Consider the following 115,343-nt stretch of genomic DNA (forward strand, 5'->3'; position numbering starts at 1 on the left):
GATGATTCTTGTCAATTCGAGTGATTTTAATGACTAAAAGGAATTAAAATTGTATCGAGAATTTGAATTATTTTATATTGATGAATTTTATACAAAAAAGTTCTCGATACAATTTTTTTGAAGGAAAAAAATCACTCGAACTGACAGTTTATTTAATTTTTAAACAGGCTCTTAATTAGTACTGATAATCTTTAAAACCAAATCTTTAGTCAACGTTTGTCCGTTGGCTATTTTTTTGATGTTATCAAAGGTAAATACAAAATTACAACCGCTTTTATAATCAGAGCATCCATATGCCGATTTTCCTTTTAAAACTGTTCCTTTTTTACATTTTGGGCAGGGGATAGTTTCTGTGTTTTTGGTGTTTTTTGGAGTTGAAGCTTGAGTTGTTGCTTGTTTTTCTTCTAGTTTTAAGTTGAAATTTTCATCAAAACGAACTAAACCTTCTATTTTATCATTTCCGCTTTTGAAGCCTTTTAAATTAGTGGTGCAACCTTTATCTAGCAAGCGAATTAATTGATTTTCAGATATTTTTTTATCCATAAAACTAAAAGGTAAAGTAAAATTACAACCCGTTTTATATCCTGAACATCCGTAGGCTGTTTTTCCTTTTAATAATTGCCCTTTTTTACATTTTGGGCATGTTTTACCGACAATTGTTTTCTTAGAAGCAACCTCTTTTTTAGCTGATTTTATAGTTGTTTGCTTATCCGAAGAAAGTCGTTTTGTTTTGGTGCTTGAACGGACTTCATACACCAATTCATCCACCATTTTTTTCATGTTTTTGATAAATGTTCCTGCATTAAATTCGCCACGTTCAATTTCTTTTAGTCGTTTTTCCCAAAGCCCTGTAAGTTCTGCCGATTTTAATAATTCGTTATCAATTAAATCAATCAACTCAATTCCTGTTTCGGTAGGAATTACCAGTTTTTTCTGACGTTCAATATATTTTCGTCTAAATAAAGTTTCAATAATACTTGCACGTGTTGACGGGCGACCGATACCATTTTCCTTCATTAATTCACGCATTTGATCGTCATCGACTTGTTTTCCTGCGGTTTCCATAGCTCGTAACAAACTAGCTTCGGTGTAATTTCGTGGCGGTTTGGTTTCTTTTTGTAAAAAACTAGGTTCGTGGGTTCCTTTTTCACCTTTTACAAAAGTCGGCAATACGTTGGTTTCTGTTTTTTTGCTGTCGTTTGCGTGCTCAAAAACAATACGCCATCCTTTTGATAAAATTTCTTTACCGCTTGTTTTAAAAGATATATCATCAACTTTTCCAATTACAGAAGTGTTCGCAACATCACTTTCAGGATAAAAAACAGCAATAAAACGACGGGTAATAATATTGTACACTTGTTGCTGATTGTAGGGTAAATTATTTTGAATCCCCGTAGGAATAATAGCGTGGTGATCGGTTACTTTTTTATCATCAAAAACCTTTTTAGATTTCTTTATTTTCTGCCCTAATAAAGGTTTTGTTAAAGCGCTAAAATTGGTTAATTTCGATAAAATTCCTGCTATTTTTGGATAGACATCGTTGGGTAAAAAAGTAGTATCAACCCTTGGATATGTTACCACTTTCATTTCATAAAGCTTTTGAACCATTTTTAATGTTTCATCCGCAGAAAACCCAAATTTAGTATTACAATATACTTGTAATCCTGTTAAATCGAATAATTTAGGAGCGTATTCTTTTCCTTTTTTCTTGGTTACTGAAGTGATTTCAAAATCATTTTCTTTTACTTTATCAGCAAAAATCTGCCCTGCTTCTTTCTTTAAAAAACGACCTTCTTCGTAAGAAAAAAGTGTTTCTCTGTATAGGGTTTGTAGTTCCCAATATGGCTGTGATTTAAAATTTTGAATTTCTTTAAATCGATTAACTAACATTGCAAGGGTAGGGGTTTGCACTCTTCCTACGGATAATATTTGTTTGTATCCGCCAAATTTAACGGTGTATAATCGGGTGGCATTTAAGCCTAATAACCAGTCGCCGATAGCACGTGAAAACCCTGCGTAATATAAATTATCGTATTCTTTAGAGGGTTTTAAATTTTTAAAACCTTCACGAATTGCTTCTTCGGTTAGCGATGAAATCCATAAACGTTGCACTTCGCCTTTATAACCAGCTTGGTTGATTACCCAGCGCTGTATTAATTCTCCTTCTGTTCCTGCATCGCCACAATTAATAACCAAATCGGCTTTGTCAAATAATGATTTTACAATTTTAAATTGCTTTTGAATACCTTGATCGCCGGTTACTTTGGTATTAAAATGTTCGGGGAGCATGGGTAAATTATTCAAATCCCAACTTTTCCAATGTGGTTTGTAATCTTTGGGCTCTAAAAGCGTGCATAAATGCCCAAAAGTGTAGGTTACCGCATAGCCGTTTCCTTCAAAATAGCCATCTCTTTTGGTGTTGGCTCCTAATATATTAGCAATTTCTTTTGCTACACTTGGTTTTTCGGCAATACAGACTTTCATTAGCTTTATTTATTCGATTTTTAGAGATTCGAAATTACTAAAATAAATTGGTTCGTATGAAAACTAATTTTTTATTCTTCGGATGCTGTTTTTTCTACCATTTCTAAATAAATATCTTCTACATGTTCTCGCGCCCAAGCTGTTTTTCTTAAAAAACCAAGGCTTGATTTTGTTGTTGGATTGTTTATAAAACAACGAATATTTACACGTTCTCCTAAATATTCCCAGCCATAATGTGCTACTAAACGTTCTAAAACTTGTGCTAATTTTACGCCGTGAAGTGGGTTTTTTAATTGTTCTTCGGTAGCTTGTCTTCTAATTTTTTTAACAGGTTTTGCTGTTGTTTCTTCGTTTTTTTGTTGGTCATTTTGTTGGTTATTTTCAGTACTATTATGATTATTTTCTACGGTCATTGTTTATATAGTATTTGCCTGTTATTTTTTTCTGATTTTAGCGAAGTTATTGATTTAGACCTTAAAATTCAAGCTAAATTTTTAGACATTTTTAAAAAATTAGGTAGCGTATATTTATTTAAATAACGGCACTTTTAATAGGCTATAATAAAGTACCTTTGACGCAGTTTTATAACGCTTTTAATTTGTAAAACTAAGTAGCTATTTTTAAGCTGACAATAACAGAAAACCCAATTATGATTACAGACATAAAAATAAATAAACCAACGCCAATTGCTGTTGATAAAACCATAAAACCATATAAAGGTGGTACAAATATTAGAGCTACTATCGAAACTTTAGAAGCTGGTAAATATGTGTTAATTACTGGCTTATACAGTAATGGTTTAACGCTTTTAGAAGAATTACATAAGTATTTGAAAAGAACGTTGCCAAACAAAACTTTTGAAGAGCAACGTGCGTATAGAGCAAAATATCAAGCACTTTCAAACCTTGTTTTAGTTGAAATAGCTGATCATAAATTAGTTGTTAGAAAATCGCCATCAATAGGTTGGTTTGAAAAATTTTATCCTGAAAACACCAATTATTTACTAACGTTCCCTCAAGTTCAAGGGTTAAATAGTGCTTGGCAATGGTATTTAAAAGGACTTACGATTCCTGTTTTACGTAATAAAATACATCCATATTATGGAACGTATTTTCCAACTCGTTTTGAACATTTATATATTTTTGATAAATGGTTATCAAAATATGAAGGTGCTAAAAAATCGGCTGTTGATGTAGGTATTGGCTGTGGTGTTCTTTCTTTTCAGATGGTAAAACATGGTTTTCAGAAAGTTTTTGGTACCGATACCAACCCAAATGCGATTGCTGGATTATCTGAATTTATGGGAGAAACAAAGTTATCTCGAAAAATAGAGTTAGACTTTGGGCATCTTTTTGGAAACTTAAAAAAGCAAACAGAATTAATTGTTTTTAATCCACCTTGGTTGCCAAAATTACAAAAAGGCGATGCAATTGATAAAGCAATTTATTATGATGAAGATTTGTTTCCAGAATTTTTTGAACAAGCAAAAGAACGTTTGTTACCTGATGGAAAATTACTGCTTTTATTTTCAAATTTAGCAGAAATTACCAATGTAACAAAAGAGCATCCAATAAAGAATGAACTAGCTAAAGGCGGAAGATTTCAATTGGAAAAATGTTATACAAAACCTGTAAAAAGAGCTTCTGAAATAACAAAACGTAACCAACATTGGCGTTCTTTAGAAGAAGTGCAACTTTGGGTATTGACTCATAAATAAGCTTATTTACATAAATATATTTTGTAATAAATTAAACCTCACAGGTTTTTAAAATCTGTGAGGTTTTTTATTGAAAAAAAATTAAAGAAATTTCTTGATTTTTCTCTTTAAAGTATGACTGTTTTTTAAACAATTTAGTAAATCAGTTTGATGAGGTTTAGATAAAGTTCCTTTAACAATGTAGTCAATACCTTTAATTGGGTAAAGTTTAGATAGCTTTATTAAGCTATAAGTGTCTACATAATTTGCGTAAATAAAAGTGTCTTTTAGAAAACTAAAACCAGTATTATTACAAATTTTGGAATTTTTTAAAAAGCAAAAACAACTGATACATTTATCAGGATATTCGATGCAACCTTCTACTTTTATCGCATCAGGAATAAAATCTTGAGATGAAGGTAAACTAACAACAATAATTTCATTATCAATGTTTTTTAAACTGATAAAAAACTTTGATTTTGGTGTTGCACCATTTTAAAAATGAAGTTCGGGAAAAATAATATTTCAAAAGGATTACATTCCATAAAACCTATTTATTTCTTTTGATTCTAGATATATTTTATATGTTTCTTGTTTTTCTTGCGAAAGTAAATCGCTTAAATTGATTTTAAAATCGGTAGTTCTTCTTGTTTTATTAGCGAAACTTTCTAATAAATTATTTTCTTTTGCTATTTTATACCATAAAGTATGTGGTAAATGTGTTTGCTCAATTAATTCTGTTGCGTTTAAATGACCCAAGTTTTCAATTAAAATATCCATTAGTTCAATATCTATATCTGAAAATTCATCATCAATAAATGAATGTTTAGGCTCAATAAAACAGCCGTCTAATCCATTTATATGAGCGTGTTTTATATGTTCGTTTAACATATATGGTTCGTTTATTTCGGCATATAAATCTTCAGAAACAGGTCCTAAATGCCAAACTTCCCATTCCAATCCTAAAAAAGGTTGTCCATGTTTTTTGATAGAGAATTCTTCTAAAAAATAAAGTAGTTTTATTGCTTTTGTTTTTGAAATTTCCTTCCCTAATTTTTCTTGAAAATAAATAAGGGTATTGCCTAATTTATCTATCTCTGATTTAGAATATTCCATTGTTTTTATGATTAGTTTTTTAAAAGTATGAAAATTTAGTTTAAATATTAGATGAAACACAGTTATTTTAAGATTAAAAATAAAATAATAGTATTCTATTTTTCTGTAAATTATTTTAAAATTTATCAAATAAAACCATCAATAAAAACAAAATTTGTGCTAAACCTTAAACTCTCGTTGTCTTTTTGCTTCAAAAGTTAAAATAGCAGCGGCAACCGAAACATTCATCGAATCTATTTGCCCTTGCATCGGAATATTGATGTTTTGGGTTGCTTTATCGCGCCAAATTTGGGTTAAACCTGTAGCTTCTGTACCGACAACTAAGGCAGTTGCTTGTGTGTAATCATTTTTATGATATTCGTTTGAATTTTGCAAAGTAGCACTGTAAATATTGATGTTTTTTTCTTGTAAAAAAGCAATAATTTCTTCGGATGTACCAACGCCAATTTGATTGGTAAAAACACAGCCAACACTAGAGCGTACAATGTTTGGGTTAAATAAATCAGTCTTCGGGTTTGCTATAAAAACGGCATCGACATTTGCGGCATCGGCGGTACGAAGCATTGCACCGATATTACCAGGTTTTTCAATGCTTTCGAAGATTAAAACAAGCGGGTTTTTAGTTTCAAACTGAATAGCATCTAAACTAAAATCTTTAGTTTTTACAACGGCAATTACACCTTCGGTAGTATCTCTGTAGGCTATTTTTTGATAAATTTCTTTAGTAATTTCGATGCAAGAAGCAGTAGCGACTCTTATCGCTTTTAAAGCATCTAAAGAAAACATATCAGGCACAAATAAAATGGTATCTATTTGATAATTTCCTTTGATAACTAAAGAAATTTCACGTTGTCCTTCGACTAAAAATACGCCTCTTTTTTTTCGTTCACGCGATTTATCTTGAAGTTTTAATAAATCTTTAATATAAGGGTTCTGTATGCTGCTAATTTGTTTCATAACCGCAAAAATACCTAATATTGGGAATTTTTATAGTTATTTATAGGAGAATATATTATCCGTGTTTTTATAGGTCGATTTCAACCATTTCTGCTCTTGCTCCAAATCGGATAGGTAAAATACTCGTTCCAATTCCTTTTGATATATACATTTTTGGCTCGGCTTTATCATACCAACCTTTTAAGTAATTACCGCTTCCTTGAGGTTTGAAAGGCACAATTCCTAAAAATGTAATTTGACCTCCGTGAGTATGCCCCGAAAGAACTAAATCAATCGTTAAATTTCCTGTTTGTTTTGCAATAATATCTCTATGTTGTGGGCAATGTGCTAAAACAATATTGGTTTGGGTCTGTTTTATGTTTTCAGTTGCGTTTTTAAAATCAGGATTTCCACCAACCAAATCGTCCATTCCAATTATTGATATTTCACGGTTTTTTATTGAAATTGTTCTGTTTTCATTGATTAATAATTCACAATTATTCTTGGAGTACATATTTTTAAGTTTTGTTAAATTTACTTTACCCCAATATTCCCAGTTTCCAGTAATTGCATATTTTTGGATAGAATTATCTATCAATTGCAAAAACTCATTTAAGGAATCAATTTTTTCAGTTTTATCAACAGAATCACCTGTTATAAATATTAAATCTGGTTTTATTGCGTTTATTTTTTTTGCAATAGATTTGTGAAAATATCGTAATTTGTCAAAATGTAAATCTGAAATTTGAATAATTTTCACCTTGTTTTCTTTTGATTTTGAGATGTCAAAATAATTCCACTCAATATTATATTTTTCAAACCAAAGTGCGTCTAAAAGAACTAATCCAATAGATGTTAATATTCCTCTCTTTATAAATTTTCTTCTATTTAATTTTTTCATTAAACTTCTTAAATATTCTGTTTTTTAAAAAAAACAGGTTATTAAAAATAATTACAGTTCACCAAGATTTAATTTCCCTATTTTTTTATCACCAGATAACCAAGCCGTATTTTTATCAAAAAATTGAATGCTATAATAAGGCTCTTCGCTTACTTTTTGCCAAGAATTTCCGCCATCATTAGAAAAACAAACGCCTGTTATACCTACAGCAAAAAGTTCTTTACCGTTGGTGTTTGGTACATATTGCACGCAACTTTTATAGGTTGGGTTTTGATTATCGGCAACTAATTTCCAGGTTTTTCCTCCGTCGGAAGTAAGTGCTTTATTGGCGCAATTATTAGTAGGTTTTGTGTAGTTTCCTCCAATAATAAATCCGTGATTTTCATCATAAAAATCAATAGAATAAATACCATCACCATCATTTCCTTGAATAATAGGCGTGTTGTAAATTTCCCAAGAATTTCCAAAATCGGTAGATTTTAAAACCCGTGCTTTTGTACCGCCAGAAGCAATCCAAACCGTGTTATTAACTATCGAAATATTGGTATTGCTTGCGGCATAAAAAGCTTCTCCTTTTTCAAATGTTGGCAATTGGCTACAGGGTAATTTTGTCCAAGAATTTCCGCCATCCGAAGTTAAAATAATAGCCGCACAATTTTCTTTATCTGTAGGATCTCCTACGGCAATTCCGTGTTTTTTATCATCAAAAAAATGTAAACTATTGTAAAATACCTTAGGATGCTTTTCTAGATAGACAATTTTTGTGGTATCGGCAGTAATTTTATATAACAAGGCAGGGTTTTCAACAGATAAAGCAAAAACTGCATTTTTAGTTACAGCAATACTTCTAAAATTAGGAATAATACTGTCTTGATAACGTATTTGTGTTTGATTCCAAGATTTTCCACCATTTTTAGTAGTACCAATTATTCCGTTTGAACCTGCAAAAACGATTTCATTTTTATGGATAATTTTAAGTGCACGAATACTGGTGTTTTCTTGTTTAAATTGACTGATTTTAATACTTTTAAGTTTTCTAGGGCTAACTTCTTTTAGCGAAGTTTTTTGACAGGAAAAAGAAATAAATAACACTAAAATTAAAATAGGGAAACGGTTCATTTTTTGATATTTTTACAAAACTAAAAATAGCAAAATCAATTTACTTATATCAAAAAAAATACATGAAAAAAGCATTGGTAATTTCTGGAGGAGGAAGTAAAGGCGCGTTTGCGGGCGGTGTAGCTGAATTTTTAATGAAACAAAAGAAAAAAGAGTACGATTTATTTGTAGGAACATCAACAGGTAGTTTAATGGTGTCACATTTAGCGCTAGGTAAAGTAGATTCCTTAAGGAAATTATATACCAATGTAAATCAAAAATCTATTTTTAGTAACAGTCCTTTTAAAATAAAGCTGGTTCATGGTGAAAAAGTAATATCAATTCGACATAGAAATACGTTTTGGAATTTTTTAAACGGAAGAAAAACTTTTGGGGAAAGCAAAAATTTAAGAAAACTAATCAAAAAGAATGTTACCCGTGAAATGTATGATGAAATTCGTGAAAAAAACAAGGAAGTTGTAGTAACGGTATCAAACCTAACAGCAAACCAAATTGAATATAAAGCGATTTCAGGATGTACTTACGAAGATTTTTGTGATTGGATTTGGGGTTCGTGTAATTACGTGCCTTTTATGAGTTTGTTAGAAAAAAATGGCTGTCAGTATGCTGATGGTGGTTTTGGAAGTTTAGTGCCTATTCGAGAAGCTATTTTACGTGGCGCTAAAGAAATTGATGCGATTATTTTAGAAACCGAGGTGAATCAAATTAATAGAATGCCTGCTAAAAACCCGTTTTCGCTAATGCTAGATGTTTTTGGTTTTTTGCTAGAGCATGTAGAAAAACATAATATTACTATTGGTAAATTATCGGCAAAACACCATGATGTAAAGTTGAATTTATATTATACACCAACTGTTTTAACAACAAACACTTTAGTTTTTGATAAAAAATTAATGACAAAATGGTGGAAATCGGGCTATGAATATGCTGAGAAATTAGATGCTGAAAAAATGGCGCCATTTAGGCCTGAAATGCTCGAAAATCAGGAAGCTATTAAAAATCAGGAAATAGAAGAAATAGAAGAAGGCTTGTAAATTATTTTTTAATAAAAAAACCCAACTTTTTTAGTTAGGTTTTCTTAGTTTTTTGTTCACTTTTTTTATCAAAAAGAAGGATTATTTTAAATCAACATACATGGTGTTGTAGTTTACATTGTTTGATTTTGAACTTCCAATTGTTTCTAATTGAATCATTTTACTATTCGTGTTTCCACGAGCTCCTGAGCTTATCAGTTGAAGTGTTTTTGCTAGTAAAGGCTCGGTTTTGTTACCTAATTCGCCTAAGTTACCAAAGTCTTCAAAACGTGTTACTGTTGGAGGAATACCTTCTTTATCGTTATGATTATCTTTGTTTACAATTTCTAAAACAATGGGTTGCATTGCCCAATTATGTGCTGTATTAATGTCTTTTTTACTAAAAGTAGGAGAGTCATATAATGTAATTGAACCTACATATTTTCCGTGGGTTTTACTTCCGACTGTTTTTACGTTAATATGTGGCACTAAACCGTTAATAACTAATTCAGATGCCGATGCTGAACTTTCTGTAATAATAAAATAAATATTGCGTAGGTTTAAACTGTTAATTTCTTCCGAAGTACTTATTTTATCTGTAAATTTATTGGTAATATCATCAGGATTAAGAACTGCCATATATTTACTGTTCCAGCGTTGTTTTGCAAAAATATCACCTGTAAATTGCCCTGTAATCATACTTGCTAATCGGGTTGCTGTGGTTACAGAACCTCCGCCGTTATATCTTAAATCAATAATTAAATTTTGAATACCTGCTGTTTTAAACTTAAGAAATGCTTGGTTTAATTCAGAATCAAAATTTGCGGTAAAACTATTATACATTAAGTAGCCCATTTTTTGCCCTGCATGCTCAATTGTTTTTGCAATATGAATTGGATTTTCGGTATAAACACTTTTTTCAAGAGTATAGCTTGTTGCATTTGTTATTGGATCACCATTATTATAATCGGCTAAATTAATAGTGTATGAATTTGCGTTTGAAAATAATAATTCTTTGTAGTTTTTATCGTTTATTGGCACGCCATTTACTTGGGTGAAAATCATCCCTCTTTTAATACCTTTAGTATCGGCGTCTGTTCCTGAAACAACATAACGAACATAACCAAATACTTCGCTAGCGTTTGTTTTGAATCTTTTTAAGCCAAATTCCATTCCTGTGGTTTGGCTTGTTCCTTGAAAAGATTGCTCTAAAGCAAGGTAATCATCAACAATCCACGACCATTTATCTAGCTCATTTCTTTTGTATAATAATTTTTCAAAAAAGTCTGACGGGTTTTCTGTTTCTGATAAAAAAGCATATAATTCTTGGTCGTTTGTAAAGCGTTTATCGGATAAATCAGCTACTTGATCTTGCCATAAATAATTGGCATTTAATCCTTTCCATATAAAATTTTGAATTTGAATATCGCTTGGAGTTGCTGCTTTTTTACTGCAAGAAACAACTGATATCAATAAAAATAAGCTGAAAAAGGTACTAGAAAATGCTTTAAATAATTTCATAAGGAATATATTAGCTATTATTAACGCAATTTAATGAATAATATTATTTTTTTATTAAGTTTGATGTAATAAACTTAAAATGAAAGATGAAAAGGCTTTTTAAAAATAGGCAAGTAAGCAATATACTTGCTAACTTGGCATTACATTTGTAAGAATATATTTGTTATTGTGTTCTTTAAAAATATTGAAAACGAAATAGTTATTAAATATTGAGTTGAAAATGGAAAAAATTAAAAAAAAATGGATAGCAGCAGTAACAGTAGCACTTGTAGTGTTATTTTTTGTAGGAAATAAAAAATATGAAGACTATCAGCAAAGAAAACAATTTTTGCAAATAACAGTAGCATTACAGTTAGTTTCAGAAAATTTAAACAAAGGAAATACAGCCTTAGCACGTTTAAATACCTACGATAAAACAGTACAAAAAGTAATAAATAGCGTAAAATAAAAGCTAAAAAAGATGACGAAAATTATAACAATAATAATAGGATTGATATTTACAGTAAACCTAAGTTTTGGGCAATCAATATTTGATAAACTAGAAGATATGGACGATGTATCGTCAGTAATTGTAAACAAAGATGCTTTTGAAATGCTCTCAAAATTTGATGTAAATTCACAAGATAACGAAGCTATAGAGGTTTTTAATATGGTTAAAAATTTAGACGAGTTAAAAGTATTTTCAACCAAAAAGCCAAGTGTTGTTGTTCAAATGGAACAGCTGCTTAAAAGTGCTGTTAGCAAAAATAATCTGGTAGCGTTGATGCGTATAAAAGATGAAAATTCTCGTGTAAAAATTTATGTAAAATCAACTAAAAACAAAAATTTTGTAAGTGAGGTTTTAATGTTTATAAAGGATAAAAAAGGTGAAAATGGCAAGGCAGAATCAATAATTGTATTTTTAACAGGTACTATTGATATTAATAAAATGTCAAAATTAGCAGCTACTTTTTCTAAGGATAAATAACAATAATCTTAAAAATAAAAAACGAAAACCATCAACTTATTGATGGTTTTTCTTTTTAACGACGCATTAACAAGTCTCCAAATAGAATTTCTTATTTTTGAGGTTCAAATTAAACTATTTTATGAAGTTTCAAAGCGCTTTTATACTGATACTCCTTTTTTGCACACTGAATTTATTTTCACAGTCAACTGCTGTTTATCATCCTGAAACAGCTAAAATTCACGATTTAATTCACACTAAATTAAAGGTTGATTTTAACTTTAAAGAAAAGCAATTAAACGGCGAGGCTTGGATAAGGTTAAAACCTCATTTTTATCAAACCGATAAGGTTACTTTAGATGCCAAAGCCATGCTTATTGATAAAATAACCATGAATAATCAAAAATTAGCCTATAATTATGATGATTTTAAATTGATTATTGATTTGCCTCGCAGCTATAAAAAAAATGAAGAATTTATCATTTATATAAAATATACGGCACGCCCTGAAAAGGTAAAACAAAAAGGAAGTGCTGCTATTACCTCGGCAAAAGGCTTGTATTTTATCAATCCGACAGGTTTAGATAAAAATAAACCAACCCAAGTTTGGACTCAAGGAGAAACCGAAGCAAGTAGTTGTTGGTTTCCTACAATTGATGCGCCAAATCAGAAAACATCACAAGAAATTTACATAACTGTTCCTGATAAATATGTAACATTATCGAACGGTAAATTAGAAAATCAACAGAAAAACAGCAACGGAACTCGTACCGATTATTGGAATTTTACTCAAAAACATGCGCCGTATTTATTTTTTATGGGCGTAGGCGAATATGAAATTGTAAAAGATAGTTATAAAAATATTCCTGTAAATTATTATGTCGAAAAAAAATATGCACCGCACGCAAAGGCAATTTTTGGAAACACGCCTGAAATGTTGGGTTTTTTCTCGAAAATTACAGGCATCGAATATCCGTGGAATAAATACGCACAAATTGTAGGGCGTGATTATGTAAGTGGTGCGATGGAAAATACTACGGCGGTAATTCATGGCGAACATGCCTATCAAATGCCAGGGCAATTAATTGATCAAAACATCCATGAAAACACCATTGCACACGAAGCTTTTCATCATTGGTTTGGTAATTATGTAACGGCTGAAAGTTGGAGTAATTTAACGGTAAATGAGAGTTTTGCTAATTACAGCGAATATTTATGGCAGGAATATAAATATGGAAAAAATGCTGCCGATGCACATTTATTAGAAGATATTGAAGGGTATAAAAACGGGCAGAATTTTGATAAACATTTGGTGCGTTTTAACTACACTGATAAAGAAGATATGTTTGACGCTGTTAGCTACAATAAAGGTGGTGCAATTTTACATATGTTGCGAAATTATGTAGGCGACCAAGCATTTTATGCGGGTTTAAAACATTATCTGACGGCTAATAAATACGGCACTGCTGAGGCACATCAATTGCGATTATCTTTTGAAGAAATTACAGGAAAAGACTTAAATTGGTTTTTTAAGCAATGGTATTTTAATAGCGGACATCCGGTATTGGAAATTTCTTATGATTATAATAAATTACGAAAAACAGTAAACGTAAATATTATACAAACTCAAGAAAACGACTTTAAATTTCCTTTAGCTATTGATATTTTTGAAGGTGATAAACCAACGCGTCATACTGTTTTTGTAAATGATAAAGATGCTTCGTTTACATTTGCATTTGTAAAACAACCAAGCTTAATTCAGGTAAATGCTGATGGAGTTTTATTATGTGATATTTTTGAAAATAAAGTATTGAGTGATTATATTTATCAACTAAAATATGCTACTAATTATCAACATAAAAAAGAAGCTTTAGAGGAGGTTTCTAAGCATCAAGATGATAAAAAAGCCTTTAATGCAGTTGTAAATGCTATGACTGCCGATTTTTATAAACTTAGAATTTTAGCCTTAGAAAACATTAATTTAGCGAATAAGAATGCTAAAAAAACTGCTATTCAAAAGATAAAAGAACGTGCTGTAAACGATTCGAAAACATTGGTGCAAGCAGCCGCTATTGAAACTTTAGGGAAATTAACCGACCCTGAATTAAAATCGGTTTTTGAAAAAGGATTGCAAAGTACATCGTATGCAGTTTTAGGAAAATCGTTAGTAGCGATGTATTATGTTGATAAAAAGTTGGCAATTCAAAAATCAAAAACACTGCCTATTGAAGTGAAAAAAATTATAGCAAATCCTTTAACACGTATTTATTTAGAAGAAAATGACGACGATGAGCTTGTTTTTATCGCAAGTAATGTGATGTCGGGGATGTACTTAAGCCAAGATAATCAAATACAATCGTTGTATAAAAAGGCGTATTTAAAAATTGCAAAAAGTAATAATATACAGGCTATTAAAAATTTATCGGCAGATATTGTTTCGAAAGGAATGCAATATAAACAATATGGTTTTGATAAAGTAGGCGTAAATTTATTGCGTGAGTTGGTACAAAAACAAAAGAAAGAGAATCATCTTAATAAATTAAAAAATATTGAAATTGCAAAAATGGCAATGGCGCAATTATTAGAATAAAAAATAGTTAAACGAAATTCTTAATTATTGGCATATTAGTTGCTTTTGTTATCAAAATTTAAAACTCATGAAAAAAACTACTTTATTACTGCTTTTTATAAGCTTTGTAACGCTTTCTTGCAACAGTCTTAAAACCACTGAAAAAGCATTAAATACAGGCGATTATGAAAAAGCAATTGCTTTATCAATTAAAAAATTAGCAAAAAATAAGTATAAAGCGAAAAACCAACCCTACGTTATAACGCTTCAAAATGCTTTTTTTAAGGCTACAAATAGAGATTTAGAAAAAATAGATTATTTAAAAAAAGAGGCAAATTCTGCAAATTTAGAAGCTATTTATACGTTATATCATCGCTTAAAAAACAGGCAAGAAAAAATTAAGCCCTTATTACCTTTAACTGATGTTTCAACAGGTAAAATTGTAGATTTTAACTTGGTTAATTACGATACTAATATTATTGACGCTAAAGAAAATTATGCCGATTATTTATATCAAAAGGGTGTTCGTTTATTAAATACTGGCTATCAAAATAAGATGAATTATAGAAATTCATATACTGTTTTTACCAAATTAAATAAAATATCACCAAATTATAAAAATACCAACGATTTACAGAAACAAGCACATTTAAAAGGAACAGATTATATTTTTGTATCTTTAAATAATCAAACAAATCAAATAATTCCGAGAAGGCTAGAAGCTGATTTATTAGCATTAGACACCTATGGATTAAATAATTTATGGACGGTATATCATGCGGAAAAAAATAGTTTAGTAAAGTATGATTTTGATGTGGAGTTAAATTTGAGAAGTATTGTTATTTCGCCCGAAAAAATTCACGAAAAAGAAATTATCAAAGAAAAACAACTTAAAGATGGCTTTAAATATTTAAAAGATAACAAGGGTGGTTATGTAAAAGATAGTTTAGGTGTTAAAATTAAAGTTGATAATTTTAAAACTATTAGATGTCAGTTGTATCGTTTTACACAATTTAAGAGTAGTAAAGTAGCAGGTGTTGTAAAGTATTTTGATAATTCAACAAATCAATTAATAGAGAGTTTTCCTATTGATAGCGAATTTATTTTTGAACATATTTACGCTCGTTATGATGGCGACAGACGGGCTTTAGACGAATCGTTTTTTAATTTAACAAGATTGCAATCGGTAAATTTTCCATCAAACGAGCAAATGGTTTATGATACAGGAAGCGATTTGAAAGAAAAATTTAAACATATAATTACTCGAAATAAATTGAGATAAACTTATAAATTAACGAATTTTTTTATAGTTTTTGTCAATTCGAGTGATTTTAAAGACTAAAAGGAATTAAAATAGTATCGAGAATTTGAATTATTTTATCTTGATGAATTTTTATTCATTTTTGATGCTAAAAAAGTTCTCGATACAATTTTTTGAAAGAAAAAATTACTCGAACTGACAGGGATTTTTTCTGATAATGAATCAAATTTACTTTACTGCAACCTCTCAAAAAAGGTTAATTCATAATCGGGCAATGCGGTTGGATTGGTAATTTTGATGAGGTCTTTTAATACCAAATCGGGGCGGGTTGGGGCTAATTCAAAATAGATAAGCCCGCCTGTTTTTCCTTTTTTTGTGCCAATCGTATAAGTGTTTCCATTTTTTAAGGCATCAAATTCTTTGTAGTGTTTGTTGGCGTTTAAAATTTCGTTTTTTGTTTGATAAAATCCGCAGCCAAGCCAAAAATCGGCAGTTTTTCCTTTGTCTAAAACACTTTCAAAACTAAGTTGTAAACTTCCCGAATTATTGGTTTCTTTCCATAAATAATCTAGATGCGCATCTTTAAAAAAAGTAGCCATAAAACTATTTCCGCCCGGTAGATTCCAAACTTCTTTAAACATGCTTCCTGATAAAATGCTTGGATAATTAGGACTTTTTTGAGCCGTATTTTTAGCATCTAAATAGCTTTTTTCAATAGCATTAAAAATACTATCGGCTTGTTTTTCTTTGTTTAAAAGCACGCCAAAAAACTTAATCCATTCCGCTCTTCCTAAAGGTGTTTCTTCTAGCCAATCGCCATTAAAAACAACAGGAATCCCTGCTTTTTTAATATTTTCGTATAATTTACTATTTGGATGTAACGAAAAACCAACCACCAATTCTGGCTGTAACTCTAGTAGTTTTTCGGTGTTCATATTTTGTTCATTTCCAAGCTCTATAATATGACCAGTATCAATTATTTTTCTTGTTTTTTTGGATGAAATATATTTAGTGTGTGGAAACCCAATTAAGGTGTTTTCACTGTTTAAAAGTTCGAGCATCGGGATGTGTGTGGTGCTAGTAACGACTAATTTTTTTACAGGAATTTTTAGTTCATTTTTAGAAATATCAGTTTTATTGGTAAGTGTAAATTCAAATTGTTTTTTAGAGTTTTGAAACACTTTTTTAATGATTAACTTTTTCTGATTATTATTAGTAATAATATCAAAGCCTTTGGCGTATTTAATGCTGCTAAAATTATGCTTTTCAGTGTTTTCTTGTTTGTTTTGATGTTGAGGTTCTTTTTTATCGGTGTTTTTACATCGGATAAAAAACAAGGAAATAATAAGAAGTGTAAAAAAATGTTTCATTTTGATGCTTGAATTATAGTGTAAATTTAACAATATGCCCGTAATTTAGTTTCAAATCGAAAGAATTTTCTAGCGGAATATTATGTACAAAAGCCCACAAACTTCTGATTACTCCAGCATGTGTAACGATAACAATACGTTGTTTTTTTAGCTTTTTAATATCATTTAAAAATTGAACAGTTCTGCTATGTAAATCAATGTAAGATTCGCCATTTGTAACGGTAATATTTACAAAATCGTTCATCCAAATATCTAACTCGGGTTTATTGATATCGTCCCATTTTTTCAGTTCCCAATCCCCAAAATCGAGTTCTTTTAATCTATCATCAAAAATAATAGTTTCAGATAATTGTTCTGCTAATAATTTACAACGTTTTAAAGGACTTGAATAATACGCTGTTTCGGTATCATTTATAGGAACTTCTTTTAAAATAGGGGATATTTCTGCTAAAAAAGTATCGGTAATGCCAATATCTGCTTGCCCGTAGCAAATTCCTTTTTCAATATTTGGCGTGGTATGTCTGACTAAAATAATTTCCATAAAATAAGTATTGATAAATAAAAAATAACTTCGGATACCTGTTGTAATGCCCCAGCACAATCGCCTGTTTGTCCGCCAATCCATTTTTTGAAAAAACGCCCCATATATAAATACGTTAAAAACAACGGAATTAAAACGGTAAATACTCTAATATCTTGAAAAAACACAAGTGGTACTAATCCGAAGAAACCAGAAATAATTAACGCTTTTGTACTCATTTTTTTTGTGGTCGGTTTGATTTTTGCGGTGTCAATATCTCTTACATATTGATGTGTATATAATAAAATAGTTGCGATAAAACGGCTAATTGCATGCCCAGAAATCAATACTAAAGGAATTGTTTTAATCGAATTATTGAATTGTAAAAGTTGGTGTAAACTCAATAATTTAATCGATAAAAGACAGATAATCCCAACAACGCCATAAGTTCCTAATCGAGAATCTTTCATGATGGTTAAAATTTTATCTTTCGTCCATCCGCCACCAAAACCGTCGCAAACATCAGCAAAACCATCTTCATGAAAAGCGCCTGTTGCTAAAACAGAAGCAATCAAACTAAAAACAAGTGCAATATTTGGGTTGAATAGAAAGGATGCTCCAACATAAATCAATCCTGAAATTGCGCCAATAAGAATACCAACTAACGAGAAATATCGACTGCTTTTATTTAAAATATCCGGAGAATGATTTACCCATTTAGGGCAAGGAATTCGGGTGAAAAATAAGACTGCTGTTAAAAAATAATGAATTTGATTTTTCATAAATTACCCTTCTGATATATTGGCACTTTTAAAAGTTGCCATTTCATTTAAAAAACTAACCGCAGCTTTTACAATAGGAAAAGCAATAGCACTACCTGTTCCTTCGCCTAAACGTAAACCAATATTTAACAGCGGTTTTGCCTTTAAAAATTGCAACATTTTTTGATGACCTTGTTCGCCTGATGTATGGCAAAAAATACAATACTCTAAAACGTTTTTATCGATAGCCTGTGCAGCTAATAAAGCCGAAGTAACAATAAATCCATCTACTAAAATGGTCATTTTTAAAGATGCTGCTTCTAGTATAGCTCCGCACATCATTACAATTTCAAAACCACCAAAAGTAGCCAAAGCATCTATTGGGTTTTGAATATTTTTTTGATGTAGATCAACTACTTTTCTAAGAATTTCAGCTTTTTTAAGAACTCCAGTAGCATCTAAACCAGTTCCTTTTCCAACACAATTTTCAATAGAAATATCAGTAAAATAACTCATCAATAAAGAAGCAGAAGAGGTATTTCCTATGCCCATTTCGCCAAAACCAATGGTATTTGTTCCTTGTTTATGTAATTCTGTAACTAGTTTTTTTCCTTTATCTAACGCCAATAAACACTCGGCTGTGGTCATTGCTTTTTCAATACTGTAATCTTTTGTTCCTTTAGCTATTTTTGCTGATATTAAATTAATATTTGGTTCAAAATCTGCATTTACACCTGCATCAACAATTTTTAAATTGATATCATTCTGATTACAAAAAACGTTAATTGCAGCTCCGTTATTTAAGAAGTTTAACACCATTTGTTGCGTTACTTCCTGCGGATAAGGACTTACAGGGTTCGATTTCACAATTCCATGATCACCAGCAAAAACAACAATACTTGGTTTAGATAAAGTAGGATTAAGGCTGTTTTGAATTTGTCCTATTTGTAAGGCAATTTCTTCTAAAATACCTAGTGATCCGAGTGGTTTTGTTTTAAAATCAATTTTATCTTGAAGTGCTGTTTTTAGGCTGCTAGAAATTGGGGATATATTTGTAGAATACATTTTTTTAGGTTTTTATTTTAAGATTAAAGGCAATCCTGAAACCATAAAAATGGCTTTATCGGCTTTTTTTGCAATATATTGATTCGTCCAACCTTGTAATTCGGTAAATTTTCTACCAATTTTAGTATCGGCATGTAAGCCCATGCCAATTTCATTGGAAATAATGATAATAGTGGCGTTTTTTTGGGCAATTGTATCAAGAAGTTTGTCTATTTCTTGAGTGGCTAAATGTAAACTTTTTTCAATATCGTTATTGGTATCTAAATAAAAATTAGTTAGCCATAAAGTAACGCAATCAATAACGACGGTGGCATTTTTAGGAATTACTTGACTTATATTTTTTTCTTCTTCAATAGTGGTCCAACGTTCATCTCTTTCAGAAATATGCCTGTCTACACGTTTTTTAAAATCGGCATCCCAAATTCTTGAAGTTGCTAAATAATACGGATTGTTAGATAATGATTCGGCTACTTGTTGTGCATAACTGCTTTTTCCTGATCGTTCTCCGCCAGAGATATAATACATCATAATTAATGAGAGAATTAATAAAGAATAATAATGAAATAAATTAAGCGGCAAAGATTGTAAAGATTTTTTTAAAAAAGTGAATAATAGCTTTTTTAATGATAATGAATTCTTATTATTAAAATAATACCCTACATTTGCCAAAAAATGTAGGTTTTGATGTTTGACAGAACAATCAAATTAAAAGGGAATTCGATGAAATACCGAAGCTGTTCCCGCAACTGTAAGCTAGAAAGCTTGTAATAATTCTTTTAAGTCACTGTTTTTTTAATGGGAAGACCAATTACAAGACGCAAGCCAGGAGACCTGCCTATATTTTAAATAATTCAAACCTTCGGGATAAAGGTTTTTAATATATTTATGAAAAAACACGTACTTTTTATACTATTTTTTATGGTGGCATTTGCTTGCTTTGCTCAAAAAGATTCGATTTCGAATGTTTTAGAGGAAGTGCTTGTTGTTGGAAATAAAAAAAAAGCTCGTAAAAAAACAAGTATAAAATCAATAAAAATAGGCATAAAACAACAAGTTAAAAACCCTATTAATTTCACTAATCTTTTACGATATAACAGCCCAATTGCCTTTAGAGATTATGGAAATGGGGGCGTAAGTACGGCTCGTTTTAGAGGAACTTCGGCTTCGAATACTTTGGTGCTTTGGAATGGAATCCCGATTAATTCCGTTGGTAGTGGGCAAACCGATTTTAATGCCTTATCTGCTAATATTAGCGATATTGTAATTGTTCAAAGTGGCGGAAATAGTACCGATTTTGGCTCGGGAGCTATCGGTGGAACGGTGCATTTAAACGATGAAATAAATTTTAAAAAACATCAAAAAATCCATATTTTTTCTTCTTTTGGAAGTTTTAATACAAGTTCTAATTTTTTTAAAAGTGCTTTTGCTGATAAAAAATGGAGCGTAAAATTGGCTTCTACATTTAATTATTCTGATAATGATTATACCTTTATTGATAAGCGATATAAAGATGAAAATGGGCATTTATTGAAAAATAAAAATGGAAATTATAAAAATTATGGCGTTAATTTTAATATCGCTCACCAATTTAATTCAAAAAATAAACTTGCTTTTTATACCACAAAATATTACGGAAATCGGTTGTTTTCCGATGGATTACCAAATCCTTCCGCAGGAAGTGAACGCAATGAAGATTTTAATCAACGCAATTTATTACAATGGAACTATAAGTATTCATCTGAATTTAAACAGCTACTAAGTATTGCTTATTTAACCCAAGAATATCGCTATTATACCAATAAAAATGCTATCGATTTTAGTTTTGGAAAATCGCAAACGACACATATTAATTATAACTTAACTTATAGGGCTTCGAATATTTTATCTTTTAATTATAAAACTGTTTTTGAAAATATTACGGGCAAAAATTTAGCTAATAATTCAAAAATAACTAAAAAAAGAAATTCAATCGCTTTTATCGGAAGTGTAAAATATCAGCCTATCAAAAAAGTTAAAACAAGTTTACAGCTAAGAAAAGAACTTAATTCAGATTTTAACGTGCCTGTTTCTGTATTTGTAGCAGGTGAATATAAAATAGCTTCAAAAGTAAATTTTTCAGCGAATTTCTCTACCAATTACAGAGTGCCAACGTATAACGAAATGTATTGGCCGATAGTAGGAAACTTACATTTAGTAGCAGAAAATTCGGTTCAAGGAGAAGCGGGTGTTTCTTTTAAAAATAAAAATATAGAGTTAAAATCAACAGCGTTTTATATTCATATAAATGATAAAATTTTATGGCTGCCCGCTGGAGGTAGTAATTTATGGCGACCAAAAAATGTAAATGATGTAGTTCATAAAGGGGTAGAATCGTTTATCAGTTTTCAAAAAAAAATAGCAGAACATCGATTTGCTATTTCATCGAATTACACGTTTACAACGGCTGAAAATATCGAAAATAATAAAATTTTGCCTTATGCTCCAAAGCATTTATGGAATTTTACTGCCGATTATTCTTATAAAAAAATTAGTGTTTTTCTACAGAGTTTATATCAAAGTAAAGTATATACGAATGAAATAAATTTAGATTTTTATGCACTCAAAAAAGTAAATGTGCAAAATATAGGGCTTAATTTTAATTTATCAACAACAAAAATAAACCTTCCTATAATTGGGGTAACGGTTAATAATATATTTAACAAAGTGTATTATTTTTCAAATTTACGCCCGATGCCAGGAACAAATTTTAATATTAATATCAACTATAAATTTTAATAAAATGAAAATTACAAAAATATTTTTATCGCTTTTTTTAGGGAGTTTACTTATTACTTCTTGTTCTAGTGATGATGCCCCGATTAAAGAACTTCCAAGTGACTATACTAAAGGAATTATTATTAGTTCAGAAGGAGGATTTGGAAATAAAGATGGCTCAATTGCTTATGTAAATAGTCAATTATCGAAGTTAGCTACAAATTTCGTTTATACAGGTGAAAATAATGCGCAATTAGGTGGATTAATTCAATCAATTGCTTTTTCGGATACCGATGCGTATATTATTTTAAATGATGTAAACACCATTATTATTGCCGATAAAACAACTTTTAAGAAAAAAGCAGAAATTACGACGGGCTTAAAAAACCCTAGATATATGACTATTATAGGCGATAAAGGATATGTTACCAATTGGGGTGAAGGCGGAAATGTTACTGATGATTATGTAGCTATTATCGATTTGAAAACTAATAAAATTGAAACAACAACTATTTCTTTAGAAAACGGTGTTGAACAAATTTTAAATAAAGATCATAAATTATATGTTTCTCACAAAGGAGCTTGGTCGTCAAGTAATATTATTTCTGTGGTCGATTTAAAGGCAAATAATAGTGTTTCTAAAATTACTGTAAAAGATAATCCAGATGAAATGGCTTTTGATAACGCTGGAAATTTAATTGTTTTATCTGAAGGAAAACCTGTTTATAATGCCGATTGGTCAAAAGTTATTGACAGAACAACTTCTGCAATTTCATTTATTGATGTATCAACTAAAAAGGTAGTTAAAGAATTAGCATTCCCGAAAATGGAAAATGCGAGTTTAATGACGTATCAAAATGGAAATGTATATTATTATACTGGAAAAGATAAAAAAGTACATTCAATAAATGAAACTGCAACAAAACTAACTGCAGAAAATAGTATAAATGTTGGTTCAATTTACGGAATGAATGTAAAACAAAATCAATTATTTACGGTAGAATATGCGTTTAAAAAATTAAGTAAATTTAAAGTTTTTGATATAAATACTAAATCAGAAATATATGCTTCACCTGTAGGTTTAGGAGCTTCTAAAATTTATTTTAATAACTAAAAGACTAGAAGAATCCCCTTTTTATTATAAGTTTCCCCCAATCGAAATAAGCCCGCTAACATATTGTTAAGTGGGTTTATTGTTTATAAAAACTTCTCTTTTATTTCTTTGGATGGAATTATACACGTTTCTTTTTTACCAAACCATTTATACCTGTTTTTTGCGATAATATCATAGCAAAAATCACGAAATCCTTCGGGTAAAAACCTTAAAAATACTGTTAAACGCCAAAAACCACCAAAACAAGCCATTATTTTTAAAACTGCTGTCGATTTTATATCATAAGAAATAGTGGGTTCATATAAAATAATGGAATCAATTTTTGTAGTGTCAATTCCTAAATGTATAAGTATTTTTTTACCAATATCCGATTGTAAAGAAGCAAAAACAAACTGGTTTTTTTTATCAAATTTAATTATTTTTAAAACTGAAGAATTGCAAAAATTACAAATTCCATCAAACAGAATTATTTTTTTATCGACAGGTAAATCAGTCATTTAAGTTAGCGTGTTGAGGTTAAATTTAAAATTACTTAAAAAAAATGTAACATAAATCAAAATTAAGCGTCTTGTAAGGAAGTAAATACTAATTTAACATAAAATTAGTCACAAATTAAGCATCAGTATTTTTTATCTTTAAAACTAACTAGCGCAATGATTCGAATAGAAAACTTACACAAATCTTACCCAATCGGTAAAGACTCACTTCATGTTTTAAAAGGATTAGATTTACATATTAAAGAAGGAGAATTTGTATCTATTATGGGGTCATCAGGTTCAGGAAAATCAACTTTATTAAATATTGTTGGCTTGTTAGATTCACATGATGATGGAAAATATTATTTAAATGGGCAGTTAATTGAAGATTTAAACGAAACGAAAGCAGCTGTTTTACGAAATAAATTTTTAGGATTTATTTTTCAGTCTTTTAATTTAATATCTTATAAAACCGCTCTAGAAAACGTAGCGTTGCCCTTATATTATAAAGGTGTAAACAGAAAAGAACGCGCGGTAATCGCCTTAGAATATTTAGAAAAAGTAGGCTTAAAAGAATGGGCGCATCATTTGCCAAACGAACTTTCGGGCGGGCAAAAACAACGAGTTGCTATTGCAAGAGCTTTAGCTACAAAACCCAAAGTTGTTTTAGCTGATGAACCTACGGGTGCCTTAGATTCTACAACTACCGATTCGGTGATGGATTTATTAAAAGGAATTAATGAAGAAGGAATGACGGTTTTTGTAATTACCCACGAAGAAGAAGTTGCCGAACAAACTAAAAGAATAATTCGTTTAAAAGATGGGGTTATTATTAGTGATGAATTAACTGCCAACATCGAAAATAAAGTTAAATCTAAATCAATTTAAATATGTTTGATTTAGATCGTTGGAGAGAAATATTTCAAAGCATCAGTAAAAATAAATTACGTTCGGTAATGTCTGGCTTTACCGTGGCTTTTGCAATTTTACTATTTACCTTGCTTTTTGGAATTGTAAGCGGATTAAGTAATTCGTTTAAAGGCGCTTTTGTTGATGATGCCATGAATACCATGAGAATTCGTGTTTGGAAAACATCAAAACCTTATAAAGGCTTACAAACAGGGCGAGAAATTCAACTTAAAAATAAAGATTTCAATTTTATCAAAAAAGAATATGATGATAAAATACAGCATTTAACGGCGCGTATTTATAAGAATGTAAGTATTTCGTATAAAAATAAATCAGATAAGTATAGTTTAAGAGCCGTTCATCCTGATCATCAATTTTTAGAGAAAACAATTATTGATCAAGGTAGATATATTAACACGCGCGATTTACAAGAAAAATCGAAAGTTATTGTTATTGGTCGTTTGGTAAAGCAAGATTTATTTGGTGAAAAACCAGCCTTAGGAAAACGAGTAAGTGTAAACGGAATATCTTATTTAATTATCGGTATTTTTTCTGATGATGGAGGCGATAGAGAAGAACGTCAAACCTATATGCCCGTTACTACGGCACAGATGATTTATGGAAATAACGACCATTTAAGTCAAATACTTGTGGGCTATGATCCTACACTAAGTTTAGATCAGGCAATTGCTTTTGGAAATAAAATGGAGCGTGATTTACGTAAAAATTTAGACATTCATCCAAACGATCAAGGGGCTCTTTCGGTACGGAATATGGCGGAAGCAAATAAAGGTATTGGTACTTTTATGATGGCCTTGTATTTTATTGTCATTTTTGTAGGCTCAGGAACTTTAATCGCTGGTATTATAGGAATTAGTAATATTATGATTTTTGTAATTAAAGAACGTACCAAAGAATTTGGTATTCGAAAAGCATTAGGAGCAAAGCCTTCGTCAATAGTAGGAATGGTAGTGCAAGAATCCGTATTAATAACTACAATTGCAGGGTATTTAGGGCTGTCGTTAGGAACCTATATTTTAAGTTTACTTGGCGATAGTTTAGAAAAATATTTTATAAAAGACCCTAGCGTAAGCCCAGGGATTGTAATAGGAGCAACTGTTGTTTTAGTTTTATCGGGCTTAATTGCAGGATATTTACCTGCAAAAAGAGCCGCGAATATTAAACCAATTGAAGCATTAAGAGCAGATTAATTATGAAATTTTTATTTGATTCAGATACTTGGCAAGAAATTTATGGAAGCATCCGTAAAAATAAAGTTAGAACCGTAATAACAATTATAGGGGTTCTTTGGGGGATATTTTTATTAGTTGTTCTGTTAGGGGCATCTCGAGGGATGGAAAATAGTTTTAAGAAAATTTTCGGAAATTTTGCTACCAATAGCGTTTTTGTATGGACACAATCTACCGACAGACCTTTTAAAGGTTTTCAAAAAGGAAGGCGTTTTTTACCCACATTAACGGATGTTAAAATATTAAAAAAAGAGTTTAAAGAAATAAAATTATTAGCACCGAGAAGTCAATCGAACGGGCAAATAGTTAAAGGTTTCAAATCGGGGAGTTTTCAAATTAGTGGCGATTATCCTATTTTAGATCAGGTACAGAAAAAGAACTTGATCTACGGGCGTTTTTTAAATCAAAATGATATTTTATCTAAAGCAAAAGTAACGGTAATTGCCGAAGATATTTATAAACAACTCTTTGAAAAAGGCGAAAAACCAATAGGAGAATATATCAAAATTAACAATATCAACTATAAAGTAATTGGGGTTTATAAAGAGTCAAGCAGTGTTAATTTTGATGGCGCTTGTGCTTATATTCCGTTTACAACCTTTCAGCAGGTGTATAATATGGGTGATAAAATTCATTGGATGATGATAACAGCCAATGAAGGAGTAGATATTAAACAGTTAGAAAAAGATGTATTATTAACCTTAAAAAACCTACACAAAGTGCATCCTGATGATAAAAAAGCTTTCGGAAGTGTAAATTTAGGGGTTGAAATAGCAAAGTTTACAGGCTTTTTAACAGGAATGCAATTTTTAACATGGTTTGTAGGAATCGCTACTTTAATAGCGGGAGTTTTTGCAATTGGTAATATTTTATTAATAACGGTAAAAGAGCGTACCAAAGAAATAGGAATCCGTAGAGCCTTAGGAGCAACGCCTAAAAGTATCCGACAACAAATTGTATTAGAATCTGTTTTTTTAACAACCATCGCCGGAATGCTAGGAATTATATTGGGCGCATTGGTACTTTATTTAATAGATATGGCTTTTGGGCAAGGACCCGATGCTAAATTAATTAACCCAACGGTAAACATTCCAATTATATTAATTGCCTTTACTACTTTGGTGGTATTAGGAACTTTAATAGGATTAATACCCGCACATATGGCAACAGTAATCAAACCAATCGAAGCATTAAGAGAAGAATAAATCAATTAACAAATTATGAGTAAGAGAGCAAAAATTATTTTAGGAATTGTAGCAATATTATTTGCAATAGCGTTAATATGGTTCGCAAAAAAGAACAAAAAAAATATTATAGCATACGAAACAGAAACAGCATTTAGAACAACAATAGTTAAAAAAACCGTAGCAACAGGAAAGGTAATTCCTTTGGAAGAAGTAGAAATTAAACCTCAAATAGCTGGTATTGTTTCTGAAATTTTAGTAGAAGAAGGTGCTATTGTTAAAGCAGGCGATTTAATAGCAACTGTTAGAGTTGTACCTAATGTAGCGTCTTTAAACAGGGCAAATGGTAGTGTGAAAAACGCAAAATTATCGTTTAATAATGCAAAGCTACAATTTGATAGAAATAAAAATTTATTTGATAAAGGAGTAATTTCTCGTCAAGATTTTGAAAATGCGGAATTAAATTATAACAATGCTCGTTTGTTATTAGCCAACGCAAAATCGGACATGGATATTATTAAAAAAGGAACAACATCAGGTTTAGGAAGTGCTGCAAATACAAGTATTAGAGCAACAACTTCGGGTATGATTGTTGAAATTCCTGTTAAAAAAGGCTATCAGGTTACACAAACCAACGATTTTAACGCAGGAACAACAATTGCTCGTATTGCTGATATGACCAAAATGATTTTTGAAGGAAAAGTAGATGAGTCGGAAGTTGGTAAATTAGTGAAGGGAACAGCAATTGAAATAGCTATCGGGGCGATTGAAAATAAGAAATTTCCTGCGGTTTTAAATTTTATAGCACCAAAAGGAACCGATGAAGGTGGAGCGGTGCAGTTTAAAATTAAAGCCGATGTTACCTTAGATGATGAATATTTTATTAGAGCAGGATATAGCGCAAATGCAGATATTGTTTTAGAGAAAAAAGACTCGGTTTTATCAATAAAAGAAGCCTTGCTTAGGTTTGATAAAAAAACAGAAAAACCGTATGTTGAGGTTAAAAATTCTGATGATAAATTTGAAAAAATAACGGTTAAATTAGGGACTTCTGATGGCGTAAATGTTGAGGTTTTAGAAGGTGTTACCAAAGATGATAAAATAAAAATTTGGAACAAAGCATCAAAAGATACGAACGATACGAAAAAAGAACATTAATCATTTTAGTTTTTTTAATTGGGTTAAAAGGAGAAATTCAGTATTGAATTTCTCCTTTTTTTATGGTTTTTTTTTAATTCTAGTGATTAAAACGTTATCGAAAAGGGGAATTTCTCTTGCTTTATTTGATAGCAGGTATTTTACCTATTTACTAAAATAAACAACGGATGTTTAGCCCCGATTGTAGCAATTGTTTGAGCTCTTTTTTGTTTTTTCCTTTTTTAAAAAACAAAAAAAGCGAGTGCGGAAAGCGGGAAATAGCTTCAAATAATTTTTCTAAATAGTAGATAAATAGAGCTGGTTTTAAAATAGTTTAACAAAAAAAGCAACCCTTTAAAAGAGTTGCTTTTCTATATACATGATAAAATTTTCTTATCCTTTGTAAAAAGGTAATTTAACTACTTTCGCAGCTAATTGTTTTTTACGAACTTGAATAAAAATATCAGAATCTACTTTTGAATTTTCTTTAGTAACGTATCCTAAACCAATTCCTTTTCCTAAAGAAGGACTCATCGTTCCTGAAGTTACACGACCGATTACAGTTCCATCAGCATCAACAATTTCATAATCATGACGAGGAATACCACGTTCTGTTAATTCAAAAGCGACTAATTTTTTAGTAACACCCGCTTCTTTCTGCGCCTTTAAAGCTTCAGAATTTACAAAGTCTTTGGTGAATTTAGTAATCCAACCTAAACCAGCTTCTAATGGAGAAGTGGTGTCGTCAATATCGTTACCATATAAGCAATATCCCATTTCTAAACGCAAAGTATCACGAGCCGCTAAACCGATTGGTTTAATATTCCAGTCTGCACCTGCTTCAAAAACTTTTTTCCAAAGTTGCTCTACATCTTTATTTTTTACATAAATTTCAAATCCTCCAGAACCTGTGTAACCAGTTGCCGAAATAACAACGTTAGGAATTCCTGCAAAATCAGCAATTTCAAAAGTGTAAAACTTAATAGTAGATAAATTTACAGCCGTTAACGATTGCATAGCTTCCACAGCTTTTGGTCCTTGAATAGCCAATAAAGACCAGTCATCAGAACGGTTTTCCATAGTAACATTTAAGTCGTTATGGCTAGCAATCCAGTTCCAATCTTTTTCAATATTAGAGGCGTTTACAACTAACATGTACTCGTTTTCAGCAATCATATAGATAATTAAATCATCTACAATTCCGCCATCAGCATTTGGCATACAGCTATATTGCGCCTTACCAGGAACTAATTTTGAAGCATCGTTGGTTGCTACTTTTTGAATTAAAGCTAAGGCATTTTCTCCTTTTAAGAAAAATTCACCCATGTGGCTTACGTCAAAAACACCAACGCCTGTTCTAACCGTTTCGTGTTCTATATTGATTCCTTCGTATTGTACAGGCATGTTATAACCAGCAAAAGGAACTAATTTAGCACCTAAAGCTTCGTGAATATGTGTTAATGCAGTATTTTTCATTCTAAAATTTTTTATTTAAAAGTATATGCTAAAATATTGAAAAATGACAAATAAATAACCTTATTTTGGTTAATGTTTTAATGAATTATTACCTAAAAATGTGTTGATATTGTTTTGTAAAAATAAGAAGTGAAGTTAAGCCGCTTTAAAGTAAGAAGGTTATTAGATGAATTAATCAACTAGAACCTTTATTTTTGCTTTTTTAGATAAAAATAAGTACCAAAGATGAGCCAAGAACAACCAAATAATCCGCTTCACGGAATAAAATTAGCCACCATGTTAGAAGAACTATATTTAGAATATGGTTGGCAAGAATTAGGAGAAATTTTAAACTTAAATTGTTTTAAAAATAATCCGACATTAAAATCGAGTTTGAAATTTTTAAGAACAACGCCTTGGGCTAGAACCAAAGTTGAAAAATTCTATTTAAAATTTATAAGTTAAATTAATTTTTTCTATTTTTTTTGAAGCAATTTCCCGCTTTCCGCACTCGCTCTTTTTTTGAAAAAAATCAAAAAAAGGAGCTCAAACAATTGCTTCAATCGGGGCTAGGGATTTCTACTTATTTATAGAAATACGGTATTTTATAAGTATATTTATACCTCACCAATTTTTAAAATCGGTGAGGTGTATGTTTTATATATATAATTGTATTTTTACGAATTCAACCGAAAAATTACTAGAATTCACTATGTATTTCATCGACGTTATATTGCCTATATCATTAAAAAAAATGTTTACCTATGCAGTAAACGAAGCCGAATTTTCGTTCCTTAAAAAAGGAATGCGAGTGGCGGTTTCTTTCGGGAAAAGTAAAATTTATACGGCACTTGTTTTTAATATTCATCAAAATGCCCCTGAAGTATATAAAGCAAAAGATATTCATCAAATTTTAGACGAAACACCTATTGTACACGAATATCAATTAAAGCATTGGCAGTGGATTTCGAGTTATTATATGTGTTCGTTAGGCGATGTTTATAGGGCGGCATTACCATCGGCATTTATGTTAGAAAGTGAAACAATTATTTATAAAAATGACAGTTTTACTGATGAAGCTATTTTAACTGATGACGAATTTTTAATTTTTGAAGCCCTTCAAAATAGTTCTGAACTTACACTTAATCAAGTTGCTAAGATTATCGATAAAAAAACTTTTTTACCTATTATTGATAGTTTAATTAACAAAGAAGTTGTTTTTATTAAAGAAGCAATTTATGAAACATACAAGCCTAAGTTAGTGAAATATGTTCGTTTAAACGCTGCACATCAATCGAATGAAGCGCTTCAAGAATTGCTAGAAAATTTATCAAGAGCAAAAAAACAACGCGAAGCAGTACTTACTTATTTTCAATTAGCAGTATCTAAAAAACCCATAAAAGCAAAAGAATTAGAAGAAAAATCAGGCGCATCATCAGCAATATTAAAAGCCTTGGTTGATAAAGAAATTTTTGAGTTTTATCAAATTCAAACCGATAGAATTAATTTTGAAGGAGAAACCAATCAAATAAAAGAATTAAACGAGTTTCAACAGCAATCTTTTAATGAAATTAAAACATCTTTTGAAACTCAAAATGTAACCTTATTACACGGGGTTACAGGTTCAGGAAAAACAGAAATTTATGTAAAACTGATAAAAGAAGTAATCGCAGAAGGCAAGCAAGTATTATTTTTATTGCCAGAAATAGCGTTAACAACTCAAATAATTAGTCGATTAGAACGTTATTTTGGCGATTTTATATCCGTTTTCCATTCAAAATATTCTATGAACGAGCGGGTAGAAGTGTGGAATAACGTGTTGGAAAATAAACCAAAAGCACAGATAATTTTAGGCGCTCGTTCGGCTGGTTTTTTACCATTTTCAAATTTAGGATTAATTGTAATTGATGAAGAGCATGAAACTTCCTACAAGCAATTTGAACCATCACCACGCTATAATGCCCGCGATTCGGCAATTGTTTTAGGGCATTTACACAAGGCAAAAGTATTGTTAGGTTCGGCAACGCCATCGTTAGAAAGTTATTTTAATGCCAAGCAAAATAAATATGGTTTTGTTGAATTAACCCGTCGTTTTGGAAACATTCAACTGCCAAAAATCGAACTGATTGACATCAAAGAAAAGCAACGGAAAAAGCAAATGAAAGGGCATTTTTCCGATAGGTTATTAACCATGATTACCGAAGCTTTGGAGCAAAAAGAACAGGTGATTTTATTTCAAAACAGGCGTGGTTTTTCTCCTGTTGTAGAATGTAACACTTGTGGTATTTCACCAGAATGCCCAAATTGTGATGTGAGTTTAACATTTCATAAATTTAGACGAGAATTAAAATGTCATTATTGCAGCTACCAACGTGCGATGCCTAATAATTGCGGTGCTTGTGGAAGTACAACCCTTGATACAAAAGGCTTTGGAACAGAGCAAATTGAGCTAGAACTAAAAAGCTTATTTCCTGATTATAACATCGGAAGAATGGATTTAGATACCACACGAGGAAAATACGGTTATCAAAAAATAATTGGAGCCTTTGAGGCACAAGAAATTGATATTTTAGTAGGAACACAAATGTTATCGAAAGGCTTGGATTTTGAAAATGTATCGTTAGTGGGTATTTTAAGTGCCGATTCTATGTTAAATTTCCCTGATTTTAGAGCCCACGAACGTGCCTATCAATTAATGGTTCAGGTGTCGGGTAGGGCAGGACGTAGTAAAAAACAAGGAAATGTTGCGATACAAACTTACAACCCAAATCATCAAATATTACAGCAAGTTTCGACCACTAATTACGCTCAAATGTACAAAGAACAATTGCAGGAGCGTTGGAATTTTAAGTATCCACCATATTATAAATTGATTAAAATTACGCTAAAACACAGGGATGCTGTTCGCGTGGAAATGGGGGTAAATTGGCTGGTAAAATCATTACAAAATGTGTTTGCGAAAAATGTTTTAGGACCCACAACGCCAGCAGTATCGCGTGTTCGTAATTTATATATTAAAAATTTAGTGATTAAAATTCCGCCAAAACAATCGTTAGGAAAAACAAAAGAACAAATTATTAGGGTGAAAAATTCTTTCGAAGCCGTAAAGGATTTTAGGTCGATCCGTTTTATTATGGATGTGGATGCTTATTAAATATTCCGAATATCAAAAATATCGCCATTACTCAACTGATTTTGAGTATCAATTTTATAAATAGTATCGGCAACAAAACTAGGCGTATATAATTTATTTTGATTTTTTAAATCGATAAAACGCTGTACATTTTTAAAATCAGTTTCTTTGGTGTTTCTGATTTGAATTTGCATATCCGTAGCTACAACGCCTGGGTAAATTGCTATACATTTTACGCCATTTTCTATTTCCGATTGTTCAGAAGCAATTGTTTTTGTTAGCATATCGATTGCTGCTTTTGATGTGCAATAAACACTCCAGCCTTCATAGGGTTTTTTGGCTGCGCCCGATGAAATATTGATAATTTGTTTTTTACAGGATAATTTTTGTGTTTTCTTGATAAATAATCCTGATAAAATAAACGGCGTAGTAATATTTAATTGCATAGATTTTGCAATATCAGAAGCTTCTAAATTTTCTAAATTAGCTATTTTACCTAATCTTCCAGCGTTGTTAACTAAAGTTATTGATGTTATTTTAGAAGTTGAATTTTGATGGATAATTTTATCTAAAAGAGCCGTAAAAATAGTTTGAGTTGCAATACTATCAGTTAAATCAACTGAAATATGTTGTACGTTTTTTACTTCGGATAAAGTTCTAGCTAATGAAAAAACCGTATAATTTTCAGAAGCATATTTTTGAGCCAGCGCTTTTCCAATTCCTTTACTTCCGCCTGTGATTATGATGATATTCATGAAAAAAATATAAGAAAGATGAAAAATACTAGCAAATTTTACTCAAAAAACTCCTTCGATTTTTCCCAATAAGTATTCATTTCATTTAAAGTCATATCAGAAATTTCTTTGTCTTGTTTTTTGGCTTGTTTTTCTAAATATTGAAAACGATTGATAAATTTTTTATTGGTTTTTTCTAAGGCATTTTCAGGATTTACTTTCATCAAATTTGCGTAATTAATCAGTGAAAATAACACATCGCCAAATTCTTTTTCGATACGTTCTTGATTATCGGCTTTATTTCCAGCTTTTATTTCTTCGTTTAGTTCTGTAATTTCTTCCTGAACTTTATCCCAAGCTTGCTCAGGTTTATCCCATTTAAAACCAACACCAGCAACTTTTTCTTGAATTCTACTTGCTTTTACCAAAGCGGGTAAACTCTTTGGAACACCTTCTAAAACAGAAGTTTTACCTTCTTTTAGCTTTAGTTTTTCCCAGTTTCGTTTTACTTCTTCTTCATCTTTAACAACAACATCACCATAAATATGAGGATGACGATGTATTAATTTATCAGAAATTGAATTTGCAACATCGGCAATATCGAATGCTTTTTTTTCGCTTCCAATTTTAGCATAAAAGACGATGTGTAATAACACATCGCCTAATTCTTTTTTAACCTCTTCTAAATCATTGTCTAGAATAGCGTCTGCTAACTCGTAAGTTTCTTCAATCGTTAAATGACGCAAACTCTCTAAAGTTTGTTTTTTATCCCAAGGACACTTCTCTCGAAGTTCGTCCATAATATCTAACAAACGGTTAAAAGCGTCTAATTGTTGCTTACGAGTATTCATAATTTATTTAGTTTCTTCTGGAGTTGCTACTTTTTGTAAAGTATTAAAATCGAAATTAGCTGCTGCTAAAGTATTATACCATTGAATTACCTTTTTAATGTTAGAAGCATACACACGTTCTTTGTCAAAACCTGGTAAAATTTCTTCAAAATAAGCCATTAAAGTATCGTTACTTTCTTTATGAGAAAGTGCTTCTTTACCTTCTTGTTTCTCAGCCATACTTTTAAGAATAACTGCTAAAGGCACTTCTTCTTCGTAAGTGTAAATTGCAATGTTTTCTAATAAACTTACATTGTGAGTTGCTGCAATAGGAAAACGTTTTCCATCAACAATTGAACGAACGATTACTCCTGTTTTTGTTTGAGTGATAATTTCAAATAATCCTGGTTTCCCAGTAACTGCTATAACTTTGTTAAATTCCATATTATGGTGTTTTTAGTGTGTCTTTATATAAAGACTATTTTTTCTTGGCATTCGGAAAACGCATTCTGTAACCCGCGTCTACTTTTCCTTTAGAAATATTTTCTAATTTCTTTTTAATCAAGCGTTTTTTTAAGGTCGATAATTTATCAGTAAATAAAACACCATCAATATGATCGTATTCATGCTGAAAAACACGTGCCGCTAAACCGCTTAAAACTTTGGTGTGTTTGTCAAAGTTTTCATCTTGATATTCAATAGTAATGGTTTCTTGACGAAAAACATCTTCACGAACATTCGGAATACTCAAACAACCTTCGTTAAAAGCCCATTCTTCGCCTTCTTCTTTGATTATTTTTGCATTTATAAATACATGATTAAAGTTTTCTAAGGCTTTTCGGTCTTCTTCGGATAAATCTTCATCATCAGCAAAAGGTGAGGCATCGATTAAAAATAAACGAATATCTTTACCTATTTGTGGTGCTGCCAACCCGACACCTTGCGCATTGTACATTGTTTCTTTCATATTCGCAATTAATTTGTCTAACTGCGGATAGTCTTTATCGATTTCTGTTCCTACTTTACGTAATACGGGATCTCCGTAAGCAACAATGGGTAAAATCATGTGTTTTTAAATTTTTTAAGGGTACGAAAATACAAAGAATCGTTTATGTATAAAATTATTTGTTGTATAAATACGACTGTAAGATGATAGTTGCGCTTATTTCATCGACTAAAGCCTTATTTTGACGCTGTTTTTTGTTCAGCCCACTATCAATCATGGTTTGAAATGCCATTTTTGAGGTAAAACGCTCGTCTTCTCTTTTTATTGGAATGTTAGGTATTGATTTTGCTAATTTTTCTAAAAAAGGAAGTATTAAGGCTTCACTTTGGCTGTCGGAATTATCCATTTGTTTTGGTTTTCCGATGATAAACAATTCTACGTTTTCTTTTTTAATATAGTCTTTTAAAAAAGATATTAATTCTTTAGTATTAATAGTTGTTAATCCTGATGCAATAATTTGTAATTCATCAGTAACTGCAATTCCTGTTCTTTTTTTACCAAAATCGATGGCTAAAACTCGTCCCAAATGTTTTTATTTTTCACAAAAATAAAGTTTTAAACCTTTATAAATTGTACTTCTTTTGTTTTTTTAAATAATAAATAGTGTTAAAATTTTTAAATAGATATTAAATGCCTAGCCCCGATTGAAGCAATTGTTTGAGCTCTTTTTTGTTTTTTCTTTTAAAAAAAATAAAAAAAGCGAGTGCGTAAAGCGGGAAATTGCTTCTAATAATTTAAGATGGTTTAAAAAGAAAATGATGTAATTTTAACAAGAAAAAAACATCTGTTTAAAAAATATATCTTCGCATACAATAGTTATAGAGGCTTTATATTTGCATAAAATTTTAATTATTAAAAAATGACAGCATTACAAGATATTATAGAAAAAGCGTGGAATAATCGTGATTTATTAAAAGAAGAAACAACTATTAACGCCATTAGAAAAGTGGTTGATTTATTAGATGCAGGAACTTTGCGTGTTGCTGAACCTACTGATAATGGTTGGCAAGTTAATGAATGGGTAAAAAAAGCCGTTGTGTTGTATTTTCCTATTCAGAAAATGGAAACTTTAGAAGCTGGTATTTTTGAATACCACGATAAAATTCCATTAAAGAAAAACTTTGCTGAAAAAGGAATTAGAGTTGTACCAAATGCGGTTGCACGTCATGGAGCGTATATTGCATCAGGAACAATTTTAATGCCTAGTTATGTAAATATTGGTGCTTATGTTGATCAAGGAACAATGGTTGATACTTGGGCTACAGTTGGTTCTTGTGCGCAAATCGGAAAGAATGTACATTTATCAGGTGGTGTAGGAATTGGTGGTGTTTTAGAGCCACTACAAGCTGCTCCTGTAATTATTGAAGATGGTGCTTTTATCGGTTCTCGTTGCATTGTTGTGGAAGGTGTTCGCATAGAAAAAGAAGCTGTTTTAGGGGCAAATGTTGTATTAACAATGAGTACTAAAATTATTGATGTTACGGGCGATACACCTGTGGAAACAAAAGGTGTTGTTCCTGCTCGTTCGGTAGTGATTCCTGGTAGTTATACCAAAAAATTTGCTGCTGGTGAATTTCAAGTTCCTTGTGCATTAATTATTGGGAAACGTAAAGAAAGTACGAATAAAAAAACATCGTTAAATGATGCTTTGAGAGAGTATGATGTTGCGGTTTAATATGTTTTTTGAAGGGGCTTATTTATAATAAAAAACGCACAAATCATTAGTTATTTGTGCGTTTTTACTTGAATATAATTAAAGTTTTTCAAAGAATAATTCTTCAGTTTTTGTTTCTAAAAGTTCCATAGAAAAAGAATCTTGTATCCATTTTCGTAGTTCGTTTTTATCAAAAGTAACCTCTTTAGAGATGATTTGTAGTAGTGCCTTAGCAATTGCATCGGTATCTTCTATTTCTGTTAAAATACCGTATTTACCATAATCTAAAAGTTCTTCACTACCAGATACTTTTGTTGAAACACTAGGTAAACCATGACTAAGCGCTTCGTTTAGTACATTTGCCATACCTTCTGATAAAGAGCATAATAAAAATAAATCAATACTTCTAAAAAAGGTATGGATGTCAGAAATTTGTCCTAAAAAATGTATTTTATTTTCGGGATCATTTTTTTGAATTTTATTTTTAATTTCATCTTCACCAACTTCATCACCAGCAATTACAATGTGAACATTACTGGGTAGTTTACTTAAAATTTCAGGGAGTAGGTGAAACCCTTTTATTCGGCTCAATCTTCCTGCGCATCCAATAATAACAGCATTATCAGGTATGTTAAATTTTTGTTTTAAATTAATTGAACTTCCTTTTATTTCAGGTAAATTAAAACCGTTATAGATTTTAAATAAATTTTGTTCATTAAAAAAGGTAGAGGTGTTTAATAAATGATTTTTAAGAGAATTACTATTAACAACAACTTTTGGTTTTAAGGTATTGAAAACAAATTTGTATTTAATATTATTTTTAATTTTTCTAACAGTACCTAAATATAAAACGATTCTTGGAACTTTCGCTATTCTAGCGGATAAAGAAACTAAAAACCAATCTTTTTTTAAAGCAACAAAAACAACTTCTGGTTTTATTTTTTTTAATATTTTGGTGTAATTAGAAATAACAAAAACATTAATATCGCCACCTCTAGCGTTTATATTAATGATGTTGATATTGGGAATTACTTCATATTTTTCTCGAAATTTTTCTTTTAAAATTACGACATAAACTTTGTAGCCTTTTTTTATTAAAAATTTAGCTCTTACAACTACGTTTTTTTCAATTCCTCCCCAAGTATCGGTAGGACAAAATAATACACAACTTTTCATTTTTATTGATTTTTTTTAATAATACCGTAATCAGTCCATGTTATTTTTTTGGTTCTAACATTTTCTCGAATGGCATTATTTAGCTTCCAACTTTCAGGATTTGCGTAGCCTCTGGGATGGTCTAAATGAACCGTAACGGCACTGTATCTTATTTGTTTTGGTTTGATGTTATTGTTGCATAATCGCTCGCCAAGTTCAACATCTAAACCGCCATATTGCATACGTTCATCAAAACCATTTACCGCAATAATATCTTTTTTCCATGCCGATGAATTTGCACCATTCCAAGTGGGTCTTGTAGGTGTGAATTTGTTTAATAATTTTTGTTTTAATCCTTTGGCGGTTAGCTTATTATTTTTAAAACGCTTTTTTAAACCGTGTTTTGTAAGCCAATTAATATCGAAACATTGCTGTGTAATAATGTGTTCTTTGGTTATTAATTCAGAAATATTTAAAGGTAATTTAAAATAAGCAGCAGATAAAAAACGTCCTTTTTCTCGCATTTTATGGTGGGTTTCTACAAAATCTTTTTTAGGAATACAATCTCCATCAGAAATAATAAGATACTCGCCTTTGCTTTTTAAAAGTGCTTTATTTAAAATTATTGTTTTTTGAAAACCGTTATCTTCATGCCAAACGTGCGTAATTGGAAAAGAAACTTCTTTACGTAAGGCATCAATAAGATCTTTAGTTTCTTGTTTTGATCCATCATCAGCAATTACTAATTCAAAATTAGAATATGTTTGCTGATTGTAGCCCCAAATAACTTTTTCTAACCAAGCTGTTGCGTTGTAGGTAGTTATTATTATTGATATTTCGGTAGTTTTCATAAAAAAATATTTAGCCCAAAAGTAATCATGATTCTTTTAATTTATATTATTTTTGAGCAAAATAATTACTGCATTTTATGTTTTTAAGAAAATTATGGTTAACAATTATTAAGAAATTAAAATTTTTACCTGCTCCTTATTATATTAAACATTATTATGAATATTATTCAGGTAAAAAACTTGATTATGATAATCTAATTGAATTTAATCAGAAATTGTCGTGGTATAAAGTTTTTTTTAGACCTAAAATTTTAAATACTCTTGTTGATAAATATGCTGTTAGAGCTTTTGTAAAAGATAAAATAGGCGAAGAGTATTTAAATGAATGTTATGGTGTTTTTAACAAACCATCGGAAGTTAATTTTGATAAATTACCCAACCAGTTTGTATTAAAAGGTACACATGGTTGTAATATCAATTTGGTCGTTAAAGATAAAACCACTTTAAATAAAGCCAAAACAAAGCGTTTAATGGCTAAATGGTTGCGTAAAAATCAGTATAAACGAACAGGACAAGAATGGGCGTATAAAGATGTGAAACCTCGTATTATTGCTGAGAAATTTATTAAAAGCGATAGAGATTCATTAACTGATTATAAATTTTATTGTTTTAATGGAACCCCTAAATTTTTGGAGGTTCATTTAGATAGAGAAAAAAATCATAAAAGTGCTTTTTACGATTTTGACTTTAAAAAACTACCTTTCTCAGATTCACCTGCAGATAAATTGATTCAAGAAGATTTTGAAAAACCGCAAACATTATCAAAAATGGTAGAACTTGCAGGTAAATTATCGGAAGAGCTTCCTTTTGTTAGAGTTGATTTTTATTCGGTAAACGATACAATTATTTTTGGAGAAATGACTTTTTATCCAGGGGATGGAAGAAGGGATTTTTATCCGAAGAAATACAATAAAATTATTGGCGATTATTTTGAATTACCTAAAATACCTGCTGGCGAAAAATTAATCAAAAAACATCCTTTAAATGAAAGTTATTAAAGAATTACCTAAATCGATCTTTTATTCTTGTTATTTACGGCTACGATCAGCAGATAGTTTGGTTAAAAATAAAACAAAATTACCCGTAATAGTATCTTTAACATCGATTCCAGAGCGATTAAATAATTTAGATTTAGTAATAAAAAGCATCTTAAATCAAGATAAAGTACTGCCTTCTAAAATTGTTTTATGGCTACATGATGGCTTAAAAAATAAGTTACCTAAAAGATTATCAAATTTACAAGGCGCTTTTTTTGAAATAAAATATTCTGATTTAAAATGTTCACATAGAAAATTAATACATTCTTTAATTGAATATCCTGATATGCCGATAATAACTTGTGATGATGACTTAATTTACAAGGAAGATTGGTTATCAAAATTATATAAAGAGCATTTAAAATATCCGAAAGATATTATCGGAAATACCACCACACAAATAAAAATTAATACTGACGGAACGTATAAACCGTTTGTTGATTGGCGAATTATAGATGAAAATAAACCTTCGGATAGATTATTGCCAATTGGTGCGTGGGGTATTTTGTATCCTGTAAATGCAATGCCAACGCAAATTCATGATGTTGATTTATTTATGAAATTAGCCCCAAAAGCAGATGATTTATGGTTTAAAGCGATGGCGCTAACTAATAATGTTATTTCTAGACAATCATCAAATAAACCCGCTGAGCCAATTCCAATTATTGGTTCTCAAAAGGTTTCTTTAAAAGATGAAAATATAAAGAAAAATAAAAATGAGGTTCAGTGGTTGGCATTATCCGAGTTTTTTAAGTTAAATGATATTTTATTAAAAAATGAAGTTTCAAATAAAAAATAGCGTTGCGTTTTTAAAAACAGGCAAAACAATCCTCTATCCAACCGATACCGTTTGGGGTATCGGTTGTGATGCTACAAATATTGAGGCTGTTCAAAAAGTATATCAACTAAAAAACAGGGCTGAATCTAAAAGTTTAATTATTTTAGTTGATTCGGTGGAAATGTTAAAAAACTATGTTGAGGTGCTTCCAAAACTAGCAATTCAGCTTATTGAAAATACTAAGAAACCAACAACTATTATATATCCAAATCCTAAAAATCTAGCAAAAAATACGATTGCTTCCGATAATACCATTGCCATTAGAATACCTAAAGATGATTTCTGTTTACAGTTGATAAAAGCCTTTGGTAAACCCATCGTATCTACATCGGCTAATATTAGTGGACAACCAACCCCTAAAACATTTTCAGAAATAAGTACCGCAATTTTACAAAGTGTAGATTATGTGGTAGCTTTGCAATCTGATAAAAAAGTAGTAAAATCGTCTACTATTTTAAAAATAACAGCAACGAATGAAATTGAAATTATTAGAGAATAAATTTTAATTTCTTTTATCAATTTTTTGACAAGCACTTTTATAGTAACTTTTAAGAGTTGCTTTTTCTACTTTAATACCTACTAATATGCGTTATAAAATACCCAATTACTTGAAATTTTTATATGTAAATATTTTAAGTTTATTTCTTTTCGTAACTGTTTTAAGAGTTGCTTTTTACAGTTTCTTTATTAATAAATTAGTTATTGAAACCAATGATTTATTACAAGCAATTTCTTTTGGTGTTCGGTTCGATTTAAAAATGGCAATATTAGCTTTTGTTCCCGTAGCTTTAGGATATTTTTTATCTAAAAAGTTTTTCACTAAAAAACTAGCAAAAATCAGTTACCTGGTGTATTCGACTCTTTTATATTTGGTAATTGTATCTTTCTACCTATTTGATTTTGGGCATTACAGTTATTTGAATTTAAGAGTAAACGCGAGTGCTTTACGTTTCTTAGAAAATGTAAAAATATCGACACAAGTTTTTATAGAAAGTTACCCGATTTATAAAGGTGGGTTTTTATTGTTAGTGTTGTTTTTCGTGATTATAAAATATCATAATTGGCTTTATACGAAGTTTTCAAAAACGAATTTTGTATCAGAAAAAAAGAATAAAATTATCTTTTCGATAGCTACTTTATTTGTGTTGGCTTTTGGAGTTTTTAGTAGTTTTCAGCATTATCCTTTGCGATGGAGTCAAGCATTTTTTTCTAGTAGCAAAGAATTGAATCAGTTTTCATTGAATCCTGTGCTGTATTTTGTCGATAGTTTTAAGTTTCGAAATGAAAATTACAATATTGATACGGCAAAAAAATATGCGCCGATTATCAATAATTATTTAGGAATAAAAGGCGATACCATCAATTTTGAAAGAAAAAGATCTTTTAAAATTAATGACAGCTTAAATATCTCAAAAAACAAACCAAATGTAGTTTTTGTAATGATGGAATCTGTAGGGAATGCGTCTTTAAGTTATTACGGGAATCCTATTAAAAGCACACCAGTATTAGATAGTTTAATGCGAGAAAGCATCAGTTTTACCAATCATTATGTACACAAAGCAACAACAGCAGGAAGTGTTTTTGGAAGTATTACAGGCCTGCCAGATATTGATAATGTAAAATCAGCCTCTAGAAATCCGATGATTATCAATCAGCGAATATTATTTAATCAATTCGATGACTATGAAAAATTATATTTATTAGGTGGAAGTGCAAATTGGGCAAATATTAGGGCTGTTTTTCAGGCAAATATCCAAGGTTTAACCGTTTATGAAGAGGGGAGTTATCAAGAAGAAAATAGGGCAGATGTTTGGGGAATCGATGATTATGATTTATTTAAAGAAGCCGATAAAATTTTCAAAAAAACACATGATAGCAAGAAACCTTTTGTAGCATATTTACAAACAGCAACCAATCATATGCCTTTTACAGTGCCTGATAAAAAAGGAAGTTACGAGCCTTTAAATGAGCAAGATGTTGACAAGGGAATCTTAAAAAAATCAGGATTTAAATCTGTAGCACAACTAAATGCGCTTCGATATTTAGACTTTAATATTAATGAGTTTCTTAAAAGAGCTAAAAAATCAGGATATTATGACAACACTATTTTTGTTTTCTTTGGCGACCATCAAACAGCGATGAATCCGATAACGCATTTCAGACCATCACACACTAAATTAGGGCTTTTAATGCATAATGTGCCTTTTATTATTCATGCACCCAAATTGGTAAAACCACAAGAAATTACTAAAAATGCGCATTTAGTAGATGTTGTTCCGACGGTGATGAGTTTAATAAAGCAAGATTATACCAATTATACACTTGGTCAAAATGTTTTGGACAGTTTAAAAACCAACACTTTTTCGTTTGTTTATAGAAATATAAAAGGCGAGCCAGCTTCTGGAATTATAAAAGATTCGCTTTATTACTACAAAACAGTTTACAATAATAAATACGAATTAATCAATTTAAATAATAATTCGTTAAAAGATATTAGTAACGAAAACCCCGAAAATAAAGAATTAACCAAAGAAATGGATGATTTATTAAGCTCTTTTTATCACAGTACAAAATATTTGTATTTTAATAATAAAAAGTAATTTTTCAAAAAAACAGTACAGAATATTATCTAATAATTTATGCAAGATCAATACTATAAAGAGGCAATTTCTGCCGAAATATTTCAATATATAAGCAAAGCAGCAGAACAATTACAGCTAGAAAGTTATGTAATTGGTGGCTTTGTTCGTGATTTTATTTTAGAACGAGGTACAGCAAAAGACATCGATGTGGTGGCTGTTGGTAGCGGTATTGAATTGGCTCAAAAAGTGGCTTCTTTACTACCTAATAAACCAAAAGTTCAAGTTTTTAAAACCTACGGAACCGCTATGTTGCGCTATAAAGAGGTTGAAATAGAATTTGTTGGCGCTCGTAAAGAATCTTATACCGAAGATAGCCGAAATCCAGAAGTAGAATCTGGTACTTTACAAGACGATCAAAATAGACGAGATTTTACTATAAATGCATTAGCGTTAAGTTTAAATAAAGATACTTTTGGATTATTATTAGATCCTTTTGATGGTATTTCTGATTTAGAAGCTAAAATAATAAAAACGCCGTTAGACCCTGACATTACCTATTCTGACGATCCGTTGCGTATGATGCGTGCCATTCGTTTTGCCTCTCAATTAAACTTTGTTATTGAGCAAGAATCGTTAAGTGCTATTGCTAAAAATGCAAAACGTATTGATATCATCACCAAAGAACGCATTATTGTTGAGTTAAATAAAATTTTAGCTTCGGATAAGCCTTCTATTGGATTTTTATTGTTAGAAGAAACAGGTTTATTAGAACGTATCATTCCTGAATTAATCGCTTTAAAAGGCGTGGAAGAGGTTGAAGGACAGAAGCATAAAGATAATTTTTATCATACTTTAGAAGTAGTTGATAATATTGCTAAAAATACCGAAGATGTTTGGTTACGTTGGTCGGCTTTATTGCACGATATTGGAAAAGCTCCAACAAAACGTTATCATAAAAAACAAGGTTGGACATTTCATGCGCATGAATTTGTAGGCTCTAAAATGGTTTATAAATTATTCAAGCGATTAAAAATGCCCTTGAACAATAAAATGAAGTTTGTTCAAAAAATGGTCATGTTAAGCTCTCGCCCAATTGTGTTGGCTAGTGATGTTACCGATTCTGCCGTGCGTAGGTTGGTTTTTGATGCAGGCGATGATGTAGATTCATTAATGACGCTTTGCGAAGCTGATATTACCACAAAAAATCCTAAGAAATTTAGCCGTTATCATAAAAATTTCGAGCTTGTTCGTGAAAAAATTAAAGAAGTTGAAGAGCGCGATAAAGTGCGTAATTTTCAACCGCCAATTACTGGAGAGGAAATTATGAAGGCGTTCAATTTAACACCTTGTAGAGAAATAGGTCAGATAAAAGAAGCGATAAAAGAAGCTATTTTAGAAGGTGAAATTCCGAACGAACATAAAGCTTGTTACGATTTTATGATATTAAAAGGAAAAAAGTTAGGCTTAGAAATAGCGTAGTTTTACAATTTTTGTCAATTCGAGTGATTTTAATGACTAAAAGGAATTTGAAGGAAAAAAAATCACTCGAACTGACAAGTTTATTTAGTTTTTAATAGGCTATAAAAAAAGGAACGTTTTATAAAACGTTCCTTTTTTTTGTAATTATATTTAGTAAAAATAAATTTAGGATGGCCTTATCCGAAGTATTACGTTAAAGATTGCATGGTAACCAATTTATAATACTCGCCTTTTTTAGCAAGTAATTCGTCATGTTTACCTTGCTCAACAATTGCGCCTTTTTTCATTACAACAATTTTATCGGCATTTTGAATGGTCGATAATCTATGTGCAATAACTAAAGAAGTTCTATTTTGCATCATCTTCTCTAAAGCAACTTGCACTAATTGTTCAGACTCTGTGTCTAAAGCAGAAGTTGCTTCATCTAAAATCATAATTGGTGGATTCTTTAAAACAGCTCTTGCAATAGATAAACGTTGTTTTTGCCCTCCAGAAAGTGTGTTTCCACTGTCACCAATATTTGTATTATATTTTTCTGGTAAATTTTGAATAAATTCATCAGCATTTGCAATTTTTGCAGCTTCTAAAACAGCAGTGTCATTGGCATTTTGTGACCCTAACTTAAGATTGTTTGTAATAGTGTCATTAAATAAAATAGAATCTTGTGAGACAATTCCCATCAAATTTCTTAAAGATTTTTTGGTGATGTCTCTAATATTGTCATCATCAATTACCACCTCTCCTTTGTTTACATCATAAAAACGAGTAATAAGGTTTGCTAAAGTAGATTTTCCACTCCCAGACTGCCCAACCAAAGCAACAGTTTCGCCTTTATTAATAGTTAATGTAAAATCTTTTAAAACATAATCATCTTTATATTTAAAAGAAATGTTTTTAAATTCAATTTTATTTTTAAAGGTCTCTTTTATGGTTGCATTTGATTTGTCTTTAATAGTGTTTTCTGTATTTAAGACCGTCATAATTCTTTCTGCAGAAGCTTCACCTTTTTGGATATTATAAAATGTTGATGTTATTAATTTTATAGGGTTTAAAACGGTGTAAAATAATACAATATAACCAAAAAACTCATCTGGTTGTAGTGCACTTGTTTTAGATAGAACTTCGGTTCCTCCGTACCAAAGAATGGCAATAATGGTTGCAGAACCTAAAAACTCACTCATAGGTGAAGCTAATGATTTCCTATGAAAAACACTTGTCGTTAATTGTTTAAAATTACTTGTAGAGTTATTGAATTTTGTTGCAATTACACTTTCAGCATTAAAACCCTTAATTATTCTTAAGCCGGTTAATGTTTCTTCAATAAAAGATAAAAAATTACCAGTTTCTTTTTGTGCTTTTGCTGAATTTGCTTTTAGTTTTTTACTTATAGATGATATTATAATACCAGAAACAGGTAGTAAAACAAAAACAAATAAGGTGAGTTTTAAACTCATAAAAAGCATGATAGAGATAGATATTATAACTGTTAAAGGTTCTCTAACAATGGTTTCTATTGATGATATAATAGAACCCTCTACCTCTTGTACATCAGAAGTCATACGTGCTATGATATCTCCTTTTCTTTTTTCGGAAAAATAAGAAATCGGTAACTCAACAATTTTATCGTAGAGTTTATCTCGTAGGTCTTTTACAATACCTGTTCTTAAAAAAGCAATAACATAAGACGCTAAATATCTAAATAAGTTTTTTAGAAAAAATAATGAAAGTGCTAATAAGCAAATAAATACAAGTGTATTTATATCACCTTCTGTTTTTATTTTTTCTGATATAAAATGATAAAAACTATCTTTTAGAAAATCACCAATTTTACTAATACCTTCATAGTTTGGTTCATTTATAATTTTTTTATCAGTACCAAATAGAATCCCTAAAACAGGGATAAAAGCTAAAACTGATAGCACATTAAAAATTGCGTAAAGTATATTAAATACAATATTTAGAACTGTAAATTTTCGATACTTTTTTTCATATTTTAATATATCTTTAAAATATCCCATTAATTTAGTTTCATTTCTTTAATAATTCTTTGAATTTTTGCATCTAATGATGCTTCAATAGCTTCTGCATTTTTAACCGAATCTAATGCTGTTTTAATACTGAAATAAAACTTTATTTTAGGCTCTGTTCCACTTGGGCGAGCCGCTATTTTTGTTCCGTCGGTAGTTTGATAAATTAATACATTCGATTTTGGAATATCCATAAGTATTTCTTGGCCAGTAATTAGATTTTTTCTAATTGAAGTTTGATAATCATATAAGAATTCCACTTTGGCACCGTCCATTTCGGTAAAAGGATTACTACGTAAATCAGCCATCATTTGCTTGATTTGCTGCGCACCGTCCATTCCTTTTTTAACAATAGCAATTAAATGCTCTTTGTAAAAATGATGACGGGTGTATAAGTTTAATAATTCTTGATAAAAAGAACTGTTATTTGCTTTTGCATCCGCCGCAATTTCACAAGCTAATAAAGCCGCTGTTACAGCATCTTTATCTCGCACAAAACTACCCACCATATACCCAAAACTTTCTTCTCCACCGCCAATAAAATCAAGCTCAGGGAAGTCTTTAATCATTTTAGCAATCCATTTAAAACCCGTTAAACCAACCTTGGTTTCCACGCCGTACGAACTCGCTATTTCATTAACTAAATTGGTCGAAACAATCGTAGAACCTACAAATTGTTTCCCGTTTAGCTTACTATTATTTTTCCAATCGTTAATTAAAAAATCGGTCATCATACTCATGGTCTGATTTCCGTTTAATAATTTCATATTTCCTTCTAAATCACGCACAGCGATACCAATTCTATCCGAATCAGGATCAGTTCCTAAAACAATATCAGCAGCTACTTTATTGGCTAAATTAACAGCCATTTTTAAAGCTTCAGGCTCTTCAGGGTTTGGCGATTTTACCGTTGGAAAACTTCCATCTGGCTGGGCTTGTTCCTCCACAATATGAACTTGTGTATAACCAGCACGTTTTAAAACTTCAGGAATTAATTTAATTGCCGTTCCGTGTAAATTGGTAAAAACAATTTTTAAATCTTTACGATTTTTTACATCAAAAGTTCCATTTTTAATCGATGCTTGCCAAAAAGCTTCATCAATTTCACTTCCGATACTCGAAATTAATTCTTCATTTGCTTTAAAATTAACATCCGTAAAAGCTAATGAATTTACTTCATTTATAATTGCCGTATCTTGTGGTGGCACAATTTGTCCTCCGTCAGACCAATATACTTTGTATCCATTATATTCTGGCGGATTATGAGAAGCTGTTAAAACAATACCAACATCACAACCTAAATGATTTACCGCAAACGATAATTCAGGCGTAGGGCGTAGGTCTTCAAAAAGAAAAACCTTGATGTTATTTGCCGAAAACACATCGGCAACTACTTTTGCTAACCATTTACTATCATGACGACAGTCATAACCAATAGCAACTTTTAATTCTTTCTTTGGATGTATTTGATGTAAGTAATTACTTAAACCTTGTGTTGCTTTTCCTAAAGTATATTTGTTAATTCTGTTGGTTCCTGCGCCTACAATTCCACGCATTCCGCCTGTACCGAATTCTAAATTTTTATAAAACCGATCGGCTAAATCATCCGATTTTTCGCTTATTAATTGTTCAATTTCATTTCTAGTAGCTGAATCAAACGATTCAGAAAGCCATAATTTAGCTTTATTTAAGATCTCTTCCATAATATATAAGTAACGTAAAGGTGCGTGTATTAAAAATTCAGTTTTTCTTTAATTTTGTAGTGTTTTTGCTGCGGATTACTTTTAATAATCAATTCTCCTAAAAATCCTGCTAAAAATAAGAGCGTTCCTAATATCATAGAAGTTAAAGCGATAAAAAACCAAGGGTTATCAGTAATTAAAATAGCTTTTATACCTGCAAATAAATGATAGATTTTCATAGAACCGATAAAAAATGCCGATAAAAACCCAAAGAAAAACATCAATGTTCCCCAAAGCCCAAAAATATGCATCGGACGTTTCCCGAATTTTGATAAAAAGGAAATGGTAATTAGATCAAGAAAACCATTCACAAACCGATCCATCCCGAATTTGGTAACCCCGTATTTTCGTGCCTGATGCTGTACTATTTTTTCACCAATATTATTAAAACCTTCATTTTTTGCTAAAACAGGAATGTAACGGTGCATTTCTCCGCTAACTTTTACGGTTTTAATAACCTCATTTTTGTAGGCTTTTAATCCGCAGTTAAAATCGTTTAATTGTAATCCTGATGTTTTTCGAGCTGCCCAATTAAATAATTTAGACGGAATATTTTTGGTAAGAACATTGTCGTATCGTTTCTTTTTCCATCCTGAAACTAAATCGAAATTTTGACTTGTTATCATTTCATACAAACCAGGAATTTCGTCGGGGCTGTCTTGCAAGTCGGCATCCATAGTAATAACAACGTTTCCTTTTGCCAAACCAAAACCAGCGTCTAAAGCTTGCGATTTTCCGTAATTTTTTTGAAAACGAATTCCTTTTACGGCATTATTTTCTTCGGATAATTGCTCAATTACCTGCCAAGAAGTATCGGTACTGCCATCATCAATAAAAATAATTTCATATAAATAAGTATTGGATTGTATAATTTTAGCAATCCAATTGTGTAATTCTAGTAAAGATTCTTCTTCATTAAGAAGTGGTATAACTACCGATATATCCATGTTTTTTTGATACAAATTAGTGCAAATTTAAAAAAGGTAAAGTTACAAAGTCTTTCGAATATTTGGAGTATTTCGAAAATTTTATAACCTACCTTTTTTAATGATTATTAATATTGATCTTCAGGAGTATGTTTCATAATAGCTCCGCCAATTGCAGAAAATATAAATCCGAAGAAAGCAGATATAACTATTGAAACAGGAATTGTAATTCCTGGACCACTAAATTGTTTTGCTATTGCTGCCGATTTTTCAACCTCTTGATCATTTAAACCAGCGTCAAACCAAGCTTGTTTTTGAATTTCCATAACTTGTTCTTGAAAATCAGGTTGTATAAGATTCGTAAAAATCAACGTATATACAGCGCTAATAACTGCGCTAACTACTGCAATTCCTACACCTACTTTTAATGCTTCTCCAAAACTTAAAAAACCACTGTTAGTTGTTTTGAATTTTTTTATCCCTAAAATAATGAATGAAATCATGGCTACAATACCCACAATACCAATAATAGAACTTGATGCGATTAGGCTACCTGCTGCATAAAATATCAAGTGAATAAAAATACCTAGAAGCCCTAAGTATAGTCCATAATTTAAAATAATACTTTTACTGTTTACTTGATTTTCCATTGTATGAATTTGGTTGGTTGTACAAATATATTATTTTGTTTTCGATTCTAAATTATTATAAAAAAGTTTCTAAACAATGTATTAGTAGTCAGGTGGTTAAAAATGTTACAAAAAAAAAGCTATTTTTTTCATTGTCAATTTAAAAAAAGGATGTAAATTTGCCTCGGCAAGTCCTACACAACTAGCTCCCTTTGAATCCCCCAGGGCGGGAACGCAGCAAGGGTATTAGGTTGTAGCAGTGTGATGTAGGTAGCTTGCCATTTTTTTTGTCTTCTATTTTCGTTTTATTTTTCTTTTAAATATCCTTTTTTATTTCATCTAAATTATTTATCTAAATTTTATTTTCTTGTCAATTCGATTAAATTTATATAAAAGTTCTCGATACAATTTTTTTGAAGGAAAAAAATCACTCGAACTGACAGTTTTAAATTTTTATTGGTCATTAATATTAATCGCGCTTCTTGGGTGATGTAAATTAACAACTTCTTTTAAATAGCTCGTATCTAAATGCACGTAAATTTCGGTGGTTGTAATACTTTCGTGCCCTAATAATTGCTGAATAACACGTAAATCTGCTCCGTTTTTTAATAAATAAGTTGCAAAAGAATGACGCAAGGTATGCGGACCAATACTTTTTTTAAGATTTGTTTTAATGGCTAATTCTTTCAAAATAATAAAGATCATTTGACGGCTTAATCGGCTTCCGCGTCTGTTTAAAAAAATAATATCTTCTTCTTTTTCCTTCGGAGTTATCGCAGGGCGAATATCATCTATATAAAAATTTAAACGGTCAATAGTTGTACTGTGAATGGGTACAAATCGGTATTTATTTCCTTTTCCTAATACCCGAATATAACCTTCGTTAAAAAATAAATCGGAAAGTTGCAAATTAATTAATTCACTAACTCGCAAACCGCAGCTAAAAATGGTTTCAATAATCGTTTTGTTGCGTTCGCCCTGGGGATGACTCAAATCAATGACGTTAATTAAATTGTCAATTTCTTCTTTTTCGAGGGTATCTGGTAATTTTCGAATGGTATTTGGGCTTTCAATTAAATCTGTAGGATTGTCTTTTCGATAATCTTCAAAAACTAAATAATCAAAAAAACTGCGCAAGCCTGAAATTAACCGTGCTTTACTTCGTGGGTTTAATTTTTGACTAATATCGTACATAAATTGCTCAATTATTTCCGAAGTAATATTAATCGGAGAAATTGGCGTGTTCAGCGTATCAATAAATAAAATTAGTTTTTTAATATCTCTTGAATAGCTTTCGATGGAGTTTTTTGCAAGTCCTTTTTCTATTTTTAAGAAGTTTGTATAATCTGAAATAGCTTGTTTCCAATTCATTGTATATAAGATTGGTTATTTTTTAAAAAAAACGTTTTAATAAGATAATAAAAAGTAAATTTGTTTGACAAACTTATCAATAAAAAATTAAAATTATGAAAAAAGTATTATTAATGATTGCTATTGTTGCTGCAGGTTTTACAGCAAATGCACAAGAATCAGAATTAAATGTTGGTGGTACTATTGGTATTCCTTCAGGAGATTCAGAAGCTGATGTAACAGGAGCTATTGAGGTAAACTATTTATTTAAAGTTTCAGAAGAATTAAAAGTAGGTGGGGCTATTTCTCACATACATTTCTTAGGGGATGGCGCAGATGCCGCTTTTTTACCAATAGCAGCAGCAGGTCGTTTTACGGTATCTGAAAAGTTTTCTTTAGGATTAGATATGGGATATGGAATAGGAGTTAGACCATCTGAAAATACTGAAAGTGGTTTTTACTACAGACCAATGGTTGGTTATAAAGTAACAAACGCAATTACAGCTCATGTTGATTATGCAGCAGTTGTTCTTGATCAAACAACACTTTCTTCTTTTGGAATTGGAGCAACATATTCTTTTTCTTTATAGAAAATAGAGAATTAAAATTTATATAAGAAGTGCTGTTATTTATAACAGCACTTTTTTTATGCTTAAATCGGATATACTTCATTTTTAGTTCGTTAAGTTTTTTTATGTCTAAAAATAATAATATGTTTGTTAGATAATTTTTTTTAAAAAAAAACATGAAAAAAGTACTATTAACAATTGCAATTGTTGCTGCAGGTTTTACAGCAAATGCACAAAATAAAAATGAAGTTAAAGGAGGTTTTGCACAAGAAGATATTTATGTTTCGGGTAGTGTAGGTTATAGTAAAATGTCAGGAGCTGGAGATGCAAGTATTTATACTTTTTCTCCATCGGTTGGTTATTTTGTTTCTGAAAATATAGCTTTAGAGTTAGGTTTAGCGATTAGTGGTTCTGAAAATGGAGCTGCTGAATCAACTGCTTTTGGAGTTAAGGCAGGAGCAGATTATTTCTTTACTCCTAAAAATGATTTTTCTTTTGTTGTTGGGGCAGGCTTAGGATACACTACTTATAAAACAGAAACGGCAGGTATTGAAGGGCCTGATAGAAATACTTTTAGTCTTGATGTTTCTCCTGGGATTAACTATTTTGTATCTAAGTCGATAGCGTTAAAAGCTTCAGTTGGAGCTCTATCTTATAGCAGTTCAAAGGTAGATACGGGTACTAAATCAGTTAATTCATTTGGTTTAAACTTAAATTTATCTAATGTGAATTTTGGATTAACGTATAAGTTCTAATAAAATTTTATACTATAAAAGGGAAGCAATTATGCTTCCCTTTTTTTATGCTTAAAAGTTAAAAGAGTATTTTTACCAAGTAAAATAGCAAAATATATTCTGATGAAAAAAATAATAATTATAAACGGACCGAACTTAAATTTATTAGGAAAACGAGAGCCAGAAATTTATGGGGCGAGTTCTTTTGAAGATTTTTTTAAAGAGTTAAAACAAACCTATAAAACTATTGAATTAAGTTATTTTCAATCAAATATTGAAGGTGAACTTATCAATAAATTACATGAAATAGGTTTCGGATATGACGGAATTGTGTTAAACGCCGCTGCTTACACGCATACTTCAATCGCTATTGCCGATGCTGTAAAAACAATTGAAACGCCTGTTGTTGAGGTTCATATTTCAAATGTACACGCTCGTGAAGCGTTTCGTCATAAAAGTTATTTATCGGCAAATGCAAAAGGCGTAATTTTAGGCTTTGGTTTGCAAAGTTATAATTTAGCGATTCAAAGTTTTTTGTAAAAACCAATAACGAACGGCTAATAAAATAAATAAAGGTATTAAGGTAATTGAAAATAATTGTGTTTTTGTTATCCAAATAATCATTGAAATCACTAAAAATATCAGTAAAAATAGCATATATTTTGAAAGCCATTTTGGTGATTTTTTTTGTTTTAGTAAAAAAGCGACAATTAAATTCGGCGCAAAAGCCCATAAAAAGTTAAAGTTATTTGGCGCGGTTGAATGATTGGTGAAAAACCATAAATAGACAATTAAAACACCGATGATTCCTGTGGTAAAAAACAATATAAAATCGAGCGATTTGCTTCTTTTGGCATTTTTATAATCTTTATAGGTGATATATAAACCAAGTGAAGAAAGTATTAAAATGATTAAAAATGGGCTGAAATTATCGCTTTTTGGCTGTTTTTCGTCAAAATTTAATAAGATATTGGTTTTTGAGATGATATCTTCTTCTTTTCCATCTTTTAAAATTTTAGAATAATTTAAAGCTTCAAAAACATAATCGGGTAAATATAAATATTCGCTAGGTGTTGCAATTTTATCTAATCGACTTCCTAAAGCGATGTTAATTCCTAAACTTCCCCAAGTATTTTGATGAATTTCGTTGTTCATTAATTCACGTAAAGACATTTTTTTGGTAACAAAATCATCTTTAAAAATTAGATTATTGCCGACAACTTTTTTAATAATATCACGAGGTTTTGTGGCGCAGTTATCAAAATAGGGGTCGTATAAATAGCCGGCATTTTCAGGTAAAATATTGATTTCTAAAATCGTAAAAAACTCATTTTTTTGTGCTTGCGATAAATTTAAAACCTGCTCTTTCACCCAGCGTTTATAATATTGTGCATTTTTTAAAGCCAAATAAAAAGGATATTTCGCTAATTTATATTTCATAAAACCCTTGGTAAAATCGGCATAAAAAGTAGGGTTTTCGAAATCAAAAATTCCGTAATTGTAAATTAAATCGAAGTTTAAAACAGGGTCTTTTACACGAATTGCGGAGTGCCCAAATTTTTCATACAAAACCTCGCCAGGACCTGATGTAATGATGCTTATCTGTGCGTTATTTGATAATTCGAAGGCTTTTTTTGAGGCTATTTTATTAATTTGATCAATTTGTTTGGTTTGCCCGAAAAAAGAAGCAATTCCAACAAAAAAGAAAAGAAGAAAGCTACTAAGTGTAATTTTTTTTATCATCATAAATAAGCAAATAAAGTAAATTGTATGTTTTACAAATATCTTAATTAAGATTAAAAAAAAGTAGTTTTTATGGAGGTATTATTATTTAACCAAAAAGTTGCGCTTGTGACTTGAATTCAGCTTTCATCTGAAAAAAATATAATAGAAAAATGAGAAATAAAATCCGTCAAGCTAAATTTAGTTTCAGTTTTACATCCTGATTTACGGAGACTCGTCACTTTATGCGATTCTGAAATAAATTTAAACAGGCTCTAAAAAGAAATACCTATTTTTTGTTGAATAAAATTTAAGATAGTTTGTTCAAGCCACTTATTTTTGATGTTTTTGCCATTTTTTGAAGTGTTAAAAGTCGAAATAAATCCTACGTGTCCGCCGTATTTTGGCGTTAATAAATAAAAATTAGCCCTGTTTTTGGCTTCATCAAAAGGATAACATTCTTCGGATAAAAAAGGGTCGTCAAGTGAGTTGATAAGCAATGTTGGCAATGTAATTTTTTTGATATAGGGTTTTGAACTTGCTTTTGTCCAATAATCTTGTGGGCTTTTAAAACCAAATATTGGTGCGGTATATTGGGCTTCTAACTGCCAAAGTTTGGTCGCATTTTGCACCTTTTTTTTATCTAATTTAAAATCGGGAAATTGATTAGATTTTGCAAGTATTTTGGGTTTTAAGCTTCGTAAAAACTCCTTTAAATAGAGCCTGTTTTTAAATTTAGATAATTCTGCTTGTGAACCTGTTAAATCAATCGGTGTAGAAACGGCAATTCCTCCTTTTATTTTTGATGAAATAGTATCATATTCGCCTAAATATTTTAAGGTTAAATTTCCACCCAAACTAAAACCAACAATAATAATATTTTCATAAGTATAATTAGTGGCAAGATGTTGGGCTATAAAATGAACGTCATCGGTTTTTCCGCTGTGATAGGTTTCTAAAAGTAAATTATTTTCTGCGCTACAACTGCGTAAATTCATCGAAACTGTATCAAAACCTGCTTTGTTTAGGTAGTTTGAAGTCGTAATTATATAATTAGATTGTGAACTTCCTTCTAATCCGTGGATTAATAAAATGAGTGTTTTAGATTTTTCTGAGTTTTCTGATTTTGGTATTGAAAAATCTAAATCAATAAAATCGGCATCCCAAGTGGTAATTCTTTTTCGTTGATATTTTATAGTGTCTTTAGAAAATAACGGACGATATATCGTATTAAAATGTGCGTTTTTAAATAAAAAAGAAGGCGTAAAACAGGCAGTAAAATTAACAGGCAGAATGGGCATATTTTGGGTTTATGGTAATTTTGTGTAAAATTGATACAATGATTTGTTATTTTCGCTATAAATATTGAAAAATAAAAATCATTTAAAATGAATATAAAAAAACACATCCCAAATTTATTAACTTTAGGGAATTTATTATGCGGAACAATAGCAACTATTTTTGCTATAAAAGGTGATTTTGTGGGGGTAGCATTTTTGGTTGTTCTAGGAATCGTTTTTGATTTTTTTGATGGTTTTGTAGCAAGAATGTTAGGCGTTCAGGGCGAATTAGGTAAGCAATTAGACAGTTTAGCCGACATGGTAACTAGTGGCGTTGTACCAGGAATGGTAATGTTACAACTTTTAGTAAATGCTTTAAATGTTGATGCTGCAGGGTATTTTGGTATTGATACTTACGGAGCAACGGGGAGTAGTTTACCGTATATTGGCTTGTTATTAACCTTGGGTGCATGTTACAGATTGGCTAATTTTAATATTGATACACGTCAATCAGATTCATTTATTGGGCTTCCAACTCCTGCAATGGCATTGTTTGTAATTTCATTGCCTTTAATTGCCGAGTTTGGAAAACAAGAATTTTTTATCGAAATAATTATGAATCAATATTTTTTATTCGCGGTTACCGCAGTTTTAACTTTTTTAATGAATGCCGAAATTCCGTTGTTTGCCTTAAAATTTAAAAGCTTCGGATTTAAAGAAAATGCCTTTAAATATGTTTTCTTAGCAGTGTGTGTGTTATTATTAGTGGTCTTAAAATTTGTAGCAATTCCTTTAATAATATTACTATATGTTGCTTTTTCAGTAGTTAATAACTTGAAAAAAGCATAAAATACTATTGTTTTAAAACAAAAAAAGGAGCTTAATTGCTCCTTTTTTTATTCTGATATTTTTTATTCTGATATTTAAAGTCAGACTTAAATAAATTTAAGTTGATAGTTTCTATATTCTTTAAGAGTTTATTTAAATTTCATTTAAAAACGTTTTATCGTTGGAAATCGAATCCGTCAAACGGAATTTATTTAAGTTTCACATCCTGATTAGCCGTAGTTCTTCGCTTTATGCGATGTTGAAATAAATTCAGCATACGTTTAGGTGTAAAAAAACTTTAGTTAAACTTCAAATATTCTTTAAAACTTATTTAAAACTTCTTCTTTTTTAAGATAAAATCTTTCCCTAAATAGACACGACGAACGGTTTCATCTTCGGCTAATTCTTCGGGGGTTCCTTCTTTTAAAATCCCTCCATTATACATTAAATAAGTTCTGTCGGTAATCGCTAAGGTTGCCTGCACATCATGATCGGTAATTAAAATACCGATATTTTTGGTCTTTAACTTGGCTACAATTCCTTGAATATCTTCCACCGCAATAGGATCTACTCCTGCAAAAGGCTCATCTAATAAAATAAATTTAGGGTCGGAAGCAAGGCAACGTGCAATTTCTGTTCTACGGCGTTCTCCTCCTGAGAGTAAATCACCACGGTTTTTACGAACATGCCCTAAACTAAATTCATCAATTAATTCTTCTAAACGTGCTTTTCTTTCTGATTTAGATCGGTCGGTAAATTCTAAAACCGCCATGATATTATCTTCAATTGATAATTTTCTAAAAACAGAATCTTCTTGTGCCAAATAGCCAATTCCTTTTTGAGCACGCTTATACATTGGGTCTTTGGTAATGTCTTGGTCGTCTAAAAAAACACGCCCAAAATTAGGTTTTACCATACCAACAATCATATAAAAAGAGGTTGTTTTTCCCGCTCCGTTAGGTCCTAATAAACCAATGATTTCTCCTTGTTTGACTTCTACAGAAATTCCTTTTACCACCTTTCGGCTACCGTAAAGTTTTTGTATGTTATCTGCTCTTAATTTCATGAATTACTCTATTTTTTTTGATAAAAAAGCGCTTATTTTTCTTCTAAATCATCCCAAAATTCAACGGCTCTACGTAAATGCGGTATCAATATAGTTCCGCCAACTAACGTGGCAATACTCATGGTTTCCATCATTTCTTCTTTGGTTACACCTTTTTTATGAGCGGTTTCTAAATGATAGGCGATGCAGTCATCGCAACGCAAAACAGCAGAGGCTACCAAACCAAGTAATTCTTTTGTTTTTTCAGGTAAATGACCTTCTTTAAAAGCGTTGGTATCTAAATTAAAAATTCGTTTGATTATTTTATTATCGCCCGCTAAAATTTTATCATTCATTTTAGTTCGATAGTCGTTAAACTCTTGGACTTTTTGAGACATTCTTTTGTTGTTTTTTTAAAATAAATTGCGATACATAAATACTTACTTCATAAAGTATCATAATTGGTACCGAAACAATTATTTGACTCGCAATATCTGGTGGTGTTATTATTGCCGATAAAACCAAAACTACGACCAATGCGTGTTTGCGGTATTTTCGTAAAAATTCAGGTGTTATTAGTCCTATTTTTGTTAAGAAATAAATAATAACAGGCAGTTCAAAAAATACAGCAACACCAATTAATGTATTGGTTATTAAGCTGATGTATGCTTCTAGTTTAAAATTGTTTTCAATGGCACTTGATATTTCAAAATTGTAAAAGAAATAAACAGACATTGGTAAAATAATATAGTAGCTAAAAAGTATTCCTAAGAAAAATAATGAGGAAGCAATAAAGATAAATCCTCTTGATTTTTTTCTTTCAGAACTGTGTAATCCAGGGGCTACAAAACGCCAAAATTCCCATAAAATATACGGAAATGCAACCACAAATCCTAAAATTAAAGACGACCAAATACCCGTCATTAATTGCTGTGTTGGGTTTAATGCCTGCAAGGTTTGTTTAAAACTAATATTGCAAAAACTACTATCAATACCAATCGCTGTAAATACCTTGCAAAAAAAATGATAGGTTGCAAAATCAGGTTTTAAATGCGCTAATAAAACTTCATTAAAAACAAAATTTATATTTGCGAAAATAAGAATTGCTATAATAAATATTGCAGCAAAACTTCTAACTAAATGCCATCTTAATTCTTCAAGATGGTCTAAAAAAGACATTTCTGTTGTTGCCATGTTAAAATATACCTTCTTTAATCAAATCATGTAAATGAACAACACCAACATAATCGCTATTGTTATCGGTTACCAAAATTTGCGTAATACTATTGTTTTCTAAAGCCTCTAAAGCTTCAACAGCCATGGCATTTACATTTATAGTCTTAGGATTTTTACTCATAATATCGTTGGCTGTTAGCGCATCAATTTTAGTTGTTTTGCTAAGCATTCTACGAATATCACCATCGGTAATAATACCTGTTACATTATTGTTGGCATTAACAACCGCGGTTACGCCAAGCCTTTTTTCTGAAATTTCAACAATTACATTGGCTACCGAATCGGTGCTTGCTACCTTAGGTAATTGATTGTTTTTGATTAAATCATCAACACGTAAATATAAGCGTTTTCCTAAAGCACCTCCTGGATGGTATTTAGCGAAATCACTACTTGTAAACCCTCGAAGTTTTAATAAACAAACTGCTAAAGCATCGCCTAAAACTAACTGCGCGGTAGTACTTGATGTAGGAGCTAAATTATTAGGGCAGGCTTCTTTGGTAACGAAAGAATTTAGTGAAAAATCAGCATTGGTCGCTAAAAATGATTCAGGGTTTCCGCTAATTGCAATTAATTTATTGTTTGCTTTTTTAATTAAAGGAACTAATACTTTAATTTCAGGGGTGTTTCCACTTTTTGATAAACAGATAACCACATCATCTTTTTGAATACTTCCTAAATCGCCATGAATGGCATCAGCAGCGTGCATAAAAAGTGATGGCGTGCCTGTAGAGTTAAAAGTAGCCACCATTTTGCTAGCAATGTTAGCGCTTTTACCGATTCCGGTAATAACAACACGACCTTTTGAATTGAATATAAAATTTACAGCATCAACAAACGAACTATCTAATAATTTTGCTAAATTAGCAATAGCATTACTTTCTAAAAGTATGGTTTCTTTTGCTGTTGAGAGAATTGCATTTGCGTCTTTCAAGTTAAAAAAGTTTTAAGTAGTTTTTAAAATGTAAAAATAGGAATATTTAAGAAGAAAACTTTTTAATAAAAATAAAATTTACAGGAGTTGGTATAATTTTTTTTTGTAAATTGGTTTAAGTTTTTAATTTTTTGATATTAGAGGATGAATATAGAGGAGACGGAGTTATACGGATCATTAAAGAAAATATTTGGTTTTGACCAATTTAAAGGTTTACAAGAGGTTGTTGTAAAAAGTATTTTAAACAACGAAAACACATTTGTAATAATGCCAACTGGTGGAGGGAAATCTCTTTGTTACCAGTTGCCTGCATTGATGAAGGAAGGTACAGCGATTGTTGTATCGCCATTAATAGCTTTGATGAAAAATCAGGTAGATGCTATTAGAGGTATTTCGGAAGAGCACGGAATTGCACATGTGTTAAATTCATCTTTAAATAAAGCAGAAATTGCGCAGGTAAAATCGGATATTGAATCAGGAATTACCAAGTTATTATATGTAGCGCCTGAATCATTAGTAAAAGAAGAGTATGCTACTTTTTTAAGAGGGCAAAATATTTCTTTTGTTGCTATTGATGAAGCGCATTGTATTTCTGAGTGGGGGCATGATTTTAGACCAGAATACAGAAATTTGCGTAACATTATTAAACAAATTGATAATGTGCCAATTATTGGTTTAACAGCAACTGCTACCGAAAAAGTACAGGAAGATATTTTGAAAACATTAGGGATGAGTGATGCCAATGTATTTAAAGCATCTTTTAATAGACCAAATTTGTTTTACGAAGTATGCCCAAAAACAAAAGATATTGAAAAAGATATCATTCGTTTTATAAAGCAACGAATGGGGAAAACAGGTATTATATACTGTTTAAGTCGTAAAAAAGTAGAGGAAATTGCGCAAGTATTACAGGTAAACGGTATCAATGCACTTCCGTATCATGCGGGGCTAGATGCTAAGAAAAGAGCAAGACATCAAGATATGTTTTTGATGGAAGATTGTGATGTTATCGTAGCTACAATAGCCTTTGGTATGGGAATAGATAAGCCCGATGTACGCTATGTAATTCACCATGATATTCCTAAAAGTTTAGAGAGTTATTATCAAGAAACTGGTAGAGCAGGGCGTGATGGTGGCGAAGGATATTGCTTAACTTTTTACTCTTATAAAGATATTGAAAAATTAGAGAAATTCATGGCTAACAAGCCTGTTGCCGAACAGGAAGTTGGGCATGCGCTTTTACAAGAAGTTGTAGGATATGCTGAAACTTCAATGAACAGACGTAAATATATTCTTCATTATTTTGGAGAAGAATTTGACGAAGTAAATGGCGAAGGAGCTATGTTAGATGATAACATGAAAAATCCTAAAAAACAAAACGAAGCTAAAGATGAGGTAAAAACATTATTGTCGGTAATTAGAGATACCAACGAAATGTATAAGCCAAAAGAAGTAGTTAATACGATTATTGGTGCTGAAAATGCCTTGTTAAAATCACATAAAACAACGGCACAGCCTTTTTTCGGAATTGGAAAAGATAAAGATAATCATTACTGGATGGCGTTAATTCGTCAAATATTAGTGGTTGATTTAATTAAGAAAGAAATTGAACAGTACGGTGTTTTAAAGTTGACAGAAAAAGGAAGGCAGTTTATAGAAAATCCTAGTTCATTTATGATGACCGAAAATCACGTGTACGCTACCGATGATGATGGAATTATCATATCAACAACAAAAGCAGCAACAGGAGCTGTAGATGCTAAATTGGTAAAAATGCTAAAAGAGTTACGAAAAAGCGTTGGAAAGCGTTTAGGGGTTCCTCCTTATGCTGTTTTTCAAGATCCTTCCTTAGAAGATATGGCATTGAAATACCCTATAAATTTAGAAGAATTATCTAAAGTTCATGGTGTTGGAGAAGGAAAATCTAGAAAATTTGGTAAAGATTTTGTAAAGCTGATTACAAATTATGTAGCCGAAAATGAAATTATGCGTCCTGATGATTTAATCGTTAAAAGTACGGGCGTAAATTCAGGGTTAAAATTATTTATCATTCAAAATACCGATAGAAAATTACCTTTAGAAGATATTTCAAAATCAAAAGGATTGGCTATGAACGAGCTGATTAAAGAAATGGAAGCGATTGTTTTTTCTGGAACAAAATTAAATATTGATTATGCTGTTGAAGATTTATTAGACGAAGATCAGCAGGAAGAAATACACGATTATTTCATGGAATCGGAATCGGATAAAATTCAAGATGCTTTAGATGAATTTGACGGTGATTATGATGAAGATGAATTGCGATTAATGCGTATTAAATTTACTAGTGAAATTGCAAATTAAAAATTCAGTTTTAAGGGATTGAATTGATTTAAAAATAAAAAAAGAACCTAATATTTAAATATTAGGTTCTTTTTTGTGCTTTAGTATCACTAAGAGTCTGTTTAAATTTTATTTAAAAAAATATCACAGAAATAGCATCGGTCAACCTGAATTTATTTCAGGTTCGCATTCTTTTAATTTGCCGTGTCTCTTTTTTTATCATAAAAAAGTTCTCGATACCATTTTTTGAAGGAAAAAAAATCATTCGAACTGACAGCGCTTCTATATTATTCTTTCATTATAAAATTTTGATAAAAGACCGCGCTTCCTCCTAAAATAAGCCCAACTAGTAAAAATATTTTACCATAATTCCAATCTTGAAGATCAAATAGAACACTGATTAATATTAATGAAGCAGCAATCCTTTCACTTATTTTGCTTATTCGTCATCATCAATTATTTTTCAGATAAATTTCAAATAATAATAAAATTATTATTCTTTTTTATGTATAGTTATTTTATCAATAGTCGTTGTTGATTTGCATCTAATTACATACAAATCAATATTTTTTAAGCTGTCTTTTCCTGTGATAAAATATTCAGGGCAGGGTTTTAAGCGGGGTTTGCTTTTACCAAAATTAACATCGCCATTTTTAAAAATGTTCGCAATTGTAGCGCTGTCAATATTTGTAGTGGCTAAAACTTGTTTTGCTTGTGCTGAAAATAAGCGTTCTCTAACGCGAATTGTTTTTAAAGTACGAGCGTCCATTCCGTAATCAAAAGAAACCTCTTTACCTTTCCATATAAAAAATACGACTAAAGATCCGAAGCCTAATCCGATTGCGTAATATCCAAAACGTTTTAATAAGTTCATAGTAAATTTTTATGATGGCAAAAGTACGTAAAATCAGCTTATAAAATTAATAAATTAATATCTCTATAAGGCAAGTCAAACCAATCTGATACGGTTTTGTTAGTGGCAATTCCATGGTAAAAATACATGCTATTTCGCAAGCTTTTATTGTAGCGAGTGGCATTTTCAAAACCTCCCTCTTCAGCAATACTTAATAAATATGGCATAAAAATATTACTAATAGATACCGATGCTGTTCGGGCATATCTTGAAGGAATATTAGGTACACAGTAATGAATTACTCCATGTTTTGTAAAAGTTGGCTTGCTATGGGTGGTTATTTTTGAAGTTTCAAAACATCCGCCACGATCAATACTTACATCGACAATAACGGCACCGTCTTTCATTTTTTCAACCATACTTTCTGTCGCAATAATAGGCGATCGGTCTTTTCCTCTAAGAGCTGCAATCACTACATCGCAACGCATTAAAGCTTTTTGTAAGCTTTTAGGCTGAATCGTTGAGGTATAAATAGGCGATTGCACACTGTGTTGTAAATGCCTAAGTTTACTGATAGAATTATCAAAAACTTTTATTCGAGCACCTAAACCAATTGCCGATCTTGTGGCAAATTCACCAACAGTACCCGCTCCTAAAATAACAACATTTGTAGGAGGAACACCGCTTATGTTTCCTAATAAAAGTCCGTTTCCGCCGTTAGATGTTGTCATTAATTCTGCCGCAATATGAATGGAAGCAATTCCTGCAATTTCACTTAACGATTTTAAAATAGGGTGTAATCCTTGCTCATCTTTCATATAATCAAAAGCGATGGCGGTAATTCGTTTTTTTGAAAGCGCTTCAAAATATTTTTTAGTGCGTGTTTTTAATTGTAATGTAGAAATTAAAATAGCTTGCGGATGTAACATTTTTATTTCATCTAAAGAAGGCGGTGCTACTTTTAAAACAATAGCACATGAAAAAGCTTCTTTAATATTATAGGAAATTTTCGCCCCTGCTTCAGCATATAAATGATCGCTATAATTAGCGCCATCGCCAGCGCCAGTTTCAATTACAACTCGGTGTCCTTGACAAACCAAAGCGGCAACAGCATCAGGAGTTAAGCAAATGCGTTTTTCTTCAAAATGGGTTTCTTTAGGCACCCCTATAAATAGTTCCCCTTTCTGCTTTTTTATTTCAAGCATTTCAGGTTGTGGCATTAATTGCTCTTTGGTAAAAGGGGATATAAGGCTCATTATAGTTTGTTCGTTTTTAATTGAATATTTCGTTGTCCATTTTCTAAAAGAGTAATGTTAATGGCAACAGCATCTAAAGGTAGTAAATTTTTAACATTTTCTGGCCATTCAATTAAACACCAATCATTACTGTATAAATATTCTTCAATACCCATGTCGTAGGCCTCTTCTTCTTGTTCAATACGATAAAAATCAAAATGATATACCGTATCGTTATTTTTTGTTTGGTATTGGTTTACTAATGAAAAAGTGGGCGAGTGAGCAACATCATCAACGCCTAATTTTTCACAGATTTCTTTTATTAAAGTAGTTTTACCAACGCCCATATCACCATGAAAAAGCAACACTTTATGTGGTGCATTTTTAATAATTTCTTCCGCTATTTGAGCCAGTTCGTTTAAAGAGTAATTTTTGTTCATAGTTGCAAAAATAATGAAGAGTTAAATACTATGTTAGTAAGTTTTAAAATTTGTATAAAAATAATTTGAAGCTATTTCCCGCTTTCCGCACTCGCTCTTTTTATTTTTTAAAGAAAAATAAAAAGGAGCTCAAACAATTGCTTCAATCGGGGCTAGGCATCTTTACTAAATTTCTACAAATTAAAATTATTTCGTTTTATTAAGTTTATTTTAATGGCTAGTTGTAGCATTATTTAGGGCTATAAATAGCACAAGGTATAATCACTTCCTCTAACGATATTCCTCCGTGTTGATAAGTGTTTTTAAAGTACTTCACAAAGTGATTGTAGTTGTTCGGATAGGCAAAAAACAAATCTTCTTTGGCAAAAATAAACGGGCTATTTATCGCTACGCTTGGCAAAAATATATCCTTCGGATTTTGAACAGCAAATACATCTTTTTCCTGATAACTTAAACTTCTACCTGTTTTATAGCGTAAGTTGGCACTAATATTTTTATCACCAACAACTTTTGTTGGGTTTTTGGCATTAATTGTACCATGATCGGTGGTTATAATTAATTTCTGCCCTAATTTTTTAGCTTTTTTGATAATTTCATACAATGGCGAATTTTTAAACCAGCTAACAGTTAATGATCGGTAAGCTTTGTCATCACCGGCAAGTTCTTTAATCACTTCCATTTCTGTTTTAGCATGCGACAACATATCAACAAAATTATATACAATAACCGTTAAATCGTTTTGTTTGGTGCCATTGTAATTGTCTGCTAATTCTTTTCCGCTTTTAAGCGATACAATTTTATAATACTCGTGCTTAATATGTAAGTTTAATCTTTTTATTTGTGCTTCTAAAAAATCAGGTTCATATAAGTTTTTCCCGCCTTGATCGGTATCATTTTTCCACAAATCAGGATGTTTTTTTTCCATTTCTAAAGGCATTAATCCCGAAAAAATGGCGTTACGAGCATACTGCGTAGCAGTGGGTAAAATACTGTAATACGAATGTTCTTCTTCTTTTTTATAATAGGTGTTTATAAAAGGTTCTAAAACACGGTATTGGTCGTAGCGAAGGTTGTCTAAAACAACTAATAAAACTCCTTTTTCACCTTCTTTTGTAGGAAGTTCAGGTACAACAAAATCTTTAAATAAGGTATGTGAAAAAGTAGGTTTGTCGTAACTAGTAAGCCATTGCTGGTAATTTTTTTTGATAAATTTAAAGAACTGAGAATTTGCTTCTGCTTTTTGAGATTCTAAAATGGAAAGCATTCCGGCATCGTTAATATGCTCTAATTCTAATTCCCAGTGCACTAGTTTTTTATATAAATCAACCCATTCTTGATGTGAATTTACCATGGCTAAATCCATAGAGATTTTTCTAAACTCTTGCTGATAATTAGCCGTCGTTTTTTCTGAAATTAATCGAGAATGATCTAAATTCTTTTTTAAACTTAATAATATTTGGTTCGGATTAACGGGTTTTATTAAATAATCGGCAATTTTAGAGCCGATAGCTTCTTCCATTATGGTTTCTTCTTCGCTTTTGGTAATCATTACCACCGGAAGATTGGCGTTTTTTTGTTTGATTAAAGCCAAGGTTTCTAAGCCAGTTATTCCAGGCATATTTTCATCTAAAAAAACGATATCAAAATTATGTTCACTTACCAAATCAATAGCATCAGCACCATTGGTTGCTGTAGTTACCAAATAGTTTTTCTTTTCTAAAAATAAAATATGTGGCTTTAATAAATCGATTTCATCATCAACCCAAAGGATCTCTATGTTTTTCATATAATTTTGAATTTACTTTTAAAGAATAGTTAAAAATAACGTTTAAAAACGGATTTGTTGTGTTTGTAATGGCTAAAAATAAGTTAATAAAGCCTTTGTTTATTTGGTTTTGTTGATAAAATATGATTATTTTGTTAGAAATTGAAGTATTTATAGATTTTGAAAAATAGAAAACTGAATAAATTAAAAATTATAAACGATCCTATTTATGGATTTATAACCATTCCTAATACCTTAATATTTGATATTATTGAGCATCCTTATTTTCAACGTTTAAGAAGGGTTTCTCAAATGGGATTGTCTAATATGGTGTATCCTGGGGCAAATCATACCCGTTTTCATCATGCAATTGGTTGCATGCACCTAATGCAAAAAGCAGTACATGTTTTAAGAAATAAAGAAGTTGCTATTTCTGATGATGAAGCAAATGCCTTATATGTAGCTATTTTATTGCATGATATTGGTCATGGGGCTTTTTCACACGCTTTAGAACATAGTATTGTTAGTGGTGTTTCTCATGAAGAAATTTCACTGAAATTTATGAAAGCTTTAAATGATGAGTTTGGAGGCAAGCTAAGTTTGGCTATTCAAATTTTTGAAGGAAAATATCCTCGAAAATTCTTATATCAATTAATATCGAGTCAATTAGATATTGATCGGTTAGATTATTTAAAAAGAGATAGTTTTTATACAGGAGTTACTGAGGGGAATATTTCATCTGACAGGTTAATAGCCATGATGAACGTGGTAAAAGATCAATTAGTAATTGAAGAAAAAGGAATTTATTCGGTAGAACAATTTATTATTGCTCGTCGTTTAATGTATTGGCAAGTGTATTTGCATAAAACAGGTTTGGTTGTCGAAAACACGCTGGTAAATGTATTAAAAAGAGCCAAAGAACTTGCTAGTAAAGGTATTGATTTACCTGCGGGAAAAGCCTTGAAGCATTTTTTATACAATCCAATTACCCAAGCTAATTTTACAAAAGAGACTTTAGATATATTTGCTGAATTAGACGATTATGATGTAATGTGGGCAATAAAAGAATGGGTACATCACAGCGATTTTGTGCTTTCTTGTTTATCAAAAATGATTATTCGTAGAAATTTATTAAAAATAGAAATTCAGAAAGAACCGTTTGATGATGATTATCTTGCTAAGATTCATAAAAAAGTTTTAGAAAACACCGATATAAAGATTGCTGATTTAAATTATTTTGTATTGTCTAATAAAATTAAACATCAGGCATATATTACTAAAAATCCAATTAAAATTTACACAAAAAAAGGAAAACTGAAAGACATCGCTAAAGCGTCTGATCAATTAAATTTGAAAGCGTTAACCAAGCCTGTTATTAAACATTATATATGTTATCCTAAAAAAACACAATTAGTTTAATTGTTAAACACGTCTAATAAGAGGTAATTAAACAAAAATAATTACTTTTGCAGCCAATGAAATTTACAGCAAAACAAATAGCAGACATTTTAGAGGGAGAAATTGTTGGTAATGCCAATGCAGAAGTTTCTAAATTATCTAAAATAGAAGAAGGTACAACAGGGTCATTAAGTTTTTTGTCTAATTCTAAATATAACACTTATATATATACTACAAAAGCATCTGTAGTAATTGTAAATAAGTCTTTTGAACCAGAAAAACAGGTGCAAGCAACGTTAATAAAAGTAACGGATGCCTATGCGTCATTTTCTCAATTATTAGAATTTTACAATGAAGTAAAAAACAATAAACAAGGGCGTGAAAACCCGCATTTTATAGCTGATTCAGCATTGGTAGGTAAGCAAGAATATATTGGCGCATTTGCGTATATTGGCGAGCATGTTGTATTGGGTGAAAATGTAAAAATTTATCCGAATTCATATATTGGTGACAATGTTAAAATTGGCGATAACACCACTATTTTTGCTGGTGTAAAAATTTATTCAGAAACCCAAATTGGTAAGAATTGTAAAATTCATTCAGGCTGTGTTATTGGTTCTGATGGTTTCGGGTTTGCACCTACTGAAAGTGGCGAATATAAAGCAGTTCCTCAAATAGGAAATGTTATTATAGAAGATCATGTTGATATCGGCGCTAATGCGACCATTGATAGAGCTACTTTAGGATCGACAATTATACATAAAGGCGTAAAGCTAGACAACCAAATACAGGTTGCTCATAATGTTGAAATTGGTGAAAATACCGTAATAGCTTCGCAAACAGGTATTGCAGGTTCTGCAAAAATTGGTGAAAATTGTATGATTGGTGGTCAAGTAGGTATTGTAGGGCATATTAGTATTGGTAATAATGTACGCATACAAGCAAAATCAGGAATTGGTAAAAGTTTAAAAGATAAAGATGTAGTGCAAGGAACGCCAGCTTTTGGTTATAACGCCTATAATAAATCATACGTTTACTTTAAAAATTTACCAAAGCTAGCATCAAAAATAGATAAAATAGAAAAAGAGTTAAATGCTCAAAAAATAAAAAATGAGTAAGCAACAAAAAACAATACAGAACGAAATTACATTAACTGGTGTAGGACTGCATACAGGAAATGAAGTAACAATGGTTTTAAAACCAGCTCCGGTAAATCATGGATTCTCTTTTACAAGGGTCGATTTAGAAGGTGCTCCAACAATTCAGGCAAAAGCAGAATTTGTAACCGACACACAAAGAGGAACAAATTTAGAATGTAAAGGCGTAAAAATTCAAACTCCAGAGCATATTTTAGCTGCCGTGGTTGGTTTAGAAATAGATAATTTAATTATCGAATTGAATGCTTCTGAACTTCCAATTATGGATGGTTCTTCAAAATATTTTGTAAAAGCATTAGAGGACGCTATTATTGTATCACAAGATGCCGAAGTAGAAGAGTATGTAGTTAAAGAGATTATCACCTATAAAGACGAAGAAACAGGTAGTGAAATTATTTTAATGCCTGCCGATGAGTATCAAGTAACCGCCATGGTCAATTTTGATACTAAAGTTTTAGGAACTCAAAATGCGACTTTAAATACAATTTCTGAGTTTAAAAAAGAAATTTCACAAGCAAGAACGTTTAGTTTTTTACATGAAATTGAAATGTTATTAGATAATAACTTAATTAAAGGAGGCGATTTAAACAACGCCATTGTGTATGTTGATAAAGAATTATCAGCAAATACTACCGAAAAATTAAAGAAAGCGTTTAATAAAGAAGAGATTAAAATTCAACCTAATGGCGTTTTAAATAACTTAGAATTGCATTGGGAAAACGAAGCAGCTCGTCATAAATTACTAGATGTAATTGGTGATTTAGCCTTAGTTGGTACACGTATAAAAGGTAGAATTATTGCTAATAAACCAGGGCATTTGGTAAATACAATGTTTGCCAAAAAATTAGCAAAAATTATTAAATTAGAGAAACGTAACAATGTTCCTCAATATGATTTGAATAGCCCTCCATTAATGGATATTCATCAAATAATGGATATTTTACCTCACAGACCGCCGTTTTTATTGATAGACCGTATTTTAGAGTTATCAGATACGCACGTTGTAGGGATGAAAAATGTAACGATGAATGAACCTTTTTTTACAGGTCATTTTCCAGGAGCACCTGTAATGCCGGGAGTTTTACAAGTAGAAGCAATGGCGCAATGTGGTGGTGTTTTAGTATTAAATACCGTACCAGACCCTGAAAATTATTTAACCTATTTCATGAAAATGGATAAAGTTAAATTTAAACAAAAAGTACTTCCAGGAGATACTTTAACATTTAAATGTGAATTAATAACTCCTATAAGAAGAGGTATTTGTCATATGAAAGCTTTTGGATACGCAAATAACAAAGTTGTTGTAGAAGCTGAATTAATGGCGCAAATAGCAAAAAAACAATAGTTTTATGAATCAACCACTAGCATACGTACATCCCCAAGCAAAAATTGCTAGAAATGTAGTAATAGAACCATTTACCACCATACATTCTAATGTCGAAATCGGCTCAGGAACTTGGATCGGTTCAAATGTTACTATTATGGAAGGAGCGCGTATAGGTAAAAACTGTAGAATTTTCCCAGGTGCTGTAATATCAGCAATTCCTCAAGATTTAAAGTTTGATGACGAGGAAACAACTGTTGTAATTGGTGATAACGTAACCATTAGAGAGTGTGTTACTATCAATAGAGGAACGTCAGATAGAATGAAAACTGTAATTGGAGACAATTGTTTAATAATGGCATATTGTCATATTGCACACGATTGTTTTGTTGGTGAAAATTGTATTTTTTCAAACAATACTACCTTAGCAGGGCATGTAACCGTTGGAAGTAACGTGGTGTTAGCAGGTATGGTTGCTGTACATCAATTTGCATCAATAGGAAATCACGCATTTGTAACAGGAGGTTCTTTAGTTCGTAAAGATGTACCGCCGTATGTAAAAGCAGCTCGTGAGCCGTTATCATATGTAGGAATAAATTCTGTCGGTTTACGCAGACGAGGGTATTCTATCGAAAAAATTAGAGAAATTCAAGATATATTTAGAATCTTATTTCAACAAAACTTTAATAATTCACAAGCGATTGATATTATAGAAGCTGAAATGGAGGCAACTTCAGAACGCGATGAAATTATTCAATTTATAAAAAATTCGCACCGTGGAATTATGAAAGGATATTTTAAATCAAATTAATTATAAAAATTAAACTGTAATTAGCAGTTTATATTAATACATTACACAATGGCTACAACATCAGATATTAAGAACGGATTATGTATCAGATACAACAACGATATTTATAAAATCATTGAATTTTTACATGTAAAACCAGGAAAAGGACCCGCATTTGTAAGAACAAAATTAAAAAGTGTAACCAACGGTAAGGTTGTTGATAATACCTTTCCTTCAGGAAGAAAACTTGACGACGTTAGAGTTGAAACGCATAAATTTCAATATTTATATAAAGAAGGTGAAACGTTTCACTTTATGAATCAAGAAGATTATACTCAAATTACCTTAGAAAAAAGTGCTTTAGATGCACCTGAATTAATGAAAGAAGGAGAGGTAGTTACTATTATTATCAATTCTGAGGATGATATGCCATTATCAGTAGATATGCCAGCAAGTGTAATTTTAGAAGTTACCCATACTGAACCAGGAGTAAAAGGAAATACCGCTACAAATGCAACAAAACCAGCAACGGTTGAGTCAGGAGCAATTGTAAATGTGCCATTATTTATCAACGAAGGCGATAAAATTAAGGTAGAAACTACCAAAGGAACGTATCAAGAACGTGTTAAAGCATAAATTTATTCCCACTTCGGTGGGAATTTCTTTTTTAGAATGAAATTTAAAAATATACAAACTTTAAAGCAAATAGCTACTTTATTAGACGTAGCATTTGTAGGAGATGAAAATTTCCCTATAAAAGGAATCAATGAAATTCATGTGGTAACACCTGGCGATATTGTTTTTGTTGATCATCCTAAATATTATGAAAAGGCATTAAAATCGGCAGCAACTACCGTTTTAATCAATAAAAAAGTGGATTGCCCAGTAGGAAAAACATTGTTAATTTCCGATGATCCGTTTGCTGATTTTAATAAAATAACCAAACATTTTAATCCGTTTATAGCATCGAAAGAACGTATTTCTGAAAGCGCTATTATAGGAGAAAATACTATTATTCAACCAAATGTTTTTATAGGCGATGATGTTCTTATCGGTAAAAATTGTTTGATTCATCCTAATGTTACTATTTATAGCGATACTGTTATCGGTAATAATGTTACCATTCATGCAAATACTGTTTTAGGAGCTGATGCTTTTTATTATAAAAATAGAGCAGAAGGTTTTGATAAATTGTTATCAGGAGGAAAAGTTGTTTTAGAAGATAATGTCGATTTAGGTGCTTCTTGTACTATTGATAAAGGAGTTACAGGAAATACCACTATTGGCGCAGGAACTAAAATTGACAATCAAGTACATGTTGGTCATGATACGGTTATTGGTAAAAAATGTTTAATCGCATCGCAAACAGGAATTGCAGGGTGTGTTATTATTGAAGATGAGGTAACTATTTGGGGACAAGTAGGTACAAATAGCGGAATTACCATAGGTAAAGGAGCTGTAATACTTGGGCAAACAGGTGTTACAAAATCAGTAGAAGGCGGTAAATCGTATTTTGGAACACCTGTTTCAGAATCGAGAAATAAGCTAAAAGAATTAGCAGAAATAAAACGCTTTTTAAAAGAACAAAAAAAGAAATAAAAGTTTCACAAATCAATTACAAAAAACTATTTTTGTAAAGCTTAAATAAAAAAAATATACCATGAGTGTTTTAGTAAATAAAGATTCAAAAATTATAGTTCAAGGTTTTACAGGAAGTGAAGGTACTTTTCACGCTGGTCAAATGATCGATTACGGAACAAACGTCGTAGGAGGTGTAACACCAGGTAAAGGAGGACAAGAGCACATAGGTAAACCAGTTTTTAATACGGTTGACGAAGCTGTACAAAAAGTAGGAGCAGATACTTCTATTATTTTTGTACCACCAGCATTTGCTGCTGATGCTATTATGGAATCTGCTGAAGCAGGAATTAAAGTAATCATTTGTATTACCGAAGGAATTCCTACAGCTGATATGGTAAAAGTAAAGTCTTATATCGATCAATTAGATGATTGTAGATTAGTAGGTCCTAACTGTCCAGGGGTAATTACTCCAGATGAAGCAAAAGTTGGTATTATGCCAGGTTTTATCTTCAAAAAAGGAAAAGTTGGAATCGTTTCTAAGTCAGGAACTTTAACGTATGAAGCGGCTGATCAAGTTGTAAAACAAGGATACGGAATTACAACTGCAATCGGTATTGGTGGAGATCCAATTATTGGAACTACTACAAAAGAAGCTGTTGAGTTATTAATGAATGACGATGAAACAGAAGCAATCGTTATGATTGGTGAAATCGGTGGTAACTTAGAAGCAGAAGCTGCTCGTTGGATTAAAGCAGATGGTAACCGTAAGCCAGTTATTGGTTTTATCGCAGGTCAAACTGCACCAGCTGGTAGAACAATGGGACATGCAGGTGCAATTGTAGGTGGTGATGATGATACTGCACAAGCAAAAATGAAAATTTTAGCTGAAAATGGAGTACACGTTGTAGATTCTCCAGCTAAAATTGGTGAAATGGTTGCAAAAGTATTAAAAGATGTTTTAGTATAGTTTTTAAACTAGACAAACAATATATCTAAAAAATCCGTTGAATTTAAATTCAACGGATTTTTATGTTTTTTAACAGCTTTTTTAATTTTTATTAGATACTAGTTTTACTATAAAAAGAACTGTCAGTTCGAGTGATTTTTTCCTTCAAAAAATAGTATCGAGAACTTTTTTAGCATCCAAATAATTCAAATTCTCGATACTATTTTAATTCCTTTTAGTCATTAAAATCACTCGAATTGACAAAAACCATAAAAAAACTGCGGCAAATCAGGCTGATAACCTGAACTAAATTCAGGTTGACGGATTCTTGTTTTCTACTAATTTTAAAAACAATTTACTCCGTTATAGCATCGGCATTTTTATAAATTTCTTTTAATTCTTCTATAGTTTCTTCGGATGGATTTTCCCATAAACCTCTTTGAATTGCTTCCAACATACGTTCCGACATATCTTTTAAAGCCCAAGGATTATGTTCTTCGATAAAAGCTTTATTATCATCATCAAACAAATATTTTTCTGTAATTTGCTGATACATAAAATCTTCAATTAAATTCGTTGTAGCATCATAAGCAAATAAATAATCCATGGTAGCAGCCATTTCAAAAGCGCCTTTATAGCCGTGTTCTTGCATACCTTGCATCCATTTCGGGTTTACAACTCGAGATCGAAATACTTTTAATAATTCTTCTTTTAAAGATTTTACCTTCGGATTATCAGGGCGAGAATGATCACCAAAATAAGTTTCAGGTTGCGATCCTTTTATGGTATTTACAGCAGCCGTCATTCCTCCTTGAAACTGATAATAATCATCAGAATCTAAAATATCATGTTCTCTATTATCTTGATTTTGCATGACAACTTCAATATTCGATAATCGTTTTTTAAAGGTTTCATGTGCCGATTTTCCACTGTTATTTTTACCTGAATATGCGTAACCACTCCAATTAATATAAGCGTTTGCTAAATCATCCGAAGTAGTCCAGTTTTTACCATCAATTAAACCTTGTAAACCAGCTCCATAAGCACCAGGTTTTGAACCAAAAACTCGATATAAAGCTCTTTCATTGGCTTGTTTTTCATCTAAGCCTTCTTCTTGCCATTGTTGTTTTTCTTGTTCAAAACGTTTTTTTATAGGGTTTTGTTCCGCTGTTTCATCCAAAGAAGCTACTTTTTCAATAGCCGAATTAAACAGCGAAATTAAATCAGGAAAAGCATCTCTAAAAAAACCAGAAATACGTAACATTACATCAACTCTAGGTCTTTTCAATTCTAAAGTAGAAAGCACTTTAAAATCTTTAACTCTTCGATTACTTCCTTGCCAAACGGGTTTTACACCGATTAACGCCAAAGCTTGTGCAATATCATCGCCACTAGTTCGCATGGTAGAAGTTCCCCAAACCGATAAACCGATAGAAGTAGGATATTCGCCGTTTTCTTGTAAATAGCGATCAATAATATTTTGCGCACTTTTTTGTCCTATTTGATACGCAGTTTCAGACGGAACAGTTCGAACATCAACAGAATAAAAATTTCTTCCAGTAGGTAAAATATCGATGCGTCCTCTTGTTGGCGCACCAGAACCTCCCGCAGGAATATAGTGTCCGTTTAAGCCTTTAATTAAATGGGTTATTTCAGTATTTGTTTTGTGTAAAACAGGTAATGTATGTTGGTTTATATAAGTGATTATTTCTGTTGTATAATCGCCAATATTTTCAATTTCTTTGTTATTTAATAATTGATTTACGATGTTTTTGGCTTTATTTTCTAACAATTCAACAGCTTGTCCGAAAGTTCGACAATGAATTCCGAAAATATTTTTGTCAAAAATATCCGAATAAACAACATTTATAGGATCAAAATTAAGTTGTAAATCTTCGGATAAACATTGTGTAATTCCTTTTAAATTTCCTTGAGGTAAGCGATGTAAGGCAACAATTAAATCGACTAATTTTTCTTGTCTTGGTAATTTTCCTAAAATATGTAAACCACCTCTAATTTGCGATTCTTTTAATTCACATAAATAACCGTCAATAACTTCTAATAAGGCATCAATATCTTTTCCATCTTGATTTAAATCTGATTTAAGATGCGTTTCATTTACTAAGTTTTCAATTTTAGTTTTAATCAGCGAAGCACGTTTTGTATCAACTAAAGCCGATTCATAAAATTCATCAATTAAAAGCTCTAGTTTTAGTAAATCGCCATAATTTTCTGCCCGTGTCATTGGCGGAATTAAATGGTCTAAAATAACGGCTTGATTTCTTCTTTTGGCTTGTGTTCCTTCACCAGGATCATTAATAATAAAAGGATAAAAATGAGGAATTGCTCCTAGAATTGCCGCAGGAAAACAAGTTTCTTTGCTCAAAGCGACACTTTTTCCCGGCAACCATTCTAAATTTCCATGTTTACCAATATGCACTAAAGCATCCGCATTAAAGCTGTGTTGTAGCCAAATATAATACGCCAAATAAGCATGTGGTGGCGGTAAATCGGGCGAATGATAACTTGCTTGTAAATCTAAATTATAACCTCTACTTGGCTGAATACTAATAAATATATTATCAGAAAGAAATCCTGGGATTAAAAAATAACCATTTTGAGAATCTTCTTTATAATTAGGAGATTTTTCAGGATTTCCCCATTGTTTTTCTACTTTTTCACGAAGTTCTGCGGATAATTGATGGTAGTATTTATAAAAAATAGCGGCATCTAACTTAATTGTTTGTCGTTCGTTTAAGCTATTTATTGTTTCTAAATCGTTGGTTACAGCGTTTGTTAATTTATCTATAAGTTGATTTGTTGTTATTGGAAAATCATCTGATAAACTATAATTTTCTTCGGATAATTTAGCTAATATTTGCAAGGTACTTTGTGGTGTATCTAAACCAACACCGTTTGCTAAACGACTATTTTTATTCGGATAATTAGGTAAAACTAAGGCTATTTTTTTATCAGAATTATTTTTATTTTGAAGATTTATCCAATTTTTTGCCATTTTAGCAACAAATTCACAACCTTCAATATTTGGAACATAAGAAACGACTTCCGAATCGGTTAGAGCATCTTTTTCAATCGATTCTTTAAATGAAATAACTTTTGATATAATTTTTCCATCAACTTCTGGCAAGGCAATATTCATGGCAATATCAGTAGGAGGTAAGCCAAAATTACCTTCTAACCAGCTTTCTTTGTTGCAACTTCCCATGATTGCCTGAATAACAGGAACGTTAAAAACATCAAACAAACTTTGCGTAGTATCATGAAATCCTTGCACACTAAAACCAGTTGTATTTATAATAACTTGCGGTTTTTCTATGTGATGTGATTTAAGTAAATCAAAAATTTGTTGTTGAATATCTTGTTCTCGATATCCTGCTGCCATTAATGCGGTAGCTGAAATCCCTTCAGCTTCTAAGGAATCAATAATACTGTGGATAGGAGCTAAATTATTAGATAAATAGTAGCTTCGATATCCAAAAATGATGGCTTTTTTTTTGGTGCTTTTGGCTTTTAAAGTAGTATAAATTCCTTCTTTTGGATGATATAAAAATAAATCAGGAATCGTTTTAATTGCATTCGGAATTACTTTTGCATCAGTAATTCGATTGCTAATTAATTGCAATGCCGATTGACAATTTTCAATACCTCCAGATTGAATGTATTTCCAAATAATATCCACATCTTTTAAAGGAATATTTGACGATTGCATCAACTCTAAATCTGGCTTGTTATCACCAGGTAAAAACAGTAACTGAATATTATTTTCTTCACAACATTCAGTTACAGCTTCACAGAGATAATTGTAATATGCTTTTCCTCCTAAAAGTTTAAGTACCACAATTTTTGCGGTAGCAATAACTTCATCAACATAGGTATCAATAGTTAATTCTTGCTTAAAATAACTAAGGTTGGCAAACCTGAAAGAAGGCGTTTTTTCTACAGAATTATGTATTAATTTGTAGGCATTATTCATCATAAATAAATCAGAATCTGCAGAAGATAAAAAAACAATATCTCCTGGAGATTGGTCGATGTAAAACACTCCTTCATCATTAGGATTCCAGCCTCCTGGTATGGTAGATATTAAATGCACATTTTTAGTTTTTTAGTTAGATATATTATAATTAAATATTGTTGTTTAATAAGGAAGTCATTTTTTCATATGGGGTTTTCCAATCTAACTGTTTAAAAGGGGTTTTGTTTAATTTATTTGTCATTTCTCTGATTACAGAAGAATTAAAAATAGAATATTCAAACTTAAAATAATTTAGCTTTTCAATATTATAATTAAGAATACCAATACTTTTTCTGTTATTATTTGTTGAATTAAATGCTATTTGCCCAATTTTTGAAGATATTACGTCATAATCAATCGCTATTTTTTCAAATAATAATTGCTGATGTAAGTTTTCAATAAATAATGTATCAAGATTATTAATATCTTTCACAGAGAAACGAGGAATTATTACAGAAAAAAAAGTCTCCGAATTAACAAAAAGAATACACTTTTTTTTAGCAATATAAAAAACATTAGCATTCCAATTTCCAAGGTTATTTTCATGAGTTAAAGTCTTATCCTCAATTTTTTTATGGATTATTTTCTCTAGTTTTTTTGTTGTGAAAATATTTGTCATCTGTTAACTGTTAATGAGCGTGAGAATGTCCGTGATTGTGACTATGAACATGTGTAATCACTTCGTTATTTTTAGTAAGTTCAATATTTTTACCAATAACGACTAAGCTTGTTTTACGTTCTTCATTTTCACCCCAAGGTCTTTCGAAATAATAATCGAAACGAGAACCAACACCTTGTAAAACCATACGCATTGGCTTATTCGGAATATTTACAAATCCTTTGATTCTATAAATTTCGTGGTCTTCAACAAGTTTTTTCAAGTCTTTAACCAATGCTTTAATATCAGCAGTTTCAGTATGTTCTAATAAAACAGTTTTAATATCATCATTATGGTGATGGTGATTTCCTGATTTATGGTGTTCTTCATGAATTGAATGACGATTATCAACATCATCTTCCGCAGAAGCTTCAATACCTAATAATAATGTGTTATCTAATTCACCATTTTCAACAGGAATTATTTTGATGTTAGGTCTTGCTTTGGCTGATATTAATTTTTCAATTTCTTCAAATTTTTGGTCATCAACTAAATCTCTTTTACTAACTAGAACTAAATCGGCACACACTAATTGGTCTAAAAATAATTCTTCAATCGGTGTTTCATGATCTAAAGAATCATCCGCTAAACGTTGTGCTTGTACACGTTCTCTATCGCAAATTTCACCTGTTGCAACTCCTACTGCATCGACTACGGTAATAACGGCATCAATAGTAATATGAGGTTTTAAGTCTGGCCAGTTTACCGCTTTTACTAAGGGTTTAGGCATTGATAAACCTGATGTTTCAATAACAATATGATCAATTTCTTCTTTACGTTCTAGTAATTGTAACATCGATGGTAAAAATTCTTCTTGAACCGTACAGCAAATACAACCGTTTGGTAATTGGACTAAATTACAGCCTTGTTCGCCACATTCAGAAGAAGCAATTAATTGACCATCAACATCAACTTCTCCAAATTCATTAACCAAAACAGCGATGCGTTTTCCATTGGCATTTTTTAACATATTATGTACTAAGGTCGTTTTTCCTACGCCTAAAAATCCTGTAACGATGGTAATTGGTATCTTCTTATTCATTTTTTTAAGTTTTGTTTTATGCGTTTTTTATTGGGTTGTATTTTGTCACTTCGAGTGAAATTATTTGTAATAAAATGAAAAATAATTTTGTATCGAGAAGTATTGTATTGTTCTCGATACAATTTTTACTTCGTTACACTTCTTAAAAATTACTCGAACTGACAGTGTCCTGTTAAATAATTAATCAGAAAAAATCAACTTATTTAGTTACTGCTTTCTTCTTTCTTTTGTATAAAAATAAATTCCATTTTTCTTCAGCAACACCGTGTTTGTCCATTTCGGCTCTTGCCATAGTAAAAAATAAATCAGACATTCTGTTTACGTAGCTCATAATATAATCGTGTACACATTCAGGATCTTCTTGCATTAAGGTCACTAATTGTCTTTCGCCTCTTCTCATTTGTGTTCTACAAACGTGGCAAAGTGCCGATATTTCATTTCCTCCGGGCAATAAAAAATAATCAGAAGGAGAACTGATATTGTCTTCCATTTCATCCATCCAAACTTCACAGAAATCTGCGCCATCTTTAGGTTCAGGATTTGGATTAACTTTTTTAGAATCTGACGGACGTGCCAAATGCGACATCATATTCATCATATCTTTTTGAATACGGTGTAAATTTGGTTGCCATTCGTGGTCGTTTCCTAGTTTAGAACGCATCAATCCTATGGTCGAATTTACTTCGTCTAAAGTACCAATACATTCAATTCTTGCCGAGTTTTTAAACTCTCTTTTTCCTCCAAAAACGCCAGTTGTACCTTTGTCTCCTTTTCTTGTGTAAATTTTCATATAGTAGTATTTATTTCGTTAATCAATTGTAAAAGCAGTTCTGATGTACCAAAAAAATGATGTACATAAGAAGCCATTACTTTATTTTTTTTGTAAATTTTAGTAGTAGTATTTCCATCTCTAGCATTTGTAATTGTTGCGTTGATAGGTGTTTCATTATCATTTATTAAGCTCGAATAATGAAATTCGTGTCCTTTAAAAATATGCTCATTAATTTTAGAAGTTCGATACCCTAAATGTAGTTTTTTATCAGCAATTGTAGCTTCAAAATCAAAAATACCCACCATTTTAAAAGCGGTCTTATTTTCTGATATAATTGTTTTTCCTAAATACATCATTCCGCCACATTCGGCATAAACTTGCCCGTTATTTTCTGCGAATTTTTTAATACTAGCAAGCATTGTTGTGTTACTCGATAATTCTTTTAAATACGATTCAGGATACCCTCCAGCAAAATATATAAAATCACAATCAGGAATTTCAGCATCTTTTATAGGACTGAAAAATTCCACAGTTCCTAATCTTTCCATTGCTGAAATACTTTGAGGATACATAAAATTAAAAGCTTCATCTTTAGCGACTGCAAATTTTATTTTTTTAGGCTGAATTATTTTTTCTGATGAAATACTTACTGGTTTAATTTCTTTGGATGCTTCTAAAATAGCTTTCCAATCGATTGTTTTTTCTAGCTCATCAGCAATTTGATTGATAACTGTATCAAATTTTTCAATTTCTTGAATATTTAAACCTAAATGTCTCGAAGGAATTTCAATATTTTTTAAGTTCGATAAATAACCAAAACACTGTACGCCAATATCATCACAGGCTTCTTTTAACATTTTATAATGTCTTTCAGATCCAACACGATTAAAAACAACACCCATTATTTTTACTTCTTTATCAAAATTTACAAAACCCTGAATAAGTGGCGCAACAGAATACGCAACAGCTTTGGCATCAATCACCATTAAAACGGGTGTTTTTAGCTTTTTAGCCATTTCGGCGGTACTTCCTTTGTCTTTTTTTGCTCCATCAAATAGACCCATAACACCTTCGATGCAATTAATTTGCGCATCTTTTCCATAAAAATGCAAACTATTATGTATCTGATTTTGTGTCATCATAAATAAATCGAGATTCACACCAACGTTGTTACAAGCCAATTGATGAAATTTCGGGTCGATATAATCTGGACCAACTTTAAAAGGTTGAACAGCGTATTTTTTTCGTTTGAATAAACGTAATAATCCTAAGGTAAGTGTTGTTTTACCTGCGTTACTACTCGGGGCTGATATGATGAGTTGTTTGGTCAAAAAATAAAATTTATAGGTTTTCAGTAATTAAAATTTCATAATTGGCATGAATGCTGTTTGCAAGTTCTTTTGCTTCACCAATTTTTACGATTCCTTTTTCGGCATCAATAATTTGTGTTTTATCAATTCCTTTGCAATACGTTTGAAAAGATAATACGGTATCTTCTAAATTATTTTCTGCGTTTAATTTACCATCAGTAATAATATGAAGATTGTGATTAAAATCGATAGTAGCACAATTTCTTTTTATCAATTTAAAACCTGCACTTAAATTTGTTTTTCCGCCTGTTTTAAGATTTTTTAACGCTATTTCAACATCAGCTAAAACAGCAGTTTGATTTAAAATTAATTGCGCATCTCCATCAAATAATGAAATAATAGAAAATTGTGTGTTTTGATTTTTAGAATTTTCGGCTATTTTATGTACACTTCCTTTTGCATACGCAATAATCTGATTTTTTAACATAGAACCGCTAGAATCTATTAAAAAAATATGATGCTGTTTTAAAAGTGTACTTTTTCGTTTGGTTTTTAAGTCAAATTTATCGGTTGCTAAATATTGCCCGACTGTTTTTTTTGTATCAGTAATTATAGTATTTCCTGCTGAATTTTTAATTGAATTAACACCGTTTTTTAGCGTGTTTTTAGTACTGTTTTTTTGCTGCTGAAATTTATTATTTGGAATTAAAAATGAAATTGTTTCTTCTTCTGATATACCTTTTGATGTGTCTTTTGATGCGTTTGTTTCAGAAGGATTTTCAAGAGGTTTTTCATTTTGATTTTCTGGAGATTTATTTTCTGGAGCGTTATTTTCAGGAGGTTGATTCTGCTGATTTTGATTCGGATTTAAACTTCGATGATTTAAAACAAAATCGGCAATAGTATCTACGTCTTTTTTTGTGATTTCAGTAGCATTTTTATAAGCCGAAAAAGCTCTTGCTGTTTTTACTAATAAAATATCGGCACGAAGTCCTTCTACTTGATGTAAAACGGCTAATTCGCTACAATATTCAATAATTTCATCAGTTATTTTTATCGATAATAATACCTCTTTTGCCTTAATTATTTGTTTGGAAATAACAGCATCTTTACTTTTATAAGCATCGATAAAAGGGATAGGCGCATCATCAAACAAAAAACGTTGCTTTATTATTTTTTGACGGATTTTTACATCCGTAGGAGTTGTAACATTTACACTTAAACCAAAACGATCTTTTAGTTGCGGTCTTAAATTTCCTTCTTCAGGATTCATAGAACCGACTAAGCAAAAACGACTTTTAAAATAACGAGAAATTCCTTCTCTTTCTAAATAATAATTTCCAGAAGCGGCGGCATCTAATAAAATATCAGTAAGATAATCTTGTAATAAATTAACTTCATCAACATATAAAATACCTTGATGTGCTTGTGCCATTAATCCGAGGTTAACAACTTCTTTTTTAGCATTTATCAACTGCTCTAAATCGATACTTCCAAGAAGTCTATCTTCAGAAACACCAATGGGTAAATTAACAAAAGGGTATTTTTGTTGATTGCCCATTAGGCTGGTTAACGATCGTATTAAAGTGGTTTTTCCTGTTCCTTTATCGCCAATAGCTAATACGCCGCCAATAAGCGGATCGACTAAATTTAAAATTAAAGCTAACTTAAAATTATCTTGCCCAACGATTGCCGAAAAAGGGAAATACTGCTGTTTTTTATGTTCCATTATAATGCCGAAATACAATTATACAACCACACAAATCCAATAATTGCCGATGCAACTCCCGCAACTCCGTTCATCCATTTAAAAATAGCTAGGTTTCGCTCTAAAAAACGGCTCATAACATAAATTAAAACATAACTATAAACACCCATTGCTACAATAATCCCTAAAGATTCTACGGCAAGAATAAGAAGTGCTTCACCTACGCTTGAACTACTTAAAACTAAGGCGGAAGTTAGCGCTCCACCTGTACCTGCTAAACCGTGTAACATTCCAATCCAAAATGATTTATTCATCGGATTTACGGCAATTTCTTCGCCTTTAGTTCCGTGTAAATGTATCGGATTAGAAAGGTCGTGTTCGTGTGCTTCAATTTTTTTATGGTCATTTACCATTTCATTAATTTGATGATTTCTTTTGATAGCTACAATTCCTAGCCAAATCATAATAGGACCAACGGCAAGTTCGGCATAAAAAGAAAGATCATTGATAAATAAAGTTGCCATACTTTTAAAAAGCAGTGCTACACCTCCAAAAAGCAGTAAAGTAACCGAATGCCCAAACGCCCATTGCGATGCTTTAAAAACAGTTTTAAAACTCACTTTTTGTTTATTGATAGCGTTTTCAGTAGCTAAAACTGAAACTGCAGTTACGTGGTCGGGTTCAAAAGAATGTAAAATCCCTGCCATTAAAGGTCTAACTAAAGATACTATTGTCATTTTTTAATGTGTTTTTAATGTATTTAATAAGTGTTCCGTCTTTATGAATTAGGTAAATATTTAAGTCTACCTTTTTAATTTTTGTATGTGTATGTTTGTAACAATGCGCTAATAATAATTGAAAAAATGGCGAATTTTGTTCAAATTCAAACAGTTCAATTAAGCGACCAGCCATGTTTAATTCTTTGATTTTATCAGCATCATAAAAACCAACTTGTTGTGCTAATTCAACAACAAAATCTTTGTTCCAACTCGATACACAACTATGTGTATCTGTAATTCCGCCAGCTAATTTTACTGCTTTTCCAAGCATAATTCCAATGCTTACTTTTTTTATAGCACATTGATTTACTTTGGCGAGTGTTTCACCAATCCAATTTCCATAATGAATAAAAGCATATTCAGGTAAATGGCTAAATTTATCTGATAAAAACTTTTCACTTCTTGCGCCAGAATTGATAACTAATTCGGTAATATTATTTGCAATTGCAACATCAATTCCTTGTTCAATACTTGCAATATAGGAGGATGATGAATACGGTTTTACAATTCCTGTTGTTCCTAAAATAGATAATCCATTCATAATTCCTACACGTTCATTAAGCGTTCGTTTTGCTAATTTTTTTCCGTCGGTAACATAAACAGTAACCGATACACCGCATTCTAAATCGTAATCATGTAATAATTTTTGAATTGCACTGCTTATCATTTTTCTTGGAACAGGATTTATAGCAGGTTCGCCAATTGCTAATTCTAAACCTTTAAGCGTAACTGTTCCAACGCCATCACCTGCAAAAAACTGAATGCCTTTTTGCTTAGTTAATTTTAAAATACACCCTATTTCAGCACCATTTGTAACATCAGGATCATCGCCTGCATCTTTAATAACCGAACATTTAGCGGTGTCTTGAGTAAATTCACAATGATGAATTGGAATCTCGATTATTTTATCAATAGGTAAATGAACTTTTACGGTAGCGTTTTTTTTCTGATCAATAATAGCCATCAATCCTGATTTTGCCGAAGCAGTAGCACAAGTTCCTGTTGTAAATCCATCCCGTAAAGGACCTTTTGGAATTTTTCTTAAACTCATATATTTGAGTCTTTTAGAGTTGATGAAGTAGATAATTCGCTAATTAGCTCATTTTCATTAAAAACCATTTTAAAATACTTCGGAATTTTGGGTTGTTTGATGATTATTATTTGTGTGTCAGTTTTTAAAGCTGCTTCAATTTTAGTGTTTAAAAACCCGCTATTTCCTGTTTCTTTAGTTAAAATGATATCAATATTTTTTTGGTTGATAATCGAAATTTCTTTATCTAAATCCGAAGAAGGAAATTCTAAAATTAATTGATTTTCAGGGAAATTACTTTCAGATGCAATCGCTAAAGATGCTGGTCTGTTTAATATTCTAAAATAAGTCGTGTTTTTTAGCCACCAAGGTTTTAATATTTTAATAGATTGCACACCTGTTAAGGCTAATACTGTTTTTTCTGATGATAATAAATTTAAAGCATCGGTATAATTATTTACATAAAATACGGATTGATTTATGGTTTTAGAAAGTAGTTCTCGCCCAAATCGTATTACAGGAATTTGTAAATTTTCGGCAACTTTTGCAATAGTTTTGTGTAAAATTTCAGCAAAAGGGTGTGAGGCATTTATAATGATGCTAATATTATTTTCGATTAGATAATTTTCTAAATCATTTTCAGTTAACGCACCGTATCTGTAACTGGCAATTTCTGTTTCATCAAAAGAGATATTTGTTTTTGTTGAATACACAAAAGGCATCAGTTTTTCTTGAAGCAAGGTTGCTACTTTTTTACCTTCTGTTGTTCCTCCAAATACAAGTATCATTTTTCTTATTTATTTTTATAGCCTGTTTAAATTCTATTCAATAATAATTTTATTGACAAATTCAATTTCCTATTTTTATTTTTTTACATGAAATTTAAATAGGCTTTTAAAGACCTCACAGGTTTTTAAAACCTGTGAGGTCTAAAACTAAATGGTATTACTCAGTAACTACAAATTTTTTGTTAGTTCTAAAAATATGTTTCCATTCAGGATTGTATAATTGCGATCTGTTTTTACGAGCTCCAATAGCACTACCAACAACAATTAATACGGTTCTTGTTTTTTTACTCTTCTTTACAATTTCGGCAAGGTTTTCTAATTTCCCTTGATAAATTTCTTCATCTTTCCAAGTGATTCTGTATAGTACAGCTACAGGAGTATCGGCATCAAAATGTTCTAATAATTGCGCTTGTACTTTTTTGGCAATTCCTGCACTTAAAAAGATACACATTGTTGAATTTGTTGCTGCAAATGCAGAAATACTTTCTTTCGAAGGCATTGGCGTTTTACCTTCGCCACGAGTTAAAACAATAGATTGTACAACTTCAGGAATAGTAAATTCTGATTTTAAAACTGCAGCAGCAGCACTAAATGAAGAAATCCCTGGAACAATAAAGTAGTCCATGTTTAGTTCGTCAAAAATGGTCATTTGCTCTTGAATTGCACCATATAATGATGGATCACCACATTGTAAACGAACAATTGAATTCCCTTTTTTGTAATGTTCTTGCATTAAAGAAACTTGCTCTTCTAAAGTCATCATTGCAGAATTTCTAACTACAGCGCCTGCTTTACACCAATTGGTCATTTCTTCAGGAATTAAACTTCCTGCATATAAAACACAATCAGCTTCTTCTAAATATATTTTTCCTTTTACGGTGATTAATTCTTCATCACCAGGACCTGCACCAATAATTGCAACAGCAGTTTTACGAACAACTTTTGCATCTAAAGAAACAGAAAATGTAAATTTCTCACTATTTTCAATATGAATTTTTTGTTTTTCAACAAGTAATTCTTTATTTCCAGATAATAACATTGCACAAGATTCTGAAACTCCTGCAACGCCAATTTTAGATTGTACCATTTCACTCGGATTTGGTATTGAAATGGTATTTATTTCATCCGAAGTAAAGGTGCTAAAAGGAATATTGTTTATTTCACTAAAATCTAAATAAGCTTGTTGATTTGCTTTTATATCAATAGAACCAAAGTTTTTAATTGCTGAAAAATGCAATCCTTCAGTAGCTAATTTAGTTTTGAATGTTTCTTGAAAAACAGTGAAATCTAATTTTTTAGAACATCCTGAACCAACTGAAAGTACCTTTGGAATTAAAAATAAACTAGGGATTTTTACTTCGTAAATTTTGTAACTCACCGCAATAAATAATTCAAATTGCGTGTAATCAATATCTTTTTCATCATAAAAAACAGTCACAAAACTAGGAACTGTTTTTTCTAAATGCTGTGTTCCTTTATCTTTAATATCTAAAAGTAAAGCGGTTGGTTTATTATTCACAAACAACGCCATTGTTTTAGTTATTGATAATGAACTTTCTGTTTGCCAGTCAAATTGATTTCCAAGCGTATCTAAAGCCCAAATTTCTTGTACATCGCTAGATGTTGATATTACAGGATTTGCTCCTAAAACAGCCGAAACTTTTAAAGCGAAATTATTAGCGCCTCCTTTGTGTCCGCTTAATACAGATTGTACATTTACTCCTAAATCATCCACAGAAATTACTGCAGGGTCGGTATTTTTATCTTGAATATATGGTGCAATTAATCGTACACAAATACCTAATGCTGTTACAAAACAAATACCATCTAACTTTGAAAAATTATCGGTTAAATAATCTGAAATAGAGGCAATAGTTGATACATTTCCGTTCGTAGATTCTAAGGTAGTTATTACCAATGATTTTGAAAATTCTTTCTGAATGATAAGGGCTTTTTCTAATCCTTTTTCAGTAACTGCTATAATGGCTATTTTTTTCATTTATATTTTTTCTGCTGAATGAATGCTAATTTTGTTATGCTCGTTTACTTGAATCACACTCGTATTTATAGTATAATTTAATGTAGTAAGCTCTTTTATAAATATATTGGTACTGTTTTGTTTTACGGCATTGGTTACTATCCTAGCTTTCGGATTTAATTGATGAATTAGATGAATTAATTCGTTTAATCTGCCACCGTGTCCGCCAATAAATACGACATCTGGAATTTGAAATTCTTGTAAGTTGAGGTTGAAAAAATCATCAATAATAATAGTAATACCAGGAGTAGAGAAGCGTTGGGTATTTTGCTGAATTATATTTTTGCATACAATTCGTTTTTCAAAAGCGATAATTTTTAAATGTGGATACTGTTGTTTTGCTTCAATAGCAACCGAACCTGTGCAAGCTCCAATATCCCAAAAAACTGCTTTATTTTGTAATTGTAAAGCGTTTATCGTACTTAATCGGATAGGCATTTTGGTAATCATATTTGCCCGATTCGGTAAAGAAATAAAAGCATCATCAGCAATTCCAAAAGGTTTTTCTTTGGATGTTGTTTGTTTTAATAAAACACAATTTAAATGGTCATGTGATTTTTTTGTACAAGTTGCTAAATCAAGCGTTTCAATATGTTCATTGTTTCCGTCTAAAGCTTCGCCAACGGTTATGGTGTAATTATCAAAACCATATTTTAACAAACGTTTTGAAATTTCGCAAGGTGTTTTTTTAGCATCTGTTAATACGCCAATTAATTTATTTCTATTGATTAAAGCTTCATCTAAAGCAGACCAATCTCTACCGTGAACAGAGACCGATTTTAAAGCATTATAATTTGTTTGCGTTTTATGACATAACAATTGAATGCTATTAAAATAAGGCGTTGCTTTTAATTGTGCGTTTGGTAATAAGCGTTGTAACGTGTTTCCGAATCCATAGAAAAAAGGGTCTCCAGAGGCGAAAACTACAATTGTTGTATCAATTTTTTTATATTTATTGATAAGAAAATCCATTTTACCTGAAATTTCAATCCAAGTATGGTTTTTAGGTAAGTATGATTTTACCAATTGATAATGACGTTTTCCGCCAGAAAAAACAGTTGATTCTTGAATCAAATTCAAGACATCATCATTAAGTTTTGGCGTTGGATGATTGCTAATTCCAATCAAATAAAAATCGATATATTTTTGAATTTTAGTCATTTATTGATAACATTCTTTAATAACAACATCATTTATATTTTTACGTTTTTCCCATTTTAAACGTTCTAATTCGGGGTTTTCATAAAATTTATCTACATGACCTAAACATAAATAACCGATTAATTGTCTGTCATCAGGAGCATTTAAAATAGTTTTAACGTTGTTTTCATTTAAAATACTAACCCAGCCTAAACCGACATTTAACGCTCTAGCCATTAACCACATATTTTGAATGGCACAAACCACCGAATAAACACCTGCTTCTTTCATCGAAGTTTGCCCTAAAACAGGATGCTGACTTGGTTTATAAAAAACCGCAATATTCAATGCCGATTCTACAATTCCTTCTAATTTTAATTGTGTGTATGCATCAGCTTTTTTTCCTTCGAAAAGAGTTTTCGCCTTTTCATTTTCTTCAAAAAAACTGTCTTTAATTTTATTTCTGATTTTTAAATCTTTGATAACAACAAATTCCCACGGTTGAGAAAATCCAACAGATGGCGCATTTACTCCAGCAAATAGAATTTTATCTAAATGTTCTTTAGATATAGGCGTATTTAAAAACCGATTTCCTCTAACATCTCTACGTGCAAGTATTATTTGTTCGAGGGTTTCAATATTTTCTGGAGTAAATTTGTTCATCATTTAAGAAATAAAATAAGTTGACGCTTCAGGTAACGTAAATGCAGCATTAACAATAGCTGCGGCAACATTACTTCCGCCTCTATTTCCTTCTATAACTACCCAATTTGTGTTTTTTGTTTGCGATAATTGTTCTTTTGCTTCCAAAACATTGACAAAACCAACAGGTACGCCAACAACTCCAGCAGGTTTAAAAGTATCGTTATCTCTTATTTGATCTACAATTTCAAATAAAGCAGTAGGGGCATTTCCAACAACATATAAAGCATTTGGATATTTTTCAATAGCCTTTCTAATTCCTGCTTGAGAACGTGTAATGTTTTCTGAAATTGCTAATAATTGCGCATCTTCATCATTTAATAAACAATGTATTTGATTGCCATATTCTTTAGTGAAAGCCTTTGTAATTCCAGCTTTTACCATGGTAACATCTGTTACAATTTCGCCACCATTTTTAAGATGTTCATGCCAGTTTTCAATAGCTTCTGGAGTTGCTGAATAATGATTGAAATCTTCTAAAATTCCTGTGGTATGAATAACTCTTGTTATTGCCCATTTATCAGCAATCGCAAAAGGTAAATCTTTAATATGCTGGGTAACAATTCTGAAACTTTCTTGTTGAATTTCTTTTCCTGTATGTGGTTTTCTATTAAGATATCCTCTAGGAGTAACTAAATAATCTTTAAAACGATAGGTTTGCGAATTTCCAATCATCACCAAACAAAACATATCTACATCTTCAGGATTAAATTCTCCTAAAGTGGTAATTTTACATTCTTCTTCGGGGCGAGTTACATGCCTAATAATTGCAACAGGAGTAGAAGGTGCCCGTTTTTCTAAAAATATTTTTTGTAATCGACCTAATTGCCAATGTCTTTTTTTACTTTTCGGATTGTATAAACTCGTTACAAAATCGCCCATTGCGGCAGCCTTAATTCTTTGTTCTATTTTGTTCCAAGGAGTCATTAAATCTGACAATGAAATACAACAAAAATCGTGACCTAATGGCGCACCTAATTTACTTCCAGCAGCTAAAAAAGCAGAAACACCGGGTAGCGTTTCTAACTCAATATCATCATGATTTTCTTTAGAAACAACTTCGTAAACAATCGCAGCCATTGCGTAAATACTGGCATCACCAGAACCTATAACTACTACATATTTATCTTCGTTTGCTTTTTCAACAGCCTTGTGAGCTCTTGCTTCTTCTTTTCCTAAAGGCATCGAAATTAATTCGGCATCTTCTTTAAATAACGATTTTCCAAATTGAAAATAATAATCGTACCCAATAACAACATCTGCTTTTTGCAACGCATTTTTAACAACGGGTAACATATAATCTATATCTCCAGGACCTAATCCCGCAACGGTTATTTTCATTTTTTTATTTTTTTAATAATGATAAGAGAAAAATAAGGAGTTTCTCTTTTACTGGCTGTATTCCAGTTATTGGTTATAAATTGCTCGTCAGTTCCTAAGCGTTCTCCGTAAGTAATTTGGTGTTTTTGAGTGTCAATTACGGCGGTAATTATAGCAATAACCGATATAATTTTCATTAAAACTACGGTATCAAAATTAGCAATAGCTTCTTGTAATTCTTCTTTACTTTGGATGCGAGGAATAACGGTTACTTTTTCATTTTGCAAACACAAAGGAATTTGACTTTCTGATGATAAATGTAAGTAAGAGGTAATCCCAGGAATTAAATCGATTTTTAATTGATGCTTTTTAATTTTTTCTAATAGATAAGAAAATGAGCTATACGTGCTAATATCGCCTTCGCTGACAATAGCTATGGATAAACCATTTTTATAATCGCTTAAAATTTGTTGAAAAGTAGTTTCGTAAACCTCTTTAGCCTGAACTCTTTCTAAATCCATTTTTAGATAAAATCCGACTAATTTTTGAGTATCTAAATTGTAATTATTTAAAATAGTTCGGGAATAACTGACTTTTCTACCATCTTTAAATAATGAACCAGGATAATATATTTTATCAGCTTGCCGTAAGGTTTTTAATCCTTTTAAGGTAATTAAATCAGCATCACCAGTTCCTAACGAAACACCATGTATTTTACCCGTTATCATATTCCTAAGCCTTTTTTAATTTTAGTAAATACATTGCTTTTCTGCCCAACTTTTTCATCTTCTTCAAATAAAACACCTTTTACACCTAAATGATGTCCAACTTGTTCTTTTCCAACTTCATCTTCTAAGCCAACAATTTGTTTTCGGTATTTACATAATTGGCAATTCATATTTGCCGTACCGTTAATGGTTTCATCTAAACGCTCATCAAAAGCTTTTAAAATTAATTCATCACTTCCAAAAGCATCGGTATAAATATATTCATTCGGAGAATTTTCATTAAAAGTTCTAATTTCAGTATAAATACGTTCTAAAAGAATCCCTGTAAAAAAGAAAAACGGAATCGCAATAGTTCGTTTAAATTCCATTTTACTGGTTAATTCTAAACTTTTAGTAACCGTCGGATATGCCGTTCCGCTATATGCAACTGTCGTAAAACCAAACCCCATTCCTTCGCCTAACATACAAGCTAGTTTATGTACATCAGAATTTGCATCAGTATCTGTAGTTCCTCGACCAACCACCATTAAACAAACATCTTTTCTATCGATAACAGGATGTTTGCTTTCTTCTTCTAAAATTCTTTTTTGAGCCAATTCTAATAAAAAGGAATTGACACCAAGATGTTTTCCCATTTTGATGGTTAAATCGCTGTAATAACTCTGTATGGTGTTCATTTCATACGGAATATCATTTTTAGCGTGTGAACCTGCAAAAAGAATAATCGGTAAAGCATAAATTTCACGAATTCCTTTCTGATACATGCGTTCAATAGAAGCTTCATACACAGGATGATTAAATTCTAAAAACCCGTAATCCACTTCATAATCGGTATAACGAGCCTGTAAAGCTTCCACTAATTGTTTAAAAGCATCCGTCCCTGTTTTGGTTCTGCTACCGTGTCCGCAAAGTAAAATTCCTTTTTTCATTGATTTAATTGATTGGTTTTACACCTATTAAAAATACTACAGGCATTGGTAGTGGTTGTTTTTTGATGTCGTTTTCTATGTCGCCTAATGTTGATGAAAGTAACATTTCATTTTCTCTTGAAACATTAGAAACGGCATTAATAGGGATTTCTGAATTTCCGCAAACGGCTATTAATTTTGGAATTATTTTATCCAAACTTTTTAAGCCCATATAAAGTGCCAAGGTGTTTCCAGCTTTTAGCATTTCGGCAATTCCTTTTAATTGTGCGGTTGAATAATCTGCGGTATGTGCTGTGCAAATTAAAACAGCATTTGATTGCCTTCTTTCAGTAATTGGAATATTTGCGGTACTTGCTGCGGCTAAAGCAGCTGAAATTCCTGGGACAACGCAAAAAGGAAGCTCATGTTTCTTTAAAAAACGAACTTCTTCGGCAGCTCTTCCATAAATATACGGGTCGCCCGATTTTATGCGAACTACTTTATCGCCTTGTTCACAATATTTTTTCATCAATAAATTGATGTTATCTTGACGTGTTTCTTGATCTTCTTTATCGCCAAATTTTCTACCGACATAAATACGTTCCGCTTGTGTATTGATGTTTAATATTTCATCAGAAATTAAATTATCGTGTAAAATAATTTCTGCATTTTCAATCGCTTCAAAAGCTTTTAAAGTTAGCAAGTTTTTATTACCAGGACCTGCGCCAACAATTGAAATTTCAGGTAAATGCTCTCTTGTAAAAATCCATTCAGGATTAGCAAACTGATACGTGAAATTTAATAAAGATTTCGATTTTGAATTATCAATAATTTTAAAACGTTCTTCTGATGCTGTAGCTGTTTCAAAAATAGGAGCAGGCATATTTAATTTGATGGCTGCATTTTCATAAAATTCTTTTCGCTTCGGATGTATATCTGCACAACCGTTGATAATTTCACCAAAACAATTTTGTTCTAAAATCGTTTCGATTAAACCAATAACATCTTTCTGATGAATTAAATTAACAGGCACATTCGGGTTTTTTAATTGCTTTTTATTAGCAAGAAATCTCCCAGGATGACGCTTAGCACCAATTAATCCTGCTAAACGTAAAATAGTTAAATTATCACCAAAATGTTGTTGTAATAATTCTTCGGCTTTAATTAATGCGTGTCCAGATGCCTTTTCAGGAACACATTTTTCAGTTTCATTTATAAGACTATTATTGTTTTGATAAACCGAAGTAGAACTCACAAAAATAACTTTCGTCGTTTTGGGAGTTCGTTGTATAATCTGTGCTATTTGCTTGGGATGAATTGTTTCAATAGTATCAATTCTCTTTGGCGGGAAATTGATAATAAGGGTATTTGTATCAGTAATAAAAGATTCCCAATCACCAATAATAGTATTTGCTTCAAGTTTTATTCTGCAAGTATGAAACGAATATTTGCCGAGTGTTTTTAGTTTTTCTAACGAAGAAGTAGTTCCGTTAACCGAATAGCCACTTTTTTGTAATTTCAACGCAAGCGGTAAACCTAACCAGCCTAATCCTACTATGGAAATATGTTGTTTGTTCATAATTATGTTAAATCTAAGCAGGTGTTTTGTAACTGAATTTTAGTACAATATTCCCACGCTTTATTTTCGATGGAATCGAATGTTATTTTCCCTAAAATTTCACCAAATTTATTTTTGAAACGAATACCTGTTAGCGCTGTTTCTTTTTGATGAAAATATTCTGTACTAGAAATTTTTGATTGTTGTAATTCCTTATTTTCTTTAGGAACTGCGGCAATCGTTAATTTTATAATAGTTGTTTCAGTTTTTAATTCAAGCGTATGTGTATCTGAATAATTTACCGCATTTATTTTTTCAAAAGAAACAGGGTTTTTATCAGCCATAGCAAGGGTTATCCCTTTTGGGTTTTCCAACAAATATAAGAAAAGAGGATATAAATATTGATCAGAACTAAAACCTTTGGTAATAAAACATTCGCCTAATTCAGCATCATTTTTTAACTCAAAAGGTTTCGGTTTTATAGGCGCTCTTTCGTTATTAGATATTTGCTCTTTCCATCCTTTTTTATATAACAAATTTGTTTCATCTTCTTGATTAAGAGGCTCATTATTAATATGCGATTTTACAATCGGAGTAATTTTTTCAGGAGTTAATTCTTTATACCAAAATTCACCTGGTTGCACAATACAAGTCGGAGCGTCTTCACATCTGCCATTACATCTTGTTTTAATCGTATGGGTTTTATCCCAAAGATTATTGTTACGTAAGTAAGCTCTAGCGGCTCTTGTTACTTGTTCGCTTCCTGCTTTTTGACAAGAACCTCCGTCGCAAAATAAAAAAGTATGCGTTGTATTGGCGATATTTTTACCCATAATTTAAAATAAATATTTAAAAGAAATAAGTGAAATTCAATTTTGCTAAAAATGGTGTTCCTGGTGTAAAATGGATATCATCAACAGGTTGTAATTCTGTTTGTAATTGTGAAGAATCATAAAATACAGCTTCTCTCCATGCGGTATTAAAAATATTTTCTACGGATAAACCTATTTGATATTTTGGTCTTGTGTAATTGATAACAAAATCTGCAATAAAATAACTGTCAGCAATTACAGATTCGTCTTCAATTAAAGGGCGTTCGCCTAAAAAACGATAGCGTAAAGAACTACTAATTCCATTTTTTAAACGGAAAGTAGCGCCACCAGTTGAGGTAAAACGAGGTGCACTTGGAATTTTGTTTTCATCTTTTGGAGCGTCTAATAAAGTTCCGAAACTATAATTTAAATCCGTATCGAACCATAAATAAGATAATGGTTGATATCTAAAAGAAGCTTCACTACCAATTCGTTCAGATTTTCCTTTGTTTTCAAATTCAAAACCATCAGGACTAAAAACAAACTCGGCATCACTTTGTAAATAAAAAGTAGCAATGTTACCAACAAAGTTTTTTCCTATTTTAAATTCTGTACCAATATCGTAACCGATAGCTTTAGGTAACGGATTAATTTCTTTGTTTTTTACAGCGGCATTTGCGTAGTTTGAATGAAAACCAGAACTAGCTTTTGCATATAATTGCAAATTTTCAGTAGCATCATAAAACAAACTAAATTTTGGGCTTATTCTAATAGAATTTGTCTTTCCTTGTTGAGGTACTGGTACTATTTCAGTAACGTTAAAATCGAAATAATCAGCTCTAATACCTGCTAAAGCCGTTAACTTAGGAGCTATTTGAATTCGTTCTTTTAAAAATAAAGCTAGGTTTGTTTCTTTAATATCAAACTCATTTATAGGATTTGATAAGGTACGTCCAATAGCATTATTTAAACCGATATTGTTATTATTATATTTAGCTTCCCAGCCAAAAGTAGTGGTGCTATTTGGTATTTGAAGTATATTTTTTATTGAAATATTTCCTTTATAAGTATATGTTCTTCGATTTTCTTGTTGATGAATCATATCACCATCAACAGGATTATTTTGATAAAAAGTAAAGTTAGAAAATAAATTATAGATATTCGATACGTAGTATAATTGATTTGTAAGCTTTGTTTTATCAGAAATATTAGAACTTAATTGCATGTTAAAATGTACTCTTTCAGTATCGCCACCTTCTTTATCATCAATAGCCCCAAATCTATCTATTAATCCACTTTTAACAGCTCTTAAAGGTATTTGACCCGAGGCATTCCAAGTACTATGAAAAGTAGAAATTGATGTTCTTAATTTATGAATATCAGAAAGTGCTACGGTATATTTTGTAAAGGTATTTAACCTTTTAAGTCTTTGTTCACTTTCAAAAAAACTGTCATTATAAGTTCCTTCAATAGCAATGTAAGCACTTTCTTCATTTTTAGTTAAAAAGTTATTTTTATCGATAAGCGATACCATTGCTAAGGCTCTTGCAAAATCGTATTGACCATATTCTAACTTTACAAAATTACGATGCGCTTTATCTTTTGATGTAAATTTAGCAGCTCCAGAAACGGCAAAATTTCCTAATGAAGTTTCATGAGGACCTTTATAATAATCGGCAGTTTGAACGGTTTCAGGGATTAAAAAGTGTAAATCGGCATAGCCTTGTCCGTGTGCGTGAGAACTTAAATTGATACCAATATCATCGACTAAAACAGCAAAATCAGTTCCGTGGTCATTATCAAATCCTCTTAAAAATATTTGTTCTGCTTTTCCGCCACCAGCATGTTGTGCTATAAATAAACCTGGTACTGTTTTTAAAAAATCGTGCGCGCTATTTATGGGTCTTAATTGCAATGAAATTTTAGAAACCTTATGAGTACCTAATTTTTTTTCATTTTTAGAGTTGATAATTACTTCAGAAAGCTGTGTTTCTGTTTCGTTGCTTGTCGTACATTTTTTTTGAGCGAATATGGAAAGTGAAAAACACATCCATAGACTGCATAAAATCAATTTTTTCATTTGAAAATGACATTAGGCAGGAAAGGAAAGAAAATATGAAAAAACATAATTTTCGAACTCTTTACCCGAGAGTTATTAATAAATTAGTTTGATATTGGCAGGTCTCCTGACTTAACTCAAGCATTCATTTACCTTCCCGTAATTTTTACAGTGGTTTTTATTAATGATGCCTTTTTACAAGTTTTACAGTTGCGGGAACAGTTTTGGATTTACACCAAATTCCCTTTTAATTCTATATTCTAAATGATAAAAGAAGAATAAGAAACCGAATATGCTGCAAATGTATTGTTATTTTTTGACTTAAAAGATGGAATCGAAAAGGAGTTTTTTAAGTGATTAACTTCGGATAAAAAAGAAAAACGCTTATACATCATTACAAATCTTGATAAAAACGAATCAAGAAAAAGTATCAAAAATAAAATACCTAAGTAATGATGTAAAGCGTTGATTTTTAATTGATATTAAATTTTATAACTTAAATTTATTTTGAAATTTCTTTCAGCACCAGGAAAAAACTGATAATCATAAATGGCATCTGTAAAGTATAATTTATTGGTAATGTTATTTATATTAACACCAATTCTGATATTGTTTTTTTGATAATAAATTGCGCCATCAAGCAGTAAATAAGCGGGTAGTGTATATGAATTGTCAGAATTTGTATAATTATCACTCGTATAATTACCTCCAATTCCAAAACCTAAGCCGTCTTCTAATTCATAATTAACCCATAAGTTTGCTAAATGTTTAGGGGTAAAAGGCAAGGCATTTCCTGCTTTTTTAACCTGTGAATTAGCACCTAATTTAGCTTCTGTAAAAGCATAGCCAGCTTTAAGATAAACATTTTTTATAGGAGTGTATTCTAAATCAAATTCGATACCTTTCGAGTCAGCTTCTCCAATTTGAAGGTATTGGTTTACTTTATTTTTTTCAACAATATTGTGTTTTAAAATATAAAAGGTAGACAGGCTAATGTTTAAGGTATTATTTCTTTCAAATTTAAGCCCTCCTTCTATTTGATATCCTTTTTCAGGATCAAAAATTTCACTGTTAGGAGCAATAGTTCTTGAAGGTTTAAAATAATTAGAATAAGAAGAAAAAATACTAAGATTTTTAAGCGGCTGATACACCAAACCAGCTCTATAACTAAAAGCTGTTGAAGGAATTTCTGTTCTGTCGCCCGCTTTAATTAAGGTTCTATCTGCTTTAATTTTATCCGTAGCATATCTTCCTTTAAAAATATCGTAGCGAATACCAATTAACGCTTTAAAATTATCAGAAATATTCGACCAGTTTTGCCAATAAAAACCACTATTAAATTCATCTCTTATCTGCACTTTTTGATCAACAGCCTCTATATGCCCTTGGTTCAGAATAGGATTTTGAACAGAAATAGTAGTGTATGTACCAGGACCAACAACGCTTCCTCTAAACGATTTTCTTTCTAAAATACTTACCGATTGACCAAACAACGATTTGTGTTTTATCTTTCCTGTTTTAAATTGATAGCTTACATCTAATTGATTTTGAATGGTATTAGTGGTGTGGTTAAAATAAAAAGGAAACCCTCTAGTTATTGAATCTTTTGCTGCATTAAAAGACAGCCATTCTGTTGAAAGATAATTAATATCATCATCAGACCATGAAAAATTATTAGTTAATTTTAATTTGTTATTAAACTGATGTTTGTACTTAACTTGCAGGTCAAAACGTTTGTGTTTCAAATAATCTTGAGGATCGTTATATCGCGTTTTAACATCCATTGCTTTTACAATACTTCCATCTTTATCAACAGGAATTCCTGTATCAGTATCATATTTATCATTGTTCGCTTGGAAAGAAATATCTAAAACATCTTTCTTAGTCGGAGTATAATTAACCGCAAAAGAAGCGTTATTCGTATTGATGCCAAAATCTCTCCAACCGTTAGATTTAGAAACACCAAAATCTACTCGATATCTTAATTTCTGATTAATAGGGCCTCCCATACCTACCGACATTTCGTAGGTATCAAAAGAACCATAGGTAGTATTAAATTCGGCAGAAAAAGCGGTGGTTGGTTTTTTACGAATAATATTTATAATTCCGCCTAAAGCAGCGTGCCCAAACATAACACCAGAAGGACCTTTAAGTATTTCTATACGCTCAACATTGGCTAAATTAGTACTCGGAGCACTTGTAGAAAGATTATGACGTTCATCTCTTGTACCATCATTTAATAAAACAAAATTATTAAAACCTCGTATTCTAAAAGTTTGAAAACCACCGTATCTATTTATCGGACGAACACCTGTAGCACTTTTAACAGCAGTCCCTAAATCATTGGTGTTTCTAATTTTAATCAATTTAGAACTCACGCTATTGGTGGTTAATGGCGCGTCTAAATTTTTTAATTGAAGCTTGTTTAGTTCAACATATTTTTTTCTTGTACTCGAAATTTCGACCCCTTGTAATTGAACCGATAATGGATGTAAATAAATAATATCGGCTAATTTTTTAAATAAAATACTTGTTGATTTGTAGCCGATATATGAAATGTTGATAACATCGTTAGGGTTTCCTGTAATTTTGAAAATCCCTTTATTGTTAGAGCTGGTTCCTTTTTTAGAATTGTTATTTATAATAGAGGAAAACTCAATAGGTAGCCCGTTTTGTTTATTTAAAAGTTGAACGGATTTTGAATTTTGAGCAATCAGTAAACTGCTGCTAATTAAAAAAAAAAAAAGTAATTTGAATTTCATTGAATTTCATTTGTTCAGAAATAAAAATGAAGGGTCATAAGCCTAAAATATAGGCAGTCGAACACTTTAACTTTTATTCCCGAAAGTTTAGATTATGTTTTTGATTTAGGCAGGTATCCTGACTCAACTCAAGCAATCATTTACCTTCCCATAGTTTTGCTACAGTGGTTTTTATTAATGAAGCCTTTAAATAAGTTTTACAGTTGCGGGGACAGCTTTGGATTTACACCAAATTCCCTTTTAATTCTATATTCTGATGATCAAAAAGAATAAGAAACCAAAATCGGCGCGAATGTATCGTTTTTTTTTGACTTAAAAGATAAAATCTAAAATGAGTTTTTTTCTTTTTATAGCCGAAAAACGAGGTAGTATAATGATTTTAAAGCCTTTACTTTTATAGTGTTCTAAAAGTGATTTTTCTAATTTCAAACAATAGTCAAATTCTTGTAATCGCTGTGGATCTTGTTGGTAAATAGCAAACCAAGTAGGGGTAAAAAACACGGTTTTGTGGTAATTTTTTTTATAGCAGAAATTTTTTAAATAATCAGGTATTTCTTTTTTTTCTACGGATAAATACGCTTCTAAATCTAACACCGACCGATCACAAAATTGGGCATCCGAAGTTAATAATTCTTGTTTTGTACGGGTAAAAACTAGCTCAGCAAAACGATTGATATTATGCCAAGGCATGCCGTTTCGGTTATTTTGTTGTTCCTCTGTAATTACCTTTCTTGAAACTTCATCCATACAAGAAAAGCTGTTTTTTAAAAGATTAATCAAGGTTGTTTTACCTGTGCCAGGAGCGCCAGTAATAATGTATTTCTTGAGGTTTTTAGGCATCTTTAATCAATAAAAAATAAGAATATAGCAATAATTAAAAGACAAAAAAGAAGGCTTACTTTATAATTAATTTTGTGAACTATTTTAATTTCTTCGTGTTTAATTATTCGGTTATTAGTTCCGATAAAAGGTTTTTCAACTAATTTACCATGATAATAATTGGAGCCTCCAAATTGGCAATTTAAAATATACGCCAAAGCAGCTTCAGGATATCCCGCATTTGGGCTACTGTGCTTTTTTCCTTGTTTAAAAACAGTAGAAATTCCACTAATTTTATTTTGAACAACGAGCATTAGTATTGCAGTAATTCGTGCAGGAATATAATTAGCAACATCATCTAATTTTGCGGCAAATTTCCCGAACCAAAAATACCGATCACTTTTATAACCAATCATAGAATCGAAAGTATTGATCATTTTATACGCCATTGCACCAGGAACACCGAAAATCAAAAAATAAAATAAGGGCGCAATAACACCATCGCTTAAATTTTCCGACATGGTTTCAAAAGTAGCAATTCTGATTTGTTGTTCGTTTAAATTGGTGGTTTCTCGCCCAACAATCCACGATAAACGTTTTCTTCCAGCTTCTAAACCTTCCTTTTTTAAGGTATTAAAAACAGCATATCCTTCTTTAACTAAGGTTTTATTGGCAAGACAATAAAATAACATCAGTACTGAAAATATGTTCGCTAAAATTTTAAAATCGGCAGCATTTAGCCATTTAATAATGAAATATGGAGCGATAAAAGAAATACTCACTAAAAAAATGCTTAAAAAAGCCCCTTTTAAAAATTGATTATTTTTTTTGTTAAGCCATTTTTCACCCAAAGAAATACTGTTTCCAAAAGCGATAATAAGATGCGGTAATTTTTTTGGATCGCCAAAAAGTACATCCAACAAAAAAGCACTTATTAAAATATAAATTGCGTTTAAAGCCATTCTTTTAATGCGTTAATTAAAATGTTATTAGCCGATTTACTTTGTGTCGATAATCGAATATATTCGCCGTTTAGTTTTTTAAAATTAGTAGCATCTCTAATTAAAATTTGATGATTTATAATTAAATATTCTTTTAAATCCTTGGCTTTTTTATCATTTAAAATTTCTACTAAAAAATAAGAGGTATTGCTTTTACAAACTTTAATCCCTTTTAAAATAGATAATTCTTTTTGGAATTGTATTGTTTCTGCAATTAATTCCGCAGCATTAAATTGAAGTGTTTTATAATTATTAAAAATAAATTCACCCGCTTTTACTGCCAATAAATTAACACTCCAAGGCATTTTTAATTTTAAAAGTGATGTTATTAATCTATCCGAAGAAATAAGATATCCTAAACGCAAACCAGGAATGGTAAATGTTTTTGTCAATGAACGAACGATTATTAAATTATCAAACTCTTTGATTAATGAAACAATTGATGTTGCACTGTTTGTAAACTCGATATAAGCTTCATCAATAACAAAAATAGTAGTTGGTTTTTGTTTAAAAAAGGCTGTTAATTCTTCGGATGAAAAAATAGCTCCCGTAGGATTATTAGGGTTACAAATAAAAATAAGGTCGGCAGTTGTTTGGTTTATTTTATCCCTAGAAATTAATTGATAATCTAATTTAAAAATTTTACAAGAATCCTCATATTCTGAAAAAGTAGGTGTAACAATAGCGGCTTTTTTATCAGAAAATAATTGAGCAATCAAATAAAAAGCTTCCGTAGCACCGTTTGTAAATAAAAAATTTTCGCTGTTTAAGTCAAATTTTTTAGCCGCCAAAATATTTAATTCGCTAGCAGTAGGCGAGGGGTAACTTTGAATTAAAGGAACACTTTTTGAAATATGCGACAGTAATATTTCAGGGCATCCTTTATAATATACGTTCGAGCTAAAATTGTGCTTAATTTCTCCTTTAATTAAATGAAGATCATCTCCATGTCCGTTTAACATTATTTTTGTTTTTAATTTTAGAACCTCTTTAAATTCTATTCAATAATAATTTTTTTGACAAAAAACTGTCAGTTCGAGTGATTTTTTTTCTTCAAAAAAATTGTATCGAGAACTTTTTTAGCTTGAAAGTCAATCAAAAATCATATAAAAGAATTCAAATTCTCGATACAATTTTAATTCCTTTTAGTCATTAAAATCACTCGAATTGACAAATTCAATTTCCTATATTTATACTACAAAACTTTTTTACATGAAATTTAAACAGGCTCTTAGTGTGTACTGTTTTTAATAATGGCTTTCATATCTAAATTTTGGTCAATCCAATCGGCTAATTTATCAAATTGAATTGCTTTAAAAGCTTTGTAATTTTTGGCTTTTTCGGTCGGATATTTTAACTGTAATAAATCGGTTACTATTTCTTGATTGTCAAAAATACCGTGTAAATAGGTTCCCCAACTTTTATTTCCGTCAAAATAACCTTCTTCTTGCTTTTTTTCTTGACTGCTTTTTTTATTGATGAAATAATTTAGATGCTTATTTTTCGGAACAATAGTTTCGCCCATATGAATTTCATAACCCTCACAAGGTTCTTTTTTATCTTTGAAATAAAAATTACGCTGTATGGTTTGCTTGGTTTTCGAAAGTGTCGTTTCAATATCAAATAAACCCAAGCCTACTTCCGATTTAATGTTACTTTCGACCCCAAAAGGGTCGTTAATTGTTTTACCTAGTATTTGATATCCGCCACAAATCCCCAAAACAGGAATGTGTTTGTATTGTTCTTTAATAACAGTATCTAAACCTTCTTTTTTTAAAGCGATTAAATCTTCAATCGTATTTTTTGTGCCTGGAATAATAAGTACATCGGCTTTTTTTAATTCTTCGGAATTTCTTGTAAAATAGACATTGATAAGCGGTTCTTGTTCTAATGCCTGAAAATCGGTATAATTAGACATATAATGAAGTTTTACAACCGCAATATTTAATTTATTTTCGGTAGCTGTTGTCGCTCTTTTATTTAATGCAACAGAATCTTCTTCTTCAATAATAATATCTGTAGCATAGGGTAAAATTCCTAATATAGGAACATTTGTAAGCTCTTCTAATTTCTTTTTTCCTTCGATAAATAAATCAGGATCGCCTCTAAATTTATTAATTATAATACCTTTTATAAGTTTGCGTTCCCATGGTTCAAGCAGTTCAATAGTACCATAAACACTACCAAAAACGCCACCTTTATCAATATCGGCAATTAAATAAACACAAGCATTTGCTGCTGCTGCCATGGGCATATTTACAATATCTCGATGTTTTAAATTTAATTCACTGATACTTCCTGCACCTTCCATAACAATAGGATTGTGTTTTGATGCTAATTTTTTAAAGGCTTTTTTAGCTTCTTCAAATAGTTGTTTTTTATTATCGCCTAAAAAATATTCTTTTGCGGTTTGATTACCAATTGGTTTTCCGTGTAAAACAATTTGTGATTTATTTAAAGAAGATGGCTTTAATAAAATCGGATTCATTTCTACAGATGGCGAAATACCACAGGCTTCAGCTTGTACCGCTTGCGCTCTTCCAATTTCAAGATTATCGGGCGTAGAAAAACTATTTAACGACATATTTTGCGCTTTAAAAGGCGCGGGATTATATCCTTTTTGTTTGAGCCACCTACAAATTCCTGTAGTTATCCAGCTTTTACCAACATCAGAGCCTGTGCCGACTAACATTATAGGGTGTAGGTTTTTCATTTTATTTTTTTGAAGCACAAAAATATTGAATAAAATATAGATTGTGTATTATTTGGTTAGGGTTTTTGTGTTTTACTGTAGAGACGCGATTTATCGCGGCTATTTAACGGAATCTATTAATCGTGAATTTATTATGTGAGAATTATTATGTGAGACGCGATAAATCGCATCTGTACGAATGATTCGGAAATATCTGATGAAAATTTATCAATAATTAATATACCGTGCATATGATTGGGCATAATTATAAAGTTACCTAATGTAATGAACGAAAAACGATTAGGAATTTCAAGCCAATATTTTTTAGCCAATTCTCCGATATCATTAAGCAGCATTTCTTTATTTTTTATAGCGCCAAAATAATGCTGGTTCTGCGCAGTGCAGATGGTTATAAAATAAGCTCCATTATTTCCATAATCCCAATTTTGTAAACGAGCCGATAGTATGCGGTATTTATCCTTAAATTTATCCATTTTTATTGATGGTATTTATGGGTATAGTGTATATATGTACGATTTATGTCGCGTAAATATGTATGTGCCTAACAGTTTATCAACAATAAATAAAATAACCACATCAATCATAAAAGTCTTTGTTTTTTAAAAAGATCATCTTCCTTTTTTATCCACAGAAACAACACAATTAATCATCTCTCTACCGAATAATCTATTTACGGGTAATACAGTATCTTTGTGGCGTTCAATTTTTAAATAGTAAAAAACAAGCTTTTTTTAAGTGTTGTATTTTTTATCAACCTTTATAACTGTTTTATTTTACTTAATTTCATTTAAAACGAACATAAATAAAAAATAAAATGGGAACAGTACCAAATAATTATGTTTTTAAAGCATTAGATTCTTTTAATTACGATACAGAAGAAACCATGGAGGCTTTAAATTATGCCTTGTCTTACGATGCCGAAAATACGATGGCATTAACATTAATGGGACGTATATACAGTGAAAAATTATACGATTATCAAGAAGGAATTAACTACTTCAAACAAGTATTGGCGATTAAAATAAATGCTTTTGAAGTATATGAACCTTTTATAAACGCCTTGTTGTGGAATGAAGATGTAAAAGAAGCAGCTGATTTTATTGACTTTGCTTTAACTATAAAAGGCGCTGATAAAGCGGTTTTATACACCAAAAAATCAGTACTTTATGAGAAATTGAAAAAATATAAAAAGGCTTTGTGTTTTATTAAAAAAGCAAAAACCTATACTTTCAATACGCCTTTTATGGAAATAATTACCGAACAAAAAAAACGTATTAAAGATAAGATGCCGAAAAAAAAGGTTAAAAAAAAGAAAGCATCCGAAGCAAAGAAAACCACTGATAAAGTTGTGGAAGCTAAAAATGAAGCGCAATTAGATTAATTTAAAACACCGCTTTTAAGCAATTTTATAAGTGTATATTTTATGAATAAACCAATACTAAATATCGGTATTTTAGCACATGTCGATGCTGGAAAAACAACATTAACAGAACATTTTTTATACAATTCAGGAGCAATTAGAACCCTTGGAAGTGTAGATAAAGGCTCTACAAGTACTGATAGTTTAGCGCTTGAAAAAGAACGTGGAATTTCTATAAAAGCCGCCACCACATCATTTGATTGGAAAGGCGTTAAAATTAATTTAATTGACACACCGGGTCACGTTGATTTTTCGAGCGAAGTAGAGCGAGCACTCTGTGTAGTTGATGCTGTTGTTTTAGTGGTTTCTGCTGTCGAAGGCGTGCAAGCCCACACCTTAAATATTTGGGATTCCTTACAAGAATTACAAATTCCGACCATTATTTTTATCAATAAAATAGATAGGCAAGGAGCCGATGCCGAAACGGTAATTACGCAATTAGAAACCGATTTAAAAGCAAAGCCCGTTGTGTTATACGCTTCTGAAAATGATGGTTTGCTAGAAGCGAATATTTCGGCGATTTTTAATATTTCTTCGGATAATAAAGCAGCAGTGGCAACTTCAGAGATCAGAGAAAAAACAATGGAACATTTAGTAGAGGCGGACGAAAATTTACTAGTCTCTTTTTTAAATGATGAAAAAATAACTGATGAAACCTATTTAAAAAGCATCCGAAATTTAACTATTGATGCAAAAATTACACCTGTTTATACAGGAATTGCTAAAAATAACTTGGGTGTAACCGAATTGTTAGATGGAATTATCGCTTTTTGTCCGATATCAGAAAAAACAGAAATAGCATCATCAGAAAAAATAGCAGAAACAGCACTTTCAGCCTATGTTTTTAAGTTAGAACATCATAAGGTTTTTGGGGCAATGGCACATGTAAAAGTTTTTTCAGGCGAATTATCTTCTAAAATAACGGTGTACAATTATACTCAGGAATTAGAAACAAAAATAAATCAAACTAAGCAATTAGAACAAACAAAATATGTTGATAATATTGTTTTAAAAGCGGGTGATATTGGTGTAATTACAGGAGTTTTAGGAACAAAAGCAGGCGATATTTTAGGAAACCCCGATAAAATCCCTACACTTCCGCAATTGCATATTCCGGTGCTTACCGTTGAGGTTATTCCTGAAAAAAATGAAGATTATAATGCCTTGGCACAGGCTTTAGAGCAATTAGACAGCGAAGACCCTTCGTTAAAATTTAAATGGTTTAAGGTAGAAAAAGAATTGCAATTGCTGTTAATGGGGCAGATGCAAATTGAAATATTAGCCCATGTTTTAAAAGAACGTTTTGATATTTCGGCAACTTTTACCGACCCACAAGTGGTGTATAAAGAAACTATCAGTAAAAAAGCCGAAGGTTATATTCGTTATTGGATGCCAAAACCTTGTTGGGCAATTATGACGTTTTTAATCGAGCCTGCGCCTTTAAATTCGGGGGTTAGTTATAGTAGTATTGTTTCTCAAAATGATGTGCATATAAAATATCAAAATGAAATAGCCCGAACCATTCCAAAAGCATTGGCACAAGGAATTTTAGGCTGGGAGGTTACCGATGTAAAAATTACGCTTATAAAAGGGGAAGACCATAATATACATTCTCGTCCTGGTGATTTTAATTTAGCAACTCCGATGGGGCTTATGCAAGGTTTAAAAAAGGGGGGAACGCATTTATTAGAACCAATTTTAAGTTTTGAAATAAAGGCAAATGAGGCGTTATTAGGAAAAGTAGCCTCTGAATTAAGCACCCGAAGAGCTACTTTTGATACGCCAGAATTTTCAGGCGATACCTTTAGTTTAAAAGGAAAAATTCCTGTAGCTACTTCCTTAGATTTTAGCATTAAATTAAATACCATATCTAGCGGGAAATTACGCTTGCGTTTGCAATTTTATGGCTATGATGTTTGCCCTAAAAATGAAGGAACACACCGAGATTATAAAGGCGTAAATCCACTAGATGAAGCCCAATGGATTTTACATAGACGTGGTGCTTATAAAGCGGATGAACGCGTAATGTAACGACGCAATTCATCGCATTTTTCATATTAAAAAAGCTACAAAATTACAAAGCAGTCAAATCTAAATTTAAAAAATTTAAAAGGGCTGTTTTGTTTTTAATATAAATGATTTTTTTAGGTATTGTAATCCAATTATTATCTTTAAAAATTTTAAGACTTCTCCCCAAACTTTCTCGTGAGGTACCAATAACATTTGCCAAATCATCTCTAGTTAAATTAATACCGTTATTTTGTTCCTTTTCAGGGTTGAATTTATGGTCTAGTAATATTAAAAAAATGGCTAATCGGGCATTTTGATCTTTTTGAGCTAACAAGGCAATTGTGTTTGCTAGCACCCCAAACTCATGGCTAATATTCTTGATAAAAGCTTCTTTAAGAGTCGGAATTTTATGTAGTAACATTCTAAAGTTTTTTTCAGAAATAAAATTAAGAACCACATCGTCTAGCGCCTGACAAGAATCCTGATAACGCTCTTCGCCTAATAAAGCATGGTATCCTAATAAATCACCCGCTGTATAAATATAAAATATTTGATTATCGCCACTAAACCCTTTTTTAAATTTTTTAGCACGCCCTTCTTTAATTTGAAATATCCCTGTTGGAATTGCATTTTCAATAAATAAATTAGCACCTTTTTTAATATGCCAAGGCTCTAAAACAGTCGCTAATAATTGTAAATCTTCTTTTTTTAAGCCCTCAAATAAGAGGTTACTTTGGAAATCAAACTGTGTAAAAAAATTTTTCATCATTAAAATATATCAATAAATGTAATAAATATTATTTTTAAATGTAATATTTGTTACATTTGTACTTTGTTTAGTATTTTGTTTTTAGAGAATGAATTTAAAATATATTATAATAGCACTTGTTTTTTTTCTGATACCAGAGGTTTCGGAAAGCTTGCTGTTGGGTAATTTTATTCCTTGCAATACTACTGAAAATTTAAGTAATAAATGGCTTGAAGAAGAAACTGAACTAGAAAGTGTATCGGCATTATCTGAAAAAAAAACAATAGAATCAGGAAATTCTTCTGGTGGGGCTAATACTGTTTTTATAAAACCAAAAAATCCATTTATTTTTCACGATTATTATATTCCTCTTTTTATTGATTTTGAGTTTTGTGTTTTCACCCCTAAAAATGCAAAGTATATTGAATATTGTTCGTTAAAAATTCCTTGTTAATTTAAATTTTACATTCTTCTTATTTTTTCTTAGAGCCTGTTTTAAATACTTTAAAAGTTTGGCTGAATTTATTTCAGCATCGCATAATATGGTAAAAAACTGCCACAAATCAGCATGTAAAACTGAAAAAAAACCCCTTTGATGGTTCTATTTTTTACTTTTAGCGATAAAATTTTTTTAGATAAAATTTAAACAGGCTCTTAACCACTTACCTTCTTAATTTTCTTAATTTTTTGAATTTCAATAGTTCAACTCCTTGTAACTTCTTTTAAGTCAGGGTGGTTGCTGGTGGTTTTTATAAAACCACATTGATTTTCAATATAAATACACAAAAATGTCTACAAAAAAAGCCGTTTTTGATGAAGCATTTACGCTACATCAACTCAAGCACTTTTTACCTGCACAAGCACCCTTAAAAGATTTTGTGCATCACAATACATTACACGCTTTTCAAGAGTTAGAGTTTTTTAAAGCACTACGAGTTTCTTCTACTATTTTTGGTAATCGAACATTATTACCGCTATCTAATTATAGAAAAAAGTATAAAAATGGCGAAATTAACGATCAAATTATTAATGAAATAATTACCGTTAAAAAAGGTAAAAATCAAATTGATGACTGGCGTAAAAAGATGTTCAACTTAGAAGAACCTGTTTTTATAAATCCAAGAATTGGACAATTAAGAGCACATTGGCAAAGCGATTACAGCATCGATATGGATGCAATGGTTCGTCCAAAATTAATTCGACTTATTAACGCCTACCTAGATCAAGGAATTGCAATTAAAGGATTTCCTAAGCAAGCAGATGGTTTACTAAACACCATTATTGAAATTCAAGAACATAGCTATGCAAAGGTTTTTAATTCAAAAAGAGCCATAAAACTTCTTTATAAAAAAGAGAAATCATTGTCGGATATACTGTGTTTAATTGTAGGTGATCAGCGCTATTATGAGCAATATTTGCTAGATCAACAATACACACATCCAGGAATATCGGGTATGGTTTGTGCCATTGAAAAAAAACCTGATGCGCTGTATGCAGCACGTCCAATTTTGTTGTTTGAATTTATTTATTTAGAATTATTACTAGAGCTTGAAGCCTTAGAATTATCGGTAAATAAAAATTTTAGACCACTAGCAATCGGTGCCGATTTTGCGCCTGAAGATATTTTTAGAGAGGTTAAAACTACTGATTACTGGGAGGTTTTAGAATTATGGCACACCTCATTTGAATTGATGTTTCACGACCAAGTTTTGGCGGGAATAAAATATTCAAAAAAGGAAGAATTAACAGCGATAAAAACACAAGCATTTTTTTGTATTGACGACAGAGAAGAGAGTATCCGAAGAAATATTGAGTTATTATTTCCTGAATGTCAAACTTTTGGAACACCTGCTCATTTTAATATTTTAGCAAAATTTAAACCCGAAAAAGCGAAGTTTGCGACTCAGATTTGCCCTTCATCGGCATCTCCAAAGCACTTAATTAAAGAAGTAAATAGAAAAACAACATTTAAAACCGATATACATTTTAATAACAATACCCATGGTTTTTTTGTTGGATTTATAGTTTCTCAAACCGTTGGATTTTGGTCTAGCTTTAAATTATTACTTAATATTTTTAATCCGAAGAAAAGTGTAGGACAGTATAGCGCCGAAAGCGATCACATGGATTATAATTCAACCTTAATTTATGAAAATAAAAATAATTTAAAGGATGAAAAAGATGATTTAGAGGATAATTTAATTGTAGGATTTACCTTATCAGAAATGATAAAAATGGTAAAAGAAGAGCTGTTTAATACAGGGTTAACTAAAAATTTTATGCCCTTAGTTTATTTTTTTGGTCATGGCGGAAGTAGTACAAATAACCCCTATTTTGCTGGGTATAACTGTGGTGCTTGTGCAGGGCGACCAAGTACGGTAAACGCTCGGTTATTTGCTCAAATGGCAAACCGAAAAGACCTTCGAAAAGCGCTTGTAAAACAGGGCATAATAATTCCTGAAAGCACCCATTTTGTTGGGGCATATCACGATACTACCCAAGATACTTTTGATTATTTTGACCAAGAATTGATTCCTGAAATATTGGCTACAGCACATGCAAAAAATAAAGAAAAATTTGAAGCAGGGTTAGCGATGAATGCCAAAGAACGTGCGCGTCAATTTTTGTTAATTAACACAAAAAAAACACCTAAAAAAGTACATAAAATTGTTAAAAAAAGAGCCTTATCTCTTTTTGAACCTCGTCCTGAATATAATCATTCAAACAATGCGTTGTTTATTGTGGGGCATCGAAATTTAACTAGAAATTTATTTTTAGATCAGCGAGCTTTTTTAAATTCTTATGATTATAAATCGGATGCAGATGGAGCGCTTTTAGCCAATATACTAAGCGCAGGAACAGGGGTTGCAGGCGGAATAAACTTAGAATATTTTTTTTCTACGGTAGATAATGAAAAGCTTGGTGCAGGTTCAAAATTACCACAAAATGTAATGGGATTGTATTCGGTAGCCAATGGCGTAAAGGGCGATTTAAGACCTGGTTTGCCATATCAAATGATTGATGTTCATGACCCGGTACGCATTTTGACAATTGTAGAACAAAAACCAGAAATAGTACTCAAAGTACTCAAAGCAAATCCTGATACTTTTGGATGGTACGATAAAGGTTGGATGAAATTAGCGGTTTACAATCCTTTTAATAAGGAGCTTTATATTTTGGTAAATGGCAGTTTTCAAATATACCATCCGATTCAAAAAGTGGTTCCTAAAATTGAGAATTTCGAGCGATTTATTGAAAGTTCTTCTAATAATTTACCTATTCATCAATTTAATTAAGTAGCGCACAATGGAACAATTATTACCTTTATTTCTATTAATTCCTTTCTTAGGATTTGTAGTGAGTCTTATCATCCCTAGTAAAAATGAAAAAGGCATTTTTTTATCAATGGCTATTCCCGCAGGGCTTCAAGTATTTTTTGGAATTGGCTTTATTTTTTATTGGCTACTTTTTAATCAAAATACGTTAAATATTAAAGAAATAACACTTTATAGCACAGGTGATTATAGCTTTTTTATTGATTTATTATTCGATAAAGTTACCGCAACTTATTTAATGATGTCTAGTACGCTAACCTTTATGATTGCGATGTTCAGCCGAGGATATATGCATAAAGACAATGGTTTTAAGCGGTATTTTACCACTATGATTTTGTATTTTTTTGGTGTTCAGGTAATTATTTTCTCAGGAAATTTTGAAACCATGTTTATCGGTTGGGAAATTTTAGGATTGTCATCATTTTTATTAATTGCGTATTATCGAGATAGGTATTTGCCTGTTAGAAATGCCTTTAAAGTATTTTCAATGTATCGATTGGCAGACATCGGTATTTTATTAGCCATGTGGTTTATGCATCATTTATTTCATGAAAATGTAACTTTTATACAGTTGTTAAATCCTGAATTTGTGCAAAATCATATTGCTGGAAATATGGGTGTTGCTATTATGGTTTCTTTTGCGATTATGTTGGCTGCTTCAATTAAATCGGCGCAATTTCCTTTTTCATCTTGGTTGCCAAGAGCTATGGAAGGACCAACACCTTCTAGCTCTATTTTTTATGGCTCGATTGCTGTTCATATTGGTGTTTATCTGATGTTAAGAACCTATCCTTTTTGGCACCACATACCCTTTATTCAGGTTAATGTAATACTCTTAGGCTTGGTTACAACGCTTGTTTCTACAACAATTGCAAGGGTTCAATTTTCAATTAAAGGTCAAATTGCCTATTCGTCTCTTGCTCAAATAGGAATTATGATGGTGGAAGTGGCATTGGGCTTTGAAACCTTAGCCTTGTTACATTTAACAGGAAATGCTTTTTTACGTTCGTACCAATTATTAATTAGCCCTTCTATTGTAACATATAAATTAAGAGATCAGTTTTTTAATTATAAACAAAAGGGTTTTAAACCGATGGGTGCTTGGCAAAAAAAATTATACAACACCTTGTATGTTTTCGGGCTTAAAGAATTTCATATGGATACCTATATTTATAACTATTTGTGGTTTCCTTTTAAAAAATTAGGCGATAAATTTTCTAATTTAAATACCAAAACGGCGCTTATACTATTTGCTTTAATTGGAGGCGTAGCAGGATATATTTTATCTTTTTATGAGTATGATCACTTCATTTTTAAACAGTATTTACCCGATGTATTTGGTTTAATTGCCCTAATTTTTGTGTTGCGAGCATTCACCATTCGAAAGCATCCGTATGGCGCTTGGATTTTATTAATTCTTAACCATTTTTTAATTGCCTTAGCAATATCGTTCAATGAACATTTTGAGTATATCGAAATTGTTTTTTACCTCTCAGGTGTGGTTGTATCGGGAGTGGTAGGGCTTGTTGTTTTGTACAAATTAGCAAAGCAAGAAAAATACAGTTTAGACGATTACTACGGGCATGCTATTGAGCATAAATACAAAGCAATTATTTTTTTAATAAGCGCAATTGCCTTAGGAGGTTTTCCTATTACCACAACATTTTTAGGCGAAGATTTACTGTTTTCTCATGTGCGTATAAATCAACCTTTTTTTATGGGGATGCTTGCCGTCAATTATGTAGTATCAGGTATTTCGATAATGAGAATTTACGCCAGAATATTTTTAGGACCTAACCACAAATGGTCTAATGCTGAAGCTAGAAGATCGGCTTAAAGAAACAATTAAAATAAATTTTAAATTAAAAACATATATAATGAAGACTCAAAAATTAAAACAAATTCCTGCGGATGGTTGGGCGGGTTTTAAAGAAAATTTTAAAGCCGATGCTATTTCGGGTTTTATTGTATTTCTATTGGCATTGCCGTTAAGTTTAGGAATTGCAAAAGCGGCAGATTTCCCGCCAATTATGGGATTAATTTCTGCTATTATTGGCGGTTTATTGGTTAGTTTTATTATGGGTTCTCGCTTGTCGATTAAAGGTCCTGCGGCTGGGCTTATTGTGATTATTGCAGGCTCGGTGTCTGATTTTGGTCATGGCGATGCTGTTTTAGGTTGGAAACTAGCCCTTGGAGCAATGGTTGTTGCAGGTTTAGTTCAAATTATTTTTGGTGTTTTAAAGCTAGGTAAACTTGCTGATTTCTTTCCGTTGTCGGCAATTCACGGAATGCTTGCCGCTATTGGTATTATTATCATTGCAAAACAAATTCCTGTATTATTAAATGATGCACCAGATATTTCAAAAGGAATGAGTCCTTTAAAATTACTCTGGAACATCCCTTATTTTATAAAAAACCTAGATCCTAAAGCTGCCTTAATTGGCGTGGTAAGTTTGTTAATAATGTTACTGTGGCCAGGTATAAAAAACAAAACAATTAAAATGATTCCAGCGGCATTGGTTGTATTAATTTTTGCTATTCCTGCTGAATTTTTTATGGATTTTGCCAATACAGAGCCATCATACGCCTTGTTAGAGGTAGGAAGTTTATTAGATAATTTGAATATTAACGCAAGTTTTGCGGGCGTTTTTCAAACAGGAATATTTATAAAATATGTAATTATGTTTGCTTTGGTAGGAAGTTTAGAGTCGTTACTGACCGTAAAAGCAATAGATATGCTAGACCCTCACCAGCGAAAATCGGATATGAATAAAGATTTAATTGCCGTGGGTATCGGGAATACGATTGCGGCATTTTTAGGCGGAGTACCCATGATATCGGAAGTAGCACGTAGTTCAGCAAACGTAGCCAACGGCGCACAAACACGCTGGGCAAATTTTTTTCACGGTTTTTTTATTCTGATATTTTTATTAGTAGCAGCCCCAGTATTAGAAATGATTCCTAATTCAGCATTAGCAGCAATGTTAGTGGCGGTTGGTATAAAATTAACACATCCACGAGAATTTAAACATGTTTTAAAAATAGGGAAGGAGCAATTATTAATATTTATAGTAACAATAGTTGTTACGCTTGCTGAAGATTTATTAATAGGAATTGTAGCGGGTATGGTTTTAAAAATGATAATCCATTTAATTAATGGCGTACCGATAGGCTCATTTTTTAAAGCACCTACTGTGGTGTCTAATATAGGCGATGATTATTTGGTTGAAATTGATAAATCGGCAATTTTTACGAATTATTTAGGGATTAAAAGAGTTTTAGAGGCTATCCCCGAAGGTTTAAATATTACTATAGATTTAGAAAAAACAAAACTTGTAGATCATTCTGTAATGGAAAATTTAGAACATTTTAAGCATGATTATCAGTTTAGCGGCGGAAAGGTTTACATAAAAGGATTAGAAAATCATAAGCCAATGTCAGCACATCGATTAGCGGGAAGG

Annotated in this window: 99 protein-coding genes, 1 other RNA gene and 3 riboswitches (1 of these 103 cut by a window edge); of the genes, 39 read left to right on the forward strand and 61 right to left on the reverse strand. The window is 31.1% G+C overall.

Annotation, left to right across the window (positions count from 1 at the left end):
* Nucleotides 1-171: 171 nt before the first annotated feature.
* Nucleotides 172-2,484, reverse strand: coding sequence for a type IA DNA topoisomerase (locus DPIF8902391_RS01720; protein WP_058884784.1), 2,313 nt, complete (start codon nt 2,482-2,484; stop codon nt 172-174).
* Nucleotides 2,485-2,555: 71 nt separating this feature from the next.
* The gene (locus DPIF8902391_RS01725) at nt 2,556-2,897 is read right to left on the reverse strand and encodes a VF530 family protein (RefSeq protein ID WP_083501055.1); all 342 of its coding nucleotides are present in this window, start codon (nt 2,895-2,897) and stop codon (nt 2,556-2,558) included.
* Nucleotides 2,898-3,133: 236 nt separating this feature from the next.
* Here DPIF8902391_RS01725 and DPIF8902391_RS01730 point away from each other — a divergent pair, with 236 nt between their 5' ends.
* A complete protein-coding gene (locus DPIF8902391_RS01730; protein WP_058884785.1) occupies nt 3,134-4,201 on the forward strand; it encodes a methyltransferase in 1,068 nt (355 codons plus the stop codon).
* Nucleotides 4,202-4,714: 513 nt separating this feature from the next.
* Here DPIF8902391_RS01730 and DPIF8902391_RS01735 read toward each other — a convergent pair.
* The 4 genes from DPIF8902391_RS01735 to DPIF8902391_RS01750 all read right to left on the reverse strand — a co-directional run bounded on the left by DPIF8902391_RS01735 (nt 4,715) and on the right by DPIF8902391_RS01750 (nt 8,252).
* The gene (locus tag DPIF8902391_RS01735) at nt 4,715-5,296 is read right to left on the reverse strand and encodes a Panacea domain-containing protein (protein ID WP_172504862.1); all 582 of its coding nucleotides are present in this window, start codon (nt 5,294-5,296) and stop codon (nt 4,715-4,717) included.
* 159 nt (nt 5,297-5,455) lie between these two features.
* Nucleotides 5,456-6,253, reverse strand: a complete 798-nt coding sequence (locus DPIF8902391_RS01740) for a TrmH family RNA methyltransferase (protein ID WP_172504863.1) — start codon at nt 6,251-6,253, stop codon at nt 5,456-5,458.
* Nucleotides 6,254-6,320: 67 nt separating this feature from the next.
* Nucleotides 6,321-7,133 (reverse strand): metallophosphoesterase, encoded by an 813-nt coding sequence (locus DPIF8902391_RS01745; protein ID WP_172504864.1) that lies wholly within the window; start codon nt 7,131-7,133, stop codon nt 6,321-6,323.
* 51 nt (nt 7,134-7,184) lie between these two features.
* A complete protein-coding gene (locus tag DPIF8902391_RS01750; protein ID WP_172504865.1) occupies nt 7,185-8,252 on the reverse strand; it encodes a WD40/YVTN/BNR-like repeat-containing protein in 1,068 nt (355 codons plus the stop codon).
* Nucleotides 8,253-8,314: 62 nt separating this feature from the next.
* On the opposite strand from DPIF8902391_RS01750, the gene DPIF8902391_RS01755 reads away from it, so the two are divergent.
* Entirely contained in the window at nt 8,315-9,286 is a 972-nt protein-coding gene (locus DPIF8902391_RS01755) for a patatin-like phospholipase family protein (RefSeq protein ID WP_172504866.1), read from the forward strand.
* 81 nt (nt 9,287-9,367) lie between these two features.
* Here DPIF8902391_RS01755 and DPIF8902391_RS01760 read toward each other — a convergent pair whose 3' ends face one another.
* Nucleotides 9,368-10,786 (reverse strand): S41 family peptidase, encoded by a 1,419-nt coding sequence (locus DPIF8902391_RS01760; protein ID WP_172504867.1) that lies wholly within the window; start codon nt 10,784-10,786, stop codon nt 9,368-9,370.
* 220 nt (nt 10,787-11,006) lie between these two features.
* Between DPIF8902391_RS01760 and DPIF8902391_RS01765 the strand changes: the two genes are divergently transcribed.
* The 4 genes from DPIF8902391_RS01765 to DPIF8902391_RS01780 all read left to right on the forward strand — a co-directional run bounded on the left by DPIF8902391_RS01765 (nt 11,007) and on the right by DPIF8902391_RS01780 (nt 15,583).
* Nucleotides 11,007-11,234 carry a hypothetical protein gene (locus DPIF8902391_RS01765; RefSeq protein ID WP_172504868.1) on the forward strand — a complete coding sequence of 76 codons (228 nt, stop codon included), beginning with the start codon at nt 11,007-11,009 and terminating at the stop codon, nt 11,232-11,234.
* A 12-nt stretch (nt 11,235-11,246) separates the two neighbouring features.
* Complete coding sequence (locus tag DPIF8902391_RS01770) at nt 11,247-11,753, forward strand: DUF4252 domain-containing protein (RefSeq protein ID WP_101907249.1); 507 nt, start codon at nt 11,247-11,249, stop codon at nt 11,751-11,753.
* Nucleotides 11,754-11,874: 121 nt separating this feature from the next.
* Nucleotides 11,875-14,322 (forward strand): M1 family metallopeptidase, encoded by a 2,448-nt coding sequence (locus tag DPIF8902391_RS01775; protein WP_172504869.1) that lies wholly within the window; start codon nt 11,875-11,877, stop codon nt 14,320-14,322.
* Nucleotides 14,323-14,389: 67 nt separating this feature from the next.
* A complete protein-coding gene (locus DPIF8902391_RS01780; protein WP_172504870.1) occupies nt 14,390-15,583 on the forward strand; it encodes a hypothetical protein in 1,194 nt (397 codons plus the stop codon).
* Between the two features lie 212 nt (nt 15,584-15,795).
* Here the strand turns inward: DPIF8902391_RS01780 and DPIF8902391_RS01785 are convergent, their stop codons facing one another.
* From DPIF8902391_RS01785 to DPIF8902391_RS01805, 5 genes are read right to left on the reverse strand one after another with little or no spacing between them, the layout of a single operon-like run.
* Nucleotides 15,796-16,932: an ABC transporter substrate-binding protein gene (locus DPIF8902391_RS01785; protein ID WP_172504871.1), complete on the reverse strand. Its 1,137-nt coding sequence runs from the start codon at nt 16,930-16,932 to the stop codon at nt 15,796-15,798.
* 13 nt (nt 16,933-16,945) lie between these two features.
* Entirely contained in the window at nt 16,946-17,473 is a 528-nt protein-coding gene (cobC, locus tag DPIF8902391_RS01790) for an alpha-ribazole phosphatase (protein ID WP_058884796.1), read from the reverse strand.
* On the reverse strand, nt 17,458-18,234 hold the full coding sequence (locus tag DPIF8902391_RS01795; RefSeq protein WP_172504872.1) for an adenosylcobinamide-GDP ribazoletransferase: 777 nt from the start codon (nt 18,232-18,234) through the stop codon (nt 17,458-17,460). The genes cobC and DPIF8902391_RS01795 overlap by 16 nt, the downstream gene beginning before the upstream one ends.
* A gap of 3 nt (nt 18,235-18,237) precedes the next feature.
* Complete coding sequence (gene cobT, locus DPIF8902391_RS01800; protein ID WP_172504873.1) at nt 18,238-19,278, reverse strand: nicotinate-nucleotide--dimethylbenzimidazole phosphoribosyltransferase; 1,041 nt, start codon at nt 19,276-19,278, stop codon at nt 18,238-18,240.
* Between the two features lie 12 nt (nt 19,279-19,290).
* The gene (locus DPIF8902391_RS01805) at nt 19,291-19,806 is read right to left on the reverse strand and encodes a bifunctional adenosylcobinamide kinase/adenosylcobinamide-phosphate guanylyltransferase (RefSeq protein WP_172504874.1); all 516 of its coding nucleotides are present in this window, start codon (nt 19,804-19,806) and stop codon (nt 19,291-19,293) included.
* Between the two features lie 131 nt (nt 19,807-19,937).
* Nucleotides 19,938-20,131: riboswitch (cobalamin riboswitch) on the forward strand.
* Between the two features lie 32 nt (nt 20,132-20,163).
* Between DPIF8902391_RS01805 and DPIF8902391_RS01810 the strand changes: the two genes are divergently transcribed.
* Together DPIF8902391_RS01810 and DPIF8902391_RS01815 are read left to right on the forward strand one after the other, a co-directional pair.
* Nucleotides 20,164-22,053 carry a TonB-dependent receptor plug domain-containing protein gene (locus DPIF8902391_RS01810; RefSeq protein WP_172504875.1) on the forward strand — a complete coding sequence of 630 codons (1,890 nt, stop codon included), beginning with the start codon at nt 20,164-20,166 and terminating at the stop codon, nt 22,051-22,053.
* Between the two features lie 4 nt (nt 22,054-22,057).
* Entirely contained in the window at nt 22,058-23,146 is a 1,089-nt protein-coding gene (locus DPIF8902391_RS01815) for a YncE family protein (protein WP_172504876.1), read from the forward strand.
* 83 nt (nt 23,147-23,229) lie between these two features.
* Here DPIF8902391_RS01815 and DPIF8902391_RS01820 read toward each other — a convergent pair whose 3' ends face one another.
* Complete coding sequence (locus DPIF8902391_RS01820; protein ID WP_058884802.1) at nt 23,230-23,643, reverse strand: thiol-disulfide oxidoreductase DCC family protein; 414 nt, start codon at nt 23,641-23,643, stop codon at nt 23,230-23,232.
* 156 nt (nt 23,644-23,799) lie between these two features.
* Here DPIF8902391_RS01820 and DPIF8902391_RS01825 point away from each other — a divergent pair, with 156 nt between their 5' ends.
* The 4 genes from DPIF8902391_RS01825 to DPIF8902391_RS01840 are packed head-to-tail and all read left to right on the forward strand — an operon-like array spanning nt 23,800 to nt 28,123.
* Complete coding sequence (locus DPIF8902391_RS01825; protein WP_172504877.1) at nt 23,800-24,510, forward strand: ABC transporter ATP-binding protein; 711 nt, start codon at nt 23,800-23,802, stop codon at nt 24,508-24,510.
* A gap of 2 nt (nt 24,511-24,512) precedes the next feature.
* Entirely contained in the window at nt 24,513-25,742 is a 1,230-nt protein-coding gene (locus DPIF8902391_RS01830; protein WP_172504878.1) for an ABC transporter permease, read from the forward strand.
* Nucleotides 25,743-25,744: 2 nt separating this feature from the next.
* A complete protein-coding gene (locus tag DPIF8902391_RS01835; protein WP_058884805.1) occupies nt 25,745-26,986 on the forward strand; it encodes an ABC transporter permease in 1,242 nt (413 codons plus the stop codon).
* A gap of 15 nt (nt 26,987-27,001) precedes the next feature.
* The gene (locus DPIF8902391_RS01840; protein ID WP_172504879.1) at nt 27,002-28,123 is read left to right on the forward strand and encodes an efflux RND transporter periplasmic adaptor subunit; all 1,122 of its coding nucleotides are present in this window, start codon (nt 27,002-27,004) and stop codon (nt 28,121-28,123) included.
* A 372-nt stretch (nt 28,124-28,495) separates the two neighbouring features.
* On the opposite strand, the gene gcvT is transcribed toward DPIF8902391_RS01840, so the two are convergent.
* On the reverse strand, nt 28,496-29,578 hold the full coding sequence (gene gcvT / locus DPIF8902391_RS01845) for a glycine cleavage system aminomethyltransferase GcvT (RefSeq protein WP_058884807.1): 1,083 nt from the start codon (nt 29,576-29,578) through the stop codon (nt 28,496-28,498).
* Between the two features lie 225 nt (nt 29,579-29,803).
* Here gcvT and DPIF8902391_RS01850 point away from each other — a divergent pair, with 225 nt between their 5' ends.
* Nucleotides 29,804-30,022: a VF530 family protein gene (locus tag DPIF8902391_RS01850; RefSeq protein WP_172504880.1), complete on the forward strand. Its 219-nt coding sequence runs from the start codon at nt 29,804-29,806 to the stop codon at nt 30,020-30,022.
* Nucleotides 30,023-30,269: 247 nt separating this feature from the next.
* Nucleotides 30,270-32,711, forward strand: a complete 2,442-nt coding sequence (gene priA / locus DPIF8902391_RS01855; RefSeq protein ID WP_172504881.1) for a replication restart helicase PriA — start codon at nt 30,270-30,272, stop codon at nt 32,709-32,711.
* Here priA and DPIF8902391_RS01860 read toward each other — a convergent pair.
* From DPIF8902391_RS01860 to ruvX, 5 genes are read right to left on the reverse strand one after another with little or no spacing between them, the layout of a single operon-like run.
* Nucleotides 32,708-33,445: an SDR family NAD(P)-dependent oxidoreductase gene (locus tag DPIF8902391_RS01860; RefSeq protein ID WP_172504882.1), complete on the reverse strand. Its 738-nt coding sequence runs from the start codon at nt 33,443-33,445 to the stop codon at nt 32,708-32,710. The genes priA and DPIF8902391_RS01860 overlap by 4 nt on opposite strands.
* A gap of 38 nt (nt 33,446-33,483) precedes the next feature.
* A complete protein-coding gene (mazG, locus tag DPIF8902391_RS01865) occupies nt 33,484-34,275 on the reverse strand; it encodes a nucleoside triphosphate pyrophosphohydrolase (protein WP_172504883.1) in 792 nt (263 codons plus the stop codon).
* A gap of 3 nt (nt 34,276-34,278) precedes the next feature.
* Nucleotides 34,279-34,698, reverse strand: a complete 420-nt coding sequence (locus DPIF8902391_RS01870) for a DUF5606 family protein (RefSeq protein WP_172504884.1) — start codon at nt 34,696-34,698, stop codon at nt 34,279-34,281.
* A 34-nt stretch (nt 34,699-34,732) separates the two neighbouring features.
* Entirely contained in the window at nt 34,733-35,320 is a 588-nt protein-coding gene (def, locus tag DPIF8902391_RS01875; protein ID WP_058884812.1) for a peptide deformylase, read from the reverse strand.
* A gap of 55 nt (nt 35,321-35,375) precedes the next feature.
* Nucleotides 35,376-35,786 carry a Holliday junction resolvase RuvX gene (ruvX, locus tag DPIF8902391_RS01880; protein WP_058884813.1) on the reverse strand — a complete coding sequence of 137 codons (411 nt, stop codon included), beginning with the start codon at nt 35,784-35,786 and terminating at the stop codon, nt 35,376-35,378.
* 333 nt (nt 35,787-36,119) lie between these two features.
* On the opposite strand from ruvX, the gene DPIF8902391_RS01885 reads away from it, so the two are divergent.
* Nucleotides 36,120-36,935, forward strand: a complete 816-nt coding sequence (locus DPIF8902391_RS01885; protein ID WP_058884814.1) for a 2,3,4,5-tetrahydropyridine-2,6-dicarboxylate N-succinyltransferase — start codon at nt 36,120-36,122, stop codon at nt 36,933-36,935.
* A gap of 78 nt (nt 36,936-37,013) precedes the next feature.
* On the opposite strand, the gene DPIF8902391_RS01890 is transcribed toward DPIF8902391_RS01885, so the two are convergent.
* Together DPIF8902391_RS01890 and DPIF8902391_RS01895 are read right to left on the reverse strand one after the other, a co-directional pair.
* Entirely contained in the window at nt 37,014-38,090 is a 1,077-nt protein-coding gene (locus DPIF8902391_RS01890) for a glycosyltransferase (RefSeq protein ID WP_058884815.1), read from the reverse strand.
* Between the two features lie 2 nt (nt 38,091-38,092).
* A complete protein-coding gene (locus DPIF8902391_RS01895; protein ID WP_058884816.1) occupies nt 38,093-38,920 on the reverse strand; it encodes a glycosyltransferase family 2 protein in 828 nt (275 codons plus the stop codon).
* Between the two features lie 77 nt (nt 38,921-38,997).
* On the opposite strand from DPIF8902391_RS01895, the gene DPIF8902391_RS01900 reads away from it, so the two are divergent.
* From DPIF8902391_RS01900 to DPIF8902391_RS01920, 5 genes are all read left to right on the forward strand, one after another.
* The gene (locus DPIF8902391_RS01900; protein WP_058884817.1) at nt 38,998-39,918 is read left to right on the forward strand and encodes an ATP-grasp fold amidoligase family protein; all 921 of its coding nucleotides are present in this window, start codon (nt 38,998-39,000) and stop codon (nt 39,916-39,918) included.
* On the forward strand, nt 39,905-40,756 hold the full coding sequence (locus DPIF8902391_RS01905) for a glycosyltransferase family protein (RefSeq protein ID WP_172504885.1): 852 nt from the start codon (nt 39,905-39,907) through the stop codon (nt 40,754-40,756). The genes DPIF8902391_RS01900 and DPIF8902391_RS01905 overlap by 14 nt, the downstream gene beginning before the upstream one ends.
* Nucleotides 40,734-41,294, forward strand: coding sequence for an L-threonylcarbamoyladenylate synthase (locus tag DPIF8902391_RS01910; protein ID WP_172504886.1), 561 nt, complete (start codon nt 40,734-40,736; stop codon nt 41,292-41,294). Before DPIF8902391_RS01905 ends, DPIF8902391_RS01910 begins: the two co-directional genes overlap by 23 nt.
* Before the next feature lie 109 nt (nt 41,295-41,403).
* The gene (locus DPIF8902391_RS01915) at nt 41,404-43,395 is read left to right on the forward strand and encodes an LTA synthase family protein (RefSeq protein WP_242037275.1); all 1,992 of its coding nucleotides are present in this window, start codon (nt 41,404-41,406) and stop codon (nt 43,393-43,395) included.
* A 39-nt stretch (nt 43,396-43,434) separates the two neighbouring features.
* Nucleotides 43,435-44,856 (forward strand): CCA tRNA nucleotidyltransferase, encoded by a 1,422-nt coding sequence (locus DPIF8902391_RS01920; RefSeq protein ID WP_172504888.1) that lies wholly within the window; start codon nt 43,435-43,437, stop codon nt 44,854-44,856.
* A 188-nt stretch (nt 44,857-45,044) separates the two neighbouring features.
* Here DPIF8902391_RS01920 and DPIF8902391_RS01925 read toward each other — a convergent pair whose 3' ends face one another.
* From DPIF8902391_RS01925 to DPIF8902391_RS01940, 4 genes are all read right to left on the reverse strand, one after another.
* A complete protein-coding gene (locus DPIF8902391_RS01925; protein WP_172504889.1) occupies nt 45,045-46,874 on the reverse strand; it encodes an ABC transporter ATP-binding protein in 1,830 nt (609 codons plus the stop codon).
* Entirely contained in the window at nt 46,874-48,586 is a 1,713-nt protein-coding gene (locus DPIF8902391_RS01930; protein ID WP_172504890.1) for a phospho-sugar mutase, read from the reverse strand. The genes DPIF8902391_RS01925 and DPIF8902391_RS01930 overlap by 1 nt, the downstream gene beginning before the upstream one ends.
* Nucleotides 48,587-48,615: 29 nt before the next feature.
* The gene (locus DPIF8902391_RS01935) at nt 48,616-49,572 is read right to left on the reverse strand and encodes a glycosyltransferase family 2 protein (protein ID WP_172504891.1); all 957 of its coding nucleotides are present in this window, start codon (nt 49,570-49,572) and stop codon (nt 48,616-48,618) included.
* A 107-nt stretch (nt 49,573-49,679) separates the two neighbouring features.
* Complete coding sequence (locus tag DPIF8902391_RS01940) at nt 49,680-50,201, reverse strand: DUF4199 domain-containing protein (protein ID WP_058884825.1); 522 nt, start codon at nt 50,199-50,201, stop codon at nt 49,680-49,682.
* A gap of 164 nt (nt 50,202-50,365) precedes the next feature.
* Here DPIF8902391_RS01940 and ffs point away from each other — a divergent pair.
* Nucleotides 50,366-50,464, forward strand: an RNA gene (ffs, locus tag DPIF8902391_RS01945) — signal recognition particle sRNA small type.
* A 169-nt stretch (nt 50,465-50,633) separates the two neighbouring features.
* Here the strand turns inward: ffs and DPIF8902391_RS01950 are convergent.
* Nucleotides 50,634-51,551: a tyrosine recombinase gene (locus DPIF8902391_RS01950; protein ID WP_172504892.1), complete on the reverse strand. Its 918-nt coding sequence runs from the start codon at nt 51,549-51,551 to the stop codon at nt 50,634-50,636.
* Nucleotides 51,552-51,646: 95 nt separating this feature from the next.
* On the opposite strand from DPIF8902391_RS01950, the gene DPIF8902391_RS01955 reads away from it, so the two are divergent.
* The 3 genes from DPIF8902391_RS01955 (at nt 51,647) to aroQ (ending at nt 53,373) form a co-directional block, all read left to right on the forward strand.
* Nucleotides 51,647-52,120 carry an outer membrane beta-barrel protein gene (locus DPIF8902391_RS01955; RefSeq protein WP_058884827.1) on the forward strand — a complete coding sequence of 158 codons (474 nt, stop codon included), beginning with the start codon at nt 51,647-51,649 and terminating at the stop codon, nt 52,118-52,120.
* Nucleotides 52,121-52,275: 155 nt separating this feature from the next.
* The gene (locus DPIF8902391_RS01960; RefSeq protein ID WP_172504893.1) at nt 52,276-52,854 is read left to right on the forward strand and encodes an outer membrane beta-barrel protein; all 579 of its coding nucleotides are present in this window, start codon (nt 52,276-52,278) and stop codon (nt 52,852-52,854) included.
* Nucleotides 52,855-52,956: 102 nt separating this feature from the next.
* Nucleotides 52,957-53,373: a type II 3-dehydroquinate dehydratase gene (aroQ, locus tag DPIF8902391_RS01965; RefSeq protein ID WP_058884829.1), complete on the forward strand. Its 417-nt coding sequence runs from the start codon at nt 52,957-52,959 to the stop codon at nt 53,371-53,373.
* Here aroQ and DPIF8902391_RS01970 read toward each other — a convergent pair.
* Together DPIF8902391_RS01970 and DPIF8902391_RS01975 are read right to left on the reverse strand one after the other, a co-directional pair.
* Nucleotides 53,350-54,579, reverse strand: a complete 1,230-nt coding sequence (locus DPIF8902391_RS01970; protein WP_242037276.1) for a lipoprotein N-acyltransferase Lnb domain-containing protein — start codon at nt 54,577-54,579, stop codon at nt 53,350-53,352. The two genes, aroQ and DPIF8902391_RS01970, sit on opposite strands and share 24 nt — an antisense overlap.
* 251 nt (nt 54,580-54,830) lie before the next feature.
* Nucleotides 54,831-55,856, reverse strand: coding sequence for a YheT family hydrolase (locus DPIF8902391_RS01975; protein ID WP_058884830.1), 1,026 nt, complete (start codon nt 55,854-55,856; stop codon nt 54,831-54,833).
* Nucleotides 55,857-55,943: 87 nt separating this feature from the next.
* Between DPIF8902391_RS01975 and DPIF8902391_RS01980 the strand changes: the two genes are divergently transcribed.
* Nucleotides 55,944-56,684: a CDP-alcohol phosphatidyltransferase family protein gene (locus tag DPIF8902391_RS01980; protein ID WP_172504894.1), complete on the forward strand. Its 741-nt coding sequence runs from the start codon at nt 55,944-55,946 to the stop codon at nt 56,682-56,684.
* A gap of 310 nt (nt 56,685-56,994) precedes the next feature.
* Here DPIF8902391_RS01980 and lptB read toward each other — a convergent pair whose 3' ends face one another.
* The 4 genes from lptB to DPIF8902391_RS02000 are packed head-to-tail and all read right to left on the reverse strand — an operon-like array spanning nt 56,995 to nt 59,875.
* Nucleotides 56,995-57,729, reverse strand: a complete 735-nt coding sequence (gene lptB, locus DPIF8902391_RS01985; protein WP_058884831.1) for an LPS export ABC transporter ATP-binding protein — start codon at nt 57,727-57,729, stop codon at nt 56,995-56,997.
* Nucleotides 57,730-57,761: 32 nt separating this feature from the next.
* Nucleotides 57,762-58,106, reverse strand: a complete 345-nt coding sequence (locus tag DPIF8902391_RS01990; protein ID WP_058884832.1) for a carboxymuconolactone decarboxylase family protein — start codon at nt 58,104-58,106, stop codon at nt 57,762-57,764.
* Entirely contained in the window at nt 58,081-58,902 is an 822-nt protein-coding gene (tatC, locus tag DPIF8902391_RS01995; RefSeq protein WP_058884833.1) for a twin-arginine translocase subunit TatC, read from the reverse strand. Before tatC ends, DPIF8902391_RS01990 begins: the two co-directional genes overlap by 26 nt.
* A 1-nt stretch (nt 58,903) precedes the next feature.
* Nucleotides 58,904-59,875 (reverse strand): KpsF/GutQ family sugar-phosphate isomerase, encoded by a 972-nt coding sequence (locus DPIF8902391_RS02000; protein ID WP_058884834.1) that lies wholly within the window; start codon nt 59,873-59,875, stop codon nt 58,904-58,906.
* A gap of 144 nt (nt 59,876-60,019) precedes the next feature.
* Between DPIF8902391_RS02000 and DPIF8902391_RS02005 the strand changes: the two genes are divergently transcribed.
* Nucleotides 60,020-62,218, forward strand: a complete 2,199-nt coding sequence (locus DPIF8902391_RS02005) for an ATP-dependent DNA helicase RecQ (RefSeq protein WP_058884835.1) — start codon at nt 60,020-60,022, stop codon at nt 62,216-62,218.
* 472 nt (nt 62,219-62,690) lie between these two features.
* On the opposite strand, the gene DPIF8902391_RS02010 is transcribed toward DPIF8902391_RS02005, so the two are convergent.
* The 4 genes from DPIF8902391_RS02010 to porX all read right to left on the reverse strand — a co-directional run bounded on the left by DPIF8902391_RS02010 (nt 62,691) and on the right by porX (nt 66,511).
* Nucleotides 62,691-63,071: a DUF4258 domain-containing protein gene (locus DPIF8902391_RS02010; RefSeq protein ID WP_058884836.1), complete on the reverse strand. Its 381-nt coding sequence runs from the start codon at nt 63,069-63,071 to the stop codon at nt 62,691-62,693.
* 38 nt (nt 63,072-63,109) lie between these two features.
* Nucleotides 63,110-64,306, reverse strand: coding sequence for an alanine dehydrogenase (locus tag DPIF8902391_RS02015; protein ID WP_058884837.1), 1,197 nt, complete (start codon nt 64,304-64,306; stop codon nt 63,110-63,112).
* Entirely contained in the window at nt 64,306-64,725 is a 420-nt protein-coding gene (gene tsaE / locus DPIF8902391_RS02020) for a tRNA (adenosine(37)-N6)-threonylcarbamoyltransferase complex ATPase subunit type 1 TsaE (RefSeq protein ID WP_058884838.1), read from the reverse strand. Before tsaE ends, DPIF8902391_RS02015 begins: the two co-directional genes overlap by 1 nt.
* A gap of 229 nt (nt 64,726-64,954) precedes the next feature.
* Nucleotides 64,955-66,511: a T9SS response regulator signal transducer PorX gene (gene porX / locus DPIF8902391_RS02025; RefSeq protein ID WP_101956256.1), complete on the reverse strand. Its 1,557-nt coding sequence runs from the start codon at nt 66,509-66,511 to the stop codon at nt 64,955-64,957.
* Nucleotides 66,512-66,670: 159 nt separating this feature from the next.
* Between porX and DPIF8902391_RS02030 the strand changes: the two genes are divergently transcribed.
* From DPIF8902391_RS02030 to sucD, 7 genes are all read left to right on the forward strand, one after another.
* Entirely contained in the window at nt 66,671-67,909 is a 1,239-nt protein-coding gene (locus tag DPIF8902391_RS02030; protein WP_172504895.1) for an HD domain-containing protein, read from the forward strand.
* A 56-nt stretch (nt 67,910-67,965) separates the two neighbouring features.
* A complete protein-coding gene (gene lpxD / locus DPIF8902391_RS02035; protein ID WP_172504896.1) occupies nt 67,966-69,006 on the forward strand; it encodes a UDP-3-O-(3-hydroxymyristoyl)glucosamine N-acyltransferase in 1,041 nt (346 codons plus the stop codon).
* On the forward strand, nt 68,999-70,390 hold the full coding sequence (locus tag DPIF8902391_RS02040) for a bifunctional UDP-3-O-[3-hydroxymyristoyl] N-acetylglucosamine deacetylase/3-hydroxyacyl-ACP dehydratase (protein WP_058884842.1): 1,392 nt from the start codon (nt 68,999-69,001) through the stop codon (nt 70,388-70,390). Before lpxD ends, DPIF8902391_RS02040 begins: the two co-directional genes overlap by 8 nt.
* A gap of 4 nt (nt 70,391-70,394) precedes the next feature.
* On the forward strand, nt 70,395-71,180 hold the full coding sequence (gene lpxA, locus DPIF8902391_RS02045) for an acyl-ACP--UDP-N-acetylglucosamine O-acyltransferase (RefSeq protein ID WP_058884843.1): 786 nt from the start codon (nt 70,395-70,397) through the stop codon (nt 71,178-71,180).
* A 48-nt stretch (nt 71,181-71,228) separates the two neighbouring features.
* Nucleotides 71,229-71,795 (forward strand): elongation factor P, encoded by a 567-nt coding sequence (gene efp / locus DPIF8902391_RS02050; protein ID WP_172504897.1) that lies wholly within the window; start codon nt 71,229-71,231, stop codon nt 71,793-71,795.
* Between the two features lie 36 nt (nt 71,796-71,831).
* Nucleotides 71,832-72,758, forward strand: a complete 927-nt coding sequence (locus DPIF8902391_RS02055) for a UDP-3-O-(3-hydroxymyristoyl)glucosamine N-acyltransferase (RefSeq protein WP_172504898.1) — start codon at nt 71,832-71,834, stop codon at nt 72,756-72,758.
* Between the two features lie 61 nt (nt 72,759-72,819).
* Nucleotides 72,820-73,707 carry a succinate--CoA ligase subunit alpha gene (sucD, locus tag DPIF8902391_RS02060; RefSeq protein ID WP_058884846.1) on the forward strand — a complete coding sequence of 296 codons (888 nt, stop codon included), beginning with the start codon at nt 72,820-72,822 and terminating at the stop codon, nt 73,705-73,707.
* Nucleotides 73,708-74,041: 334 nt separating this feature from the next.
* Here the strand turns inward: sucD and cobN are convergent, their stop codons facing one another.
* The 24 genes from cobN to DPIF8902391_RS02180 all read right to left on the reverse strand — a co-directional run bounded on the left by cobN (nt 74,042) and on the right by DPIF8902391_RS02180 (nt 104,842).
* A complete protein-coding gene (gene cobN, locus DPIF8902391_RS02065) occupies nt 74,042-77,800 on the reverse strand; it encodes a cobaltochelatase subunit CobN (RefSeq protein ID WP_172504899.1) in 3,759 nt (1,252 codons plus the stop codon).
* 31 nt (nt 77,801-77,831) lie between these two features.
* On the reverse strand, nt 77,832-78,341 hold the full coding sequence (locus tag DPIF8902391_RS02070) for a DUF6933 domain-containing protein (protein WP_172504900.1): 510 nt from the start codon (nt 78,339-78,341) through the stop codon (nt 77,832-77,834).
* 10 nt (nt 78,342-78,351) lie between these two features.
* Entirely contained in the window at nt 78,352-79,422 is a 1,071-nt protein-coding gene (gene cobW / locus DPIF8902391_RS02075) for a cobalamin biosynthesis protein CobW (RefSeq protein ID WP_172504901.1), read from the reverse strand.
* Nucleotides 79,423-79,621: 199 nt separating this feature from the next.
* A complete protein-coding gene (locus tag DPIF8902391_RS02080) occupies nt 79,622-80,212 on the reverse strand; it encodes a cob(I)yrinic acid a,c-diamide adenosyltransferase (protein ID WP_101954807.1) in 591 nt (196 codons plus the stop codon).
* Nucleotides 80,209-81,525: a cobyrinate a,c-diamide synthase gene (locus DPIF8902391_RS02085; RefSeq protein WP_172504902.1), complete on the reverse strand. Its 1,317-nt coding sequence runs from the start codon at nt 81,523-81,525 to the stop codon at nt 80,209-80,211. The genes DPIF8902391_RS02080 and DPIF8902391_RS02085 overlap by 4 nt, the downstream gene beginning before the upstream one ends.
* A gap of 10 nt (nt 81,526-81,535) precedes the next feature.
* Nucleotides 81,536-83,233 (reverse strand): AAA family ATPase, encoded by a 1,698-nt coding sequence (locus DPIF8902391_RS02090; protein ID WP_172504903.1) that lies wholly within the window; start codon nt 83,231-83,233, stop codon nt 81,536-81,538.
* On the reverse strand, nt 83,233-83,949 hold the full coding sequence (locus tag DPIF8902391_RS02095; protein WP_058884852.1) for a hypothetical protein: 717 nt from the start codon (nt 83,947-83,949) through the stop codon (nt 83,233-83,235). Before DPIF8902391_RS02095 ends, DPIF8902391_RS02090 begins: the two co-directional genes overlap by 1 nt.
* Complete coding sequence (cbiD, locus tag DPIF8902391_RS02100) at nt 83,927-85,042, reverse strand: cobalt-precorrin-5B (C(1))-methyltransferase CbiD (protein ID WP_172504904.1); 1,116 nt, start codon at nt 85,040-85,042, stop codon at nt 83,927-83,929. Before cbiD ends, DPIF8902391_RS02095 begins: the two co-directional genes overlap by 23 nt.
* On the reverse strand, nt 85,039-85,809 hold the full coding sequence (locus tag DPIF8902391_RS02105; RefSeq protein ID WP_172504905.1) for a precorrin-6A/cobalt-precorrin-6A reductase: 771 nt from the start codon (nt 85,807-85,809) through the stop codon (nt 85,039-85,041). Before DPIF8902391_RS02105 ends, cbiD begins: the two co-directional genes overlap by 4 nt.
* A 157-nt stretch (nt 85,810-85,966) precedes the next feature.
* The gene (gene cobM, locus DPIF8902391_RS02110) at nt 85,967-87,808 is read right to left on the reverse strand and encodes a precorrin-4 C(11)-methyltransferase (protein ID WP_172504906.1); all 1,842 of its coding nucleotides are present in this window, start codon (nt 87,806-87,808) and stop codon (nt 85,967-85,969) included.
* Nucleotides 87,809-89,008 (reverse strand): precorrin-6y C5,15-methyltransferase (decarboxylating) subunit CbiE, encoded by a 1,200-nt coding sequence (gene cbiE, locus DPIF8902391_RS02115; RefSeq protein ID WP_172504907.1) that lies wholly within the window; start codon nt 89,006-89,008, stop codon nt 87,809-87,811.
* Entirely contained in the window at nt 89,009-89,650 is a 642-nt protein-coding gene (gene bluB, locus DPIF8902391_RS02120; RefSeq protein ID WP_172504908.1) for a 5,6-dimethylbenzimidazole synthase, read from the reverse strand. It lies immediately after the preceding gene.
* A gap of 3 nt (nt 89,651-89,653) precedes the next feature.
* Entirely contained in the window at nt 89,654-91,030 is a 1,377-nt protein-coding gene (gene cobJ, locus DPIF8902391_RS02125; protein WP_172504909.1) for a precorrin-3B C(17)-methyltransferase, read from the reverse strand.
* Complete coding sequence (gene cobI, locus DPIF8902391_RS02130) at nt 91,027-91,737, reverse strand: precorrin-2 C(20)-methyltransferase (protein ID WP_172504910.1); 711 nt, start codon at nt 91,735-91,737, stop codon at nt 91,027-91,029. The genes cobJ and cobI overlap by 4 nt, the downstream gene beginning before the upstream one ends.
* The gene (locus DPIF8902391_RS02135) at nt 91,734-92,666 is read right to left on the reverse strand and encodes a sirohydrochlorin chelatase (RefSeq protein ID WP_058884859.1); all 933 of its coding nucleotides are present in this window, start codon (nt 92,664-92,666) and stop codon (nt 91,734-91,736) included. The genes cobI and DPIF8902391_RS02135 overlap by 4 nt, the downstream gene beginning before the upstream one ends.
* A 4-nt stretch (nt 92,667-92,670) precedes the next feature.
* A complete protein-coding gene (cobA, locus tag DPIF8902391_RS02140; protein ID WP_172504911.1) occupies nt 92,671-94,224 on the reverse strand; it encodes a uroporphyrinogen-III C-methyltransferase in 1,554 nt (517 codons plus the stop codon).
* Between the two features lie 2 nt (nt 94,225-94,226).
* On the reverse strand, nt 94,227-95,036 hold the full coding sequence (locus DPIF8902391_RS02145; RefSeq protein WP_172504912.1) for a (2Fe-2S) ferredoxin domain-containing protein: 810 nt from the start codon (nt 95,034-95,036) through the stop codon (nt 94,227-94,229).
* Between the two features lie 16 nt (nt 95,037-95,052).
* The gene (locus tag DPIF8902391_RS02150) at nt 95,053-97,095 is read right to left on the reverse strand and encodes a TonB-dependent receptor (RefSeq protein ID WP_193703731.1); all 2,043 of its coding nucleotides are present in this window, start codon (nt 97,093-97,095) and stop codon (nt 95,053-95,055) included.
* A gap of 79 nt (nt 97,096-97,174) precedes the next feature.
* Nucleotides 97,175-97,381: riboswitch (cobalamin riboswitch) on the reverse strand.
* A gap of 175 nt (nt 97,382-97,556) precedes the next feature.
* The gene (locus tag DPIF8902391_RS02155; RefSeq protein WP_172504914.1) at nt 97,557-99,836 is read right to left on the reverse strand and encodes a TonB-dependent siderophore receptor; all 2,280 of its coding nucleotides are present in this window, start codon (nt 99,834-99,836) and stop codon (nt 97,557-97,559) included.
* A gap of 91 nt (nt 99,837-99,927) precedes the next feature.
* A riboswitch (cobalamin riboswitch) is annotated at nt 99,928-100,133 on the reverse strand.
* 15 nt (nt 100,134-100,148) lie between these two features.
* The gene (locus tag DPIF8902391_RS02160; RefSeq protein ID WP_172504915.1) at nt 100,149-100,676 is read right to left on the reverse strand and encodes an AAA family ATPase; all 528 of its coding nucleotides are present in this window, start codon (nt 100,674-100,676) and stop codon (nt 100,149-100,151) included.
* A 2-nt stretch (nt 100,677-100,678) separates the two neighbouring features.
* Nucleotides 100,679-101,617, reverse strand: coding sequence for an adenosylcobinamide-phosphate synthase CbiB (gene cbiB / locus DPIF8902391_RS02165; protein WP_172504916.1), 939 nt, complete (start codon nt 101,615-101,617; stop codon nt 100,679-100,681).
* Nucleotides 101,608-102,618 carry a pyridoxal phosphate-dependent aminotransferase gene (locus tag DPIF8902391_RS02170; RefSeq protein ID WP_172504917.1) on the reverse strand — a complete coding sequence of 337 codons (1,011 nt, stop codon included), beginning with the start codon at nt 102,616-102,618 and terminating at the stop codon, nt 101,608-101,610. The genes cbiB and DPIF8902391_RS02170 overlap by 10 nt, the downstream gene beginning before the upstream one ends.
* Before the next feature lie 269 nt (nt 102,619-102,887).
* On the reverse strand, nt 102,888-104,369 hold the full coding sequence (locus DPIF8902391_RS02175) for a cobyric acid synthase (protein WP_172504918.1): 1,482 nt from the start codon (nt 104,367-104,369) through the stop codon (nt 102,888-102,890).
* A 131-nt stretch (nt 104,370-104,500) separates the two neighbouring features.
* Nucleotides 104,501-104,842, reverse strand: a complete 342-nt coding sequence (locus DPIF8902391_RS02180; RefSeq protein WP_058884868.1) for a transposase — start codon at nt 104,840-104,842, stop codon at nt 104,501-104,503.
* 341 nt (nt 104,843-105,183) lie between these two features.
* Between DPIF8902391_RS02180 and DPIF8902391_RS02185 the strand changes: the two genes are divergently transcribed.
* Entirely contained in the window at nt 105,184-105,750 is a 567-nt protein-coding gene (locus DPIF8902391_RS02185; protein ID WP_058884869.1) for a tetratricopeptide repeat protein, read from the forward strand.
* Nucleotides 105,751-105,792: 42 nt separating this feature from the next.
* On the forward strand, nt 105,793-107,820 hold the full coding sequence (locus DPIF8902391_RS02190) for a GTP-binding protein (RefSeq protein ID WP_172504919.1): 2,028 nt from the start codon (nt 105,793-105,795) through the stop codon (nt 107,818-107,820).
* Nucleotides 107,821-107,863: 43 nt separating this feature from the next.
* Here the strand turns inward: DPIF8902391_RS02190 and DPIF8902391_RS02195 are convergent, their stop codons facing one another.
* The gene (locus DPIF8902391_RS02195) at nt 107,864-108,568 is read right to left on the reverse strand and encodes a Crp/Fnr family transcriptional regulator (protein ID WP_232119749.1); all 705 of its coding nucleotides are present in this window, start codon (nt 108,566-108,568) and stop codon (nt 107,864-107,866) included.
* Between the two features lie 88 nt (nt 108,569-108,656).
* Here DPIF8902391_RS02195 and DPIF8902391_RS02200 point away from each other — a divergent pair, with 88 nt between their 5' ends.
* The 4 genes from DPIF8902391_RS02200 to DPIF8902391_RS02215 all read left to right on the forward strand — a co-directional run.
* Nucleotides 108,657-109,001: a hypothetical protein gene (locus DPIF8902391_RS02200; RefSeq protein ID WP_172504920.1), complete on the forward strand. Its 345-nt coding sequence runs from the start codon at nt 108,657-108,659 to the stop codon at nt 108,999-109,001.
* Between the two features lie 334 nt (nt 109,002-109,335).
* Complete coding sequence (locus tag DPIF8902391_RS02205; RefSeq protein WP_172504921.1) at nt 109,336-111,843, forward strand: YbcC family protein; 2,508 nt, start codon at nt 109,336-109,338, stop codon at nt 111,841-111,843.
* A 10-nt stretch (nt 111,844-111,853) separates the two neighbouring features.
* Nucleotides 111,854-113,719: a proton-conducting transporter transmembrane domain-containing protein gene (locus DPIF8902391_RS02210; RefSeq protein WP_172504922.1), complete on the forward strand. Its 1,866-nt coding sequence runs from the start codon at nt 111,854-111,856 to the stop codon at nt 113,717-113,719.
* A 40-nt stretch (nt 113,720-113,759) separates the two neighbouring features.
* Nucleotides 113,760-115,343: the 5' portion of a SulP family inorganic anion transporter gene (locus DPIF8902391_RS02215; protein ID WP_058886247.1), read on the forward strand. Its footprint extends 9 nt past the window's final position; 1,584 of the gene's 1,593 nt are visible here — the first part of the coding sequence; the start codon lies at nt 113,760-113,762; its stop codon lies off the right edge, out of view.

The sequence above is a fragment of the Tenacibaculum finnmarkense genomovar ulcerans genome (genome assembly GCF_900239495.1).
In the GTDB taxonomy this organism is placed as follows: Bacteria; Bacteroidota; Bacteroidia; order Flavobacteriales; family Flavobacteriaceae; genus Polaribacter; species Polaribacter ulcerans.

What these genes read in the sequence shown, in the direction of transcription:
- DPIF8902391_RS01720 (WP_058884784.1), bottom strand. Translation starts at nt 2,484, where the DNA reads ATGAAAGTCTGTATTGCCGAAAAACCAAGTGTAGCAAAAGAAATTGCT.
- DPIF8902391_RS01725 (WP_083501055.1), bottom strand. Translation starts at nt 2,897, where the DNA reads ATGACCGTAGAAAATAATCATAATAGTACTGAAAATAACCAACAAAAT.
- DPIF8902391_RS01730 (WP_058884785.1), top strand. Translation starts at nt 3,134, where the DNA reads ATGATTACAGACATAAAAATAAATAAACCAACGCCAATTGCTGTTGAT.
- DPIF8902391_RS01735 (WP_172504862.1), bottom strand. Translation starts at nt 5,296, where the DNA reads ATGGAATATTCTAAATCAGAGATAGATAAATTAGGCAATACCCTTATT.
- DPIF8902391_RS01740 (WP_172504863.1), bottom strand. Translation starts at nt 6,253, where the DNA reads ATGAAACAAATTAGCAGCATACAGAACCCTTATATTAAAGATTTATTA.
- DPIF8902391_RS01745 (WP_172504864.1), bottom strand. Translation starts at nt 7,133, where the DNA reads ATGAAAAAATTAAATAGAAGAAAATTTATAAAGAGAGGAATATTAACA.
- DPIF8902391_RS01750 (WP_172504865.1), bottom strand. Translation starts at nt 8,252, where the DNA reads ATGAACCGTTTCCCTATTTTAATTTTAGTGTTATTTATTTCTTTTTCC.
- DPIF8902391_RS01755 (WP_172504866.1), top strand. Translation starts at nt 8,315, where the DNA reads ATGAAAAAAGCATTGGTAATTTCTGGAGGAGGAAGTAAAGGCGCGTTT.
- DPIF8902391_RS01760 (WP_172504867.1), bottom strand. Translation starts at nt 10,786, where the DNA reads ATGAAATTATTTAAAGCATTTTCTAGTACCTTTTTCAGCTTATTTTTA.
- DPIF8902391_RS01765 (WP_172504868.1), top strand. Translation starts at nt 11,007, where the DNA reads ATGGAAAAAATTAAAAAAAAATGGATAGCAGCAGTAACAGTAGCACTT.
- DPIF8902391_RS01770 (WP_101907249.1), top strand. Translation starts at nt 11,247, where the DNA reads ATGACGAAAATTATAACAATAATAATAGGATTGATATTTACAGTAAAC.
- DPIF8902391_RS01775 (WP_172504869.1), top strand. Translation starts at nt 11,875, where the DNA reads ATGAAGTTTCAAAGCGCTTTTATACTGATACTCCTTTTTTGCACACTG.
- DPIF8902391_RS01780 (WP_172504870.1), top strand. Translation starts at nt 14,390, where the DNA reads ATGAAAAAAACTACTTTATTACTGCTTTTTATAAGCTTTGTAACGCTT.
- DPIF8902391_RS01785 (WP_172504871.1), bottom strand. Translation starts at nt 16,932, where the DNA reads ATGAAACATTTTTTTACACTTCTTATTATTTCCTTGTTTTTTATCCGA.
- cobC (WP_058884796.1), bottom strand. Translation starts at nt 17,473, where the DNA reads ATGGAAATTATTTTAGTCAGACATACCACGCCAAATATTGAAAAAGGA.
- DPIF8902391_RS01795 (WP_172504872.1), bottom strand. Translation starts at nt 18,234, where the DNA reads ATGAAAAATCAAATTCATTATTTTTTAACAGCAGTCTTATTTTTCACC.
- cobT (WP_172504873.1), bottom strand. Translation starts at nt 19,278, where the DNA reads ATGTATTCTACAAATATATCCCCAATTTCTAGCAGCCTAAAAACAGCA.
- DPIF8902391_RS01805 (WP_172504874.1), bottom strand. Translation starts at nt 19,806, where the DNA reads ATGATGTATTATATCTCTGGCGGAGAACGATCAGGAAAAAGCAGTTAT.
- DPIF8902391_RS01810 (WP_172504875.1), top strand. Translation starts at nt 20,164, where the DNA reads ATGAAAAAACACGTACTTTTTATACTATTTTTTATGGTGGCATTTGCT.
- DPIF8902391_RS01815 (WP_172504876.1), top strand. Translation starts at nt 22,058, where the DNA reads ATGAAAATTACAAAAATATTTTTATCGCTTTTTTTAGGGAGTTTACTT.
- DPIF8902391_RS01820 (WP_058884802.1), bottom strand. Translation starts at nt 23,643, where the DNA reads ATGACTGATTTACCTGTCGATAAAAAAATAATTCTGTTTGATGGAATT.
- DPIF8902391_RS01825 (WP_172504877.1), top strand. Translation starts at nt 23,800, where the DNA reads ATGATTCGAATAGAAAACTTACACAAATCTTACCCAATCGGTAAAGAC.
- DPIF8902391_RS01830 (WP_172504878.1), top strand. Translation starts at nt 24,513, where the DNA reads ATGTTTGATTTAGATCGTTGGAGAGAAATATTTCAAAGCATCAGTAAA.
- DPIF8902391_RS01835 (WP_058884805.1), top strand. Translation starts at nt 25,745, where the DNA reads ATGAAATTTTTATTTGATTCAGATACTTGGCAAGAAATTTATGGAAGC.
- DPIF8902391_RS01840 (WP_172504879.1), top strand. Translation starts at nt 27,002, where the DNA reads ATGAGTAAGAGAGCAAAAATTATTTTAGGAATTGTAGCAATATTATTT.
- gcvT (WP_058884807.1), bottom strand. Translation starts at nt 29,578, where the DNA reads ATGAAAAATACTGCATTAACACATATTCACGAAGCTTTAGGTGCTAAA.
- DPIF8902391_RS01850 (WP_172504880.1), top strand. Translation starts at nt 29,804, where the DNA reads ATGAGCCAAGAACAACCAAATAATCCGCTTCACGGAATAAAATTAGCC.
- priA (WP_172504881.1), top strand. Translation starts at nt 30,270, where the DNA reads ATGTATTTCATCGACGTTATATTGCCTATATCATTAAAAAAAATGTTT.
- DPIF8902391_RS01860 (WP_172504882.1), bottom strand. Translation starts at nt 33,445, where the DNA reads ATGAATATCATCATAATCACAGGCGGAAGTAAAGGAATTGGAAAAGCG.
- mazG (WP_172504883.1), bottom strand. Translation starts at nt 34,275, where the DNA reads ATGAATACTCGTAAGCAACAATTAGACGCTTTTAACCGTTTGTTAGAT.
- DPIF8902391_RS01870 (WP_172504884.1), bottom strand. Translation starts at nt 34,698, where the DNA reads ATGGAATTTAACAAAGTTATAGCAGTTACTGGGAAACCAGGATTATTT.
- def (WP_058884812.1), bottom strand. Translation starts at nt 35,320, where the DNA reads ATGATTTTACCCATTGTTGCTTACGGAGATCCCGTATTACGTAAAGTA.
- DPIF8902391_RS01885 (WP_058884814.1), top strand. Translation starts at nt 36,120, where the DNA reads ATGACAGCATTACAAGATATTATAGAAAAAGCGTGGAATAATCGTGAT.
- DPIF8902391_RS01890 (WP_058884815.1), bottom strand. Translation starts at nt 38,090, where the DNA reads ATGAAAAGTTGTGTATTATTTTGTCCTACCGATACTTGGGGAGGAATT.
- DPIF8902391_RS01895 (WP_058884816.1), bottom strand. Translation starts at nt 38,920, where the DNA reads ATGAAAACTACCGAAATATCAATAATAATAACTACCTACAACGCAACA.
- DPIF8902391_RS01900 (WP_058884817.1), top strand. Translation starts at nt 38,998, where the DNA reads ATGTTTTTAAGAAAATTATGGTTAACAATTATTAAGAAATTAAAATTT.
- DPIF8902391_RS01905 (WP_172504885.1), top strand. Translation starts at nt 39,905, where the DNA reads ATGAAAGTTATTAAAGAATTACCTAAATCGATCTTTTATTCTTGTTAT.
- DPIF8902391_RS01910 (WP_172504886.1), top strand. Translation starts at nt 40,734, where the DNA reads ATGAAGTTTCAAATAAAAAATAGCGTTGCGTTTTTAAAAACAGGCAAA.
- DPIF8902391_RS01920 (WP_172504888.1), top strand. Translation starts at nt 43,435, where the DNA reads ATGCAAGATCAATACTATAAAGAGGCAATTTCTGCCGAAATATTTCAA.
- DPIF8902391_RS01925 (WP_172504889.1), bottom strand. Translation starts at nt 46,874, where the DNA reads ATGGGATATTTTAAAGATATATTAAAATATGAAAAAAAGTATCGAAAA.
- DPIF8902391_RS01930 (WP_172504890.1), bottom strand. Translation starts at nt 48,586, where the DNA reads ATGGAAGAGATCTTAAATAAAGCTAAATTATGGCTTTCTGAATCGTTT.
- DPIF8902391_RS01935 (WP_172504891.1), bottom strand. Translation starts at nt 49,572, where the DNA reads ATGGATATATCGGTAGTTATACCACTTCTTAATGAAGAAGAATCTTTA.
- DPIF8902391_RS01940 (WP_058884825.1), bottom strand. Translation starts at nt 50,201, where the DNA reads ATGGAAAATCAAGTAAACAGTAAAAGTATTATTTTAAATTATGGACTA.
- DPIF8902391_RS01950 (WP_172504892.1), bottom strand. Translation starts at nt 51,551, where the DNA reads ATGAATTGGAAACAAGCTATTTCAGATTATACAAACTTCTTAAAAATA.
- DPIF8902391_RS01955 (WP_058884827.1), top strand. Translation starts at nt 51,647, where the DNA reads ATGAAAAAAGTATTATTAATGATTGCTATTGTTGCTGCAGGTTTTACA.
- DPIF8902391_RS01960 (WP_172504893.1), top strand. Translation starts at nt 52,276, where the DNA reads ATGAAAAAAGTACTATTAACAATTGCAATTGTTGCTGCAGGTTTTACA.
- aroQ (WP_058884829.1), top strand. Translation starts at nt 52,957, where the DNA reads ATGAAAAAAATAATAATTATAAACGGACCGAACTTAAATTTATTAGGA.
- DPIF8902391_RS01970 (WP_242037276.1), bottom strand. Translation starts at nt 54,579, where the DNA reads ATGATGATAAAAAAAATTACACTTAGTAGCTTTCTTCTTTTCTTTTTT.
- DPIF8902391_RS01975 (WP_058884830.1), bottom strand. Translation starts at nt 55,856, where the DNA reads ATGCCCATTCTGCCTGTTAATTTTACTGCCTGTTTTACGCCTTCTTTT.
- DPIF8902391_RS01980 (WP_172504894.1), top strand. Translation starts at nt 55,944, where the DNA reads ATGAATATAAAAAAACACATCCCAAATTTATTAACTTTAGGGAATTTA.
- lptB (WP_058884831.1), bottom strand. Translation starts at nt 57,729, where the DNA reads ATGAAATTAAGAGCAGATAACATACAAAAACTTTACGGTAGCCGAAAG.
- DPIF8902391_RS01990 (WP_058884832.1), bottom strand. Translation starts at nt 58,106, where the DNA reads ATGTCTCAAAAAGTCCAAGAGTTTAACGACTATCGAACTAAAATGAAT.
- tatC (WP_058884833.1), bottom strand. Translation starts at nt 58,902, where the DNA reads ATGGCAACAACAGAAATGTCTTTTTTAGACCATCTTGAAGAATTAAGA.
- DPIF8902391_RS02005 (WP_058884835.1), top strand. Translation starts at nt 60,020, where the DNA reads ATGAATATAGAGGAGACGGAGTTATACGGATCATTAAAGAAAATATTT.
- DPIF8902391_RS02010 (WP_058884836.1), bottom strand. Translation starts at nt 63,071, where the DNA reads ATGAACTTATTAAAACGTTTTGGATATTACGCAATCGGATTAGGCTTC.
- DPIF8902391_RS02015 (WP_058884837.1), bottom strand. Translation starts at nt 64,306, where the DNA reads ATGAGCCTTATATCCCCTTTTACCAAAGAGCAATTAATGCCACAACCT.
- tsaE (WP_058884838.1), bottom strand. Translation starts at nt 64,725, where the DNA reads ATGAACAAAAATTACTCTTTAAACGAACTGGCTCAAATAGCGGAAGAA.
- porX (WP_101956256.1), bottom strand. Translation starts at nt 66,511, where the DNA reads ATGAAAAACATAGAGATCCTTTGGGTTGATGATGAAATCGATTTATTA.
- lpxD (WP_172504896.1), top strand. Translation starts at nt 67,966, where the DNA reads ATGAAATTTACAGCAAAACAAATAGCAGACATTTTAGAGGGAGAAATT.
- DPIF8902391_RS02040 (WP_058884842.1), top strand. Translation starts at nt 68,999, where the DNA reads ATGAGTAAGCAACAAAAAACAATACAGAACGAAATTACATTAACTGGT.
- lpxA (WP_058884843.1), top strand. Translation starts at nt 70,395, where the DNA reads ATGAATCAACCACTAGCATACGTACATCCCCAAGCAAAAATTGCTAGA.
- efp (WP_172504897.1), top strand. Translation starts at nt 71,229, where the DNA reads ATGGCTACAACATCAGATATTAAGAACGGATTATGTATCAGATACAAC.
- DPIF8902391_RS02055 (WP_172504898.1), top strand. Translation starts at nt 71,832, where the DNA reads ATGAAATTTAAAAATATACAAACTTTAAAGCAAATAGCTACTTTATTA.
- sucD (WP_058884846.1), top strand. Translation starts at nt 72,820, where the DNA reads ATGAGTGTTTTAGTAAATAAAGATTCAAAAATTATAGTTCAAGGTTTT.
- DPIF8902391_RS02070 (WP_172504900.1), bottom strand. Translation starts at nt 78,341, where the DNA reads ATGACAAATATTTTCACAACAAAAAAACTAGAGAAAATAATCCATAAA.
- cobW (WP_172504901.1), bottom strand. Translation starts at nt 79,422, where the DNA reads ATGAATAAGAAGATACCAATTACCATCGTTACAGGATTTTTAGGCGTA.
- DPIF8902391_RS02080 (WP_101954807.1), bottom strand. Translation starts at nt 80,212, where the DNA reads ATGAAAATTTACACAAGAAAAGGAGACAAAGGTACAACTGGCGTTTTT.
- DPIF8902391_RS02090 (WP_172504903.1), bottom strand. Translation starts at nt 83,233, where the DNA reads ATGGAACATAAAAAACAGCAGTATTTCCCTTTTTCGGCAATCGTTGGG.
- DPIF8902391_RS02095 (WP_058884852.1), bottom strand. Translation starts at nt 83,949, where the DNA reads ATGACAATAGTATCTTTAGTTAGACCTTTAATGGCAGGGATTTTACAT.
- cbiD (WP_172504904.1), bottom strand. Translation starts at nt 85,042, where the DNA reads ATGAGTTTAAGAAAAATTCCAAAAGGTCCTTTACGGGATGGATTTACA.
- DPIF8902391_RS02105 (WP_172504905.1), bottom strand. Translation starts at nt 85,809, where the DNA reads ATGATACTTGTATTTGGAGGAACAACAGAAGGTAAAAAAGTAGCAACC.
- cobM (WP_172504906.1), bottom strand. Translation starts at nt 87,808, where the DNA reads ATGAAAAAAATAGCCATTATAGCAGTTACTGAAAAAGGATTAGAAAAA.
- cbiE (WP_172504907.1), bottom strand. Translation starts at nt 89,008, where the DNA reads ATGACTAAAATTCAAAAATATATCGATTTTTATTTGATTGGAATTAGC.
- bluB (WP_172504908.1), bottom strand. Translation starts at nt 89,650, where the DNA reads ATGAACAAATTTACTCCAGAAAATATTGAAACCCTCGAACAAATAATA.
- cobJ (WP_172504909.1), bottom strand. Translation starts at nt 91,030, where the DNA reads ATGAAAATAACCGTTGCGGGATTAGGTCCTGGAGATATAGATTATATG.
- cobI (WP_172504910.1), bottom strand. Translation starts at nt 91,737, where the DNA reads ATGATAACGGGTAAAATACATGGTGTTTCGTTAGGAACTGGTGATGCT.
- DPIF8902391_RS02135 (WP_058884859.1), bottom strand. Translation starts at nt 92,666, where the DNA reads ATGAAAAAAGGAATTTTACTTTGCGGACACGGTAGCAGAACCAAAACA.
- cobA (WP_172504911.1), bottom strand. Translation starts at nt 94,224, where the DNA reads ATGAACAAACAACATATTTCCATAGTAGGATTAGGCTGGTTAGGTTTA.
- DPIF8902391_RS02145 (WP_172504912.1), bottom strand. Translation starts at nt 95,036, where the DNA reads ATGGGTAAAAATATCGCCAATACAACGCATACTTTTTTATTTTGCGAC.
- DPIF8902391_RS02150 (WP_193703731.1), bottom strand. Translation starts at nt 97,095, where the DNA reads ATGAAAAAATTGATTTTATGCAGTCTATGGATGTGTTTTTCACTTTCC.
- DPIF8902391_RS02155 (WP_172504914.1), bottom strand. Translation starts at nt 99,836, where the DNA reads ATGAAATTCAAATTACTTTTTTTTTTTTTAATTAGCAGCAGTTTACTG.
- DPIF8902391_RS02160 (WP_172504915.1), bottom strand. Translation starts at nt 100,676, where the DNA reads ATGCCTAAAAACCTCAAGAAATACATTATTACTGGCGCTCCTGGCACA.
- cbiB (WP_172504916.1), bottom strand. Translation starts at nt 101,617, where the DNA reads ATGGCTTTAAACGCAATTTATATTTTAATAAGTGCTTTTTTGTTGGAT.
- DPIF8902391_RS02170 (WP_172504917.1), bottom strand. Translation starts at nt 102,618, where the DNA reads ATGTTAAACGGACATGGAGATGATCTTCATTTAATTAAAGGAGAAATT.
- DPIF8902391_RS02175 (WP_172504918.1), bottom strand. Translation starts at nt 104,369, where the DNA reads ATGAAAAACCTACACCCTATAATGTTAGTCGGCACAGGCTCTGATGTT.
- DPIF8902391_RS02180 (WP_058884868.1), bottom strand. Translation starts at nt 104,842, where the DNA reads ATGGATAAATTTAAGGATAAATACCGCATACTATCGGCTCGTTTACAA.
- DPIF8902391_RS02185 (WP_058884869.1), top strand. Translation starts at nt 105,184, where the DNA reads ATGGGAACAGTACCAAATAATTATGTTTTTAAAGCATTAGATTCTTTT.
- DPIF8902391_RS02190 (WP_172504919.1), top strand. Translation starts at nt 105,793, where the DNA reads ATGAATAAACCAATACTAAATATCGGTATTTTAGCACATGTCGATGCT.
- DPIF8902391_RS02195 (WP_232119749.1), bottom strand. Translation starts at nt 108,568, where the DNA reads ATGATGAAAAATTTTTTTACACAGTTTGATTTCCAAAGTAACCTCTTA.
- DPIF8902391_RS02200 (WP_172504920.1), top strand. Translation starts at nt 108,657, where the DNA reads ATGAATTTAAAATATATTATAATAGCACTTGTTTTTTTTCTGATACCA.
- DPIF8902391_RS02205 (WP_172504921.1), top strand. Translation starts at nt 109,336, where the DNA reads ATGTCTACAAAAAAAGCCGTTTTTGATGAAGCATTTACGCTACATCAA.
- DPIF8902391_RS02210 (WP_172504922.1), top strand. Translation starts at nt 111,854, where the DNA reads ATGGAACAATTATTACCTTTATTTCTATTAATTCCTTTCTTAGGATTT.